We start from the raw sequence: 115,343 nt of genomic DNA, 5'->3' as shown, positions 1-115,343 counted from the left end.
GCCGCTCATCGTCCAAGGATTGCTCATTGCCGCTATATACAAGTTGGAGTTGCCCGCTATCGCCAAATCCTTCTGGGCCCACACGAGATATTGCGTCCCCTTATGCTCGAAGCTTGTCGCATCCAGCGCAAACGATTCCCAATTGGCGACAAGCTGCCCTTTTTCCACCCACTGCCCTTCGAGCGGATTAGCTGATTCATTTTCCAATACGAACATGCGATGGTCGAACAGTCCTTCGACCGTCTCCGTCGTCCGAGCGGCCGCGAAGTAGATATACCATTTGCCCTGAACAAAGTGCAGCTCCGGCGCCCAAATGTTAGCGCTCATCGGTCCTTCCGCATATTTTCGCCAGACGACAACGGGTTCTGCTTCCCCCAGCTGCTGGATCGTGCGCGCTCTTCTAAGCTCAATACGGTCGTATTCCGGAACGGAACCTGTGAAATAGTAGTAGCCGTCGGAATGGAGATATACCCACGGGTCCGCACGCTGCGGTATAATAGGATTGACGAAAGCTTGCTCGACTTGAATCTGCTGTTCCAGCATAATCAAAACCCCTTTATTAATTATTCATAAATATATTACTTACTCTCTTCGATGTTAATATATCAACAGTTTTATGTGACTGTCAACCGGATTATGCCTGTTTAAAGGCGTTTCCTTGTCTGTTTCGAGCAAATCATGTATCATTAGTGTCAATCAGTGTTATTCACATATTTATTAATATTTCAATTTCCGGAGGACGCCACGTTGAAAATAGAACTTTCCGAACAATATTTGCCTGTATTCGAGGCTATGTCCAGCAACGTCCGCATCCAAATTATTCACCTTCTGTCGCAAAAATCGATGAATATCCGCGAGCTCGCCGAAGCGCTTGGACTGAGCAGCGCCATTATGACGATGCACGTCAAGAAGCTGGAGAAAGCCAACATCATCCACTCGGAAATGACGCCCGGCAAAGGCGGAGCAGCCCAGAAGGTTTGCTCGCTCAGCATCGATAATTTGGAGATCATGTTCCCGATCAAAGATGTGATTCCGCGCGAGGTGCGCCGGACCGATATTTCGATTGGCCATTTTACCGATTTGGACATTACACCAACCTGCGGCATTTGTACGCGGGATTCCATCATTGGCATATTCGACGATCCGAGGCATTTTCTTGATCCGGAGCGGCTGAACGCAAAAATTTTGTGGTTTGGGCAAGGGTATATTGAATACAAGATGCCTAATTACATGCTGGGGAGCGAAAATCCGGAGCAGCTCGAAATTTCGATGGAAATTTCCTCGGAGGCCCCTTTTACGAACAACAATTGGCCTTCGGACATCAGCTTCTTTTTCAACGGCATGAAGGTGGGCATGTGGACGAGTCCCGGCGACTTTGGCGGCAAAGGCAAGCTTAATCCGCCATGGTGGTTCGAAAGCGTCAATCAGCATGGGCTGCTCAAGCATTTGATCGTGAAGAAGGAAGGCACCTTCATGGATGGCATCAAGTTGTCCGATGTGACGATTGACGATATTGATATTCGCAGCAATCAATGGACCTTCCGTATCGCCGTAGAGGAAAATGCCGAGCATATTGGCGGTGTCACGCTGTTCGGCTCCGGCTTCGGCAATCATAATCAGGATCTGGTGTTCCGCCTGTATTATACGAAGCAGCCGCAGGAGAAGAATGCGGAGAGCGACAGCTAGTGTCTGTAAACTAGCGTATAGCTAGTTTCTGTAAGCGAGCGTATAGTGGTGTGCATGCACATACTAATGAGGCTGAAGCAGCAGAAGCAGAAGCAAGGGCAGCAGCACTTGCAAACGCCGACGCTGTCCCAAAGCTAAAGCCGGATGCTTCATGATCGTTTTGGCGGACACAGCAGGCGCTATTTTAGTAGAATCACGGGTTTAGGCAGTCGCTGCGGACCCAGAAGCCGCTATTACCCTGAAAATGTCCATTTTGTCGGGATAATGAGGGTGATAGCGGCTTTCCTGTCCGCTTACCGCCTGAAATCGGCCCGAAAGCCAGAATAGCGGAACCTCAGTCCTCGAAAAAGGCGTGAGCATCCCGAGCTGCGAGGTCTGGGCTAATCGCAGGCTGCGGTTTGCATACCACCCTATTACAACTGCACGTAACACGTAAAAAAGCTGCATCCTTAGAAGGAGGCAGCTTTTTCGTATGGATAGAAATAGTTGTGATTTAATGATTTCAGTGAGTATCCGGGGAATGAAAAGCATTCATATTCACATATTGATTAACCGGCTTGCGGTAGCCGCGCGGGCGCTCTTTATTTGGATTGCTTTTGCCCAGCGTTATCAGCATAACCGGCACATAACGATCAGGGATTTCGAACAGCTCCTGCACTTTTCCCGCGTCAAAACCGATCATTGGGCATGTGTCCCAGCCCATATCCTTCGCGATCAGCATGAGCTGCATCGCCGACAGGCTCGCATTGCGAATCGCATCGTCCCGCTGGAACTGCTCGCCGCGCGATTCGTAAAACTGAATCACATTTTCATTTTCCTGATCGTAATCGAGCTTGCTCATCATGCCCAGCGCGAGCATGCCTGCGTTCAGCTCTCCAACATTGAGGTGCGCCTTCGTATCACCAAGCACAACGATGGCTGCTGAAGCATTTTTTACTTTATATTGTTTGGAAGCCGAGTAGATTTTTTCTTTGCTTTCCTCGGATGTCGCCACGATGTAGTGGCTGTGCTGCAAGTTAAAGGCTGAAGGAACGAAGCGGTTTAATGAAAAAAGCTGCTGAAGCTCCTCCTCCGAAATCGCTACATTTTCCACAAAATTCACTGCCGAACGACGTTTTTCGATAATCGTTTTAAGTTCTCCCATGTTCAAACGCTCCCTTTAAAAAATCATTTTATGTAAAGTGGCTTAAAAGCTTGCTTCTATGTTGTAATTATAATATATCTACTTTAATTTTGTAAGTAGTTTTCAAAAAATATTTTTGTTATTATTTTTACGGATACGATAACGCGCCTTGGTAATAAATTTCTCCGCTTTTATGGTGCGAATGTGAAGCTCCCTTAAAATCCCTAGGGGATTCGCACCCCAGATTTTGTCGAACCGTGACGAAAACGAGCTAATCCGCAAAAAGTCAAGCTTACTCTAATCTTTTTTCGATATTATTTCGTTGAAAATAGCGCCGATTAATGCCATGATGGGATTAATTAGTAATGTTTTTGCTGTCGCACTCTGTATGGAGTGCGTGGATTGAAACTGACCTCTTGAAAAGCCACTGCGGTACCAGGTATCGTCGCACTCTGTATGGAGTGCGTGGATTGAAACACTTACGGTGAGATGACTATTGCTCTGTTGCTTGCGTCGCACTCTGTATGGAGTGCGTGGATTGAAACCTTAAATAAGCAATTCTCGCTCCTAGGGAATACATAGTCGCACTCCGTATGGAGTGCGTGGATTGAAACCTTTTTGCCTCTGGCAAGCTCATTAAAGCAACAGTCGCACTCCGTATGGGGTGCGTGTATTGAAACGCCTGCAGCACGGTTGCGCATCGTGTCGTATACCGTCACACTCCGTATGGGGTGCGTGGATTGAAACTTATCGAAGAGTCTAGGATACTTACAGACAAATAGTAGCACTCCGTATGGAGTGCAACAGTAGCAAACATTGAAACTGATACATCAATTTCGTATTATGCAAAAGCTGGTAGGCAAATGGTACTAGGGAACTGAAAATATCAGTTCATAGGCTCTGCCGAAATCGTCTCGCAGCCGTTGAATAATGCAAAATTTTGAAAACAATTTTTTAAGGCTGTTCGCAATTGCTTTGTTGGCTTTATGCCGTTCTCGTACCAAATGTTTTTAACAACGAGCGTCCCGGATTTTCGCTCCGCGATTACCTCAGCTCGTCCGATGAGGCTTTCTCCGTATAATAAAGGCAACACATAATAACCGAATTTCCGTTTGATTGCAGGCGTGTAAATCTCCCAGGTGTAATCAAATCCAAACAATTCGTTGATCAGTTTTCTGTCCCATAAGAAATTATCTAGTGGGGCAATCAGCTCGCAGCGCAATTTCGGTGCCGGATTTTGCAGGACGGCTTCAATAAGCGGCAAGTCCTCCGCGCGGCAGTACAGTATATCCTTCATCTGTTCCACGACAACAGCAATAATGCGACCTTCGTGCAACAGATGGCGGAAAACCTCGTTGCGCTGCTCCGCTTTCAATCCCCATATGTTCAGCCAGGCATCGGATGCTCGGTTCCATAAAAGTCCAACAGCGCCGATTCGACGCAGTACCCGCCACTTATAATGCTCAAGCTCGCCTTCTAGCGGCTCTGGCGCATTCAGCAAATTTGGCTGTATGTACTTCCCCGCGATATCGTAATACTTACGCGTTCCTTTTTTATGATGGATAATCAACTCTCCTGTTGAGTACATCTGCTCCAGCACCGACCGCGATGTATTGCTTCCGCCGCTCCAGTGGATCACCGATTGCCAAGAGAAATTCCCATCCAATTTTAGATCATTCGAACTTAGCGCACCGTGATTTTGGATGTAAACCCGTACTTGCTCTGTCAACGCTTCCATTTCGGGATAGCGCTTGGCATGCTGTCGGGCAGCATTCCTGTACCGTTCAAAATACGACCAGTCCTCAACAGGGATAATAGCCAGATTCTTGTCGGGATAATCGATCAGGAGTCTATCTTTATACAACAACTCGTCGAGCATGTTCTTGGTAAATTCTTTGATTCGCGACTGCAGCACCAGTTCGGCGTTTTTTCCACAAACATCGATGGGATCATATTGAATACAGCTGACCTGCCGCACAAAATCCATTACGCCCTGCTTTCCGGTAAATTGATATTCGCCCAACAGCCCGTGCTTCAGTAACAGAAATTGCCGTGCTTGAAGGTTTGTCAATTGGATCATGTACGCGTCAGCTCCTTAACGAAACAAACGGGATCCGCTTGCACATGATGATGGATGGCGAGCTTGCTTATCTCAATAAAGTTACTATTTGCTTCTTGCCATAACGATGGTATCCATTGGGGCGCTTCATTAGCAAGCCCCTTTCCTAATTTTCTAATAATCGAAAATTGCTCTTTTCCAACGATTTCAACCACGCCTATTCCCCCTATCCATTGGAAAACAAAAAAACAAACGTATGTTCTTATTTAATTTTACCATTGTCTCAAGTATGAAAACAAGAGCTATTGAGAAACAATGACACACGAGGCTTTACTGCGGAATGATTCAAGATTGCACTCATGCAGCACATGACTTATGACTTCATTTTGTGGAAAGTTAACTCTGTAGTTGAATCCAGTCTTTGATGAAAATAGAAAAAACGGCAGAGATGCCGTTTTCGCGCCCCCTATTCTCTTTGAGTTAGGCTAATCATACAGCCCGAACTCAAGAGAATTCGGGCTGTATGGCTTTTCAATTAGGTAAATGTGGCTTGCGAGCACAAATCTTTATTCCGCTTCCGCCTCGCTCAACTCCTGTTCAATCACAGCCTGTATGGCCTCGTAATCAAACGGATTCCCTATTCTCTTGTTGTTAATCAAAATGGTCGGAGTCTGCAAAATATTAAAATCCTTCACGAGCTGCTGATCCTGATCGACCCGCCCCTGCACTTCCTCCGAGCTCAGCAGGGCCTTGAACTGGTCTTTATCCAGCCCTGGAACGGACGCCTCCGCCACCTGCATCAGCTTCTCTACCGTAATCCAAAGTCCGTCATGGTCTGCATCCGGCTGCTCCGCAAACAAAGCTTCATGGAAATGCCAGAAATCGGCCGGATTTGATTCGAGCACCGCTTCCCCAGCCAAAGCGCCTAATGCTGATTCTGCCCCATGAAATAGAACGTTCACATACGAGAACGAGGCTTGATTCGTATCTACATAATCCTTCTTTAATTGCGGCCAAATCTGCGAGCCCCATGCCTTGCAGGACGGGCACTTGTAATCTCCGAACTCTACGATAGAAACCTTGGCTGCCTTGTCTCCCCATGTAGGCTGGCTGGAAATGGGCGGAGCCACTGCTGTTTCCTGCTCGATGCCCGTCCGGCTTTTGGAAATCTCGTTAATGGCGAACAGCGCAATAAAAACAACGACAATGATTACGGTGTACCAAACTAATGTCCTTGATTTCACGTTTTTCTTTTTCATTCTGCTTCTGCCCCCTGTACGATTTATAAAAATTGCAGCGCTTCACACGAAAGCTTCTATTTCCCATCTAAGAGAAGAAATCTCACTTCACCTTAACATATGAGCAATTATTCATCAATCGTCTAACCCTTCCCTACTAACGCAAAAATGCCCCGCATCTAATTTAGATGCGAGGCATTAAAATTCCATCTTTTTTTAAATATAATTTCACAAATATGCATTTCACAAATGTGCGGCACCACCGCTTGACCCATCCGTCAACCGTTCCTACAAGTTCCCCAGCAAATTGGCACGAATTCCTGCCAGCTCCTGCTCACGCACCAGCTTGCCATTTTCAAAAATCGGCTTCATTACGTCCTCCTGCTTCCTTGCCTCATACTCTTGAACGCTCAAATCGTCCGTGAGTGTCAGCACGCCGTCCTGCTCGGTTACGAGTACGAGTCCGGTTTGCGATTTTTTCACTTTGCCGATATCGGTTGCTGGGTCTTTGAAAATTTTACGCTCTTCGCCGTTAATGATCGTAAACGTCGATTTCAGCGCAAAGCCGAATGTATCGCGTGTATTGTACTGGTAAGTGAACGAGCCGATGCCGAATACCATATTTGTCGATGCAAAGCCCTTCTCCGCCAGCCTCTCGCAAATTTCACGGCAGCGGCTGATCGTAATCGCATCCCCATAAATCGCGCCAATGTGGCTGTCAAGCTGCTTATAGCCCTTCTCGGTCACTGTACCGCCGAATATATCCCACAAAATTTCAATAACGCCTTTGCGCGCCAGTGGATGCTCCGAATCGGGATCGCCGCAAATGATATTGACCGGATCGCCACTGTCCGGACGAATGACAACCTTGCCGTCGCGGGCGAGAATATCCTCTTTAAGCCCTCTGACCACCACATCGAGCACGCTCCACAAATCCCATGTATCCGAAACAATCGAGACAAAGCCTTTCGGATATACCTCATTAATCAGGTAGCGGTACGACGCCATTTCATCGGTGCCATGGGCGCACATGACGCTGTGCTCCGTTGCTGGAATCGAAGTGCCAACCAGCTCTTTCTCCATATCCGCGCCATAAAATTGCTCCAGATACAAAATCGCCGGAACCGTATCCGTTCCTGTGAACGATAGCAAATGCCCAGCGCCGCTGCCTTTTGCCGCTTCCAGCGAGCTCATGCCCCGCATCGAAAAATCATGCCCCTGAAAAGGGACGCCCGACGTATCGCCGCTTGTCAGCAAAGCGTATTGCTCCAAAATTTTACGGTATTCAAAAGCAATCGTCGCGCTCGTTGTCGGCATCCACAGCTGGCACGACATGAGCGTCTCCAAATAATTGGTCACCCAGAAAAATTCGGGATGCGTATTTTCAATCGTCAGCATCGGCACTTTAACCGGAACGATCAAGCCTTCCTCCACAGCCTTGATGCGAATGGGCAAGTAGCCAAGCTCATGCAGCGCAGCAATGTGCGAAGCATCTGGATTAGCGTCGCCCAGCGCAAATTTCAGCACGCGGCAGTATTCCTCCACAACCTCCTCCTTCGTTCTTGCGAAAAAATGCTCATTGAAATAGTCGATCAAATATTCCTTAATGAAGGCTTGAAAACCAAAGGCGACCACTTCCTCCACGCCTTCCAGCCGGCTAGTACGGGCGGTCCAGGTCGAGTAGACGAATTCCGTCCCTTTCGGATACTGGTTTTTGTGGCTGATTTTATAAAAATCGCATAGCAGTGTCGCAGGGTAAGCTGTCTTCGTCGTCATTTTAAACCTCTCCCCATTCAAAAAGTTGGATTTTCTCATGTCCTGCTTCATTCAGCATCGTATTGGTCGTAAACACTTTATCGATAAGCGGCGAATCAAGCAGCTTGCCCTTATGAATCGAAGGCTCACAATGCCCTACCAGCAAATAAATTTCCGCCGCGCCCAAGCCTTTGAGCTTCTCCGCACTGCGCATAAACGTTCCCCCGTAGGAGCAAAGATCATCGACGATAATCGCCTTAAAGCCCTCGCTTGCCACTTGCCCAACCACATCTAACCGTTCAATTTCACCCGTTTGAAAATTCCGCGCCTTAAAGCCGACCAGCTCGTTATAGCCGCGAACTTTGCTGTAGCGCTTCTGCGCCCCGGCATCAGGGAAAAATAAATAGTCCGCCGCACGGTCAAAGCCCGTTGCCTCAACAACAAGGTCCAGCAGCTCAATCGTCGGATACCGTGCCGAGCAATTGTTAAGCAGCGCTAGCGTCACATCCGAATGCGGCTCCAGCACCGTCACCTGTCCAAATGCCAAGGAGTTGATCAGGCCGCATACATATTTCAAAGTAAAAACAGAGGCTCCCTCGATCCGGTCCATTCGGCTGTAGGGCATATAAGCAATCGTCAAGTCGGCGTGCACCTTACGGCTGTCCAAATATTGCTTCACGAACATCAGCTTAATCAAGTCGCTGTCATTCTCATATTTAAAAGCAAGCGTATTCTGCTCGGCCATAAGCTCCGTAATCGCATCACCATCTACAAGCGTTTCTCCATTGGGAAACGTCTTGAATGCTAGCTCCGTGCCATTGAGCTTGATCATCTAACTCACTCTCCTCGCTGCTACGTAGTTACTATTTAAATCTGCCATTCCGCTCTGACACACTCTGATATGCTCTGTTTCCCTTACTCTGGGAGCTAACCGTAAATCGACAGCTGCGGTTCATGTCCCGTAAACCGATACAGCTGAGCCGGGCGCTGCGAATACAAATTCGATGACTTCGGCTCCCCCGCCGCGTCCACGGCTTTCTCAATAATGCCGCTGCGGCTTTGCGTCGATGTGATTTTCCGAATAAAGTTTTGTTCCGCAAAATCCGGCACGACCGCTTGAATGACCTGATACAGCTCGGCAATCGTAAATTCATCTGGTAAAAAAGCTTTCGCTATCGTCGTCGTCAGCATCTTCCGCTGAATTTGGAGCAGCGCATCCTCGATCAGAGTCCGATGGTCGAAGGCGAGCGGGAGCTTCAGCGCATCCGCTACCGGGAACAGCTGTACTTCCGATGCGTCGACCGCCGCCTGCCGATTCGCAAGCTGCTGCTCACCCACGAGTGCCAGAAACGCATGTGAAATCATCCAGCCCCGCGGATCACGTCCGGGCGCACTATATACATTAAAATACTCGAGATGAACCTCGCTAACCTGCGTCTCCTCGAGCAGCTCACGTCTGGCGCATTCCTGCACCGTCTCGGTTTCCAATGTAAAACCGCCTGGCAGCGCCCATTGCCCTTCGAAAGGCCAAATGTTACGTTTGATGAGCAGCACCTGCAGCTCATGATGCGGCAAAGCTTTCTTAACCTTGCTGCGCTCGGTTGAAACAATCGTAAAGATCACGATGTCCGTCGGCGCTCCGTCCGGCGTTCGGTAATGATCGGGCGAATAGTTGGATTCATTTTCGATCAAGTGCTTCACTTCCTGTTACCATTTAATTTTCTATTTGATATTATCATTATGACATTATTAAATGATTTGTCAAGCCTTTTGAATATTACCGATAAACGTTTGCTGATCGAATACAATGCAAATAGCGGGAGCCGCTCATTTTCAAGAGCAGCTCCCGCTTTTATACCTTTCCTTCCCTCATCCCTCATCCTCTAAAGCCGCGGATCAACCGAATCCGACTCCATGGATAAAGCGGCAAGCACACATTCATGAATCCGCTCCACCGATTCCTTGCGAATAAACCGTTCCACCGACTCCAGTCCCAGCGCAAATTCCTTGAGCGCATAACGCTCCTTTTTGCTTGTTTTGCGCTGCTTCAGCCTTTGCAGATTTTCGGGCAGCAAATAATCCATGCCATAAATAATATGCAGATAGCTGCGGCCTCTGACTTTAATGGCCGGCTGGATCAGTCTTCCTTTATGTCTGGCGACAAAATACTCCGGCTTAACGACAGCCCCTTCATGCCCCTGCTCCGTCATTTCCTCCCACCACCGAATCGCCGCAAGCTCACTGGCCTCATCAGTTACAACCTTATATTCCGTTTCCATGAACAGCTCCGAGCAAGCAGCCAGCTCGCGCGCATGCTCCATATGCCAGCTGTGCTGCTTGCTTTGGTAGCTTGCTGTACTATGCGCCAGCGTGTGGAAAGGCGCAATTCGAATACCTTCCAGGCCATTCGTATCCCAGCAATATTGCTGGAATGCCTGCTCGAACGTTTCGGCGTTGCCCAGCTTGATTTCCAGCTCATCAATCCAGTGCTGCACAGCTTTGCCCGCGCCGTTCGCCTCCCGCAGCTTGGCGATTTTGGCCCGTCTGTCCATCAGCGAAACCTCTGCCACATGGGCATATTGCGAAGCAATCAGCTCCCGAGCCTTTAAATTCCACGGGACAATTTCCGTATCCAGCAGCACTAAATCCGTACCGTAACGGTCAAAATAATTCGCCTTCGTCAAATCGCCATTCAACTGCCGCAGCACTTGCTCCTCAAGCATAGGCTCGAAGAACCTTCTGCCTGTTCGAGTATAAATGACGCCTAGTGTCTGCCGGCCGACATACGAGGCAGCTGCGGCTTCGTTTCGAAACAGCAGCACGATGGCTCTGCTGCCCATATGCTTTTTCTCCATGATCATCTTCTCTACGCCTTGTGAACGATAATAGGCGAAGGCTTCGGCCGGATGCTCCAAATACCGCTCATCCTCAGCCGTCTGTGGCGGCGGACTCATCGTCGGCGGAATATACACCAGCTCCTCCAGCGGCACCGTATAATGCGATACGGTATCAATCGCCGCTTTAACGAATTCGCCTCGGGCCGTTATATCGCCATAAGCGGAGGTCAGCACCGAGTACCCTTCAATATATTTTCGCAAATTTGGCTGCCTGAACCGATTTAATTGTCCCTCCAGCAAAGGATTGCGATCTTCCCCGGCATAATTAGCATACGCCTTCACTTGTACGAACTGCTTCTCCGGGTAACGGTATGCGGTCAAATACCCGCCAAATACGGCGCCTTGATCAATATTAATCGTTTGGTTCATAATCGTCGGCTCGACTCGCGGATCATGTCCCCAGACGATAAGCTCGCCAGACTCATGATCGTTATACCATTCCTTGCGCAGCGGCTTGCCCTCCGCATCGGTACCACCCTGCTCCCCATAGCGGCAGTAGTCCTGAATTTTAGTCGATTGCTTGCCAATATAGCTGTCGCGAATGCCCGCATGCACAACTACGAGCTGTCTCACGCCATTGCGGCAAAAGACGAGCTGCGGGGGCGCTTGCAGTAAAAATATCCGAAGCCGCTCCTTCAGCATACGTGCTGCTTCTTCACCATGCTCCCGCTCAAATTGCCCAAGCTCTGCTGCGGTTTTCTCGTCGCCATGGCTAAGCTCAACCTGCCTGCCGTCTAGCAATCTCGCTATCTTCCAGCCATGATTGCTGTCCGTCATGTAGGCAAGCCCTGCTTCCACATGCTTGCGCCACCATTCCATCGCCGCTAACGATTCCGGCCCACGGCTCATCACATCCCCGACCGATACGGGCAATCTGCCTTCCGGATGGCGGTAAAACCCTGCTTCATCCGGTTTATAGCCCAGCTTATCCAGCAGCTCCAACTGCTCCTGAAAACAGCCATGAACGTCGCCAATAATATCGATTCCTTGCCCCACCTCATGAACGAGCGGGTTAACTTTGCGCTCGAATGCAATATCCATAAGCTGTGCCGCTTTCACGACATAACTGGCGTCAAAGCCTTCCAGCCTCAAGCTGCGCAGCGAGCGCTTGAACAAATGCGCTTGCTTCTTCACCCGCTGCTTGCCCCTAGGAAACTCGCGCTTGCCATCCCGGCGAAGCAGCTCCTCTTCTGGCGTATCCAGCACAAGCGCAACAATCGGAACATGCTGCTTCCGCGCAAGCTCCACATAACGCTTGCGGTCTTCCTCATATAAATGCGTTGCGTCAATCAGCGTTAATTTATCCAAGCGACAGCGTATGGCGATCATGCCCTCCATCGCTTCGAACGCTTTTGCCGAAATATGCTGATACTGCTTGTAAATAATATCGGATTCCAGCTTGCTGCGACTGGTCCAATCCATAAATTCCACATCGCCAACGAGCATGCGGAACTGGTCTGAAGACACAACCTCAGTCGCCTTGATCGTACCCGCTGCAATCAGCGTGTCCAGCAGCGTCGTTTTGCCGCTGTTCGATGGGCCAACCAATAGCACAATACCGGCATGGGGGAGCCGAATGACCCTTTTATCCTGTTCGCTCATGATCGCCCATCCCCCTCTAATCTTGTAAATACAGCCATCTGTGTAGGCTGTCCGTACTGTCTATCCACATCGCCAACTCCGCATATACGGACTGCATAGCCGAATGGCTTGCCCCATTTTTCACACCATTCACGGAATTGCTCCCGCGTCCATTCGAAGCGATGATCGTTATGCCTCATTTCATAGTCGTCCAGCTCATACAGCGTGTTATATTCCTTATTCGGCGTCGTAACGATCCAGCTCTGCGGCTTGTAGCGCGAAACAATCATTTCGATCGCCTGATCCAGCCGGAAGGCATCAATATGCTCAATGACCTCACACAATACCAGCACATCTTTGCCACACAGCCATTCATCATAATAAAAAAGCGAGCCAATAACAGCCTGCGGCACTACCGCGCCCTGCCTGCCCTCAAGCTTTGCAAAACGTTCCAAGGCGCGAATTTGCGAGCGGCCCGAAGGCTCTACCGCCATAATCGTGTTCACGCCCGTTACGGCTCCGAGCCTCGCCGCCAGCTTGCCTTCCCCTGAGCCCATGTCTACGATAGACGCATGCTGAGGCAGCGCCTCCACCACTTCAGCTATCGCTTCATAACGAAGCTCGTTCAGCCTTGCTTTGCGCGGCGGCTCCACTTCTATTTCTACTCCGGCTACTATGCCCTGCTCTACCTGCTGAGCCTCCGGCTGCCGCTGCGTTTGCTGCGCAAGCTCGCGATTAAACTTCGCAATCAGCGGGCTGAAGCGCAGCGTGCGCCTAATAATAAGCTCGCGCTGCGGATGCCCCGCTAGCCAGCCTTCTCCATACCGATGCAGCTTGTCGGTTTCATCCTCGCCAATAAAATAATGCTTATAATCGTCCAGCATTGGCAGCATAATGAACAGCTGGCGCAAGGCGAGCTGAAGCGTCTGCTTGCCGGCAAGCCGAATCGTCCGCGCCGAGCTGCGGCTTTTCAATTGAAACGGATAGGCGATGTCCGCCCTTTCAATCTCGACCTCATAGCCGAGCGCGCCGAACAGCTCTTCAATCGTCCGGTCCGGCAAATTCGAGGCGAGCGGTCCGAAGGACAGCTCCAGCTGGAAAGCATGCTGCACCCACTCGGCATAAGCCTCCTTCGGCTTGCCATTCAAGGCTGTCCCGAGTGCGGATCGCATGTAGGTACAGAACAAGCTGCTCACCGCAAATTCGCGGTCATTAATATAATGCGTAATATCATAATGCTCCGGGCTTCCTTTGTACAAATCTATGGGATCGGGCTCTGCAAACAGCAGAACCTCCGTTTCTTCTGGCGAGCTTATCGTATAAACGAGGCACACGCGCGCCTCTTTTTCCTTGCGTTCATATAAATGGTCCGGATGCTTGGATAGTAAAAAAGAATGCTTATCCGCATGCTCGCCCAGCGCTTTTATCGTTAAAAACATGTTATCCCCCCCTGGCTACTTCCTTCATTTTCCACGAAGCAAGCCTTTATGAACATGGCGGAAGTATTACGAAGCATGATTTTTTTGATAGGAGGACAACGGCAAATAAGCATGTGTTGAAATCACACATGCTTACTTAGGCCTATTATTAAGACATGGCGGCCTGTTCATTTTCCTATTCACGCTATTGGTGCTGGCGCTTCCTAATTTCATTCACGCCCATAATAACGGCAATCAGCTCATAATCTCCAAGCAGGCGGGTTTCATTCCATAAGCAATAAGCGCCGCTTTGCATCCAGCCGCTCGTCTGCGCGAAGCTCGCAATCGACTCCTCGCGGCGGTTCATAATCATATACTCCTTGGAAAACGCCGGCGACTCAATCAAATAAAAGCCTCGCTCGCCCGCATCATAATCGAAGCGCTTGTTCATGAAGCTCATCCGAGGGCGCAGCGTGCCAAGCGGAGTGCCCTGACTGTCGCTGACTTCCCATTTCATCGAGAAAAATCGAAATCTCGCCTCGCACATTTTCGTATCATTGGCATTATAAACTTCAAGCGAAGTACTGAACGCACTTTTCAGATTAACCCAGCCCGCAGACTGCCCAGTCTCATTCATAATGCTTGTACTGCCGGAATTGAAGAAGTTGTCTCTGAAATATAAGGACATGCAGCCTCACTCCCCTTCTACGATGTCATCACCATATACGAAGTGCTCCAGCAGCAACAGCTTTGCCTCATTCAGCTCGCCTGAATTATCAAAATCAAGCACCGAAGACGCTGAAATCGGCCAGTTCAGCTTGCGCGGCCCCAGTGAGCGGCTGAAGGCTTCCCAATTGCCAAGCTTCCATTCATCAAGCTCTAGGCCCCGTTCCTCTATCCGGCTGCGATGCAGCTCCTGATCCCGCAAGGAGACAAGAACGACCCGCACAGCCACATCACGCAGGCTTGCACCGATAGCCGACAGCTCCTGCTCAATCCACAGCGGATCAGCGGTTTCCTTCGTGAAAGGACCGATGACGAGCGCGTCCGTGCCAATCGCTACATTTTCCAAAGCCGCATCCATCGTAATCCGGTAGCCGAGATCGCGGCAGCGCACCTTATACAGCTCCGAATCGCGATCCTTCGGATCGAGCCCCGATGCCGTCATAATCGCTTCGGCAGCCGGACGAAGCAGCGTATCCATATCAAAAATCGCAGCGCCCTTGCGCCGTGCGAGCGCCTTGGCCAGCGTCGTCTTGCCCGCTCCCGCCCCGCCTAGAAAAAATACTAATTTACGCATATGACTCGCCCCCACACTCTAATGCTAATTACCCGCAAACATGAACGAATGAACACCTATCAACTCTGCCTCTCTACTATAAACCATTTTCTAGCCAACTGGTCAAAAACAGCCCTTAAATACCTCTTTTTTCGAAGGGTATTCCCTACGAAAACAACCTCCAAAGCCGCATGAGCTTGCGGCCTTGAAGGTTGTACGGATAACTGGAAACGTTAATGTCCAAGCGCTCCCGTTAGTGAACTTTAATATTCAGCACATCGCCGGCAAGCTGCGTATTCACGCCTGCTCCGTCCGTGCCGATCAGCTTGGTTACCGCAAGCGCGGTCACATCAGCTGGCGCACCCGCTTTAATGCGGAAGGTCAGCTTCAACAAATTGCCCAGCGGATTATTCAGTCCGTCGCCGACATGACTGCCCTTCAAGCTGATAACGCCTGCAGCGTCCGCATGCTCATTGATCACAAATCTGCCTGTATCAAGCGATTCCGGGGTTCTTACGAGCTCTAATACATTCGGATCATATTCGATTCGAATGCTTTGCTCCGCAATGCCTCTTGGCACATTTTGCAGGGCATAAACGACATCGAAGCTTTGTCCCTTCGCCATTGCATGAGGTCCAATGAGCGTTGCGCCGATGGAGCTTCGATCATCCACAACGGGTGTCCAATAATTCGGAATCGGCACACCTGCAAAATTCGTGTCCGATGCAAAATAGAAGCTTGTGTACGTTGGCTGGTTATACGTCGTATTTTGCCAAGCTACGCCTGTACGGTACTGCGGATCATGCATCAGCGTATACAGCTTGCGATCTGTCAGCTCCGTGCTCGTATAGATGCGGATAGCCGAGCTGTCCACGGTGCGCACAAGCATTTCCTCCCGCCAGTCTCCGAAAATATCCGCTACGAGCGAAGGCGTTCCCTTCGTATGGTTATTCGTGCGGGTTCCATCTGCCGTTAGCAATCTGCCACGCTTCCAATCATCAATCGTCGGCGTGTTTTCCAAGGAGCCATTCACAATTTGCGTCGTCATATTGCCCGCCCATTTGATGTTCATGTTCGTTCCCGGCGAGGTGGTGCTGATCTGCGTTCCGCTTGCTGTCCATGTGCCAACCGCCCATGTCTCCAGCCCTCTGTGATTCGGGTCGATATCGCCTACCATGCCGCGTCCGGTATCCTTGCCGGTGTAGCCGCCATAAATGACTTCGCCTGTCGCAGCATCGCGCAGCGAGTAGCCATAAGGGGCATACGGTCCACCCTCATGCACCATAAAAATTTCTAAGCCCGGACGGTCAGGATCAATATCTGCGACATGAAGCGCATCGCCATGTCCAAGACCTGCATACGTCCCCGGATTTGCGCTGCCCGGCGGCAAAATATCGCCCGAGCTGTAGAGCAGTGTACCGTCATGGTCAATTGTCGAGGAGCCATAAATAATTTCCTGCTTGCCATCGCCATCCACATCCGCCGTGCTTAGCGAATGCGCGCCCTGCGTCGTAAGCGTTGCAAAGGCCAGATTCAGTCCCGGTCTGCCATGCGGCCCATCGTTGAAAGGATTCGTCATCGGCACCCAGCCGCTGTCGACAAACCAGTGCTCACGCAAATGCTTGCCGTCCCATTCATAGGAAACGAGCGTCGAGCGCGTATAGTAGCCGCGGGCAAATACGGCATAAGGCTTCGTGCCATCCAAATAAGCTACGCCTGCAAGAAAACGGTCTACACGGTTGCCCGGCTCAATCCGGCCCATCGCATAGTCGCCCCACATGAGGCCATCGTCATGCCGGCCCGGCTTGTAGGGGATCGTCTCCAGCTCCTTGCCTGTCGCTCCTTCAAACACGGTCAAATATTCTGGCCCGCTCAAAATAAAGCCTTCAAAATCACGCAGCTTGTTGTTGCCGCTGCGCGCCGGCGCATATACATCCATAAAATAATCCGTCAGTTCTTCCGCATCCTCGCGGGACAGGGGATAGGCATATTTCGGCGCAATACCGAAGCTTTCTTCCAGCGTTGCCGGCCAATTACCGTTTACGACCTCCTCATGCTCGGCCCATTTCATGAACATATTTACGACATGCTCGTAATAGCCCTGCTTGCTCACGCGATAATCGTCGTTATTGCTGTAGCCTGCTGCGATATCCTCTTGCGGCATCGTAATATAATTTTCGGAAGCGATTCCTCCGCTGCTGTCGTATTTCGTTATTTTGGTGCCCGGCGCTGTCTTGAACATCATTTCCGCCTTGCCGTCACCGTCAAAGTCATACACCATAAATTCGGTATAATGCGCTCCTGCGCGAATGTTCGGCCCTAGCTCAATGCGATACAGCTGCGTGCCATCAAGCTCGTAGGCATCAATAATAACCTCGCCGGTGTAGCCCTTCTGCGACACATCCTTGGCGTTCGACGGGTCCCATTTGACGATATATTCAAATTGCCCGTCGCCATCCACATCGCCGACGCTCATGTCGGCAGCCGAATATGTGAAAGCCTCACCCACAGGGGTAACCCCATCTGCCGGTTTATTAAGCGGCAAATCATAATAACCATTTCCCCACGGTATAGCTTCACTGCTGCGTGCCAGCTCTTCCCCATTCACCACAGCCGCTACCTGATAACGCGATGAAGTGCTGCCCTGCGGGTCCGAGTAGTTCGTGCTGTCCGTCACCGTTGCAATGAGCGCACCATCCCGATAAACATTGAAATTCGCTCCGGTCATTCCACCCTCGGAATAGCCCGTCACCTCATTGCCTAGCAGCCGCCAGCTGAGAAATACGTTTTCCGAAGAAGCTACCGCTACAAGTCCTCTATCCAAATATTCCAGCTGTACTTTGCTCATAGCTGTCCCTGCTTGCCCTGAAGCTGCCGTTTCCGCAGCAGCTGCGCCTGCGGCGCTGCCGCATAGCAGCGTAAGCCCCGTTAGCGTGGCAGCCGTCCTTTTAAGCCAGTTGGAGTGGTTGCTGAACATGAATCAATCGCATCCTTTCGATTTGAAGATCAGTTGGTTGCGCTTACAAAAATTAAGGTTAAACCCGTCTTCCTCCTTTTCGCAGCACCTGATTAGCGCAGTAAATCCCTTTTTAGTATATAGATTCCTATTTGGCGAAACTAGGAAAAAAACAGAGTATTTCCATTAAATAACCGTCTTTTCCTGACGTTAGAAGATACTCCCTTGCCCCCTCTCCTTTCGTAAGCTCAAAGGATATCGTGAATATAAGTTGAACTAGAGAATGGAAGAAAGAGCAGCCATCGAACTGGAGTCCTGACTGACTAACTTACTGTCAGTCTTGTCTAAAGGAGATGGGAGGGTGAGAGGACAGAGAGGCCGTTAAAACTGAACATTTCCCCTTTTTATTCGGTTCGCGGACTCAGAAGCCGCTATTGTCTCCAAAAACCGTGAAATGCCACCAGAAATCGGATGATAGCGGCCCCACAGTCCGCCAATAGGAATATATGATCTCAATTCAAAAAATAAGGTCTGTGCAGTCCGCTAGGACACGGCTATCAGCAGCCATTTTCAAGCAAAGCTTGGAGTTGGGGTAGAGCCTCCTCGTCTAAGCAGCTTCAAGCATGATTCATCACTGGTGTTATATTCGATAGACCAAGCTAAATCGCTTGTGTCAAACGAAAAAAAGAGAACCCCAATTTCGAGTTCTCACTGTTCCATGTTTTCTGGTTTCTGGTTTCTGGTTTCTGTTCCCTTGAATCTCACACTTTAAAGCTTATTTTTTCGAATATTTGCCGAAATTATTGTTTATTCATGCTTTGATGCAGCACAGCTAGCATCTTCGCCGCTTCGGCTCTTGTTGCGCCGCCTTTCGGATCAAAGGCATTGCCGCCCTTGCCAGAGATGATTTCGGCCTGCTGCAACGAAACGATTGCATCTGTTGCCCACGAGCTAATGCTGCTTTGATCAGCAAAAGCAACTCCGCTAGCCGACTTAGGCAGCGTAAAGCCAGCCTGATCCGTAAATCGCTTCAGCATAACCGCCATTTCCTCACGGCTAATCGGCTCATTTGGCTTGAATGTGCTGCTGGATGTTCCTTGGACAATCGCATGCTCTGCTGCCCAAGCTACATAAGGCAGGTACCAGTCTCCGGCTTTGACATCTCCGAATGCGGAGGTCGTATTTCCAGACACATCTGCGCCTGCAATATCAGCCAGTATTTTAGCAAATTCTGCTCTCGTAATGTTCTTATTCGGTGCAAACTGATTGCCGCCGCTGCCTTCAATCATATCACGGGCAGCTAAATAGGAGATGAATGAAGCTCCCCAATGGCTGTTTGTATCGCTAAAGCTGATCTTATTGTAGCCAACAGCGTAATGGCTGAGATGGTTCGTTACGAAAGTAACCTTGCCATTGCTGTAGCTGGAATTGCTCATGATGCTAGGCTTCCCGTCATTATCGATATAATAAGCAACAATAGCGCTTGTATCCTCGCCCTGTGCAGGTGTATAAGGAATATCAATTTGAATGCTGCTGCCGCCAAAGGTAGAAAGACTCGATGTTCCGGATTCAATTGCAATATCCAGCACTGGTCTTGTGCCTACTACACTTTTGGCTTCCGGTGTAAGCGTATCTGCTTCGCTTTGTGTGACCTTGACATGAATGTTATTGCCTGCTGCCTTTCCAATTGCATTCAGCGTAGTTGATTGAATCGTAAGGGTGCCGAATGGTGTCACCACGACCACTTTATCCACTTTGCCAGCAGACAGATTGGCAACAGCGGCTTTGGATAGCGAGATGCCGACTGATTTTGCATGATCTGCCGATTCAACGGTCAGCGTGACGATTCTCGATCCCGCTTCTTTTGCCTGAGCCTGCTCCACTACGGTTTTAATCTGAGCATCTTCAATGACAGCCTCTGCATTTCCATTAGCGTCTGCCTTTGCTGTCACCGTTACACCAGAATTCTGATCTACAGGGTTAGCTGGAGTAGGCGTTGGAGCAGGTGTTGGTGAAGGCGTTGACGAATTACCCGAGCCTCCAGAACCACCAGAGCCTCCCGAACTCGATTTATTCGTAATTTCCAGCGAGATTTTATCGGCTTGATAAACGACCTGAGCATTATACTGGCTCGGCACCCCGCTGATTTCGACCGATGTGAACTGTCCGTTTTGCTGATTAGCACCGTAGCTCACAAGTGTGACTGAGCCATTGCTTGGCACGTAGCTGCTTGGAAAATTCACCTGCAATTTCCCGTTTGTTTTTACCGCGCCTTTAATTTCAAGCACATCACTAGCGCTCGCAACGTTAAGCTCAAGCGTACCGCTCGCAGCTTGCGTGAAATTTCCGCCAATCGTCATTTTTCCAGCTACATTCTCCGTAAGCGTTCCGCCGTTATTCACGACATCGCCGTTTCCAAGAGCTGTTGCCGAACCGCTCTCCAGCTTACCCGCATTAATCTGAGTACCTCCGGAATACGTGTTGGTACCGAGAAGCTTCAAGGCGCCGCTTCCTTCCTTCGTCAGCTTGCCAGCACCAGCAATGTCATTCTTCCAGCTGTCCGCTGCATGGAAGCCGCCCTTGCTGGCATCCATCGTCACCGTTACATCACCGTCAAATGCGCCATAGCCATCTGCTGCGACAAAAAGATTAAGACGTCCCCAGCCTTCCGGATCATCCAGCACCGGATAGCCAGAAGAAATGCCTGTAGTCGCCAAAACGGCACGGCGCTGTTCATCCGTCAAATAAGGCTGGCGCGTTTCCATCAGCACTTCTGCCCCTTTAGGCACAACCATCGGCTCGGTTGTCGAATGGATCTGATCGAAGCCGTAGGTCAAACGCTCGGTAAATTGCGCTTTATTTTTCTCATAATCCGTAAAACGGTCTTCCGCTGTTCCTGTTTCCGTCAATAGAAGGGCATGCGCTTGATCATAAGCACCCTGCTTGAGTGCCGCATGGTCTGGGTCAGACAAGGCAGCCGCCGCTAGCGCCGTTGCCATAACACGTCCGCCAATAACATCAAGCGGAGAATGCATGCCTGCAATAATTCGGCTGTTCTCCATCTCCGAGGCGCGGGTCAGCAGCTCTTGGAACCGTTCAGGCACCGCATAGGCAAGAGCATAAGAAGCCAGATAAGAAGCATTCGTGTGACCGCTCGGGAAGCCGCCGTCCGTAGCTGGCGTTGCACTCCTTGCAGGTACTAGCGTAGGAACAATCATCGTAATGTCATTTGCCCAGCGGTAAGGACGCATATAGCTGTAGAAGCTTTTAGCAGGGTTGCCGGAGGCGGAGTTGCCGCGCAGGGCTCCAATCAAATCCACCATTTTGCCAAGCTCGGAATTGGAATCTCCCGCTTTGTTGGAGTCATTGCCATCGTTGTATTTAACTGTGGTAGCATCGCTCGGAATACTCGTAATGGTCGTAAAGGTTCCCGATTTGGCTCGATACACATCAGTCAGAGCACCAAGACCTTCAGTCGCTCCATACGATTGATTCGTTCGATCAACGTAATAAGCGAGCTTTTCATCCTCCGCTGTACGCGTAGCAGCAATGTTCGCTACATATTGAATGTTGTAGTCCAGTACGCTGCTGTTGCGCTTTGTGCCATTGTCCCATGAAGTCCCAGGCTCCCAGAGCTCCTGAAACCCTGACAATACGCCAATGACCGGGTTGGCATATACAGACTGATTGACAGGAACATTGTTTTTGTAGCTGTCTACAAAATGTCCCCATGCCGGAGTCGGCGGCAGTTCAATTGAAGCTCCGTTTGATGCTGCGGTTGCAGCATTCCCCACTACGGAATTGGAAAGCAGTAAGAGGCCCAATGCAACAGATACGACCTTTTTGGTAGAATTCTTTTTCAAGTTGAGTCTACTCCCATCGTTTCGTTATTTTGTTTTCCGAATCGATTTCGAGCGTAACATTTGGCCCTGCTGCTCCTCAATATAACAATTTCTGAAATGTATAAAAATCGTATCCTATCCTCTCTCATTCCTGCTTTTCCCCCTGTTCTGGCTGGAGAAAGGATGAGAAATAGGTTCTATGCTATAGAGTCTTTTGCTGCATATCTTCCTCAAGCCGAATAGTGTTAAGATTTGATTAATGGGTATAAGTCCGTCCATCCGGTGGTGTATAATCGAGACGGTGAGGAGGCGTAGACCGTGAAAAAGTGGAACTCTGTATTTGCTAATCTGGCTGTATCTTATATTTCCATCGTGCTGGTTATTGTTCTCTTGCTCTGCTCCGTCTTCTATATTTATTTCTCAAAAAGCTATGAAGAGGAGCTGCACTCTAAAAATCAGCTGATTATAGACAACACAGCCCAAACGATTGAAGCCACGGTGCTTCAGAGCGTACAGCAAATCTATCTGAATCTATCTCTCGATAAAACCGCAGATATTCGTTTATTTGCCGATTCCTCCTATAAAAACAACCTTAGCAAAGCCATTGATCTGCAGGAATTGCTCCAGTCACAAGTGGCTGCCCATTCAGACCTCATCTATGCGGCGCATTTATACTATCCGGAGCAAAATGTCATGCTCTCCTCCAATTATGGGCTGAAATTCAATGCCAACCAAGGCAGCAGCGCCGTATTTTTTGCCGATTGGATGAATGGGATGCGAGGCAATAAGCAAAACCAGCTCTGGACAACAACCCGATTGATACCACAAGATATTTATTCCAGCCTGCCGAATAGCAAAAAAGAAGCCTTGATCACCTACACGCATAGCTATCCCTTTCAAGCCTCTGGCGAAAACAGTGATCTGATCATTGCGATTGACTTGAAGGAAAGTGCGATTAGCGGGGTTATTCGGAATATGATGCCCGCGCAATATGAAAGCACGTTTATATTAGATCGTTCCGGGAGCCTGATCACGGGTTCAGACGAAGAAGGCCTAGGTTTGCACAACGCTCCCGACTCCAGCATCACCGAAACCTTGCTGTCCCAGGCGGAGTCTGGCCGCTTTAAAGACACGATTAATGATGCCCCTTATGCGGTTTCCTACCAAACGCTGCCATCGACCGGCTGGAAAATGTACAGCGCCATGCCTGCCAGCTTCTTCTATCAAAAGTTGATTTTCGTGCAAAAGCTTGTACTTGTTATCTGTGTAGCTGCTCTATTGATAGGAATCGTATTATCCGGGATTTTTGCGAGAGTAAGTTACAGCCCAATTAAGCGATTGGCGGGAAGAATAAAGGACTTATCCGGGCATGCGCCTGAAAATGTGACGAATGAATTCAAGTTTATTGATACCGCTTTCATTAGGCTGAACGATAAGGTCAGCAATCTGGAAGAGACGCTTCAGGCCAATAGCTCGGTTATTAGGCATAATGTATTGCTGAACCTGCTCCACAATAGCAATACAAGAGAAAAATTGGCGGAAGAGCTCCCCTTTCTCGGCATCTCTCAGGCCTACAGTCATTATTGCAGCATGATTGTAAATTCGGGCCAAGCCTATGCCCATTTAAGCTCCAGAGAAATGCAGTATGTCGTGTACCGAATGATCAGCCAGTTGGAGGGGGCTTCTGTGCCGGAGGCGCATATCATTGCCGAGGAGCTGCCGGACAAGACGATCGTTATCCTTGTTTGCGCGAGCGAAACCTGCGACGAATTTTTAGAGCAGCTGTCCCGTTTTGTATTAGCGGAAGCCAAGCAGCAGTTTCAGCTGGATTTTCAAATTTCACAGGGGTGCTGGGTACAGGATATTATCGAGGTTCACCAAAGCTATATGGAAGCCCAAAACTTAATAAAATACGGCTATTTCCTGCCGGATAGATCCATTTTGAACGATCGTACTCTACTGGATCGCGAGCATAGCCTTGAAGAAATCCCGCAAGCGATGCTTATGAGGTTCAGAGATAAATTGCATGCCCGTCAAGCCCACGAAATTGCGGCAGCGGTAGAGCAATTGGTGGTGACGATGCGGGAAGGCATGTACTCTGCCGATTATTGCCGCTTTGTTTTGGCGAACACCGTATACGTCTACTCCGATTATTTGAAAAACGTTCGATACCAGCAGCACGAGCAAGGCCATTTGGATTTATACAATCAGTTTAACGAGACACGTAATATCTATCATTTTCAGGAATGGCTGGTTAGCTCCTTATCGGCATGCCTTGAGCAAATGGAGAAACGGAATAACGATCGAGCTGTCTCCAGCATTGACGCTGCCAAGCAATATATTCGCAACCATTTATCGGAGGATCTGTCGCTTGAGACGGTGGCTGCCCAGGTGTTTATTAGTCCCAAGTATTTGAGCAAGCTCTTTAAGGAAGAGAGCGGCATCACCTATACCGACTATGTCACCAGCCAGCGAATGGAAAAAGCGACCGCTTTAATCGTGAACAATAATATGTCTGTTGAGCAAATTGCCAGTACAGTCGGCTATAGGACTGCGGCTTATTTTATTAAGAAATTTAAGGAACGGCATGGGTGTACACCGGGCAATTATTTGCGCCATACCGTTAAACAAGCGTAAACGGCTGTCGCCGTCCCTTGGCGGCAAAGCTTCCGTTTCGCGTAGAAATATAGAGAAAGTATGGCGAAGTCATATACTTTCCTATATTTCAAGCGTAAACGGCTGAAGCCGTCCTCTGGCGGCAAAGCTTCCGTTTCGGCCATACCGTACATGCAGAAATACGATTCAAGGAAGGTTTCATCATGAAAATGAAGGAATTACAGCGTATCATCGCCCTTATCGCCGTCGTATGTATGAGCTTGGTCAGCGGGTGCGAAACTAGCTCTGTGCACCTGTCTGCTGCCAAGGATTTGCAAACCCCCATAGCTTCTGACAGCCCGCAGCACAATATTTCCTGGACGATGCATCTCAATCTGCCTGTTCCAGACCATGCGGAGATGGTGCGCCTCCTTGAAAATAAATTCAATGTCAATTTGGACGTCTGGAATTTAGAAAACAACAATTATGAAGCGCTTCTGGATATGAAGGTGGCGCAGGGTGAAATTCCCGATTTATTCAGAATCAGACAGACTCAGGATCTCCTGAAATATCAACAGCAAGGCTTGCTGGCCGAAATTCCCGAGGAAATGCTTAATCAGTACGCTCCAAACATTATGAAGGCCATTCGAGAAAATGCGCCCGCCTATCAGGATTATGGCAAAATCGACGGCAAATATTATGGCATTCCTGTCGTCAATCCCACAAACATTTATCGCATACCTGTCGTATATAGAGAGGATTGGCTCGATAAGCTGGGCCTGACGGTACCTGAGACGCTAGCTGATTTTGAGAAGGTCATCTATGCATTCGCGAATGAAGATCCGGATGGCAATGGCAAGAAAGATACGTACGGCTTGTCCAGAGAAGGAATGAATGTTGTATTCGGCGCATTCGGGCAAATCGTCTTCGCAGACCAGCTTTACTTCGGGGTGAAAAATGAAAAGCTCATCATCGGCGCATTGGAGCCGGAAATGCAGGAGGCACTGCACTATCTTCGTAAGTGGTACGCTGATGGCATCATCGATCCCGAGTTTATTACCGGCGAAAATAAAGGGGGCTACAAGCATCTGTCCCATGCCTTTATCAATGGCAAAATCGGCATGACCTCCATGGGCAATTACTATCACTGGATTCAAGATGGCGATTATTTAGTCTTTGAGGATGAGGACGGCGCGAATGGCGCGGAGCTTCCGGTAGAAGCTACATTTAACGCAAAGGAACTAACGGCGGGCAATCCGCAGGCCCGAATTGTGTTCGGACAGCCCTTTCGTGGACCGGAAGGAAAACGAGGCTCCAAGGCCTATGATATGCTGATGAGCTTCACCGCTATCGGAGCTGACGCAGCCGTTGATCCAGGCAAGATGGAGATGATCCTTCAAATACTTGACTATGTGAGCGCGAGTCCCGACCCGGATGAATATGCCTCAATGAAATATGGGATCAAAGGCACACACTGGACATGGGCAGGAAACGTGAAGGAGGATGTCATTGTGCTGCCTCCCTATGACACCATGTTCAACTATCAAAATACAATCGGCGCCAATTTAGGCATGACGGTACCCTTGGTCCCTAAAGAACGAAGAGAGCGATGGGCCTCAACCTTGAACCTTGATCAAGATGGCATCTACAACGCTTTGGAGGTTGCGACTCCCTCCTTAATCCATAACGGAGCTGAATTAATCAAGTTAAAAAACAAAGCCTATGTCGCCTTTATTACCGGCGAGAAGCCGCTAGAGGACTTTGACCGTTTCGTCCATGAGTTTATGAAGGCGGGCGGAACTAAGGTGCTACAGGAAGCAAATGACTGGTATCGCCAGCATGCTGTAAAATGACGGAAAACCATGTATAACCTCTGCACGTTTATTCCACAATAAGAACGTTTTGTTACAGGCGCATGCCGCGCCATTACAAGGAGGTTATAGGATGAGTCCATCTACAACACAAGCGCCAGCCCAGACGCTGCCGCCCCAGCATCAGGATCAGCAGCCCGGACTGGAATCCGTTATGCATCCGCAGCCTGTCTATAAATCCGCAACTTATAAGGCTGCTGGAAAACTGACGGGCAAAGCTGCGATTATTACCGGAGGGGACAGCGGAATTGGACGTGCCGCAGCGATCGCTTTTGCAATGGAGGGCTGCGATGTCAGCATCGTTTATTTGGAAGAGGACTCCGACGCGAAGGTTGTAAAACAGGAGATTGAGCAGCTTGGTAGACGCTGCCTGCTGATTTCTGGCGATATCGGGGATGAAGCCTTCTGTCAACAAGCGGTCGAGCAGACGGTTCAGGCATTCGGCAAGCTCGACATCATCGTCAACAATGCTGCAGAGCAGCATGTGCAGCAGCGCCTTGAGGATATTACGGCGGAGCAGCTTACCGCTACGTTCCGCACCAACGTGTTCGCGATATTTTATTTGACGAAAGCGGCGCTCGCCCATTTGAAGCAAGGCGCATCCATTATTAATACGGCATCGATTACCGCCTATCGCGGCAATGAGACGCTGATCGACTATTCGGCCACCAAAGGCGCGATCGTCTCCTTCACCCGCGCCCTATCCGCCAATTTGGCGGGACAAGGCATTCGGGTCAATGGCGTCGCACCGGGTCCCATCTGGACGCCGCTTATTCCGTCCAGCTTCGACGCACAGAAGGTCGCCACCTTCGGCGGCGATACGCCGATGAAACGCCCTGGCCAGCCTGCCGAGCTTGCCGCCGCTTACGTCTATCTCGCATCGGATGATTCCAGCTATGTCACCGGACAGATGATGCATGTCAACGGCGGGGAAATTATTAACGGGTAACAAAAAAATAAAAGTGCACCTCCCAGAATGATTTTGGATTAGCGCCAGCTTACGCAGACTTTTCCAATACCTAATTCTGAGAAGTGCACTTTTCATTCACATGCAGCCTGCCCATTAAAGAAGCGCAGCATCCGAGCCTTGCTGAAGAAATACAGCTCGAGACGCCCCCTCTTTTTTGACGGACTGAGGTTTCGCTATTTTGGCTTTTAATCCGATTTCAGGCCGTAGGCGGACAGGAAAGCCGTTATCACCCTCATTTTCCCGTCAAAATGGCTAACAGCAGCGCATTAGCGGCTTCTGGGTCCGGAGCCTGTTCCTTAACTCGTAATTCCGTTGAAATAGCCGCTGCTGGGTCCGCCAAATAATAGGATCATGAGCTGGCTTGCTTACATTTGCTTGCTATTTGCTTGCTATTTGCATACATTTGCATACATGCCCTAGAATGCGCCGGTCTTACTCCTCTTCCGGACCCAAATGCACTTTATCCTCCTCATTATCGCGAACCGTTTTCTGAAGCACGAGGCAAGCTACAATCAGGAAAGCTCCGGCAATAGCGTAGTAGCCTTTTACATAGAATGGCTCCTCCAAGGTGTACAGGCCGATGTATTGCGCAAGCACAGCAATGATAAAGCCGATCCAAGCCATGAACGTAAAGGCTGGCGTGTTGCGATTGCGATAGGAAGGATTTTGCTCCTTCAGAAATTTATCCTCATCATTGTCGCGGGCAAGCTTCTGGAGCGTAAACGAAGTAATGACGAGCAAAATTCCTGTTACGGCGTAGTAGCCCTGAACTGAAAGCGGCTGATTGAGCGTATAAATGCCGATAAATTCAAAGGCGAATGCGAGTACAAAAGCTCCCCAAGCCATAAACGTATAAGTTGGTGTATTCCGGCGACGGTAAAAGTTCATTGATTTGCGAACAGGCATTTGATTTTCCATGATAGGCGTCCTCCCGTATAACCTTGCGGTTATTTGTTTGATAGCCTTATCTTACCTGTTTTCGCTGGAATAAATAGTACCATCTTCTCTTAGTACCAGCTGCTAATACGATGCAATCAGCTTACACAGCGCTTCCTTCCCGCCCGCTCCCCGTGAGTTCGCTCCCCTCTGCATGAAAAGCTTGAACGGCACTATCCAGCCGCTCCACTAATCCGCCAAGCTGCTCAGCAGCAGCGGTTACCTGCTCAAAGCCATCCGTCTGCTCCTCCACTGCCTCGGCCACCTGATTGGACAAATCGCTGCTCTGCGCCGCAATAACCGCAAGGCTGCCAAGCTGCTCATGCACTTGGCCGACACCGATGCTAAGCTTAGCAATATGCTCGCTGCTCTCCTTGATTTGGCGCGTGCTGCCTGATACGGACAGCGAGATGTGGCGCAGCGCTTCATCCATCTGCTTCACCACCTCGGATTGCCTGCTGCTTTGCTCCCTCACATCCGCCATAGAGACAACGGTTTTCCCGATATCCTGCTGCACACCTGAAATGAGCGCCACCGTTTCTTCCGTCGCCTCGCGCGACTGCTGGGCAAGCTTGCCCACTTCCTCCGCTACGACAGCGAAGCTCCGACCCGACTCTCCCGCTCTGGAAGCTTCAATCGAAGCGTTCAGCGCCAAAATGCCCGTCTGCTTGGCGATGCCGCTAATCGTCGTCAAAATTTGATTCACGCTTTCCGCCTTGCTCCGCAAATCGCTAATGATTTCGCCGATCTGCTGCGTCGCCTCATTGCTGCTGTCATTGCGCCTTGCCAGCTCCTGCATCAAGACAAGCCCCTGCTCATTGCCCTCATTCATCCGCACGATGCCCTGCCATACCTCCTCCGTCTGGTCGCGCAGCGCGGAAGCTTGATCCGCAAGCTCTGTAGCGGTATCCGCACAGGAAGCCAGCATCGCCGATTGCGACCGATTGCCCTTGGCAATTTCCGCGACCGATGCGGTCATTTCCTGCGCCGCAGCCGTCGTCTGCTGCGATACGGCCAGCAGCGTATGGGACGACTGGCCGATTTCCACAGTCGTTTCCTTAATGCTGCCCGTCAAGCGGCGCAGCTGCTGCACCATATGATTAAAGCCGCTGCCGATGCGTCCAATTTCATCCTTGCCTGTATAGCGAGACTGCACATCCAGTTGTCCGGCGCTGACCAGCTCCATATCCGCTACGATTCGCTTCAGCGGCCGCACCATGCGCGAGCCTACAAGGAGTGCGGTCAGCACGGCGAGCACAATGACGCCCAGCAGCAAATAAAGAATGAGCCACGTCTGCTGGTTAACCTCCTGATAAATATCATGGGTGGGCGATGCCACAATTAACGTATAGTCATTCGACAAATTCGCATAGGCAACGAGCGTCTCTTCTCCGCCCCAATCCGTCAGCATGATTCCCTTTGGCTCCTGCTCAACCTTTTGGGCGAAGGCCGCATCCACATCTTTAAGCACAGCAGCCTCTGTATGGACAGGATCAATAAGCAGCTTCTGGCTGGCATTAACCAGAACCGCATAGGTATCATCAAACGTTCGAATATCGCCTAGAAAGCTTTGAAAAAGATCAAAACGGATATCCATCCCCACAATGCCGACGGATTCTCCATTTTTAAACAACGGCACTGTATAGCTGATCATATCGACGCCGATATTTTCATTGCGGTACGGGTCGAGCCACATCGCCTTTCCCGACTGGACGGGGAGATAATACCAGCCTACATGAGCGGTATCGCTAGAATCATATTGGCTGAAATCGGTTGGTGTCAGCTGCTGCATCTTGCCGCTGTCATCCGAGTCCGCATGAAAAATGCCGGAGGTAGGAGTGGTAAACGCAGGATTAAACCGTACATAGAAGGACATGGCGCCCTCCGTCTCATCCGCAAACTGCGCAGCAATCGGGCGCAGCGTTTCTTCATATTGCCTAACGTATTCGCCATCTGTCTTGAAGCGCTCCAAATTGTCCAGCAGCGATACAGCGGTTATGGCCAGGCCATCAACCGAATTTTGAATGGCATTGATTTTGGAATCCAGCTCGCCAGCGGCGCTATCGACCGTCAGCCCTGCATTATCCCGCGAATAGCGCTCCAAAATGGTATTGCTAGTATACAAACCTGTAAACCCTACAACTGTTCCAGACAGCACTGCAAAAATAATAATAGCCAGCATGATGTGAATACGAATGCTACTCATCCTACTCCTGCCTCCTATGAAATCCTTTCTATATAAGTAAAACTAGGTGATATTCATAGTGCTAAGGTCGTCACTACGAGAAAGTTTGGACTTCCGGCCGCTGTTGTTTTCAGATTTCTTTAATGATTCTTTTTTGATGATGAATTCCGAAAACAAAGGTGATCGCTATCGCTCCTACAGTTCCAATCTTTCTCTCCGTTTCTCCCCTGCTCTATTCATTTCTTTTGTTCAACTTATAAAAGAAAATAGATTTCTCTTATCTGCTTTCATTTTCCTTCTTCTTCCTTTATCGGCTGCAAAACCATTGAAATGAATATAAAAAGGACAAAGACTTAGTTCATATGAACTAAGTCTTTGTCCTTAGGTTGCAGCCGTCCGTTGACCGCTGTTTATATCGTATAGCTGACCTTCTTCTGCAGCGGTATTTCCTGTTTGCCAAGCACCTTATTTAGAATAAGGTTTTCAAAATATATAAATCCGCTGTCCCGGCTGCGCGGCCGATCTAGCGTAATTCGCTTGTCGAGGGAGATGACGCCTTCCTCAATCAAAATAACCCGGTCTGCCAGCGCAACGGCCTCGCTCACATCATGCGTGACGAGAACGACCGTGAAGCCCTGCTCCAGCCACAGCCGTTCAATCAGCTGCTGCATTTCAATGCGCGTCAACGCATCGAGCGCGCCCAGCGGCTCATCCAGCAGCAGCAGGCGAGGCTTGCTTGCCAGCCCCCGCGCCAGCGCAACCCGCTGCTTCTGCCCGCCGGAAAGCACATGCGGCCATTCGCCTGCGCGGTCCGCAAGCCCAACTTGCGCCAGCGCCTCCGCTGCCTTCGCCTTATCCTTGCCTGGCGTGCCGATCCGCACATTGTCCAGCACACTCTTCCAGGGCAGCAAGCGCGCCTCCTGAAACAGCACGCGAATATCTGTCCCTACGCTTTGCTGTTCGCCGCTGCCGAGCAGCAGCGTGCCCTCCGTCGGCAAATCCAGCCCGGCGATCAGCCGCAGCAGCGTGCTTTTGCCACAGCCGCTGCGGCCGACGATGGCGACAAATTCGCCACGGTCTATTTTCAGATCAACGCCCTTTAGCACCTCCTTGCCTGCAAACTCCTTGCGTACCCGGCTTAACTGGAGCTGTGCCCCTTTGCGGCTATCGGTCATGTCATCCCCTCCTATGCTTTCGCACGGCTGTAATTCGGATTCCACTGGAGCAGCCGCCTCTCAAGTATTTTCGCAATGCTGTCGGACAGCTTGCCAAGCAGCGCATAAATGATGATGCTCAGCACCGTCACATCCAGCTGCATAAACTCGCGGGCATTCATCGCCATGTAGCCGATGCCGGAATTCGCTGCTACCGTCTCCGCCACGATGAGCGTCAGCCACATAATGCCGAGCGAATAACGGACGCCGACCAATACCGAAGGCAGCGCTCCCGGCAAAATCACTTCTTTATACAAGTCGAAGCCCCGCAGCCCATACACCTTCGCCATCTCAATCAGTCCGCGATCAATCGAGCGAATGCCATGAAAGGTGTTGAGATAGATTGGGAAAAAGACGCCCAGCGCGACCAGCAGCAGCTTCACCTCTTCGCCAATGCCGAACCAAATAATAACGAGCGGAATGAGTGCCAAATGCGGCACATTGCGCAGCATTTGAATCGACGAATCCATCACGATTTCCGCTCTTGAGGAAAAACCGTTAATAAGGCCCAGCAGGAAGCCGATTCCGCCGCCAATGAGAAAGCCCAGTATGGCACGACGGGCGCTGATTGCAATATTTTCAGCCAGCTGGCCGCTCTTGATCGAAGTGATCAGCTCCTCAATGACCTGCAGCGGCTGCGGCAAAACGTTAGCGGCGATAATGCCCGTAACCGTCAGCACATGCCAGGCGATTAGCAGCAAAATCGGCAGCAGCCATGGCGTGAAGGAGGATGTCCAGAAGCTGTAGGATGGTTTTCGCAAAATATAGCTCTCTCCTTTCGGCCCCCGAATTATTTCAGTGCGTCCGCAAAAGCGTCGCTCCAGATCGTCTTCACATCAACCGGGTTTTTAAGCAAATCGACCTTTTGCAGCGTATCGGCAATATCCTGCTGAGAAGCAATCGCTTCATCCGATGGCGGCAAAATCGTCGTCGGCTGCTGCGCTTCGCCGTCCTTCAGCGTTTGGAGCGCCTGCTCCACAGGCTGCTTCGTATTTTCAGCTACAATGCCTGCCCATTTCTCCTGATTCGCACGAATCCATTCATTGTACTGATTGAGCCTGTTCAGGAAATCCGCAATCGCTGCATGCTTGCCCGGATCTTCAATCGCTGCCGGATTCGCTTCAATCGGGAAGTTGCCGGATAAAATGTTCTGGGCAGACGCCAGCGTCGTAGCGCCATTTTGGCGTCCCGAAATGATCGCATTGCCGTAGCTCGCCAATGCATCCACGCTGCCGCCGATCAATGCGCTGAGGCCATCGGAGGTCGATAGCGCTACAGGCTCAATGTCCGTCCAGCTAAGCCCCGCTTCTTCAAGCATTTTCAGCAGAAAATAATGCGCGGTTGTGCTGCTGACGTAAGCTACCTTTTTACCCTTCAAATCGGCTACGGATTTCACCGTCGATCCTTTTGGAATAAGCAGCTCCTGCTGGAGCGTGCTGGATTTTTGAATGGCAATAATTTTAAAATTGCCGCCGTTTGCGGCCTGTGCTGCAAACAAGGGCGGGATTTCGCTCGTCAAGGCGACATCCAAATGTCCGCCTGCCATGGCCTCCAGCTGCAAATTGCCGCCTTGGAAGACGCTGAATTCGATTTTGTAAGGCGTATCATCGAGTCCAGCTTCCTTGAAGCCGATCTTTAGATTTTCCCAGCCCGTCTGACCGATGTTCAGCGTGACTTTGCTCAAATCCGGCCTGCCTTCCGCTGCCGGGCTGCTGCTTTGAGAAGCGGCAGCTGGGCTCGCCGATGCTGCTCCTGTGTTCGTCGTTCCCCCTGTATTGCCGCATGCTGCGAGCAGGCTCGCTAAGATGATGGCTATGCTTAGGCCTAGCCATTGTCTCTTTCTGTTCTTCACGGTTGTTTCCGCCTCTCTAGATCTCGTGTGTAAGGTTTCCCCTTATTGCATGCCCTTTATTGCGAAGCAGCAGCTGCCTTGCTTCTAATGCGCTGCCCCAGCTGGTCCGCTGCAATAATCGCCTCAGCGATTGCCGCCGGATGAACCGCGAATGGCAGCTCGGCAGCTTTCGCTCCAGCAAGCGGCACTTTACCCGCAATGTCATAAGCGATTTTATGTGCGTTTTCTTCAAATCCGAGCTGCGCCAGCGTAACCGGCAGGCCAAGTGCATCCAGCTTCGCAGCAAGCCGCTCCGTCTCCGCGGCCGTTTGCCCTTGCAGCAGCGTGTGGGCAACGAGCCCAAACGCAACCTTCTCGCCATGCAGCGAGCCATGCGTTTGCGCAAACTGCGTCAGGCTGTCGTGGATGGCATGGGCCAAAGCGCCGCGTGCGCCTCCTGCCGATACGGTGTTCACTTGTCCGGCCAGCCAGACAATTGCGTGACTCACCTCATGGAATGCGGGTGTCACGATGCCGTCGCCCGCGTTTGCATACGCCTGCTGCGCATAGCGGTCCAGCACCTCGACCGCAAGCTCCGACGTTTTGACGCCAAGCCGTACATCAAGGTCGGCCGGAACCTTTTTCACATTGACGACCGTCTCGTTCCATTTCACATACGTATCGCCTATGCCCGAAGCGAGGTAGCGCTTAGGTGCAGCAGCAAGCGCTACCGTATCCGCAAGCACCAGCTGCGGGGATTGCTTCAGCGGCAAGTAGCCTGCCGAGCGCCCCTCCTCGTCGTACAATACGGTGAGCGCTGACCATGCCGCGCAGGTTGCCGCAATTGTCGGCACCGTCACGCTCGGCACATTAATCCGCTGCGCAACCGCCTTCGTCAAATCCAGCACCCGACCGCCGCCAATTCCAACCAGCACGTTGATATCCTGGCTCGCTGCCAGCTCCGAGTAGGCTGCGATCTGCTCCGTCGTTACTTGCCCGGAAAAGCGATGCACCTGATAGGTGACATCGACCGCATTTAGACTGGCAAGCAGCGGAGCCGCTGCTTCAAGCGCTTTTTCCCCGCCGATAATAAAGAGCTTGCTGCCGATTTCTGCAATTTTCGCTCCACCGTCTGCCCAGGCATTCGGCTCGTTTACATATTGATTTGGTGCTTTTACTTGTACCATTTGTTTGCGGGCCCCCTTGTTTGTAATCAGCTGCACAGTCCTTTATACTCATTATTCATAGTTGTTTACTTGTATTTAGGCAAGTATAGGTTACCCCTAGCCAATCGTCAATCGGCATCAGCCCAGAAATAATCTATTAGTCGATTATAAAAATCTATAATCGCGCGAACGCTTTTGCCAGCGAAAAAAAATGCAGAACGGACATCGTTGCTGCTTTAGCAACGGCCTGTTCTGCATCTTTTCCCCTTTACGGCTCATTCGTTTCTATACGATGCGTCTAGAATGCCCCGCGACCATAACGAGCGTCACTTCTCCATCTGCTGCCTTAACTCGGGATACTCCCGTTCGAATGTTTTCACCATTACATACAGCTGGAGCCCCCTTGCTGCCTGCATCGCTTCCTCCGCCAGCTCAATTGCCCTTGGCCGATTGCCCTGTTTATACTCCATGTAAGATAGCAGCGACTGCTTCATCCATGCCTTCGAGATTCGGTTTATATGATCGTGAGCCTCAGCGAACTCTCTTCGCTCGATGTAATAATAAGCTTGATAATAATGCCTATATTCCACTGGCTGAATCAGCTCAATTTCGTGTAAAACATTTTGGATATCCTTGTTATAGTGAGCTTGGAGCGTCTTGAACAGCGCCTGTTTATTTTTTTGCTTGTACTGCTTGAGCAGCTTCGCCATCGTCTCTTCAAACTCGTCATCCAAACGATTGGCTACCGTGTAGTTGATATAATAACTGGGTATGCTGCGGTTCGCGAGCAGAAACCTCTCAATTTTCACCAAGCTTCTCGTTCCTAAAATCGTATAAAATAATGGGCCCAGTGTCACAGCCAAAAACGTTAAAAATATAATGACAATCGCTGCCGGCCCTTCAACCTTTAAATAATTCAATAGAAAAATGAGCGGAATCGCGACCAATATATAAATCAATGTTCTTTTCACAAATCTCATTGCTTGCTCTCCTTTATGTTCTTTTCAATGCTGCTCTCATTCTACCATCCCACTCTATCCAAATAAAAAAAAGGATAATGCTCATACTGTCTGCACAGCCCGAGCATTATCCATGATTCCGCGCTATCCAGCCTTCATTTGCTGTGTGTCCTCGCTGCTCAGTACGAAGTGGCTGAGATCATCCTGCAGCTGCTGGGCCATATCGCGCAGCGCTTCCGCCGATGCTTGAATTTCCTCCATCGACGCAAGCTGCTCCTCCGTAGCTGCGGCCATCGTTTCCGCCTCATCCGACGTTTTATTCGAGATGTTCGCTACTTCGCCAACCGATGCCGTGACCTCTTCCATGCCTGCGGAAATTTCCTCGGCGGCTGCCGACACTTCCTGAATTTGATCGCTCATCGAGCGAACCTCATGCAAAATATCGCCAATCGTCGTATTTGCCTGCTCAATAGAGGCAAGACCAGAAGCCGTCTCCGATTTCATCTCGCTCATCGCCTTCACATTCTCGCTCACCAGCGTCCGAATATCTCTGACCAGCTCAGATATCGTCTGCACCGACTCACTCGTCTGCTCGGCCAGCTTGCCTACTTCGGAGGCTACGACGCTAAAGCCCCGTCCATGCTCGCCAGCTCTCGCTGCTTCAATATTCGCATTCAGCGACAATAGCTGCGTCTGCTTGGCTATCGCCATAACCGCTTGCACGATTTGGCCAATTTGCGCCGAATGCTCATCCAGCTTGGAGACGACCTCGCCCGAACGGACAGCCGATGCTTGAATACTGTTCATTTGGCGTACCGTCTGTCCAAGCTGCTCTTCGCCTACTTGAGCGTTGCCCGTCACCTTGACCGCAGCGTCCGCCACTTCCGATGCTGCTTCGGCGATTCGGGTAATGCCAACCGCCATTTCATTCATCGCTTTCGACGTTTCATCCGCCGATACGCGCTGTACGTCCGTTCCTTCGGATACCCCTTGAATCGACTCGGCAATTTGCTTCATCGCCTGCGTCGATTCATGTGAAATAGCTGTGAGCTCCTCCGACGAAGCCGCTGCCTGCTCAGATACGATCTGGTTTCTCCGCAGCAGCCCATTCAAGGAGCGAATCATTTCATTAAATGACAGGCCGACCTGACGCAGCTCATCCCGCGTTTCCAAATTGAGTTCTTTGGAAAAGTCGCCTTTCGCCATTGCATCCGCACGATTACGGAGTGCAGCCACCGTTACCATCACATTACGGTAGAAAGCCACGTAGAAAATAGCCACGAGCAGCAAGGACAGAGCCGTCAAGCCAAGCAGCATATTTCGAGTCGCCGTCAGCTCATCGATACGCTGCTGGAGCACCTGCTCAAGCTCTGTATTCACCTGGACATAAAAGTCGTTTAACACACCAATCGACGCCGTTCCCGACTTAAAAAACTCCGACCCATCCATGGTCAAGTTAGAGCCGTTAAGGACACCTGTTTTAAGCAGCGCTACAAAGCTTTTGAGCGATGTCGCAGTCATCGCGCCACTTTTCTCCAATGATGGTATCAGTGCCTCGTTCCAGCTTAAAGCGCTGCTCAGCGACTTATTCATATTCGTCAGGGAATAATTAATCATTTCCGCTTCCAAACGAAGCTTGATTTCTTCGTCATCCCCCATTGCTTTGCTGGTAAGCACACCATTTCCTTTGCCGCGAATAAGCGCCGCATGCTCCATGAGCGCAGGAATTTGCTGCACGAACATAGAACCCAAATAATAAGAATCCATCTGCGTATCAAGGGACAGGCCCGATTCATCAGAGAGCTTGTTCATAATATTAGTTAAATCTAAAACAAGCGTGGAATGGTTGTCAAAACTGTCGTCAGCCTTCATCGTAGCGTTGCTCGAATCCAATTGTGTCCACTGCTGCTTCCAGGCCTCCCACAGCTCCTGCGCCCCCGCCATGCCTGACGCTTTTATAGCTGGGTCTAGCGTTTGAATCAAGCCCGCAATTTCCTGTGATTTGGCATCTACCTCTGCCTTGGCATCAGGATTTCCATTCAACAAGCCGGATGATAGCCCACGGTGCTGCTGCACTTGGAGCATAAGCGGCATTATATCTTTAATATAAGCCACGCCTTCATGTTCTTTTTTAATATACTTAATGTTTCCTTGCTGCTCGCTAACCCATAGAACAAGCAGCAAAACCAGCGGGATCATAAACAGAGCACTAACGACCATGAACTTCTGTGCATACTTCAACTTGGACATAAGAGCTGTGAAAGGACTTAATAATTTAAAAAACATGAGACCCACCCGCCTATTTATTTAATTACTATTCATGAATAGAAATATCGGCTATAGACGGTCAATTGTTTAGTGAAATTCAAGGAAAAGTCGTAATGGATGGAGATTCCTCCTTCATTTTGACAAATGTTGATGGAAGCTTTGATTCAATTTATGCGTATTTCGCATTGTATAAGAATAATGATTGGACATCGACCAGATAATCAAATTGCGGGAAATTTGGCATATTCGCTGCCGTTGATTATAATAGTGGGCGAGAGCTGTGAAATAGAGAGGAAGAGATATGTTGAGCCATACCGCACAGGATGTAGCCGATTGGATGCTCGGAGAACTGAAGTTTGCCGGCATTCTTCATCAGGAGAAGGCCGTTGCCCATATTACAGAGCATTTTGGAGAGCAGTTCATTTACGTGAATGAGCAAGGAAATACGTCGATCGACAAGGAAGTAAAAAAAGCGTTCAAAAAAGGCCATGGCGGCAAGGCAGCCTGGGACCGTGAAGGTTTTTTCTGGGGCTGGACTTAGCCGGTAGACGCAGCTAGACAACAGATAGGCAGCAAGTACGTAAAAAAAGCTATGCAACCTTCGGTTTGAACATAACCGGAAGCCGCATAGCTTTTTCTACTATAGGGGGGCTTGCAATGCTCGCTTGCTGCGCTGGTACGCCCAGTGGTTCGTCGGTCCATGCCCCCCGCCAATCTGAATGCCGTCCTCGATGGCCGCTTGAATAAACGCCTTCGCTTGGCGCATCGCCGCTTCCATATCCGCTCCTTCGGCAAGTCCTGCCGCAAGCGCCGCCGAAAAGGTACAGCCCGTGCCATGCGTGCGGGCCGTTGCAACGCGTTTGCCTGCCAGCTCGGTAAAGCCGCTGCCGTCATACAGCAGATCGATAGCTTCCTCGCCCGTATCGTGGCCGCCCTTAATAATAACGTAGCCCGCTCCATATCCAGCGAGCCGTTTCGCCGCTTCCCGCTTATCGTCCGCCGTGACAATTGCAATGCCCGTCAGCTTCTCCGCTTCCGGTATGTTCGGCGTAATCACCGTCGTTACAGGCAGCAGCTTGTCCGTCATCGCCCGGATAGCTTCCTCTTGCAGCAGCGAGGCTCCGCCTTTGGCGATCATAACCGGGTCTACGACAACATTTTTCCAGCCAAGCTCGGCAATCGTTGCGGCAACAGCCGTAATGATCTCGCTATTGAACAGCATGCCCGTCTTCAGCGCATCGACGCCAATATCCGAGCCGACCGAATACATTTGCTGCACAACGGCTTCCACGCTGAGCGGAAATACACCCTGCACACCAAGTGTATTTTGCGCAGTAATCGCGGTCACCGCGGACATGCCGAATACGCCAAGCTCCTGAAAGGTTTTCAGATCCGCTTGAATGCCCGCCCCGCCGCCGCTGTCCGAGCCCGCAATCGTCAAAGCAGTCGGGACGCTGCGTGGTGCCTGCCCATTCTCATGTACGCTCATGTTTTGCTCACGCCCCTCTCTTCATCAAATACAGAACCAAGGTGAAACGGCTGTCGCCGCCCTTCGGCGGCGCGTTTCACTCCGAGAAATATAAGCCTAATGATAAGTAGGAAACTTATAAATGCTTATATTTTAGATCAAACGCTTGTCCACCGATTCTCGGTTTCGCAGATTTCCACTTCCAGCTCCAACTCCAGCTCGCTGTACCTAGCTCTGCCTATCTCTGCCTAGCTGAAACGCTCAGGAGCGAATGCCCGCATGAAGTCCGGCAGCTTCTTGCCTTCTACGCTATCAGCCACGAGCTGTGCTGTAACCGGACTGAGCAAAATCCCATTGCGGTAATGCCCTACCGCCATCACGACGCGGCCCGATTGCGCGAGCGCACCAAGCAGCGGAAAACCATCCTGCGTGGATGGGCGAAGGCCCGCCCAGGTGTGGAATGGCGTCCACGTTTCGAGAAACGGGAAAGCTTGCTTGTTCCATTTTCGCAGGCGTTCAATGCCCTTCTCCGTAACGGTCGTCTCGAATCCAGCTATATCCTCAGAAGCGCCGCATACGAGCGTATTATTTTCCTTGGCCACGAGATAGCCTTGATTGCAAAACACCATATGATGAACGGGCTTTTCCTCCGCCATATAGGCGCAAATTTGTCCGCGAATCGGATAGACCGGAATGCGAAGGCCAAATGCAGCTTCCAGCTGCTGCGCCCAAGCTCCCGAGCATACAACGAGCCGGTCCCCTTCAAAAACACGCCCGTCCGCTGCTTCCAGCACGACCGAGCTCTGCCAGTCCTTAATCGCAACCTGCTCCAAATGCTCATGAATGTGAACATCCATCAAGCGGCAGGCATCCTCCAGCGCTTTAACATAATGCGGCGCATACAGATGGCTTTCCTCCGGCGTATACAGCGCTGCCCGCACCTTGCCTGACAGCTTTGGCTCCAGCCGAAATACGTCGCCACCCTCAAGCAGGCTGCCCGACGAACCATACTCCCGCTGCCAGCGCAGCCTGCCTTCAAGCGCCAAAATATCCGCATCATGGTAAGCGATATACATGCTTCCAGATTCGGTATATTCGAAAGGCAGGTCGGAAACCTGCTTTACGCGGTCTGTAAAGGAAGGATAAAGCCGCAAGCTCTGCGCACATAAGCGAAAAAAATCATCCGGCCCCTCTACATTTTCCGAAAAAGGAGCCAGCATCCCCGCAGCCGCTCCGGATGCCTGTCCCCCGCAGCTGCCAATTTCCAGCACAGTCACCTGATAGCCGCGGCTGCGCAGCTCGAACGCACAGGATAAGCCAATAATGCCGCCGCCCATGATTACAATTCGTTCTCCCATGTCCTAACCAGCTTTCCTTGTTGAATGATGCTGTTATTTCAGCTTAAACTCCTCGTAACCGCTGCTTGCCGAAGCATAACGCTTCTTCGAAATACGGCCGGACAAATAAGCCAGACGGCCAGCTTCGATGCCGAGCCTCATCGCCCGCGCCATGCCTGCCGGATCTTTCGCCTTCGCAACCGGTGTATTCATCAGCACGCCCGCCACGCCAAGCTCCATTGCCTGCGTAACATCGCTGACCGAGCCAAGTCCGGCATCGACGATAATCGGAACCTTCGCTTCCTCTACAATAAGGCCCAAATTATAAGGATTCAAAATACCAAGACCCGTGCCAATTGGAGCCGCTCCCGGCATTACAGCCGCAGCACCCGCTTCCTCCAGCCGCTTGCAAATAACCGGATCATCCGACGTGTACGGAAGGACGGTAAAGCCCTCTTTTACGAGAATTTCCGTCGCCTTCAGTGTTTCAATCGGATCAGGCAGCAGCGTGCGTTCATTGGCGCTAATCTCGACCTTGATCCAGTCACTGAGACCCGAAGCCCGCGCAAGACGTGCAATCCGCACCGCTTCCTCCGCCGTGCTTGCCCCTGAAGTATTCGGCAAATATTGATACGACTTCCCTTGCAAATGCTGAAGAATCGAATCGTCCTCGGTCGCCTCCAAGTTAATGCGGCGAATAGCGAACGTCAGCACCTCGGCGCCTGACGCCTCAATCGCCTCCCTCTGTACATAAGGGCTTGGGAAAAGCCCGGTGCCGATAAAAAATCGTGACGTTAGTTCATGGTTGCCAATATGCCATACATCCGGTTTCATTCGCTTTAGCCTCCTCCTACAAAATGTACAAGCTCGATTTTCATGCCTTCACGAACCTCGGTTGCTTCCCATTGCTCCTGGGTCAGCACCGCTCCGTCAGCTTCAACGACAACCGGCTTGCCCGCGAGGCCAAAATGGGCAATGACCTCTTCAATCGTCTTCGCTGCCAGCTCCTGCTTCACACCGTTAATGACTAGTTCCATTACGACTCTCCCCATTTATCCAGCTTGTCTAGAAAAGAGCGGCAGGTGCCGGAAATATCGCTGCTGCCAACAATTTCGCTAACCGCACAAATGCGCGTCGCGCCAGCCGCAATCACTTCATCCACATTGCGCAGCTTAATGCCGCCGATTGCGACAAATGGAATTTTCACCTTATCCGCTACCTCGCGCACGTATTCAACCGTTACCGGATCAACAACGTCGACCTTCGTCTTGGTTGGAAATACTGGACCGACACCGATGTAGTCGGCACCTTGCTCCTCGGCAAGCAGCGCCTCTTCAATGGCGTGCGTGGAAATGCCGATGATTTTATCGCCCACAAGCTTGCGTGCTTCCACCAGCGGCACATCGCCTTGTCCCAGATGAATGCCGTCCGCATCCACTTCCAGCGCAATATCAATGTAGTCATTGACGATAAAGGTTACGCCATGCTTCCGGGTCAGCTCGCGAAGCGCCCGCGCTTTTTCCAAAATGGCTGGCTTGTCGCCCGACTTGTCGCGCAGCTGAATAATATCAACGCCGCCGTAAATCGCTTCCTCCATCACCTCGATCAAATCGCGGCCCGGATGAAATTCCTCGCCTGTAATCGCATATAAACGAAAATCCTTCATATTCACACAATCCCTTCGCTGTTGGCTGTTAGTTTCCGATATAACGGGCATATAAGGTTTTGGCACGGACCATATCTTCCGTCCCCTGCACAAGCACACGCCCATCGGGGAACAGCACGAGCCGCTCACCTTCCGGCAGCTCGGCTTTCAGCAAATAAGCGTTATGCGTAAGCTCCACAGCAATCGGTTCCAGCCTTTGCCGCCACTGCTCCAGATTAAGCGGAGCGCCGCCAGAGATTTGCACGGTGCTGCGTCCGCATAGCGAGACTGCCGCGTCCTGCTCTGCCGCCTGCAAAGCCGGATACTGCTTCAGCTGGCAGCAAGGGCATTGCTTCGCAGGCTCGCCCAGCTTCATCTCGAACGAATGATTTTGCCATAAGTCAAAGGTCATCAGGCTGTTTCTTCTTTTGTCCGCAGCTCCAACCAAATATTTAAGCGCCTCTACCGCTTGGTAGGAAGCGACAATATCTACGACTGGCGAAATAACGCCGATCATATCGCAGGTCTGTCCGCCCGCATCGGCTGATTGAATAAAGCAGCGCAGACACGGCGTAGCGCCCGGCACAAGAATAGCGCTCATGCCCCGCGAGCTGACCGCCCCGCCATAGGTAAACGGAATGCCGCTGCGGAAGCAAGCATCATTAAGCAGAAAACGCGTCTGAAAATTATCTGTCCCATCTAGCACAAGGTCGATATCCATCAGCAGAGCGTCGATATTTTGAACGGTGACGTCAGCAACGATCGCTTCGATCTTGATATCGGAATTGATTTTGCGCAGCTTCCTCTCGGCGGCAACTGCCTTCGGATAACCATGCTCGACATCCTCTTCGTCGTAAAGCATTTGCCGCTGGAGATTGCTGCGCTCCACATAATCACGATCAACGAAACGGACGAGCCCGACCCCCGCTCTGACCATATGATTGGCCAGAACAGTGCCGAGCGCTCCCATTCCTATAATAAGCACAGCGCTCTCGCTTAGCTTGCGCTGCCCTGTTTCACCAATGGGCGCAAACAACATCTGTCTTGAATAGCGTTCGTCCATACGCCGTATTCCCTCCACTATTATAGGTTGCGGAATGCATCCTCAGCCTTGATTTCTTTCGTGAGCTGGCCATGCTCCTGCAACCATGAAATGACATTGCTCCACGACTCCGCCGATTGGCTGCCGAAAGCTTCGGAGCCGGCATCCATGAGCGGCAGCAGTACCTGCAAGCTTTGCTTCTCGATCTCGGTATCAAGCGGGTAATCCGCGCTTTGCTTGTCGAGCAGCACCTGAAGCGCCTCATCCGGATGGCTTGCCGTATATTCCTGCCCTTTAGCCGCCGCGTCGATAAACTTCTTGAATGCTTCGCTTTTGCTGGCAACGCCATCCTCGCTTGCTGTCATCACAAGCTCGTAATAATCCGGTACGCCATAGTCGGCAGGGTTAAGCGCAATCAGCTTCTCGCCTTCCTTCTCCAGCAGCAGCTTCTCGTGGTTCACATAACCTCCGATAATGGCATCGACCTTCTTCGTCGTCATGGCCGGAATCAGGTCCCAGCCTACATCGACGTAGTTCAGCCCTGACGGATCGCCGCCGTCGGTTTTCACCATCGTATTCACGTACGCTTCATCCAGCGGAATCGATGGATAGCCGATTTTTTTGCCGACCAAATCCTTTGGCGTCTTCACGCCCGACGATTCCAGCACGAACAGCTGATTCAGCGGGTGGCGCACAAGCGAAGCAACCGATACAATCGGAATTTCCTCTGCGCGGGCAACGGCTACCTGCATTTGATAGCTGATCGCCAGATCCGCTTTGCCGGTTGCAACCAGCTTGAGCGCATCATTCGTATCCGCCGGCACCTGCAGCTTTACATTGAGGCCCGCTTCCTTGAAGTAGCCCTGCTCCTCCGCTGCGTACAAGAAAGTATGTACCGCATTCGGATACCAGTCGAGCAGCACCGTCAGCTCCTGCACGCCTTCGGCACCATTTGCTGTGTTCTTGTTATCCGAGGAGCATCCCGCCATAATGACTAGCGTCAAAGCCAGACATGCTGCGATCCATGAGCTGCGTTTCCATTTGGAAGCTTTATTTTTCGTATAATGATGATTTCCTTCATTCACCTTACGCATAGACAACTTACCTCTTTCTTGTTCTATTATAGTATATAAATTGCGATAAAGCTTGAGCGGCACTCCGCCTTGGTGCCCCCTTACTGGCCTACCTTCGATTCTCTCCGATAGGATAAGCAGATTCGCTCAATAGCCAATACGGCTAAAAATAACATAATGCCCATCGCTGACAGCAGCAGCACCCCGGAAAAAACACTTTCGCCGCGCAGCATATTCGCCGCCCGCTTTGTGTACATGCCCAGGCCCGCTTCGCCGCCCAGCCATTCGCCAAGCGTAGCGCCGCCGACGCTGATCGCCGCTGCCATTTTCAGCCCCGTGAAAAACTCCGGCAGCGCCGAAGGGATTTTCCACTTGAGGAACAGCTCGCGCTTGCTTGCTCCCATCGTCCGCAGCAGCTCCCCGATATCCGGGTCCGCCGAGCGGAAGCCGTCCGCCGTATTCATCGCAATGGGAAAAAAGGTGAACAGCATGACAACGGCGATTTTGCTGCCGATTTCATAGCCAAACCACATGACCATAATCGGCGACAACGCAATAATCGGAATCGTCTGCGAGGCGACAACGAGCGGGTACAGCGTCTTGCGCGCCAATGATGAGCTGTCGATCCAGATCGCCGACAACGTGCCAAGCACGATTGAAATCGCCAGCCCAAGCAGCGCCTCGCCTAACGTGATGACGAAATGCCGCGCCAACAGCCCGCTGTTCTCCGCCAGGGAGACAAGCACATCAGACAGCCTAGGGATAATATAATGGGGAATTTGGAAAATTCGCGTTCCCACTTCCCACAATACAGCGAGCAGAAGGATGAACAGCTGGGCAGGCATATGCTTCTTGAAAAAACGCTTCATTGCCTTCCCCCCTCTAGGCTGGCCGCTGTATGCGCATGCCCGAAATGCCCAAGCAGCTGGCGTTTTAACGCCACAAAAGGCTCGCTCAGCATCGTCTCGTAGGTGCGTGGACGCGCAAGTGCCACCGGATATTCCACCAATTCGGCAACCGGCGCCTTTGCAGCAACCAGCACCCGATCCGATAGAAGCAGCGCTTCATCTATATCATGGGTAATAAAAACAATCGTTTTGCGATGCTGCTCCCATATTTGCAGCAGCCATTCCTGCATGCTGACTCTCGTCATTGCATCAAGGGCGCTGAACGGCTCATCGAGCAAAAAGAGCTCGCCGCCGCCCAGCAGCGAACGAAGAAACGATACCCGCTGGCGCATGCCGCCCGACAGCTCATGCGGATACTTCGCCTCGGTTCCAGCGAGGCCGAAATCCGGCAGCAGCTCCCGCACCCGCTGGCGCGCTTCCTTCTTCGGCGTTCCTGCCAGCTCCATGCCGAGCGCGGCATTATCCAGCACCGTCCGCCACGGCATAAGACAATCCTTCTGCGGCATATAGCCAAGCTTCGCCGCCTGCTGCTGGCGATTTACGCCGCCGATCGCAATCGTGCCGGCTTGCGGCTCCAGCAGCCCGGCCAGCAGCCGAAACAGCGTCGTCTTGCCCATGCCGCTCGCCGCAAGGACGCTGACGAACTCACCCTGCCTAATATGCAGGTCAAGCCCTTCAATCAGCGGCGGCCCGCCGGGAAAAGCATACGTCAGTCCGCTGACGCTAAGGCCTGCCGGCTCGTTGTTTTCGCTATGTGCAGAAGTGGTCGTTGCCGCTGCTTCTGCTGCTGCTGACTTGCTTGCCCCCGCCGCCCGTTCAAGCCCCTGCTCTCCCAGCAGACCTTTATTTATGCTCACACTGGCCACTCCTCCATGCGATATGCCATATCCCAAAATAAATATTCCATCTTCGATGTTATGACAAAATGCTCCTCCAGCTTCGCAAGCTCCCGCTCCGGAAGCCCTTCTGCCAATTGATCCATGAGGCCAATGCACCAGTGGGTCAGCTCGCCGAACTCCTCCGAGCTGTACATAAGAATCCATTCCTTATACAGCGGATGATCCAGCGCACCCGGATATTCGGCGAAGGTTACGCCGATTTCGCGGTAGCTCCACATGCACGGCAGCAGCGCTGCTACAACCTCTGCAAGCGAGCCATTCGCCGCGACGTCGAGCATATACTTTGTATAGGCGATATTGCTTGGCGCCGGCTGCGTGCCTTCAAGCTGCTCGCGCGTAACGCCAAAACGGTCGGCATACTGGCGGTGCAGCTCCATTTCCACATGCAGCGTGGAATGATACAACCCGGCGAATTTGACCATTGTTGCCATATCGCCAGCTTTTATACTGCCGTAGGCGAACAGCTTCGCATAGTCGATTAAATAGACGTAGTCCTGCTTGAGATAATAGATGAAGCGCTGCGGATCCAGCGTTCCTTCGCGCATTTCCACGAGAAACGGATGCTCATGGCTTTTCTGCCATACTTCGCGGCTTGCTTGATATAATCTATCGCTAAATTTGCTCATCGTGTCCTCCGGACGCCGGATGAAAAAGGGCTGCTGCGCTTCTCCAGCTCAAACCTTTCACGCAGCGAAGCCCTTTTTCACCGGCTTTTTATTTAACAGAGAGTGATTCGCTCTCTCTTATATGCTCAGCTCGTTTATTCAAATACTTCTATGTTTAATAAAAGCTGCTGCTTTAACGCTACTTTAACATTACTCTCATTAATCCGACTTATGTTCGAGGATTGACATTCCTCTATATCCGCGATTTGGTCGATTTAGCCGATTTGGTCGACGATTTAGTCGATTTGATCGATTTGGTCGACGATTTAGTCGTGCCAGCGGACAGGAGATTCGCTATTTCAGCGATTTGGCCACTTTAATCGTGTTCGCGGACAGGAAATCCGCTATTCCGTGATTAATGGGGACTTTATAGGCTTTTTGCTGCCAATAACTGCATCTGAGTCCGCGAACAAGGCAAAATCGTTGATTTTCGCAAATTAACGGCTTCTCTGTCCGCTCGACAACTACTCGCTACTCACTTCTCACTACTCGCTTCTCACTTCTCGCTACTCACTTCTCACTTCTCACTACTCGCTACTCGCTACACGTTAATCGCTACACGTTAATCGCTGCTCGTTAATCGCTGATGCCTGAGCCCTGCTCGCCGCCCTCTGCTTCCTCTTTCGGACGGTTGCACCAGTCGGCGATGAAGCCCAGCATAACTTTTGTATAGTAAATCAGCTCGTTGATGTCGACGCTCTCGTCCACCGCATGGGCATGCTCCAGCTGCCCTGGACCATAAATGACCGTCGGGATGCCTTCCCTGCCGATCCAGCCTGCATCGGTTACGCTTGGGCTCATGCCAACCGCAGGCAGCACGCCAAGCACTTGCTGATGGCTTTGCTCCAGAGCCTTCAGCCCCGACCACTCGGGCTGAAGCTCCTGCGAAGGGAAAATCTCGCCGCGCTCCTCAATCATCGAGCGCCCTCCCCAGCGGAAGGTTGGCGGATGCTTGCGCATCCAAGGATCGCCCTGCGCCACGCCAAGCAAATGCTCTTCAATCTCCGAAGCAATCGCTTCATAATCTTCATTCGGGTAAAAATGAACCGTGATCCAAAGCGAGCAGCGGTCTGCGATAAAAGCGGCATGACGCCCGCCCTCAATGACCGCAGGGTTTATCGTATTCGAGCCGGGAGGAAAACCCTCATAAGATTTGCTCACTGCCCAGTGGCGCTCCAAATCTTGAAGCCCGGCGATCAGCTTGGCCATTTTTTCAATTGTGCTGGCTCCTTGAACGCCGCCCCCAGCATGGATCATGCGCGAACGCATGCCATCATGGAACGTCTCCGGGCTTTGCAAAGTGACCCAGCCGGTTATAACCCCGCCCTGTCCTTGAATCGCCAGCCCGCTCGTATCAGCGACGATGGCAAAATCCGCTTCACAGCCGCGCTCCATACAAGCGCGAGTACCTGCCTCGCCCGCTTCCTCGCCAATAACGGCTTGAAACAGCAAATCCCCTTTCAGCTCCACACCGGCTTCGGTCAGCAGCTTGTTTGCAAACAACAATGCCGCAAGCCCGCCTTTCATATCGGCGGTTCCACGTCCATAGGCGCGTCCATCCTCCAGCACCAGCTTGAACGGATCATGCTTCCAGCCCCCGCTGTCGCCCACCTCGGCGACATCCATATGCCCATTGAGCAGCAGGCTGCGGTAGTGCTTGCTATCGGTGCCCCGTTTTACCGCCGTCACGTTCGGATCACCCGGGTAAACCTCCCACAGCTCCGTTGCAAAACCGCTCGCTTGCAGCTGCTTCTCCAAAAACCGCTGCGCTTCCAGCGTATTGCGTGCTGGAGGGCTGACGGTCGGATAGGCCACTAGCTCGGCTAGCAGCGCAAACAGCTCATTCTGCCGCTCATCCACCTGCTGCTGCAATGCCTCAATCCACGCTTCTGTCATCTACTTTCTCCCCTTTCCTGAAGGAAAGCAATGCTCGCAGCTCATCCAAAATCTCGCCCTAGACAAAACTACTTTTTTAAGCGGAGAAATACAAAAAAACCATTCGAGAATACACGAATGGCTAGGTTTCGTTATGTTCTCTACGCCAGCATTACCTGGATCAGATTAACGGTCAGGAAAACAAGTTCCCTATCTCAGCCAGACTTTATCCAGCACCCGCATTTCGTATGAAATTAGTTTAACTATAACGGAATACTTGAGATTAGGCAACGGTTCTATTGTGATTGCGGGTGATTACCTTTTTTAGGGGCTGTAGCTGTGGTGAGAAGAGTCTGCACTTATCGCAATAAAATAAGCTGCTATGATATACTTCCCATATACTAGTTTATTTGGAGGGAAATACGTGGCATTGATCAGGAATTTAAGTAAAATATCAAGAAACTCTAGATTACAAACAGAGGCAGAGTCTACATATAACATATTAGTCAAGAATGGCAAGAAATACATTCAGATCAATACGTATGGCTCTAAAGAACGAGTACATACCAACGTAGTAAGCCAGACCATACAAATAGATGAACAAACTGCGAAACAACTGTTAGACATAATTAAATCGGAGTTTTCTTTATAATTATTAGATCACTAATTGATTAGCTACGGGAGGGATTATGCTGGCTACCTATAAACAAATTCAAGATTACATTAAACACAACAATGGGTACGTTCCCAAAACATGTTGGATTGCACATATGAAAGAAGTATGTGGTCTAAAGCCTAGAGTGGCACCAAACAGATACGAGGCCAACATGAGAACAAATCCGTGTCCCCTAGTCAAACAAGATGATATTAAAAATGCTTTTCGACACTTTAATATGTTTGAATAACTGACCGTAATCCTATTATGCCAATGATTGTAGAATTGTACTTGCAACTCTTGAAGGCTCGCGCATCAACAAAAACATCGTACCAGATCTAATTCAGAATGTGGATGTTTCCTATTTTGTGACCGATATGGATGCCTTCAAGGAAGATGAGGAGTGGCTGAACAGTTTCGGCAAGCGGATTATGATGCAGAAGCCTGAGGATATGGAGCTTTTCCCATCCGAATTAGTTAATTGGTTTTCCTATCTCCTCATTTTTGAAGATCGGCATAAGCTCGACTTGACGTTGATTCCAATCGACGAGGTGGAGAATTATTTTATGAATAGCGACGGGTTAGTCGAAGTGCTAATCGATAAACAGTTGCTTATGTAAGAAGAAGTGCTCCCAACTGAACGTCAATATTGGACGAAGCAGCCTACCGCAAGAGAATTTGACGATTGCTGCAATGAATTTTAGATGGTTTCTACTTACGTGGAGGCTATTCCTTTAGCTTAGGGAAAAGCTATATATTTATTAACCGTTAACTTCCAGAAGAGGATTGGGAAGCACTGCTTTCTACTTATGCTGAAAATAGCTGTCCCAACATGTGGCAGTGCCTATTCACCTGCTATGAGCTGTTTCGAAAAAACTCTAAAACCGTAGCAGCAAGCTTCAGATATACATATCACCATTACAATGAAGCCATCACCAAATATACAGAACACATCTATCAAAAAGAGGGCTTTCTCTAAAGCAGCTTGACGCTGCTCTAGGGAAAGCCCTCTTAAACATGCTTGTGGCTGTTACACCATGATTTTGCACATTGCGTTCGTAAATTCAACTGGATCCTGAATTGGCAAACCTTCAATGAGCAGCGCTTGGTTGTACAGCAGGTTCGTGTACAGGCCGAGCTTCTCTTCATCGCTGGCGAAAGCGGTTTTGAGCGACTGCAAAATCTCGTGGTTGACGTTGATTTCGAGCACCTTGTCCGCTTTCACATTTTGGCTGTCCGGCATCGCTTGGAGAATTTTCTCCATCTCGATCGACACTTCTCCTTCGGAGGACAAGCAGACCGGATGTGATTTCAAGCGCTTCGAAGCGCGAACACCGGATACTTTGCCCGCAAGGATGCCCTGCATCTTCTCGAACAGCTCCTTGTTGTCAGTCGCTTCCGCCTCTGTCGGCTCCTCACCCTCCTCTGCTTCAATGCCAAGATCGCCGCTGGACACGGATTTAAACTCTTTATCCTTGTATTTCAAAATCACTTTAATCGCAAATTCGTCAATATCGTCCGTGAAGTACAAGATTTCATACCCTTTGTCCAATACCATTTCCGTTTGCGGCAGCTTCTCAATGCGGTCGATAGATGCGCCCGAAGCATAATAGATGTACTTCTGATCTTCCGGCATGCGCTCTACGTATTCATCGAGCGATACGAGCGTTTTCTCCTTGGAGGAGCTGAACAGCAGCAAGTCCTGCAGCGTATCCTTGTTTGCGCCGTAATCGTTGTAAACGCCAAATTTCAGCTGTCTGCCGAAAGCTTTGTAGAACTTCTCATAGCTGTCGCGCTCGTCTTTGAGCAGGCTGATCAGCTGGCTTTTAATTTTGTTTTTGATGTTTTTGGCAATGAGGCTCAGCTGGCGATCATGCTGTAGCAGCTCGCGGGAAATGTTCAGCGACAGATCCTCGGAATCAACCATCCCTTTCACGAAGCCAAAATAATCCGGCAGCAGGTCGGAGCACTTGTCCATAATGAGCACGCCATTAGAATACAGCTCAAGGCCTTTTTCAAATTCCTTCGTGTAATAATCAAAAGGCGTATGCTCTGGAATGTAGAGAATAGCGTTATATACAACCGCGCCGTCTGCACTGATATGGATATGCTTAAGCGGCTTGTCGAAGCCATAGCGCTTCTCCATATAGAAGCTGTCGTAGTCTTCCTGCGTCAACTCGTTTTTATTTTTGCGCCAGATCGGCACCATGCTGTTAATCGTCTGCTCTTCGGAATACTCTTCGAATTCGCCTTCGCTGTCCTCTTTCGGACGTTGTCCGGCCACATCCATCTTGATCGGGTAGCGAATGAAATCGGAATATTTCTTAATGATCGCACGCAGGCGATATTGCTCCAGAAACTCGTCGTAGCTGACTTCTTCCGCATTGTCTTTGATTTTCAGCACGATTTCGGTTCCGACGGTATCCTTCGTAGCCGGCACAATCGTGTAGCCGTCTGCGCCTTCGGATTTCCATTTGAACGCTTCCTCGCTGCCGAGGGCACGGCTTGTTACCGTTACAACGTCCGCCACCATAAACGCCGCATAAAAACCAACGCCGAACTGGCCGATGATGTTATGGCCGTCCTTCGCTTCATTCTCGTTCTTGAAGGCCAGCGAGCCGCTCTTGGCAATAATGCCGAGATTGTTCTCCAGGTCCTCCTTGGTCATTCCGATACCTGTATCGGCAATCGTCAGCGTGCGCGCTTCTTGATCCGCCGTTACTTTAATATAGTAATCCGCCTGATTGAATACCAATTGATCATCGGATAATGCTTTGTAGTAGATTTTATCAATTGCGTCACTAGCATTGGAGATCAGCTCGCGTAAAAAGATTTCCTTCTGCGTATAGATGGAGTTAATCATCATTTCCAGCAATCTCTTCGATTCCGCTTTAAACTGTTTCTTGGCCACGAATAAATCTCCCTTCAATAATCATCATTATTAGGCTGCGTAAGGCTACGTCTAGTTTAGCACTCTTCACGCCTGAGTGCTAATCCTAATTTTTATATACCATATATGAATTTGTAATGTCAACTTATGGTTGGCATTCGCCTCGTTCATTTTCCTCCCACCCATACGTCACCAGCTTGCAGCTTGTATACAGTGTCTGCTTGTCCGCCCCATTGCTGCTTCTCCACATCATAAGCTCTGCTCTTGATCCGTTTAACTTCCCGCTCCGTGCGGAATCCTGATGCCAAATCATCCGCTAGCTCGGATTCATAATGAAACTCCGCATCTATATGAAGCTGCCAGACAAAAGACTCCACGCCTTTGATTTTGTGCAGCAGCGGAAGCTTAGCGAGACGTTCGTCTGCTTTAGCCTGCATTATATTATTTTGCTCAAACGTATGATCATAATAATGAAGCTGCTCGCCAATCGCCGCAACCACCTGCGAGGATATGAAATCCGGCTCAAACAGCCATATTTTCAAATAAAATGCTTCGTTTCGCTGCTCCAATTGCTGATGCCACGCTTCATAAATATCCATTAACGCGACCAGCAGCAGCCGTGAAAACCAGACAGGCGGATTACGGCGAACCAATCTATAGAAAGGGTCTATCCAGAGCTTCACATAATCCCTTTGATGATGAGCGAGATACTCCATATCCAGCTGCATATAGCGCTGCTTCCACTTCTCTATTTGCCGGACTCTGCGCTTCCAGCCTCTTATTTTATGCTTATTCGACAACGCTTTTTCCATCCTGCTGCCAGCGCCCCTTCGCCCTCTAAGTCTTTCTATTATATCGTTTCTCCCCTTATTTGGAAGCTGATCTTTCGTCGTTTTTACAAAACTAGCTCTGTCCCTTGATCTGCCTTTAACAATCTATTTATATACTTAGAACGATTCTTCATACGATCTTAAAAAAGGATAAAGGGGATTTGCAGGCTTATGAAAACGGTCAAGCAACTTGTTCAAATGATGTCAGTCGCAACGATGCTCGCTGCCGGTACAGGCGCCTTCGCTCCTGCCGCTCTCGCTGCTGATGCACCTGCTGGCGATTATGTGAAGCTGCGCCAGGCTATCGAAAATATGCAAGGCGAAGTAACATGGAACGCCGCCAGCCGCAGCGCTGAAATTACGGTAAGCGGTTTAAAAGCATCGTTCCCGATCGGCTCTTCGTCCGCTACGATTAACGGTGCTGCAGCCGAGATTGGAAGCCCTTCCCTTTTGACGAAAAGCACAACCTATGTTTCCAAAAAAGCGCTGGACAGCCTGAAAGCGCAGCTCGTCCAGCAGAAAAATAAAAGCGGCTTTGAGCTTGCCGCCACCTTCCAAATGCCAAGCGAAAAAGCCGAAATCGCCGCTTCCACGCCAGACGGCAAACGCCTGCTCGTTACCGAAGCCGACAACGGCAGCATTTCCGTGCTCGACATCGCAGACCTCAACAAAGTCAGCGTGCTGAAAACCGTCAGCTTCCACGACCTTTCCCCAGAGGCGGAAGTGACCAGCGTCACCGTATCCAAGGACGGTCGCTACGGGCTTGCGGTTATCCGCACGGGCGATGATGTGAACAAAGCGAGCAAAGGTCTGCTGGCCGTAGTCGATTTAGCTACCTACGAAACGGTAAAAACGTATGAGCTTGGCATCGGTCCCGACTCCATCGCGCTTTCGCCAGACGGGCTGAATGCTGTGATCGCGATTGAGGATGAAGAGCTGGATAAAGCCGCGGATGAAATCGATTATGCGAACGCGAAGCGTCCTGGCAGCATTATGATCGTTTCTTTTGCAGGCGGTGATCCGCTGAAGGGAGAGGTTGTGGACATTGCTACTCCATTGGACGGTGTAGAGGGAGCCATTTATCCGCATGATCCGCAGCCAGAATACGTGGCAATCAGCCCGGACAGCGCAACCGCAGCCGTAACGATGCAGGAAAACAACGCCATCGCGCTTGTCGATTTGAAGACGAAGAAGCTCATTCAAATTTTCTCGCTTGGCACGACGCAGCATAAAGCCGATCTGGAGGACGATGGGAATGTGCGGTTTACGGAGGATTTGACCGCTCGTTATGAGCCGGATGGCATTGCTTTTTCGCCGGATGGAAAATATGTGCTGACCGCCAATGAAGGCGATTTGGGCAAAAATGAATTCAAAGACGGCGTGAAGGCCGGTGGTCGCAACATCGCCGTATGGGATTTGGAGGGCAAGCGGGTATACGACAGCGCGAACCTGATTGACGAGGCGACAGCGAAGGTCGGCTTGTATCCCGATGACCGCAGTCCGAACAAAGGCAGCGAGGTGGAAAATCTGACCGTCGCGACAGTTGACGGAACAGCACTTGCGGCAGTAGCGTCGGAACGCGCGGATGCGATTTTATTTTTCGATGTCGCTAATGCTGCCAGCCCCGTCTACCTCGGCTTGATACCGACGGCTGGAGAATCGCCGGAAGGCATTCACCACGTACAAGGACGCAGCTTGTTCGTCAGCGCGGATGAGAGCACGGGAACCGTAAGCTTTTACGCGAAAAAATAAGGCGGCTGCAAGCTGCCCTTAGCACAGAGGGTGTGGCCCGCTTTAAACTAGAAAATCCCTTGAAGCACTTGTATGTGCTCAGGGGATTTTTGGCTTTTAAAAATCAGTTATTCATCATTAAGAAGTCGTCCATTATCATGCCATTGGCCGTACATTTTATTTTCTTTCGTATTTGTTATAAATTTGTCTAATCTCCTGTTAAATATTTCTGGCTGATTTTTATTGCTTTGGATCGTGTCGATCCGAACCCTTCTATAAAGCGCTGGAAATGCCATGAAATTCTCATATACCTGTCTTTCCTCTTGCAGCCTTTGTTCTATAACCCTGTCTATTTTAAAAGAATCATCATCCATAGCAGGAAGTACCTTTCTTCCTTCGTCTCTCATTAACCCCAGTTTTTCAAGGCGGCGGACACGTTCTTTATTCAATTCCGTCCATGAACTTCTTTTGCTTCTAGGAGACAGTCTCTGCGCCAGCTCCGTTTCAGATATTTTCTTTTTGACTCCATCAATCCATCCAAAGCACAAGGCTTCTTCGACCGCGTCCAAATATAGCAGCATGTCTGGATTCGGCGTCATACTAACGACTGCCCAACAAGATTTTTTAGTCGTACCATTTTCCTCAAGCCACATTCTCAAATCTTCTCTCGATTTTACTGTAATTAGATTTTCAATTTCCATATATCAAATACAATCTCCTTTCTATTTATACCAAAACAGCGCATAGTCATTCATGGTGGACGAGTGGCCAAGCTGACGCAGCATAGTAGAAACATTGCCCCTGTGATAGGTTCCGTGATTGATCAGATGCAGCACAATTTCCGCTAAGCTTGTTTGGCGTATTCCGGCAAATGGATTATCAAGCAGAATGGTTTGCTCCAAATCAGCTTGGCTTCGGAACCATTCTCTGTATTGCTCCGATAACAGGGCAAAGACATTGGCGTATTCATCTACAGAACTCAGAATCTCTGCATTTAGCAGCATACATGCTTGCAGCGCCTCTGGCATACCCGTGCCTGTCAAAACCATATACCACATCTTATCAACCGCATAGATATGGGTAAGGGCATGGGCGATGGTGGGAAACGAGCTGTTCACTTCTTGACTCAGCACGGAGGACGGGAGCTCCTTGATTCTCCCAAGGACAGCTTGACTCGCCCATGTGTGGTATTCAAACATTTGTACCGGATAATTTGACATTCGTAACGTCTCCTTTTAAATGATCATGAATTTGATTTTGTTACTGTTGTTATTATAAAAAAAGAAGTATGACACTAGTTCGTCATACTTCTTCATAAAGCTGGAGTGTGTTTTGAAGCTGTTCTTTTAGGACGCCTCGCAGTGCAATAGGCTCGAGGACTTCGACGCCGCTGCCAAAGCTCAGCAGCATGCCCCAAAGCCATCGTGCTTCTAATGGTTTATAGACGGGAATACGCATCGTCAGGCTTCCATCGTCATGAAATTGCTTATCAGCCTGGTGAAACTGATCCATCGCTTCCGCCAAAGCCCTCGGCCCTACTCGAATTACCACATCCTTCAACTGCTCGGTGCCTTCCTTGTCTATGAAAGCAGTCTCCTTCGGCTCCCTGTGATGCGGCTGAAAGTCTTCCTCTGTCAAAAGCAAATTCATCATCCGCGATAGTCGAAACTCCCGATAGTCCCGCCGTGTTCGGCAAAATCCATGCACATACCAATTGCTATATTTAAAATGCAGCCACATCGGTTCTATATCACGGGTCGTACGTTCATTATTGACATTGATATATTCAAAGCGGACTATCTTTCGCTTAGTAATGCCCATGCGTAAATGACGAAGGGCGTCAGGCTCCATCCTGAGCGTTTCAAAGTCGATGGATAGACTCGGGGTCTGATGCTCGGGTGTGACTGTTTGCAGCCGTTCAATGGTTCCCTGAACACGCTCATCTTTAAACACGGTAGAGAAGCTTCTAAGCACGGTGATTAAGGAGGCGACATCGTAAGAACGGAGCAAGCTTTTATCCATTTTGTACCCGTCCATGATGCCATATCCGCCTTTACTCCCCTGCTGCGATATGATCGGTAAGCCCGCAGCACATAGGACATCGATATCCCGATAAATCGTTCTTTGAGAAACTTTGAACTCTTCAGCTAACATGGAGGCAGACAAAATCTCGTGGTTAAGCAGCTTGTAGATCATAGAGATCAAACGCTCCAATTTCATATATATCCCCGCCCGTTATGCCATTTCGTATTTCACGCTTCTTATTTCTTCCCATTTTCCACAAAATGATCTACCGCTGCCTGCTCAATTGCCAGCCCTTCCGTGTAACGCTCCATAAACAAGGCAAAGCCAAACACATCTGCGCTGTCTGGATAAACCTCTTGTCCTTCTGCATCCTTGAACACTTTAGTGGTAAGGTAATCAGCCAAGCCCTCATTCTGCTCCTTATTAACCATATAGGATGCCAAAATGGCCATCCCCCATGCGCCGCCCTCACCAGCCGTAGACATGACCGAAACAGGAACATTCAGTGCTGCGGCACACATCTTTTGACCGACTAGCGGTGTTTTGAACAATCCCCCATGCGCCAAAATATGGTCAACCGTTATATGCTCCTTCTGTGTCAAAATATCCATCCCGAGCCTTAAGGCAGCAAACGCGCTAAACAGATGTACTCTCATAAAGTTAGCCAGATTAAAGCGGCTTTCTGGAGAACGAACGAACAGTGGACGGCCTTTTGCAAACCCGGTAATGTTCTCGCCTGAATAGTAGCCGTAACTCAGCAAGCCGCCGCCATCAGCGTCTGCTTCCAGCGCTTTGCCCAACAGGACGCTGAATAACTGGTTCATATCGGGCTTCTGCCCCATTGCCTCATAAAATTCACGGAACAAGCCGAGCCATGCATTAATATCGCTGGAGCAGTTGTTGGCAAGAACCATGCCGACAGGACTGCCATCTGGTGTAGTCACGATGTCAATCTCAGGATACACCGTGGATAAATCTTTCTCCAGTACAATCATGGCAAAAATCGACGTACCTACGGAAATGTTGCCGGTACGCTTTTTGACGCTATTCGTAGCGACCATGCCAGTTCCGGCATCGCCTTCTGGAGGACATAGCGGAATACCTGCTTGCAGGCTGCCAGTTGGATCTAATAGCCTTGCACCAGCTCCACTTAGATATCCAGCGTGTTCACCTGCAGTATGAACTTTAGGTAAAATATCTTTAAGCTTCCACGGGTATTCTTTATCGGCAATTAAATCGGCAAACTGCTTCACCATATCTTCATTATATTGCGTTGCAGATTCATCGATTGGAAACATACCAGAGGCATCTCCCACACCAAGAGCCTTGCTGCCAGTCAACAGCCAATGCATGTAACCCGACAAAGTCGTCATATAAGCTAGGTTAGTGACATGCTCTTCCTCGTTCAAAATCGCTTGATACAAATGTGCGATGCTCCAGCGCTGTGGAATTTTAAACTGGAATTTCTCGGTTAACTCCGATGCAGCTGTACCCGTTGTGGCATTGCGCCATGTACGAAACGGAACCAATAGCTCCCCTGCGTGATCAAGTGCAATATAGCCCTGCATCATGGCTGAACATCCGATTGATCCGATTTTTTGCAGGGTTACGCCATAATTGTTCTCAACCTCTTGCTTTAATTGGCGATAGGTTTCTTGCAGCCCGTTAATCATTTCATTGAGATCGTAGGTCCAATAACCGTCGATCAATTGATTTTCCCACTCATAGCTGCTGGAACCGATTGTTTGAAAATGGTAATCAACCAGTACAGCCTTGATTCGTGTAGAGCCAAATTCGATGCCAAGCGAGGTTTCCCCCCTGACTATCGCTTGTTTCATATTTTGATCCATAATGGCGCTGCTCCTCTCTGAATTTGAAATGGAACCGAATATAGAAGGGAAGGTAGTAGCAGAAACAGCTCTGAGCTTGTCTTGTTATGGCTTCCAAATTCGATTGAAGCTGGACGCCGCATCGGTGAAGGATAGCTCGTAAACGTCGGGATTGGACAGGGCTTCCCATTCATGAAACCCGACTGCCTGATCCAGATGCTTGAGCAGCAGCGAAATGAGGTTGCCATGTGAGACGATTACGGTATTTTTCCAGCCGCTATTCAGTGCCTCATTAACGACTTGAACAGCCCGGCTGGTAGCGGTATGGCTAGATTCCCCGCCCTCGTAGCATAAATCCATGTCCTCATAGGTTCGGCGAAGCATTTCGCGCCAGTCGGGATGATTTTGACCCGATAAAATGCGCTCGGTTAACCGCTCATCCCGCTTTATGGGCAGGTCAGTGGCGTCAGCTAATGGAGAGATCGTTCGGTAAGCCCGCTCATATGGGCTCGAAATGATTCCTTCTATCTGCTTCTTCGCCAAAAATACAGCTACTTGCTGCGCTTGCTCTATCCCTGCTTCGGTTAATGGAGCGTCAGGCTCTTGGCCTTCTGCTTGGCAATGACGGACTAGATATATCGTGTTCATGCGCTCACGATCCTTTTTGGGTTATTAAATAGGCTCTCTTGGCTATTGGCTTTGCAGCTCGCCTAATACTTCAATCTCTACATCGACAGCGGAAATAATGAACGCTTCTAGTGAATCCAGCAGCACTCTGATCTCAAAGCCACCGTCAATCGTGTAAATTTCATCGTACAGCCACCACGTATTTTCAGGAAGATCTGGAAGCTCCAACTGCTTGACTCCGTGAAACGTAATTTTAATATCCGTAAAATAAGAATAAGAGCCGCGACAGTCCAAATATAGAAAAAACGTTGCTTCATCAGGACGATCATAGGAGGTAAATTTGGCATCGTGAAGGGTATTTTCGAATAGCTTGATCGCATTGGGCGGAAGCTCGTTTTGAATAGATTTATAATAGCGGTTATACGTCTCGGCCACTTTACGCATGCGATCATCATAGTCTTGCTTCCACTGCTTCGCCATTTCCTTCAATTCAGGAGGCGGGTAGATCGTATTCAACGTACCATCGTGTATGTAGGGGTGAAAGGCTTCTGGGAGGTATTTTAGCAGATGTTCTTTCTTTTCTTCTAACAATTCGCGCTGCGATTGTAGAGGGTCTTTGCCTTCTGAGCGAAAATAGGCGAGGTACTCCTCCCATTCCTCTTCTGTCTCATATATGCACATTATCCCGGCAATTTGCATTTCTTCATACCATTCTTTTGTGCAAAATTTCATGGTTCTCCTCCTTGAATGCTTGTGCTTGTTGTGATTTTGATCCGCTCACTCCACACGCTTACTCTTTGACCAACTGATTTGTTATTCAGCTATCTTTCCCTTTTAGTTCAATCATGCCAATTTATAGGTGCATTCTTATACATGGAATCAGCAAGAAACTCATCAAACGTATCAAAGATCGTAACTATTCCTTCAGTACTTGAAAAATTCATATCTGTATCTTGAAAATACTAACCTTCTTTCTAGTGGAATAGCTCATTATTTGAGAAGAACTGGTCGCCTTACATCGTCTGGTTGATCATTAGATGGAGTCAAAAAAATAAAAAATCCACAACCTTTTTTAAACAACACCTCCCTTTACTAGACACCATCTAACAAGTGGGATGCAGATTATTTCGGTTGTGGATTCGCATGGTGGAACGTGGCTATTAGAACAAATTACAGCTATTATTCAGTTCGAACCAAAATCCAATCCTATATAAAATTTAATAGTTTCAGCATACGCGAGAGAAGTGTAACCATTTCTGCCCGAGTTGCTTCTTCTTGCGGCTTGAAATTACCTTGCTGATCGCCTTTAATGATTCCTAAACTAAGCGCTTGATAAATAGAATCCTCCGCCCAAGATGAAATGGATTCCACATCTTCTAAAGCTAACACCCTATTAGCTGTCTGCAAAGAAGGATTAGCATAAGCAATAGCTCGGGTAAGCATAACCGCCAACTCCTCACGTGTCACACGGTTGTTCGGACGGAAAGTCCCGTCACTATATCCCTTGATTAATCCCACCTGCTCAGCTGCGATAACATCTGCTTCATACCATTTCCCATCCACATCAGAAAAGCTAAATTCAGTGTTATTCAACGGAATCCCTATTGCACGTACAAGTAATGCAGCCGTTTCTGCTCGGGTAAGCATACCATTCGGATCAAAATTCATTTCGCTACGCCCCTGAACGATGAACTTAGCTGCAAGTAACTCTATATCCGACTTTGCCCAATGATTCTGCAAATCTACAAAGCCAACTCGACGATCAATTACGAAAAAGTAGCCGTTTCGCATACTCTTCACAATTGCTGTGACTTTACCATTCTCATTTATGAATTGTGCAGGAACAAAGTTGAACGCTTGCTTCTCTTCATCCCAAAATACGACTGTAGCAAAATCGGACTCTTGGCCATCAAGCTCAATCTTTCTTTCAACATAGGATGTGAACGCTGAGATCTCAGAGCTTCTCCCTTGATCATCTAGTCCATTAACGTTGAACACAACTGGCCCTGCCCAAACATTTGCGCCAAGACTCTTCTTAACTTCAACAAATTCTGTTGTCGTATCTGCTCTGCCTATTTTAATGGTTAAATCATGATTATTCCCTGCAATCGCCATCTCTTGAATCGGTATGGTAATTTCGTCTTTTACTGTAATGAATTGCAGTTTCATTGATGGTGAAATGGCCATTAACTGCGTTAATGTCGCTTTACTAATCATAAATTCTGCAACTTCACTATCTGATTTGATTGTAACTAATCCTTTTTTCAAATCATCAAGTTTTAGTTCAACTCGTTGTTTTCCATTAGCTGACATAACCTCAATGTAATTCGATACTCCAGAACTAGTGTTACTCCCAGAATTAGTGTTACTTCCAGAATTAGTGTTACTTCCAGAACTAGTGTTACTGTTTGCAATAATGATTAGCGGATAAATGGCTTCATAAGTAGCACCATCAGCTGTTATCGTCGCTTTAAGTGTTATGCTCTTATTCCCCTCTGTATAGGACGGGCGTTGTACATAACCTGTCGCACCATCTACAAATTGATTATTCGAGGAAACCCATTGAATGCTTCTACCTTCATCATCGGTTGCTGGAAGACCGAGAGGTCCAATAACTGATGAAGCGGTATCGTTAGTAGCATAAGTTAATTTCGGAACATCATACACGTTGAGCTTCGCAGTATTGCTCGTAACTTCATAGTTACCTAAACGTTGATTAGGATCAATGATTTCAGTCTCTATCGTATAATTGCCAACTGGGCTGCTTTGCTCTGCAAGCGTCACATACTTCACGGATATATCGTCGTTGTTCCGCACACCTGTTACAACACCGTCCAGGAAGGGATTCGCATTGTTTACCCAACGCGATATGGTGTGAGGCGTTACTGTAATCGGCGCTCTCGTAACGGATAGACTGCCTGCGGTTTTCGTTACTTCGTAATTTCCTAGCTTGTTATTCGGGTCAACCAGTGACGCTTCAATCGCATAGTTCCCTACATTACTTGCTTGATCAGCGCCCGTTGCGTAAGTTGCTGTAATCCCATCTGACGATAAACCGCCCACTATCGTTCCTGTGAATACCGAATTGCTCATTCCGTATTCACGCGTCGCATCGTCTGCGGTTACCGATAGTGACGCTTTCGTAACACTCAGACTACCCGAGGTTTTCGTTACTTCGTAATTTCCTAGCTTATTATTCGGATCAACCAGTGCTGCTTCAATCGCATAGCTCCCTACATGACTTGCTTGGTCAGCGCTCGTAGCATAAGTTGCCGTAATTCCATCTGACGATAAACCGCCTACTATCGTTCCTGTGAATACCGGATTGCTCGTACCATATGCACGAGTCGCATCGTTTGCGGTTACTGCAAGAGGCCTCTTATCGACCCTCAGCGTAACAGAATCATTCGAAGTAAGATGGGTAGGGTCTCCTGCGAATTCCGCTGTAAGTGTATGATTCCCTATTGCCGTGTTAACCGAATAGCTGAATATCGCTTCACCATTTCCATTCGTATTAGATGAACCAAGAACGTTTCCATCCAGAGAAAATGTGACTGTTTTATTCGATACTGCCTGATTTTGAACATCCAGCAATGTAGCTCTGATCTCCTCAGTATCACCATAAGTTGTTGTAAGCTGGTCCAACTGCAAAGAAGTCGAATAGTCCCTCTGCTGAGAAGCTACATACGTCCTGAATGCAAAATCAAAATTGAAATTATCCCAAGATTCAAAATAATACGGTGTACCGCCGTTATATGCGCTAGGATTGTATATTCTCCAAGTGACTTGGTTCACTTGACTTGGTTCATTGTTGGTTGTCTCCATCATCATGCCATAAATCTTGTTAGACTCCACATAAATCCCTTCGTTAAAATTAAACCGAACCCATCCTCCCGGAAATACAGGCACAATACTACTGCTTACCTTCGCTACGCCTAGTACTGTCCCATTAATATCGGCGCCTTCATGAATCGTCAAGCTTATCTCTCGCTCAGTAGCTGAAGATTGACCAAGAAATACATCGACATCGTACATCCATCCCGTTTTGCCTGCAGTAAAGCTTTGTCCTACACCCTTTGATCCGCCTTGCGAATTCGGAATCGTATTATCTGTATCCGATGTTTGATCAATTGGATCAACGAATGACGCTTGGCTAGATTCCGGCATTGCGAAGGCAATCAATAAAATACCAATTACGATAAGAACCCCTTTTTTAAAAAGGTTCATCTGTCTTGAATGTAGCATGGTTGCAACGCTTCCTTCCGTTCTTTATTAGTATGTAATATGAATGCTCTTATCTTAAAAATTAATAAACGCACCAAACTATTAACATTATTATACACCATAACCTTTTCGCTACTAGGATTAATCTATATATAAAAAAATTCAAAATGACCTTAAAAATAGCTGTAATTAACCCTTACCGTTCAATTACTTATTTAATATTGAAAAATGGGTACTGTCACTCACACTTGTATCCTCTTGCCCGAATATGATTGTTTAGAAAAGAACCGACAATGTTACGCATCCTTCGAAGGAGATGTGGTCCAGTGACACAACTTGGTGGGGGCTGTTTGACGCTTACAATGAAAACATGATAGAGGATGTGTTCGTGTTTCAATCCACGCACTCCATACGGAGTGCGACAGCGAAAATACATATAAACAAAATCTAAATGAAATATTGACTTTTCCCCAAGCTCTTGATTATTGTCATGATTCGACAAATTTTGAGGTGCGAATCTTCTAGGGTTTTTATGGGAGCTTCCGATTCGCACCTAAATCGGCATAACCTTTTTTCACTCCATAGGACGATGGATCATCAGCCACTGCTTGGCAAAATCGACCGCCTCTTTCAGATCAAAAAGCCGAGACTCGGCGCTGCCTACCGCACCTTTTTGCACAGAGCCCTCATGATCGTAGAACTGTCCAATCCGGCCAAAATCTTCTGAGTCATAAGCGAAATCCGTAAACCATTTCCATACTCGCTCGTCCCCTTCATAAATAGCTGTTCCCAGCTGCTTCGTCGGCAGACGCTCACTCATTGCTTCAGCCAGATGAAAGCTTGTACAAGATTCATACCCCGTCCCCAGCATCAGCACCTTGGCGCCCAAACCGTACAGCTTACCGAGTGGCGACGCCATGCCGAATTGTGGGCTTAGCATATGCTCGGATGTGATAAGCTCCGCATACTTGCCATTGGCGCAAAAAGAAACCTGCGGGTGCGTTGAGCGCACCGTCGCTGGAAACGTTCGGAACAGCTCCGCAATACGACCCATTCCCCGCGTGGGTGATAAAGCTGGATCGAAAGCCGGAAGCTCCCGATAAATCGTCTCATACCACTCCTCTGGAACCGGAGGATTCCCCCACTCGGCGGGATCACTCCAATCCCCGGTTTGCGCAGGCATAATTAACGTGCCCTCATCTCCGACCGTCTGCATAAGCGCCTGCACCATAGCCTGCGGGCCGCCGCATACCCAGCCCAAGCGCGACAAGGAGGCGTGCACCAGCACCGCATCGCCCTCTCGAACGCCTAGTCTTCGCAAATCCTTCACGATGTCGTTTATTGTAATCGGTCTTTTCTGACTGTTAATCAGCTGCTGTTCTCTCACATTTGTTCCCCCTGCTTCTACCTTTGTGCCTTAATGATAAACCGCTCTGCGTTCGTTTTGATGCCTCTTTCCGACTTATTATCCTGAATGAAGGCTTCTAATCGCCCAAAATCTTCCGGCTGCTGCCCAAAATTCGGAATAATCGGCGTATGCTTAAGCAGAAAAATCAAATCCTCCGCCGTCTCATAAAACTCCGCGACATTCCACTCCATAACCTCAATCTTCGTAAAGCCAGCTTCGGTCAGCTCCGCTATATACTTCTCCTTGAGCGAGCCTGGCTTCTCCCCGTAGGCTTGCCCTCTTCCGAACGTCTGCTTGAGATTCAGCTTATCGTTCTCGCTCACTTGCTGCGTTAGGAAGGTGCCACCATGCTCCAGCACCCGGGCTACCTCCTGCGCATGGAAGGCCGAGTGCCTACAGGAAACGATTTGAAAGAAGCGGTCTGGAAAATCCAGCTTGTCCGCATTCATTGGCAGTACGCGAACGTTGCTGCGTTCAGCTATCGTTATATTTTTCATAGCGGTATTGACCATGCTTGTAGATAAATCAATCCCCACCAGCAGCAGGGCACAGTCCGCAATTGATAAAATAGCTTCCCCGCCGCCCGTACCAATATCGAGCAGAAGATCGGATTTTCTACTAAGCTTGACGACCTCCTGATACAAGTCCCACTTCGCTTCCTCCGAAATACACTTCAGCCTGCTGAAATCCCAGCCATTGCTTGCTCCAACCTCATTATAAAAAGCCTCGTAGTCGATTTGATTCATTATGATTCAGCCTTTCCTTAAAAATCCAGAATATCCCGTGCGCGCATAATAGTCTAAAAGACAGCTGCTTTGTAAATTGTAACATTTTAGGGGGCGTTTTCGTAATAAAGTGTATATAAAATGCTGTTACTCGCTTTTGCAGGGTAATCCTTGTATCGGGGGAATTTGCGATGAGAAACGAAAAATTAGTTCTTGTACTGTCGCTATTTTTAATTTTTTTCGGCTTAAGCGCCATTATTTTTGGCTATTGGGAAGCCTTGCAGCCGAGAACGGGTCCTGTTGGAAACGGAGTTGTATTTCCAACCTTACTTCAAATACTCCCCTCTATTCTAGCCATCGTGACGGGTGTTCTGAATCTGGCCCATTTCGTCTATGTACGCAGAAAGGTCTATTATAAGAACAAAAACAATCACAATAAGTGAGTAGAGAAGATCATTGGAAAATAGGCTGCTTCCCCGTAGATGATACGACACGGAAGCAGCCTATTTTTTCAATTTAAACAAATGCGCTTGTAGTAACCCCAATCAGGAATCATGCTGAATGTGTTTTTAATTCACTACTGTGTACGGAGTGCGACAGCGTTTATCTTTTTGTTCTGTACTAAATTTTAAAGACGCCTCAAGCTTTCAATATAACTTGAGGCGTCTTTTTACTATTCTTTTAGTAAACTCTACAATAGAGTACTCTCATCAAATCACTAACGCTACCAGTATGTCTGGTTTAACCTCAGATTATTAATCTTGCAAGTGTCAAGTTATAAAGCAAGAATCCCAGGTGTTGTTAAAGAATTTTCTGAAGATTAATATTCCCTTCTATCTCCCACTCTCTCAGAGCCTGACGAACCTCTTTATCCCCGATAAGAACTTCATTTAATTTATTACGCCCGATGTCCAACACTTGGTACAGGTCTGGCTTCTCATCTAACATTCGTCCGAGCCTAATCTGATAGGGGGCAGGCACTAGATTGAAAAAAGCATCTAGCTTGTAATTCAGATTGCTCTGGGGCTTGTTTGATTTAACATAGGTGAATAAATCGTTGTTATTGCTGCGTGATTTCGTATTTGCCCATTCCTTGCTATTGATGAACTTAATAAAGTCCCAAGCCTCCTTTTTGTTTTGCGTATTTGCAGCTATACCCATTGCATTGCTAATTGTAATGTTCCCACCTACGCCTGGCTGATCAGCATGGATAGGCAGGGTAACCACATCCCATTCAATCTGTTCCATTCCCTGAATTTGTGGCGCATTCAGATTCGCGTCCATTATCTGATTGACGTAATTGTACGAAGCAATTGTCATAGCCGTTTGTCCCGATAGAAAGTAATCGTTAGAATAGGGATTCATAATGTCATTGCTTGCTTCAGAAGCATTTTTATTCTCGACATCAGGCAGTGGAAGCTTTGTATGGCGAGCCAAATTAATAAAGTCCGTCCAGATCCGTTCCCAACTATCCGTATCAACCGTCATTTTACGTTCCTTTTCGTTAAAAATCATGGTTTGAAGCGGCGACGCATAACTCAACATATCGTAAAACGCATCCGAAGAGAAACTGTTGAAAGTAAATCCATGCGATAATTCCCCTTCACCTAGATGAAGGCGCCCTGCCAACTGAATTAAATCATCCCAGGTCATTCCATCGCGAGGGAATGGAACTTCCTGTCTCTCAAAGATCGTTTTATTATAAAAGAGTGCTGTGGTTGAAAACGTTGGTGAGAGACCATATGTATTGCCATTACCTATCATGGACAACGTATTATTAACTGGCGCGGCTAGTTCACCCGTTTCAATCTGACTTTCTTTTATTAAGGGATCTAGGGCGTGTACGCAAACCTATTTGAGCCATAAACGAATGGAAAGCAGCGTCAAAAAAGCCTTGAACATATTCGCTGTTTTCTCATAGCGAGTAGCCAAACGACGGTAGTTTTTAATTTTGTTGAAAAAGCATTCGATGAGATGCCGTTCTTTGTACATGTCAGCATCTAACGGACGCTTTACTTTCCGATTGCGTTTGCTTGGGATCACCGGAGTAATTCCACGAACTTGCAAAAGCTCCATAATAGCATTGGTGTCGTAGGCGCGGTCCGCCAACACTTCACCTGGGCAGAAGTCTAGCTCCTGAAGAAGGCGGTAGCCCGTGATCGAATCGTGTTCTTGTCCTGGTGTCAATTCGAATCGCAGCGGATAGCCCAGCGCGTCCACCATGGCATGAATTTTGGTGGTTAGTCCTCCGCGCGAACGTCCGATGGCTTGCCGATCCTGCCCCCTTTTGCGCCCGCTCCATGTTGATGGACGCGGACGATGGTAGCATCGACCATGACTTGCTCCCAATCTGGTTCGATTGCGACATGCTTCAGAATTTCATCCCAAATATTTGCTTTTTGTAGACGCCAGAAAAAGCTGTAGGCGGAGGACCATGGCCCATAGTGACTGGGCAAATCTCGCCATGGCGCTCCCGTTCGAGCCACCCATAGCACCGCGTTCAGCATCTGGCGACGATCTTTGGGTGGGCGTCCTCCTTGTTTTTTTCGGGCCGGGGGCAACAGGGCGTCAAGGATATTCCATTCTTCATCCGTTAACTCGTATCTTCTTCTCATATCCCTTATTTTACTAAATTTCTACAGATTGTACAGTTTGCGTACACGCCCTAGATTTATCAACAAATTCTCATCAATCAGTCTCCACAAGCTTTGGTAATCAACCAGAACAAGATCAGCTTTACTTGAATCCAATAATGTTGTCTTTAATTGCTCCAATGGACTCTGCTCCTGCTCACCATCCGTCATAACAGGGATAAATTCTATCGTGACGTTCGGATGAGTAAACTCATAAATCTCGGCGTACTGTTGTCTAAGCCAGTTGTTCTCAGACTCACCGTATGTAGTTGCGATCCGCAGCAATACGCTGTTCGCATCATCGTTTTCGGATGGACTAGAAGTACAACCTATTAAGGTTATCATGAATACAATTATCACAATAACTGCACTTACCATGTTCTTAGCTTTACGTTGCATGCTAGGAGCCTCCAGAAAATTGTACTTATTCGAATTCTTTGTTTATCTTAAGGAGCGTGAGTATATTCTTCTTTGAATATTGCCGTAGGATCCATAAAACAATTATACGATTAATTGCGAGAAGGATTAAAATTACCAGTACTATAATGGAGAATGTGAATAGATACACATTTTCACCAATGAAAATAGCACTTACTACCACGATGTAAAGCGTTATCCCCACGGCAGTGAAAAAGAAGATTGCGTTAATATTCCGTGAGTATATCTGATTAATTGTTGTTGGGTTGTACCCCAGTTGTTTTAAAATTCCCATATCCTTTTGCTGTACTTTAAGATAAGAATTAAACGACAATATCACATGCGCGGCCGTTATCATCAGAATTAGAAACCCTAAGGTCAATGACAATACTAGCGTATTTTTCATGGACACATCAAAATTATCAAATGCTTTAAACGTATAATTTGTATTATATCCTTCATCATTGACCAGTTCTGCAATTCCTTCCACTTGAGATAATGCGTCGACGTAGACATATATCTTCCTCAAGGATTGGATACCGAACGGATTATGACTATCATATTCCTTGACGAATTGGTCCCATTGAATCACATATGTTTTTTCGATCATTTCTTTATACGTTTTGCTACCTATATAAATAGTTTCTAATTGTTCATCGTTATAAAGGGAAAAAGGGTTTTTATCTGATACTCCTAACTGATAGTACATCGGATAATCGACGATCTCGCTACTACTCAGCCCGTCTTCATGGACTTTGACAATGGGGAGTTTCAAGGTTAGCACCTGATCTAATTCCATCTTTCCGCAAGCTTTTCTTATTTCCAAGTCACAGCTTCCTAAAAATTCGCCACCTGCCTCATCGAGGCCATAAATAAAATGAGTACCTCCCTTTGCATCTTGAATCCCGAAGTTAAACTGATACTCCTTAAAGACCTTATAGCTTGTATCGGGGTACTTTTTTTCAATCTCTTCACGAATGGTCGTTTCATCCTCGTATTTCAGAGGTTGAGCATGCATCGCATTTCCTTGCGAGGTCGTAATTTCAATGATATGCGTATTATCATTGGAGAGAAAATCTTTATCTACTTGGAGATATTGATTAATAAAATACACGGCTGAGCTCGCAATCAATACTAGAGAGAAGATGAAGAGCAAAATTGAAATTCGTAGATACGAATTTGATTTCTTAAGGATTAAACGGGATATAACAGGCGTGTTCTTAGCTTTATTCATGATATAATCTCCCGTTCTCCAGTCTCAGGTCCATCCCACCCTCTAACAGAAGGTTGCTTTCATGACTAACCACAATAATCAACTTGTTTTTAAATACATTTTCAATGGTCTTGATAATCTGTTCTTTGTTTTTTGTGTCAAGCTTTGAGGTCGGCTCGTCCATCAGAACGATATCCGGCTCCGAAATAAGAATGGACGCTAACTGGACACGTTGTTTCTCTCCGCCGGAAAGCATCGATACTTTTCTTTCTTTTAGATCGAGAATATTAAAGTTGCTCAATGTTTGCACGATTAGCGATTCAAAATGTGAATCAGCATGGTGATTAGGCGAGAAAGAAGCATACTTAATGAATAAATTTTCTCTGACTGTTAAATTTGAGAAGAGCATTTCATCTTGGAATAAATATCCTATATTTGAAGAGCCCTCCCCTTCTACATGACCGCTATCCGGGTTATCGTAACCTGCTATTAAATTGAGCAACGTTGTCTTCCCAGATCCGCTTTGCCCATGAATGATATAACGGTTTGGACTATGAAATTCAAAATCGATACGATTAAGAATATCCTTATCACCGAACCGTTTCGTCAAACCTACCAATTTTAATGTCTTCATGGTCCCCTCTTATCTACAGTTATGGAATATTGATTTGCTTAATGTATGCTTCGCAATAAACAGTAACGACTTGATCATCGACTGAAAAGTCAATGACGCCTGAAGCACTTCCTATTTGTTTCTTAGACGCAATATCAATAACATCCAGCACAAGATCTGCTTGTTGGTTAGGATAGATTTGAATAAGAATTCCATGTTTATCGTCTATGTAATTCAACGTTTTTTTCTCGAATTGTATTCGATCATTAAATATCAATTCATTGCTAGAAGTTAGCAATTCTCCATTTGTACTATATAACTCCCCAGTTTCGAGATTATCCGCTTCAATCCGTGGTGCTGCATCTAAATTGTTCAATAATAAGGATTGTAAATTAAAAGAATTTGAAGTTTCGTCATATACCGTATAGTAAAGTTTATCTTTAACTATCGTCCCGTATGACACCAGTGCCGATACATTAGGAAGATCTTTCGTGCTATCATTAATTAATTCTGCAATAGTACGTTTCGTTTCCTTCCCACTGTCATCATAATAGGAATGAATAAAAAAATAACGCTCACCATTTGTTGCCAAAGGAAAAATGGCTTCGTTTTTTCTATCTTTCAATAGTACGCTTTCCGTAACGTTATCCTTGTCGATTCTTAATATCGAGAAACCATTTGTAAGGCTGTTTCCAACCGTAAAGTATGGGCTGATGGTATTAAATTCATAGTAAATATAATTTGGAATATCCTGTTGTTCTTCGATGGACTTTGTCTTCTCATTATAAGTGAGTAGCTTTTGAGAATACCGATTGATTAGATACATACATTGGCCCTCTTCACTGCATTTAGGCAGTTCAACATTATTCACCGTCCCACCGCCTGGCTGTACGTCACTTTGCCGACTACAACCTGCTAGCGCGAGTTGAACAATAAGCAACATCAAGACGAATTTCTTCATTTGCCCCCCATATCGATCATGAAAGATAGTAAACGACAGGTAAAGAATCAGCCGCATACACGGTCGATTCTTTACTTGTTATCTTCTTCAGTTTTGCAAATTAAACGCCTGCGCTAATTTCGTAATACTTAGGGTCGCTCGAAAGCTTTACTTTAGCGGTGTTTGTTGTAACAATCGTTCCACTTCTATAGTCGGTGCTCGGTCCGATAACGATGTTTGAACGCCAATCCGACGATTTTGATCCATTGGCATTCTCCCAAAACTTCAGAACCGTTGTCGTACTCGCCCATGCGGAACCGCCCCCAGCGCTTACGCCGTCAGCGGCAACGCCCATGGAAATATTTGCGGAGTTTCTCAAAGAGGCTGTGCTGCTCCATGAAGTCCTAATGGACGATACTATTTTCGTACCGCTATAAACGGCAGATACCTGCCAATCCCATTGAAGCGTATTTCCGGAGCTTGTCGCGACCGTAGCTCTCCAAACATTAGAGGTTAAAGTACCTTGACTGGATGGTATGGTCAGTTGTTTTGCTTGGGTACTGGCAAATGAAATTCCGGCAAACAAAGAAAGACTTAAAATAGGCACAGATAAAAGAGTTGCACAGGTTTTCTTAAGATTAAATGTCATTACTTAACCTCCATATGAAAATAAGTTTTTATTTGAAAGCTGGCCAGCTCTTCAAAACACCATTCTCCCATATCTTACTTACTTATCTAACACATAGAATGATAGCATATAATTTCCAATTTGATAATACCAATTACAATTTTATCAAAATATTGTAACTTTTTAGACATTTTCATTAGCAAGGGATATTTCCTGTAAGAGTGGGACAGCACATCTGGGGACACGTATGGGAGACTAACTTGAACTTCCCTCAAAACCTATGGTATGGTTAATACGTTAAAATGTGGAAGTAGATTGAACTAGAGAGGTGAAGCATGAAATTTTTTGAGAAGGATTATAAATTTCTTATTATTATGATGGTAATGATGCTTACGTTGGTCGCGTGCAATTCAACTAACAAGGTTTCGGATTCTGATGAGGATTTATTTAAGTTTAAGAATACACTTATTGGCAGTAACAGTGCTGTGGGACAAATTGTTCATCAGTTGCCTGCAAACGATAAATTAGACAAGATGATGCTTGAAACTGAACAAGAGCCGTATGGCCTTTCCTTAAATTATAAAAATGACAATAATCCGCTCTCCCCTGACGATTGGGAGCAAACGATTGTCTACAATGCCTCTTTTATTTTCGCCCTGATTCCAAATGTAGACCGAATAACGTTTACGGTGGAGGAAAAGACATATGTTATCCACCGTGAGTTTCTTCAGAAATGGTATGATGGTCACGTTCTTGTGGAATTTGAATCTACCAATGATTTAAAGGAATTTATCGGGAAATATATCTCAGACCAACAAAAAATGGATCAGCTATTTGAAGTAGTAGCTAACCAGTAATAACTACTCTAGGTTTATACTTATCTTGCTCCAACTAACCCTGTTAGTAAACTTAACTTGACTGAGTTCCTTTGATTTTCTGACTCTTCGAATATCCTCCCCAATTGTTGGAATTATCATTTCCCCATGAATACAGAAAAGTCCCGATGAATTTAATCGGGACTTTTCTAGTTGAATATAGTGCTGATTGCTACAGCTACTTTTTATATTCAGAAAATAGATTCTATGTTCGAATTCCAAAAGGTCGAACGGCACTTAAAGATAGTTTTAATCCTTTGGAATTTATAAAAAAATTCAAATGTCATCTGTCTGCCCTTTGGCCTTCTTACTTATGAAGAGTCCGTGCTTTTTCTTCCGACCTACTACTTATGGCTAGGTAGCCGTTTCATCCGCTCCATAAGGAGCACGACATTAACATTTGTGACCATAATGATCCAAGAGCTCAGTTTCAATCCACGCACTCCATACGGAGTGCGATTTAGGGTTACAGTCGCAACAGCATCCAGCATACTGTTTCAATCCACGCACTCCGTAAGGAGTGCGACGGGCGACAAGTTAGAGTTAACATACAGCAACGGCGTTTCAATCCACGCACCCCGTACGGAGTGCGACGATATTCGATTGGTATACGGCGATCCGTAAGTGGTTTCAATCCACGCACTCCATACGGAGTGCGACGCATGTTCAGCAAATAAAACTATTGTCAACGAAGTTTCAATCCACGCACTCCATACGGAGTGCGACGAATGGCTCACCTTTGGATTTCATTCAACTAATTGTTTCAATCCACGCACTCCATACGGAGTGCGACAATAACTATCTTTGTTCCTCTTGAACTCTACTCCCAGTTTCAATCCACGCACTCCATACGGAGTGCGACAGACTTTGTAGAACAATTATACATATTACTTGATGTTTCAATCCACGCACTCCATACGGAGTGCGACGTGTCGAAATTAATGCTCTCGACTTTATCCGGCTGTTTCAATCCACGCACTCCATACGGAGTGCGACAAGGATGATTTCGGTTTTCTTTTTGTCATCATGCTGTTTCAATCCACGCACTCCATACGGAGTGCGACCCACGTACTCACTGCCAAGCAGCAGTTGTTTATTGTTTCAATCCACGCACTCCATACGGAGTGCGACTCACCATCTTCGTTATTTTGTTTATCGTAGTGGCGTTTCAATCCACGCACTCCATACGGAGTGCGACTAGTACAAGTAATGTCTACGAGCTTTACTTTAAAGTTTCAATCCACGCACTCCATACGGAGTGCGACTGCGTAGCTTCCGGAGATAAAACAAGACATGTGTGTTTCAATCCACGCACTCCATACGGAGTGCGACAATCAAAAGTTTGCAAAGCTACACGATCAGTAGGTTTCAATCCACGCACTCCATACGGAGTGCGACATAAACATTTGGCTAGTCTCTTTAGACAACTCGACGTTTCAATCCACGCACTCCATACGGAGTGCGACTTGCAGGAAAAGTTGCTGGAGAGTGGATCGGAAGTTTCAATCCACGCACTCCATACGGAGTGCGACAAAGGCATGCGAACAGATTTCGTTCGCATCATGCGTTTCAATCCACGCACTCCATACGGAGTGCGACGATATCTGACAAGCCGTAATTAAATTTGATCAACGGTTTCAATCCACGCACTCCATACGGAGTGCGACGAAGCTTCCTTGACATCCTTGTGGCGGTCATACTTGTTTCAATCCACGCACTCCATACGGAGTGCGACTTCACTTCAAATCAAAAAAAAGAAGAACCCTTATAGTTTCAATCCACGCACTCCATACGGAGTGCGACTTGGTTATTTTTATGGTGTGTCAGTTCCACAACGTTTCAATCCACGCACTCCATACGGAGTGCGACAGCGAAAATACAAGTGATTGATCCCATCATGGCATCAATCACCCCATTTTTCAATAAATTTAATACTAAAAAAATCTAGATCAAACCTTGACTTTTTTTGAAACCACTCAAATTCGACAATTTTCTACAATTTCTGAGGTGCGAATCCCCTAGGGTTTTTATGGGAGCTTCACATTCGCACCATGAATCTGCAAAAAAATTATTGTTTACAGAATAAGCGGAGCTTCCATATCATAGGCTTCTTTTGCACCGATGTGCTCTACCTTGCTTTTGTGATTATCACCCAAATTGTAGAAGCGCAGGCTATCCGTCTGCTTATCAATGAGCTCCTCCAATTCATACTTCAGTTGGCGAAACTTCGTCGCATCTACAATACATTCAAATACGGAGTTCTGCACCCGCTGACCGTAATTCAGACAGGTTTTCGCTACTCGGGAGAGCCTTCTACGCCCTTCCTTGCTTGATGTACTCACATCATACGTTATTAATACGAGCATATGAACACCTACTTCCAGAAAAATGGCGGGTATTCGTCCAAATCACCACGAATATGCCTCGCAAGCAATAAGGCCTGGGCGTAAGGAACAAGCCCCCAAGCTATCTTTTCGTTCAAATAGGGGTGCATAATCTTCTCCTGCTTGCGTTCTTGCCATGCCTTGAGCACCGCTTTCCTCGTGTCATCGTCCATGATGACGGCTCCATTTTCTTTTTTCACGAAGCCGCTGTCGTTAACGACCTTCTTGTTGATCAGATACAACACCATACGGTCAGCATACACGCTCCGCAGCTCCTCCATCATATCCAGAGCAAGCGAAGCTCTCCCCGGACGGTCCCGGTGCAGAAACCCGACGTAAGCGTCCAGTCCCACGGACTCCAGCGCGGCTGTCACATCTTTTGCAAGCAGAGAATAAGTGAAAGAAAGCAACGCATTGACATTATCCAGCGGAGGACGCTTATTTCGCCCATGAAAAAAAAACTTCTCCTTTTGCTGCAAAATCAACTGGTCAAACACCGAGTTGTATTGCACAGCAGCCGACCCTTCCAGCCCGCGCAAAATATCCAGCTGCTCCACGCCGCGAATAAGCTTCATCGTCTCCGATAGCGAAGCACTGACCTGCTTCATTCGCTCGATATCCATACGGAGGGCATGATCCCGCAAGGCTCGTTCAACCACCCACTTGCTGTTATACACTTTTCCCAAAATCATATTTCGGGCAAAAATAGCGCTTCGCCGCTCATCATCGGAAATTCGGTACTGCTCCTTGCGCAGCACAACGTTCCCTTTATCCTCACCGACGACCCGTGCCAAAAATCGTCCATTGCGGGTCATAAAGGTCAGTCCGATGTTATTTTCTGCGCATTTCCCCATAAGAGCTGGACTGACTCCCGCATAACCAAAGGTACAGACTCCCTCCAAATTATGCAGCGGATAGCGTCCGGCAATTTCGTCGTCCCGCTTTATAACAATATTTTCGCCATCGAGCGATAAATACGTATCCGGCATCGTAACAAACAGTGTGTTCAGCAGCTTTTTCATTCGTATAACCTGCTTTCAATAAAGCTTGAAACGGGTTTTCGCTCCAGCATTTCTGGCAAACAAACGACATTCAAAGAGCAGCTCTGACAATGCGGTCCCGGCTTCGCCCGTGGTGTATGGTTCCGCTCATAGTAGTGGCGCATTTCTTCCAAGCTTTGCTTGACCTTGGTTTTATCCGCTTCGGAGACAGGCACCTCCACCCGATGCTTGATTTCATCATAATAGAGATAGCCCATCGACAGTTCGCACATTAACATCTCTTCCAGACAAATGAGCTGGGCTACTAATTGCGAGCGGTCGGAATCATTCCGCTTCGGCTTGCCGCGTTTGTATTCCACGGGATACGGAAGGTATAACCCTTCCTCTCCCGCCAGTGGAACTCCTGAGCTATCTCGTATAAACTCTACGACATCGCATATGCCGGAAATGCCCAGCCGCCGTGATTGTACGGGAAGCGCGCGCACAATGAGCTTGTCCCCGCGTTTCTCCCGCAGCATGGGCTGATCGGCTTTGCGGTGCAAATGTGCCCCTTCAACGGTGCGGACATTTTCTTCCCATTGCTGCTCAATATGGATAAGCGCCCATTGCCTTCGGCAAAAGTTGAAATGCTGAATGCCAGAGAGCATTAGAAAATCTTCTTCGTCATAGTCCCACATATCTTTGGGGCTCCAAGCCTTCAAGAGGCTCAATTGTCCAAGTGTAGTCGTCGATCGATTTCCCTTCGACTACGTCATCTTTCAATTTAATTTTCAAGGAGCGATGCACCTTCGCTGAAGAATATTGTCCAAGCTTGGACTGGTGCTTCCACCAGAAAAGATTATGAACTTCCATGCTGCCGTCCGGGCGCGCGGATGAGGTATCATTTTCAAAAAGAGAAATAAGTGCTTGTTTGATCTTCTCCGCATCGTCCTTCGTAAAGCCAGTTTTCTCCGCCAATTGTGTATTGATGCTGCCATAAACAACATACACGCCAAAATCCACCCTATGCTTCATCCCCATCGTATCGGAACCCTTCTTGTTCGGGTCCTTGCCCGTCACCGAATTGACGCTTTTCGTAATTTGCGTGCTTGTAATGGCAATCGGCTCGACGCTAAGCGCTGTATGAATCGAGACAGGCCCGCGAACGCCCACGGATACACCCGATGACGCATCCGCCCCGCCGCTAAAGGCAAACACCTGACCGAAGCTCCGCACATCAACCCATGTCTTGCAGGCCGCCTGTGCGTATAGCTCATTGTTTTGCTTTTTTCCCTTAGCATACTCTTGAACATCGGCATTCGCATCTACACGTTCTTTAATGCTGCGGTACCCATCGTCACGGCGCTCATCCGACTGGACGAGAATCGCTTCTCCCATGTCTTGCAGCCTGTTGCGGATTTTGCGCTTTAGGCACACATCAGAAATCTCGCCAAGTCCTTCATAGGTTTGCCTTGGACGGTTCCCATTTAATGGGTCGCCATTCGGATTGGCATTTCGGACGGACAGAATAACGGCAAAATCAATTTTATGGTCAAGTACGCTCATTTTAATCTCTCCCTATATGTTTATTAGTAGACTCGTAGATTGCTAGACTTGGCTATTCCTCTGTATCATCCTGATCGTTATCTTGCTCGCTGTCTTGCCCCTGCGTTGTGTCGCCTTTATCTTTTTTCGTATAAAGGTCATGACGCTGGCTGTAAAAACCAAGCAGATACAGCCCGCTAAGCGGAGCATCCGTAAAATCCTCAGGCTTCAGCATCGAGCCCACCTCATCAAGCAGACCATTGTAATATCTCGCATCCGTCCCCATTCGCGCCTGATAGGGCTGAAGGTTGGATTGGATAATACTCCATGTGCGTCCCGGACGCTGGGCAAAAGCGTTCATATATCGGACTGCATTCGTTGCCCGTTTCTCTTCTCTTCCTAATGCACGTCTCTCCAGCACGTCGGCAATCGCCAGCATTCTGCCGAACAGATAATTTCGATCATCCAATTGTTTATTCAGGCTCACTCGGAAGCCCTCCTTCTCTTTTGTTTTGTTGACCAGCGCACAGGCGATGCTTAGCGTTTTCTCCCATTCCCATGGCTCCATGCCTACCGGATTGGAAGCTCGACTAATCGCACTTCGAACAATATCTATTGGGATTGGACGACCATCTACGATGCAGGGCAGCATTCGCTCCAGCAGCCCTTTCACCACTTTGTCACTTGCCCGCGACCCATAAGCGGCGAAAGCAATATCCTTTGTCGCTGGCGCTCCTGTAAAAGCTACATATTTGTCATTTTCGTTTTTGCGATACCTATGGCGCCAAAAGCAGGTTTCATGCCAATGCTGCAATTGATTCATGAACAGCTCGCGGTTCATATCTCGGTAATAGACAATCGACAGCCGTCCTGGCGTCGCCGCATCAAGTGTCATAATAACGACATTTGATTTATATTCGCCATCGTAACGAAAGCCGCTAAGCGCCTTTCTTACTTCAAGAGCATGCTCCCTATGCGCCATATCTCCAGCCGACGAATCGTCCTCTTCCTCCTTCAGATAGTCAAACAAATCCTCCGCAGGGTCTGGCACTTCAAGCCGATCTGTTCCCCATACGAGAAACACTTTGCCGTCGAGGGTGAAGGATTGCCGATCAATCAGCCATTTCAGCGCATTATGCGCCTTCTGCGATACCTCGTAGCTGACGGAGGCCGCATCCCGACTCGTCCGAAACCGACCACGAAACGTGAAGCCACTTGAGTCATTGGCTGAAATCAGCTTCGTTTTATCACCAGAGTTACGAATACGCGAAGCATGCTTGTCCGCATAAGGAAGCTGCTCGCCTGTCACATAACATAAGTCCGTCTCTGCAAGCTGCTCATTATAAAAATCAATAAAGGACTGCTGAACTTCCCGATCCCGCCATAGCCTTGGCTCGGTATCTCCCGGAATCTGTACAGCGAATCGCACAAAAGCCGAGCTTTGATCAGAGGCAATCACTTTGAAAATAGCTGGCTTCTCCTTGCTCTCATCGCCTTCCTCCTGCACCCATTTATCCAGCAGCTTGCCTTGCATGTCTGTCCATAGCACCTTATACTCTACTAAATCCGCTATCAGCGTGCCTTTCTGCAAATATTGATAAACACTTTCCACCTTGCGATTGGAATAAGCAGACGTACACCATGTACGCAGCTGTTCCAAATAATTTGCATGTGGCGTATGCTTCTTCACTTCGCCAACATATTGCTCATAGTCGCCAGCGACATACATAAGCTTATCGAACAGGGGATAGGGAACAGGCGCGCTTGTCCGGCTTGCCGCAGCCTCGGTGCAAGGAATGATCGTGCTTCCTTCTTCCTTCTCAATCACCTTCGCTCTTAAAAATTCGCCCTTCCCATTCAAAATCACCTCAATATGCGCACTTTGTGTCGTATGTGAAATCGGGATAAGCGCATATTCACGGCCATTTCTTTTCTTCTCAAAATTCCCTATCGCATCCGTATGATTATCATAGGTTTTGCTCAAATTTGCGAGCCAGCTCATGCCTTCTCCCCCTCTGCAAATAGCTCTTCATGCAGTTGGTCGACAGACTCCATATTTTCGGAGCCGAAAATTTTTGCAACACCTTCGCCTGTTTTGCGAGTCAGTTCACAAGCTTCTGGGCGAATGAAGCGGATAATGCCGCGCTCCATCTTGACTGGCCACAGCCTTGTCTCCCTCTCCGGCCTGCCTGTTTCATCTGGATAGCTGATGCCATGCACCATATGACCAAAGTCTACTTCTGGCACCTCGTCATAAAAGCCCTTGCCTTCGTTAAAATCGCAAGGCTCCACATAGCCCTGGCATTCACGCGTCCCGAGAAAAATATCTCTGCGCCCTCCCGCCTGAACCGAACGTTTGGCGATATTATGATGCTTATTTTCGTTGCGGTCATAGACGAGATCCTCCCTATGAGGATTGAAATCGAAATAGGCTCGAACCCGATATTTGACATCCTTCAAGTAAGTATAATAAGCAAGCGTATTGCCTCCATTATATTCAATGGGTCGAATGCCCTTCGACTCTGTCTGAATGACATTCATGATACGAACCTCGTGGATGTACCAAATAATTGTAGGCTTCCAATATATCGATTCCACAATCCCTTTCAGAGCTTGATAAGTAGGAACCTGGTAGCTGAACTTCTCTCCTCCGATTTTGGTCAACGGGTCTGTGAAAAGAGCGTATTTGCCGGATACTTCAAATTCAATTTGGTTGCGCATCCTATTCTCCTTTCTGATAGCTTTGATAAAGCTACCAATTCATTTATATAGTAAAAAATCTTAGCTTCGTGAAGACTTGGATGAACTGCCCGCAGCCTTCACGAAACCTCGATATTATTTAAGTTACTGTTAGAAACTTTGCAATATACGCCTTACTAGTTTCAAACAACGCTTACTTAATACCTTGCCGATAAGCTTTCTCCACAGACTTGTTCGTAGACTTTGCGCCATGCTTTAATTGCACTGAGCCTATAACCAGTTGCAGAACTATAAAGGGAAAGCCTAGCTTCATTTAAATATGCTGTCTCCATTACTACAGTAAGTATTTCGCGAAAAATGGACGTTTCAGCATCAACTAGACTTCTGCGATTATCTGCTATATTTACTCACCTCCTCATTGGACGAAAAGTCGGCTTAAACCATTACCCTTAAATACCTTCTTATGGTTTTTATCATTTGAATGAAAAAAAACTTAAATATTACCTCAAATTACCATTTTAATCAATATTTTATCATCTGATTGTTTGCAAAAAGTATCCTGTGCTACACTACAATTACATCTTTGAAAATAACCGATTTAGCAGTTGGAAGTTGTCACTTTTAAAAGTGTGGATTGAAATTTATGTTTTTGCATTTGTATTTGTATTTGAAAACCCACCCGTAGGTGGGTTTTTCACTTTTCATCCAATGATCGCTGACGACCATTCCCCTTCGCCACCCGTCTCCACACCAAACTGCTCAGAATAGGCTGTTTCCCTCAATGCCAGCACCTCGCCATGCAGCAGATATTGAACATCACCATTTTTTTCAAGCTGCCTAAACTCATTCTCATAAATATTGACAACATAAGGCTGAAGCTTACGCAGTAGCTCGCCCAGTTCTCCTGCCTTCAGCTCGCCGTTCAAGTCAAGAATCAACTCTCTAGCTTCCTCGTTATAAGGAACCAGTACCGTTCGCGCCGCACTACTAATGACTTCAAAATACTGCTCCGCTGTAGCGAGTGCCGAGAAGCTAATCAACTCAGGCAGCTTCCCATGCTTCCCTTTATATCCAGCAGCAAATTTATCGTTTTGCTCCAGCAGCTCAAAAATATTTTCATCAAGCTTCTCTACGTGGTACTGCATTTTATTTTCAATCAGAGCATAGTAGTATTTAAAATAAGCCTGCATCGCCGCTTTCGACAGCAGCTCTCCCCCATACAGCTTCGGATCGTCCCTCATATCGTCCAATATGCGCTGTGTCTGCTCCGCACCGATGCTAATTTCCTTCAAATGCGTCAGCACCTCATCCGCAGACTTAATTATATAAACGCTCCGAACAGCATCCTTCCCATGTCGATTGCATCTACCCGCTGCTTGCGCAATAGAGTCCAGTCCTGCAAGGGAGCGAACAACACATTCAAAGCTAATGTTCACGCCTGCTTCAATAAGCTGCGTGCTGACGCAAATGACCCGTTCCTTTTCTTCCGCAGCGAGTGCTTTTATCAGCTTTTCAAGCACGTCCTTCCGATGCGCCGCGCACATATTCGTGCTTAGATGAAACAGCCGTGCATCACAGTCTCCTGACTTCTGACGCTCCTCCAGCTCAGCGAACAGCTTGCGCACAGCCGACTTCGTATTCAATATCACCAGCGTACTGTCGATCTCATCCATCCTGTCCAGCACAAAATCCGCCAGTTCATCTGCCTTCCAGCCGCTCGGAGTCGTTCGATCTACAACCTCCACCCGCTTAAAGCTCCGACCTACTTCATCCAGATTTTCGATCATTTCAGCATCTTCTTGCAAATGTAGCCGATGCTTCACTCCATCCAGAGCAGGCTGCGTCGCCGTACAAAGCAGCAGGCTGGAGCGTCCAAAGGCATGTAGAAAATTCAATGCCGCGTTAAACAAAGAAATACACTTAATCGGTACAGACTGTACCTCATCGAAAATAATGACCGCATCCGAAAGCTGGTGCAGCCTCCGTACATTCCGCGTGCCCTTCGCATAAAACGTATTCAGAAACTGAACCATCGTTGTAAAAATAATCGGGCGATCCCACGTATCTCTCGCCAATTTGATCTGCTTGCGCCGAGCATCATAAGCTTCGGCCTCGGCCGCATCTTCTGGCGGATCAGGCTCCTCAATGACATTCGAATGATGCTCCAAAATCATATCGTGCTCCTGCAAAATATCCCTAATTTCTTGCGCGTTCTGCTCAATTATGGTCGTGTATGGAACGATATAGATAATTCGCTGCTTCCCTGTCTCGATCGCGTGCTTTAAAGCATAACGTAAGCTTGCCAACGTCTTGCCGCCTCCGGTAGGAATCGACAACGTATAAATACCTGACGGGCGCAGCGCAAAAGCATCACATTGCAGCGACATCTCCCGTCTCAGTCGGTTAATCGGATGGTCGGCGTCCTCCGCTTCGTCCATTTCGTCCAGCTTCCTCATTAAAGCCTCATAGCTTCTCTTGAAAAATGGACCATGATCCTCCGCTGGCTCTACCGCCTCCTCCTCTTCAAACTGCCGCGAATTGGTCCGATCCGCATCAATCAGGCAGCTGAAAATATACTTGATCAGCAGCGAACAGGTAATTCTCGGCAATTTATATTTCTTCATAACCGCTACAAGCTGTTTCAGCTCGGCGGCAGCCTTGGCAAAATATGCGTCCAGCTCGGCTTCGGTATACTGCCCGAAGAACACCGCACTCGCTTGCTCATAGCCCTGTTCAATTTCCGCGTCCTTCTGCTCATCCACTCTTTTTAGAAAGGGTGATGTTTTACTCGGATCAATAAGATCCCGAAGCCCTTGATGATGGGAAATAATACAGTTAGCGATCCATTCTGCTGCCATTTTCTCGGCCTGCTTCGAACTTTTCTTATGGTACCTGCGATAAATCAGTCTGCCGCCTGCGGTCGAATGATCGACTGAGCCTCTTTTAGGCGCCCTCACATCCTTATCATGGGCCGCCGCTACGGCTAGCTGAATATAATTCCTAAAAGCGGTCGTATTTTTGCCCAAGTCATGAAGCCAACCTGCCAGTCCCGCCAGATGACTGGCTCCAATCTTGCCTCCAAGCTGCTCGCAGCCTTCCTTTACCTCTTTCAAATGCTCGTGGACGGTTTGAATTTTGCCGTCTTTTTCCCGAATATGTGCAATATATGACATAGCGCCTCCTGAACTAGATTTAAATGCCTATTCAACACTCAATACAGGGTATAAAATCATAGAACATACATTCGACAATATCCAACATATTCCTCTTCTTACATTTAAAATTTATGTGGATTCGATCATTTTCTCCCTTTTTCACGCAAGAAGACCACCCCTTGAGGGGTGGCCTTCTGTTCCAAAAAATATGCCATTTGCAAATCCTCATTAAAAACCTACAGCTGCCGACTATTCAGCGCCGCCAGCATCGTTTCACCCGAATAAGCCAAGGGCAATTTCAACATAGGTACTTTGTTAATTCTGCGGTTCAATTTGTTGAACCATTGGGCAGGCAATTCTCCCGTTTCATCCATTTGATACTGGTGCATATGCTTGATGATCAGGATCATGTCGTTTATTTGACTAATGATGCTGCGATCACTCGTCTTCGTAAAGCTGAATGCATCAGCGCTTTGCAGATAGCGTTCTATAACCTGCTTGTCCGCTTTATCAGCAAGCAAATTTTCAGCGATGCTCTCTGCTACAAGCTCATGGAATCGTTTGAAATCCTGCTTTTTCAAGCCATGCAGCACAAAGTTATATCGGGTCTCATTATTCATAACCAACACGCATTTCCGGCGATTCAGCAAAAACAGATGGGCATGCCAGCCAAATAGCGGATCTACCGCCGTCGGCACTGCCACAAAATCCATCATCCCAAGCTCGCTCTCGAGCTTTTTCGTACATTGCAACGTCAGCATTGCTTCATCTCCCTGATACAAATCTTTAAATTCAGCATAGCCCCGCAGCCAAAAAAGCGCAAGCTGCCTCGAAGCTAGTTGAATCTGAAAGTGAAAGCAGGCCATTCCAGTTGCTGACTTTTTTGAAGGACTGAGGTTCCGCTATGCTGGTTTTTGAGCCCATTTCAGGGCATAAGCGGACAGGAAAGCCGTTAGCACCTTCATCCACCTGTCAAAATAGCATTGTGCAGCGCATTAACGGCTCCTGTGTCCGCGGCCAATACGATAACCCATGCTTCGGTTAGACTAGCGGCGCCTGTGTCCGGCAAAATGCCAGGCCCGAAGCTGCCTTTCGGTACTCAAGTGCCTGCATGACAATCTTATCCGGATGGCTAAACACCAGCCTTGCGTTTAAACAGCAAATACATAAAAAACGGAGCCCCGACTCCTGCGGTAAACACCCCAGCGGGAATATCCAGCGGCATAAACAGCATGCGCCCTGCTAAATCGGCAAGCAGCAGAACAATCGCGCCCAGCAGCGCAGACACCGGAATGACCATCGCATACGAATGTCCCGCAATTCTCCTAGCCATATGAGGCGCAAGCAGCCCGATAAAAGAAATCGTTCCGGCAATGCCGACAGCCGCTCCCGCCAGAGCCACACTAAAGAACAGCAGCAGCATGCGGCTTAGCTGAAGCCGACTTCCCAAGCCGCGCGCGACGTCCTCGCCCAAGGCTTGCACATTCAACTCCTTGGCAAAAAGCAGCGCCAATGGGATAAACACAACGACCCACGGCCACAGCGCTTTAATATACGACCAGTTCGTGCCGTAAATGCTGCCCGTCATCCAGTTCAGCACCTGAGCCGCCAAATAAGCGGGACCGCTAATGAGCAGAAACATCGTAAGGGCGCTCATCGCCGTCGATATGCCGATGCCGATCAGCACGAGCCGCAGCGTGGAGACGCCTTTTTTCCAAGCCAAGCCGTAGTTAAGCGCCGCCGCCACAAAAGCGCCCAAAATCGCAATAACCGGAACGAAGTGGATGCTGTAGCCAGTGAACAACGTCATAAAGCCGACCACTGCGACAGACGCGCCGCCCGTTACGCCAAGCAAATCCGGCGATGCCAGCGAATTGCGAATGACGCCCTGCAGCAAGGAGCCTGCTACCGCTAACGCTGCGCCAATGAGCAAGGCGGCTAAAATGCGCGGCAAACGAAACTGCATAATAATTAAATCGCTGTCCTCCGTATTGCGGCCCAACAGCGACAGCAGCACTTCCTTAATCGGAATAGCGACGCTGCCCAGCGATAAGCATAAAATACTTAAACCAACGAGTACGAGGCTTAACGCAAGCAGAAGCGAAATATTTTTTCCTGTGCGCTGCTTAGGCATATTTCTTCCTCCTCGCCACATGAATCAGGAACGGCACGCCAATAAGCGCCGTTGCAACGCCTACTGGAACCTCCTTCGGCAGGAGCACGAATCGGGACAGCAGATCGGCCGCCACCAGCAGCAATGCCCCTGCCACTGCACAGTAGGGAAGCAGCCAGCGGTGATCATTTCCAACCAGCGCCCGGCATAAATGAGGAATCACCAGACCGATGAAAGCAATCGGCCCCGCAGCAGAAACGGCACTGCCGGCAAGCAGCACGACAGCTGCTGTGCACAGAAGGCGGATCAGCAGCAGACGCTGCCCGAGCCCCTTCGCATTATCGTCCCCGAGTGCCATCACATTCAAGGAGCCCGAGAGCAGGAACGCGAGCAGCAGCCCAGCGATTATGTACGGCAGCACCATCACAAGATGGTTCAGCTCCCTTCCTGACACCGAGCCGACCATCCAGAACAACGCCGATTCAAGCGACTGCTTATTGATTAAAATAAGGCCCGAGGTAACCGAGCTCGCAAATGCCGCTACACAAGCTCCCGCCAAGGTGAGCCGAATCGGCTCAAAGCCTCCTCTTCCCTGCATGCCAAGCGCATAGACGAACATAGCTGTGACCGCCGCTCCGATAAAAGCAAGCCCAATCATATGGTTCATCGTCAGCGACGAGCCGAACAAGGCAAGCCCAACAACAATAAACAGAACCGCACCAGAATTAATGCCGAAAATCGACGGCGACGCAAGCGGATTGCGTGTCAGCACCTGCATAATAGCGCCGGCCACCGCAAGGCTCGCTCCTACCACCGCCGCAATAAGCGTACGAGGCACGCGGGTATGAGTCAAAATTAGATGCTCGTTCGAGCCATCGAACTGGCTGTAGGCGAGCCACAAATCTTTTAAGCCAAATTGCTGGAGCCCAAATAGTACGCTCGCTAGCATGCAAATAAGCAATATAACGACTCCTGCTGCGAGTACAGCAAGCTTGCTGCCTGGTCTCTCCATCCACCTAGACATCGCTTTTCCTCCTGTCTTTCCTCAATAAAAGAAGCCGACGCCAATAAAAATGACGTCAGCCTGCTCATTTGTTTCAGTCTCTTTATTGAATGTCGAAATATTTCACAATTTCATCCAGCAGCAGATTGGCCGCCTTGTAGCCTCCGGCTGTATTCCAGATCGCCTCATCTACTTGAACGACTTTATTATTTTTCGCTACGTCAAGGTTTTTGAACAGCGGATCATTCATCCACTCTTCCACTACTTTAGCCGCATCCGTCTTTCCTGCCGCTTCTGTTACGAAGTAGAACAATACGTCCCCGTCCATCTTCGGAATGCTTTCTTTGGACATCACTTCAATAAAGGAATCCACATCCTGTGATTCTGGACGAGCAAAGCCAAGCTGTTCAAGAAGCACACCAGAGAATGTTTGCTTCTGATAAATGCGCACTTGGGAAGCGGAGAAGCGGGCTACGGACACTTTCGTTGCCGCTTTATCGCCAACCTTCGCTTTCACCTCAGCGACGCGCTTATCAAATTCCTCCATCGCTTTGTCGCCTTCATCCTGTTTATTCACCGCTTGAATATACAGCTTGAAATTAATTTTCCAATCGCCAGCCAGATCCTCGGCAAATACAGTAGGTGCAATCTGGTTCAGCTGCTCATAAATTTTCTCTTGTCTTACCTTGTTCCCGATAATTAAATCCGGCTTCAGGCTGGCAATCAGCTCGATGTTCGGCTGCAATTCATCGCCTACAACCGTCACATCCTCCATTTCATCTTTAATATGCTCGTACCACGGATCGCCAACCCACGATTGAACCGCGCCAACCGGCTTGATGCCTACCGCAAGCAGCGCCTCTGTTCCTTCATTCGTCAAAATAACGACGCGCTCCGGCGTTCCCGTCAAGGTCACTTCGCCCATCGCATGCTTGATGACGCGGGAAGCATCTGCTGTAGCCGTATCGGTAGCGGCTGGCGTAGAAGCTGCCGCATTGCTGCTTGGCGAAGCCGAGCTCGTATTTGTCGTCGCGTTCGTGCTGGATGTGCCTGCTCCGCAAGCGCTAAGCAGCAGTGTAAAGCAAATAAGCACCGCCGCCATCATGGATATTTTTGATTCTCTGTACATAAATAAAGGCCCCTCTTCCTTGTAGTGAGAATGATTTTCATAACCATACTCACTATACCGTTTGAGCCTCCGCGGGACAAGGGCATATCTTGAACCGGGTACAGGATTATTTTGAACCTTCGCTTTGTATTGCCCCAGCGACATGCCGGTATGCTTTTTGAAAATGCGATTAAAATAGCTGTCGTCCGGAAAGCCTACGCTTTCGGCTACTTCCTGCAGCGTCGCCTCCGTTCCAAGCAGCAGCTCCTTCGCCTTGCCGATGCGCAGCGCAATCAAATAGTCGATCGGACTTTGTCCAATCGCCTGCTTGAACTTGCGGGACAAGTAGCTGACGCTGCAATCCAGCAGCTCCGCAAGCTCGCCGAGCGCAATACGCTTTGCGTAATGCTCCTGCATGTAGCGAATGGCTTGCGAGACGTAGTCCGCTTTTTGCACATGGATGTCTTGATTGGAAAGCTGCTGAAATAATTCATGGATAAATTGGTAAAACAGCGTCTTAATATATAGTTGATCCAGCACGTTCGGATGCTGCCATTCCCGCTCCATGCGTTGTATTTTATCAAGCAAAGCAATGGGCTGGCGGGAAACAAAGCTGTATTGCAGCTGAAACGGATTATGCTGCTCCATCAGCTGAACCAGCTCCTGACGGCTCGGCAGCGGCAGAACCGCTTTGTACAAAATCAAGTAATATTCCAACAAATCATCTGGCACAATGTCCAGACACATGCCTTTCCCGCCATGCAGCACATGAAAACGCTCCACCAGCACCGTCTTGCCATCCAGCCGCACTTCAGCATTTCCACGAGTCGTGTACAGAAAAGCGCTCGCCGGCAGACGATAAGATCGCAGCTCCTCTCCTCGCTCCATCATCGTATGCCGCACGTCCATCACGCGAATGGAGGCCTGGTTCCACAGCAATATATGCTCACTCTGATTCACCGTGCCCTATCCTTCCTTTCCTCATGCTGCTAGTATGCACCCATGTCGATCCACATCGATTGTTCTTGTCCTTCTATTATAAGTGATAATGATTCTCATATACAATGCTTGATTGTGAAATCGTACGAATGGCTCATCGGAAGGGAGGAAATCATAAAGGCTTTCCCGAATGATAGGTATCAAGGAAAACCTACATTTTATAAGGAGTGATCTACGTGGAATCATCCAATCTGTTGCCTGATCAAGAGAAAGCAAGCGATTTGCCCAATGTCGGTAAACCTGCAACACGCGCATTCACCGCAGCAGGATACTTGCAGCTGGAGCAATTCACTAAACTTACCGAGGCGGAGGTGCTCAAGCTTCACGGGGTAGGACCTAAAGCAATAAGGATCATCCAGGAAGCTCTCGCCGCCAAAGGACAATCCTTCGCTGAACAAGCGTAAACGGCCGATAGCCGTCCTCTGGCGGTAAAGCTAACGTTTCGCGGTGAAATATAAGCGCAGTATAAGGGGGAAACTTATACTCCGCTTATATTTTAAAAAACTAATAGCTGCTGTTACAAATAGGTTAGGAGCGCTCATCGATTAGCTTCTCAAAAAACGGGTCGAACGATTGCGCATAGACTTCGACATCTCCACCGTGGCAGTCCTCGCGCAGGACCTCGCCTGCAAACCATTTTATCGCAGAGGGCTGCTCCAGTTTATTTTTCAGTGATGCGTACATCGTCTTCATAATCGTCTTCATCATCGTCTACCTCGTCTGTCGCGACTGTGTCGTCTGTCGCGAGCTTCAACGCTGCATGAAACATCTCGAAATTTTCACACAAAACGGATAGATTACCTTCCATCATTTCTTCGACCGTTATGTTCTCGCTTTGCGCCTCAGACTCCGCATCCTCTAAACAGAGAGCCATTTCATGATCGATATATAAAAGGCCAGGATTCTCATCGGACTCGCGATAATCAAAAACAAGCCAGTCTCCGCTGCTGATGCTCCAAGCGAATGGAATTAATTTGCGCGGCTGAAGAACAACCTCGGCGATCGCTTCGAGATTTTCAGGATAGGAGGCATCCAGCTTAATAAACCGAATACCCCAAGCGGTGTAGCCGTTAAAATCGACGAGGTCATATTCTGTATTAGGATTAGCGGATTGCTTCTCATCCGTTGTCAGAAAAGCCTTATACGCTGCTGGAAAAGTAAGCTTTAGCGATTGTTCAATAGCATGAATGTCCGATAGCTGCTGTGAAAGTTCCATCTCGTTATTTGCTCCCTACTTATCGGCGCTGCGCCTTTTATTTTTTCTTGCTCCGCTTCTCTTGTGCTTTTTTGATGTTCTCAGCCACTCTAAATGCAACGATTCTGCCGATTAGTTCATAAGGAAGTGGCTTGTCCAAAGGAAACTGAACAGAGCCCTTTGCCCCTTTATACACGGACAATTCCTCTTTGAAAGCTTCAATGCCTCTCGGAGCAGGATAAAACCCGATATGGTTTTTGTACGCCGCAAAATGCACCAAATTGCCATGCAGCGCAAACGTCGGCATTTGGTAGCTGATCTTCTCCGTCGCTTCCGGTGCCGCCTCTTTGATGACCTTCCTCATCTCCTGCAGCAGCGCTTGGATTTCTTGCGGGTGTCCCGCGATATATTCGTCGATCGTTTCAAAAGTCGTTTGGTTGCTGTCCATAAATAGCCCCTTTCAGTTAATTAGTTCAAAAATTAGTTCAATAAGTTAGACATAATTAAGGAAAATACAATAACACCAAACATAATAGCACCCCAGCCTGTATGATTGAACGAAAAAAGCGACTGAACTCACAACCTTTCCCATTTAAAAGGAAGGTATTGAATGGCTTCATTTAATGTTTCAATGGATATGCGTATATCATTGATTATACTATAAAGTCATTTTTTTCATCAGCAATTAGCCCTTAAACTAGGACATAGGTCCATATGTATGTGAGCTAAATTCATGCTCTTCGTTTCAGGAGTGTACTCCCTATACAAACATAGACTTGGTGGACACAGCAGCCGCTATTACAGCAGAATCACGGTTATGGCACAGGCTGCGGACTCAGGAGACGCTAATGAGCTGATATTAGCTATTTTGACGGGTTGAGGAGGACAATAGCGGATTTCCTGTCCGCGTGCGACCTGAAATCCGGGAAAAAGCCAGAATAGCGGAATCTGTGTCCTTCAAAAAAAGGAGAGTGCCTTCAGAGCTGCGTGCTTTCAGCCACAGTACTCGCAACAACAGCACGCACAGCAAACGTACTCACAGCAGCCACAGCAACAGGGTTTCCAGCCGCTATCGCATGCAGCGTTTCTCAAACCTCGAATCATTAGATGAGATTGGTCTAGATTAGGCGCTAGGCAAGTAGCAGCGAGCTGGCTCCGTCTTGCACACAACCCGGATAAAGCCCGCGATCTCATAAGAGACCACGGGCTTTATGCTTTGCACAAAAAAAGCGTAAGCAGCTTACAACGCAGCCGACTTGGTATTTTCAATAATAATCTGTTCTAATTTCATATGCACCGGGTTAGCAATCGTATCCCCTACTGGGCATTTGCTCTCCAAAAATCGAACGAAGGCTTCTACCTTCTCCTTGGGCGAATCTGTTTTGATCTTGAACGTATAGCGGATGTCGGAATAGCCAGGGCGAACCTCGCTTTTATTGAAAAAACCATCGAGATCAAGCTCGCCTTCAACCTCAACTTGGAAATCGTCAAGCTTTACATCAAACTTGGGAGCATAAACCCGGGCAACAATAGACTGGCATGCGCCTAATGAGGCAAGCAGCGCTTCTACAGGATTCATCCCCGTATCCGTTCCTCCGAGACTCTTCGGCTCATCTATCGTCAATTCGAACTGTCTAGCTGTCGCTTTGACTCTAACCCCATCCTGTAAATGCGCCGTTGCCTTAAACGTTTGAACATTAGCCATCGTTAAGTCTCCTTATGTAGAAAATATTTTTAGTCCATTTTAATTCCGTTCCTCATCCATTCTAAACTCGCACCCAATCTGCTTTTGGAAAATAGCTCTTGCAAGCTAGCATTTCATCATGCAGGCGGTTCAGAACCTCTTGTTCCTGCTCTTTAATCCGGTTCAGATTATTGTTAATGGAATGAATAATGTCAGGGTTGCTGGTCTGACTATATTTCATAAAGGCTACCCGTTGAAGATTAACGTCCCTCTCGATTGGCTCATAGCCAGCTAACAGCGTTTCGTCCTTGATGTAGCCTTGAGCAAGCATATATTCGATTTTGGCACGCATGCACTTCTTATGCTCCCACAAAATATGCAGCGGCCGGCCATCGGGCGCTCGGGTTCCTTCGGTTACCTTCATTTGCTCCTCCGCAATGTATCGGTACACATCCATGCCGAACGCCAGATTGCTTTCGGAGTGGAACATGGTTTTCAGACGATTCGTAGCGCTGAGATAATCTTCAAGAAAATAGAGAACGGAGTCTGCCGAGAACACATACTTGTGATCGGTGGCACGGTATAGGCAAATTCGTGTCTTATATTCTTCGTAATTGCCGTATTCGTCATAATAGGCTGCATTATTGAATGCGTTTTCATAATCGTTATAGGAAACGGAGAACGTCTGATATTTGCCGTCTACGAAATTAGTCACCAAATAGCTCTGCTGCTCGCTATCGTAACCGCTGATTAACAGATCATGCGTAAAATTCCTCACGCCAAAAAAATCACTGTAGGGCATATAATACTCATTGATGAAAGAGAGAACATGATAGCCTTGTTCAAGACTCGTGTGAATAAAACGGTGGATGTCCGTTAAGGAAATGACGAGTGAACGGGATATCGCTTGGGTCTCCCGCAGCGGGCAATTATCCAATTGGTAAAAATTCACTGGGCAGGCTAGCTCTACAAAATCTTTTGCGCAAAATAATTGGGTGTAATAGCTGTGCATCCACGGTTGGAAGCTTTCGGAATGTCCTATAATACCGAACAAATACGCGTGGTGCAAATAGCCATAAATAGGTGAATCAGCTAGCGGCAGATGAATTTTCATTGAAACATATCTCCCTTATTCACATTGTATAAAACACCCAATATTGGTAGAGTCGAAGCTATTATCCCACTCCTATATGGCGCTGTCAATTGGCAAGATTGATGCAGCGTTAGTGTTTATACTCTTAAAACAAACTTATCGAATAGGATTAATAAGCATTCTACCATTTCCAATATTTCACTGTCAATCTGATTTTTAAGATACGGCCCTTTCCATAAAAAAAAGACACCGGAGGGACAGCGCCCTCCAATGCCCTTTTCGCTAGATTAGGAATAATTCAATTCCGCCTCAATTTTCCGAAAAACCTCATAGCTCCGCCGCGCAACCTCGGAGATCGCAATCGGATGAAAGCCGCTCAGCTCCGCATACAGCGTATCATTCAGCGGCTCAATCCATGACTTCGGCAGCGCCGCTGCGGCCAGCTTTTCCGCGAAGCCGTAAGGATACAGAAAGAAGGTCTAAAGGAATGTTATTCGATAAGTGAGGATGGGGAGCTTGATCAAATTGCTTGGCAGGAACCGTACCGTATTTCTCGAGGTGGCAGTTGGGCTGAAAAGGCCCGGGGGTGAGGGTGTGGGGCTACGTGCAGACGTCGCGGTCATCCGTCCTTTTTGTATCGACGATCTTGGCTTTCGCCTTGCCCGCTTTGTTGCACCATAGCATAGGCCAAGTTAATGAGACGAACTCACCAAGCATGGCGTGTGGGTTCATCTCATCTATCCATTAGCAGCCTATTTCATGTTGATGCTTATGCCTTGCCTTTATAAGTTTTCGTGGCTGTATCGAGCATGGATTTCCAATCCGCAAACTCGGTCTCACGTGCAACATGGCGATCAAAAAGCTCGTCAGGAATGTTGTCGATCTCCTCATGCGTCTCTGCTTGAAAGTTGCCTTTCTCCAAAAACTGCCCAAAGCTGCTGCTGCTGGAATGCTTGCTCATAAATGCATCATTAAACAGCTCCTGTAATGATACCTCGTTCGGATCTTCCTGGTTTGTTTTCTGTCCCTGCAATTCCTTCAACAGGTCGTCAAATGACATTGGTTTTTGCTTTCTCAGATTACCACTCCTTCAATTTGTGCGATCGACTCCAGGCCCATGCAAATTCCTTATACATGGAGTCTGATCTTTTTAAAAACCTTTTAAACATTCAAGCGTAAACGGCTGAAGCCATCCTTTGCGGCAAGGCTTCCGTTTCGCAGGTGGAATATAAGTCCATTTATAAGGGTGAAGCTTATAAAGGCTTATATTTTCAAAAAAAACCTTCTGGAAAGCGCTGCTTCATGCTGCCCAAGATTTCAGTTACTTCTATAATATCATTATTCATGCTATGCGTTAATATATGGAACGTTTAAGTTTTTTATTTTTGGACTAAACGCTGGGTTTCTCGCCTTTTTGAGTACCTGAAGCAGCGGCTCCATCCTGGTTTTTAGTCCCTTTGCTTTTATAAGGCTTAGGCGCGTTTTTGGCTTTATTGGCACTAGCCTGCCACCGATTCCAGCCCTTCTTGTCCGTTCCCCTGCCTGTTCCACCCTTGCCCTTCGCCTTGCTCAAAAAATCACTCCTTTATGGTTGGCTCAAAATCGAGACCGTTGCTTGCTGCCTAAAATCAGCCAAGGTGAAACGACTCTCGCCGTCCTCTGGCGGCGCGGCGCGTTTCATTCCGAGAAATATAGAGAAAGGATGGCGAAATCATATGCTTTCCTATATTTTCAAAAAATGAAAAAGCATCTCCTACGCCTGTATTAGCTGACAGACCTGCTGTGCAACCAATGGAATAGACAGATGCAGACTCAGTATAACAATGAAACGCATGATTTGCCAGAGCTAGCCATTAGAAATGATAGCTCTTCATGGCGAAAGCCCGATAATGAAAGCAAAAAAGCATCTTCAACTACGCCGATTGGCTGTTGAAGATGCCAGATATTATGGTTGATTCAGACAAGACCTAATCAATCGTCGCTGCTGCTTGAAGACGTATTATTATCTTCTTGTGCACTTATTATAAATGGCATCCCTTTGCCCCTTACTTAGCGCTTATTCATGGCCAATCATATCTGACGATCCAAGGCTGGGTGTCCCAGCCTGCGATTGCTGCTGCGATCACGCTATTCGTAATGCACCTATCATTTTGTGAGGACTGAGGTTCCGCTATTCTGGATTTTCATCCAATTTCAGCCCTTAAGCGGACAGAAAATCCGCTAACACCCTCATCATCCATACAAAATGACCTTTTCCGGCGCATTAGCGGCCTCTGAGTCCGCAACCCGTGCTAAATCCCAGATCCTGTTGAAATAGCTGCTGCTGTGTCCACCAAGACGAAGAAAATGAAGCTGTCCTTTGACACTTTTGCATATACGCCCAAATCGAAGATAAACTATTCATTTCTATAGCGGCAGCTTCACCAGCACTTCGTATTTCGCTCCGGCTTGCACATCCTTAATGACGTCGCCTTCAATTAAGTCACCATTTACATATACCTCTACGCCATTAACGGATGCATCACGCTTCATGCTTACCTGCAGCTTTGCTCCGCGGAATAACCTCGTCACACTAGCTTCGTTCCAGTCGGCAGGCAATTGCGGGCGCACCTGAAGCCCTTGCGCGTGGCCTTGCAAGCCGAACAGCCCGTCAATCAAGCAGCGATATACCCACGGAACCGTCCCGGTATTGAACAGATGGCTGGAGCGCCCTGCCGTCCGCGGAAACTGTTTATACGCACCGCGATAATAATTCGGAATGAAGACAGGCAGCTGGCCCCGTCTGAGGATGTCCTCGGAATCGGGTCCAGGAATCATTTTTCGCAGCAGTCGGTAAGCATTCTCTTTCTCCCCCACCAAATACAAAGCGTAGATGTAAAAAGCAGCGGCATGGTTATACACCGCGCCGTTCTCGGCACTGCCCGGATGCTTCTGCGTAACCCGGCCTACATCTTCCCGCATCGCGGTAAAGGACGGTGCCAGCTTCTCCACGCCGTAAGGCGTCTCCAGCTGTTCCTGAACCGACCGAATCAATCGCTCCTGCTTATCCGCATCAGCAGCTCCGCTCATCAAGGCCCAGCCTTGAGGATTAATAAAAATCCGGCCTTCCTGATCTTCGCTGATCCCAAACACGACATTGTCATCTGTAATGCCGCGGGCGTACCAATCGCCATCCCACAAATACTCATTTGCTACAGCGTTGGTCGTATCAGCTGCTTGCCTGAACTCTGCGGCAATGGCGGCATGTCCGCCCTGCTCACAAATGTCGGCCCATACTTTGAACGCATAAGCGGTCGCAATCGTAAGCCACCCCGACACGCCTTTGCCTTTATAGCCGACCATGTTCATCGGGTCACACCAATCTCCTTGATTGATGTAGTTGAGGCCGCGCTCATCCCGGTCATGCATGAGCCACTTCATAGCGCGGTTCATATGCTCCAGCACCGATGCCGCCCTTGCATCGTCTGAGAAAGCAACCTGCTCCTCCAAAATGCTGTAATCATTCGTTTCATCCAGATAAGTGCTCATACATACGGGCAGCCAGACGCAGTGGTCCGTATGAGGCACCTGGTTAATATATTTAAGCTCAGCATCCGGGTGCAAAATAATGCCGTCCGGCATCGCTCCGCTTGCATGCTGCTGCGACAGCGCCGTCAAGAAGGCGTCTCTGGCAATTTGCGGCTGAATATAGCTCATGCCCATATTATCCTGCAAATAATTGCGTGTCTGTGGATCTGTCGTCAGACGGTTCGTTTTGCCGTGATAATACATTTGACGCGGCAGCCAGTGATTGACGAAGTTGTCCAATCCGGCATCCGGTGTCTGAATTTGAATATTGCCTTGTCCTTCGGCGACATAGGCTGCATACTCCTGTTCAGCGGCGGTGAATCCATCCTGCCCTGCGGCATTGCGCTTTACAAAATAATGCTGGCGGAATTTTTCAATCTCCGCTTCATCAAAAGCCGGACCAAAAATAAAGCGGTAATCCTGCTCAGCCCCTGCTTCCAGCTCCAATCTGTATTGAAGCGCGCACACTGGCGTTTCATAACGCGCATCTCCGCCCGAAAGGGTTTCCCCTTGAAGCGCGGATGGCGAGTGCAGTCCGCCTTCGCCTTCAAAGCTTTCATGATTCACTTCCCAAGCAGCAGGCTTGTGATCAGCAAGCAAAAACGTCTTGTCTCTGTAGGTTTTTATTTTACTATAATCCTGATACTTCTGGTACGGCGTGACCGCTGAGCAGACAATGCCTTGCAGGTTCTCTACGTAAGCACCGGATTGATTCATCCACGACATATAGCCTACCGTAAAATAAGGGTAGATGCTGATTTTGCGTTGCTTTTGCGACCGATTGGTGACCTTCATGCGCCATAGCTCCAAGGCATCGGCTTTAGGCAGGCGCAGGCTCATCTCAATGGAAAGCTCATCGCTTTCAATGGTCCAGCGAATATCGTGCTTGCCCACTGCAAACGTATAGCTATCCGCTAATTTCCGTACCGGCTCATAGGGAGCAGAGAAAATCTCTCCGCTCTCTTCATCTTTAATATAAACAAAACGTCCAGGGTGATGAGCATAATACGGCTGCTCCGGCTGCATAAACGTTTTCGCTTCCAAATTCGGGGCATACGAATATTTCGCCGGCTCGGGCTGCATAAATTGGGCGACAGCGTAACCGCGGCAATTCATATGAATCATCATTTTTTCATTCCAGAGAAATCCCGATGCCTTAGGAAGGCTTGTCGGACTGGTCAGCTCATAATATTCATTGTTATCCGTTGCTCTAATCATTACTGAACCTCTCTTTCAATAGCTGAAATAAAAAGCACGCCTAATTAGGACGTGTCTGAAAACCCGTTCAGTGGCACCTTTCACCGCCTTTTCGCCCCCTGCTTCGTTCCGTTTGCTTGACGTACCCCCGGTACGCCTTCACAAGCGCGCCTTGCATGGAACAAAAATTCGGCAAAATTTGCTGTCCTCAGAGTTCTCAGACACGCCCTAGAAGATTGTAAATATCTTCTATCATTATAGCATTGGAGCCTCTATAGTCACGGTCTTTCCCCGAGTTTTATAATGATTATATCGTTCCCTATTTTGGAAAAACAAAAAATAGACTGCTCCTTGTGAACAGTCCTTCAACGTCTAATAAAGCAGCTTTGTTTTTCCCTGTATTTGCGCGCATGCTCTAGCCCTTACCGCTTCTGCTGCATGAGTAAGATATACATTTTCAACTCTGCTGCCGAGTGCGCTAACTACTTCATTCGTAATCGTTCCTACTCGCTGGGCGATTTCTCCGGCTGTAATGCTCTCATTGCCATCTTGTCCGATCAGGGTCGCCGTATCTCCTTGACGAACCTCAGCAATTGCCGTAACATCAACCATCAGCTGATCCATACAGATCTTCCCTACTATTAAAGCCCGCTGGCCGTGTATGAGTACGCAGCCTCCATTTTGGGACAGCTCGCGTGGAATGCCGTCTGCATAGCCAATCGATACCGTTGCAATTTTGCTATCTCGTGAAGGCGTGTAGCAGCCATTGTACCCGACGGGCTCGCCTGCATGAATGCCCTTTACCAACGTGACGGTCGCTTTCAGTGCTAACACCGGACGCAGCTCGACGTTAGCATGCACATGGTCGTTATCCTGGCTCAATATGCCATATAGGGCGATGCCCGGCCTTACGATTCCATAACGCTGTTCCGGATAATTTAAAATACCATAGCTGCTCTGGATATGGGTTATCCCGGGCTCGATGCCTTCGGCGGTAAGCTGATCGACCACGCTGTCGAATCGCTCTAGCTGAAGCCTCGTAAAATCCACATCCTCCTTACGATGGCTTTCCGCAGACGTGAGATGGCTGAATGTGCCCATAACCTGCAAATTTTTATGCTTATACATCGAACGTATACGCTCCATGTCATTGTAATGTTCACCTAGTCGATTCATGCCCGTATTGATTTTAATATGCACCTTGATCTTTTTACCAAACGCTTGAAGCCGCTCCGCATCATCTGCATTAATAACGGTCTGTGCAAGCTGGTAGCGGCACAGCTCCTGAAGTCGATGTAACGGTGTATAGCCTAGAATAAGGATATCGCCTTTGATCCCTTTTTTACGCAAGGCTATGCCCTCATCAATCTCTGCAACGGCGAAGGAACGAACGCCCGCCTCATTAAGCCTCCTTGAGATCGGGACGCTCCCATGACCGTATGCATCTGCTTTGACGACCGCCATTATTTGGGTGCCTGCTCGTGTAATCTTTTTAAATTGCTTGAGATTATGCTCTAAATGGTCCAGATTTATTTCTGCCCATGCTCGATGCATGGCGGGTTTCCGAGTCGCGGCAGCTAGCTTAAAATAGTCCACACCGCCATAGCCAAATTTACTCACAGCTCCCATCGCCTTTCCGATGAAATACCGTCACTACAAAACCGTCCTGATTATTGCCGGATAGTTGATAGCTATCTCCACTTATAATAGGCAGCGTTGTTACCTTCTCCTCCGCTTCCACATAATAGATTTGGGCGAAGGCCGATGGCGCCTCCACATAAAGATGCTCATTGTGATAGGAGAAGCTCTGAATATACGCCGTGTACTCCTCCAAGCACAAATCTAGCTGCTTCATAAGCATGGAATGCGGATAGCCCACGTAACGATAATGCCACGGCTCGCAAGCGATGCCCGTAATCCCTTCCTTGCTTTCCTGATATCTTTGGATAAAACCGTACTCTGCCGCAAGCGCTTTGAATCTGCGGCTGGCGCCATCATCAGGGAACGATGGACGTATATAATCGATATCGCCCTTGCACAGCCCTACGTCTACAGCAAGCCCTGTTTGGTGCTCGCTTGCACCCGGAATGGCCACATATCTTGCTGTAAAAGCAGCCCCACTCTCCTCTAGCGAAGCCGCATATATCTTTGCTTGCGCTTCTCTTGAACGGTAACCGCTAACTGCGGCAATATCGTCCTCCCCCTGGCACGCCTCCAAGAGCGCAGACAATGGCTGAATGCACATTTTATCCAGCATGATCCGCTGCTCCTCCACATGGCTGGCCTGACGTATACCTGCAGGCAACGATCTGAGGCTGGGCACAATCTGTTTCACCGGATTTTCCTGATTCACTAGAATTAAGCTGCCTTTATGCACGTCGTCTCTGCTCACCTGAATACGGCTTTCATGCTGTCTATCCAACTGCCTTTCATGCTTCCACTCACTGGGCTTGCGGTTTATGCTTATGACTTCCATCATAATGCCACCTTTGCTGTCTCCAGCTCAATGAGACGGTCAAGCAACTCAGGGAAGTCAATGCCCACATGCTTCATCATATTCGGGTACCTGCTGTGCGCCGTGAAGCCAGGCAGTGTGTTGACTTCATTAAATAAAAGCCGCCCATCGCTCGTATAAAATAAATCAACTCTTGCGAGCCCTTTGCAGCCCAGCACTTTGTAAATCCGCAGCGCCATTTCCTTCACATTGTCCGCAATATTCTGATGGATGCGGGCAGGCAGATGAATAGTCGCTGTACCAAGCGAATACTTTTCTTCATGGTCAAAAAACTCGCCCGTCAGTGCAATTTCATCGATTTCGCCGATTATTGGCTGCAGGGCATCGCCAAGTATAGCACAGCCCACCTCAAAGCCATTCACATGCTGCTCGATTACGATTTTCTCATCATGGGTAAAGGCATCTTCGATGCCGCTTATCAGCTCTTGCTCCGTATAAGCTTTCGTTATCCCAATAGAGGAGCCCGATCTGGAGGGCTTCACATAAAGCGGGAAGCCCAGCTTCGCAGTCGCCTCCACCGCTTCGGCAATGGAATCGCCAGCCAAGATGGTAATCGAAGGCGGAACCTCCAGCCCAGCAGCTTGGACTACATTTTTGGCCACCGCTTTATCCATACAGATGGCAGAGGACAATGTGCCGCAGCCTACGAATGGCAAACCCGCAAGCTCCAGCAGCCCCTGCACGGTGCCATCCTCGCCATTTTTACCATGCAAAACCGGGAATACGACATCTAAAGCTGTGATGTGAAATTCCGTATGAATAAGCTCCATCAGCCCTTTCGTTTCTTTACTTGGTGAAAGAAGGGCCGGGATGCACTTGGCGGTCTGGCCGCTCCAGCGATCCTCACGAATATCCTTTATGTCACCATTATATCTATACCAGCGTCCGTCTCTCGTAATACCGATCATGATGACCTCATATTTTTCTTGATTCAAATGCTCCAACACAGCAGCCGCTGAGGATAACGACACCTCATATTCCGTAGAACAGCCGCCGAACAATACGCCCACTCGTATTTTACTCATCTTCTCATTTATCCCCCTATCAGGTGTATGAACCTATCATAGTGGGCTTCTCTTATGAGCCTATAACCGTAAGCTTAGTAGAATCAAAACATTTGCTTATCATTTCTTAACCTTTCTTAACATTTGTTTAGCAAAAACAAAAAACACAATCCCTCTTGCTTTAGGAAATTGTGTTTTCTTTATTAATACAAAGGGAATCGCGTTTCAAATACCGTCTCGCCTCGCCGGCTTTTCACCGCAATTGTTCCATCATGCAGCTCCACTATGCTCTTCGCAATCGAAAGTCCAAGTCCCGTCCCGCCAGTCTGCTGTGATCTGGATTGGTCTCCACGATAGAAGCGTTCAAATAAATAAGGCAAATATTTTTCCGGAATCGCCTCGCCATAATTGACGACCTCCACTACAGCATAACCGTGCTTCTGCCGCAAACGGACATCGACATATCCGCCATCCTGTCCGTATTGAATCGCATTCATGACCAGATTTTCAAACGCTCTGACCAGCCGGTCGCCATCGGCCTTAATTTTGAGCGGAGCAGCGTACGGGAAGACACGCCCTTTCATCCCCGCTGCTTCCAAATTCGGAACGAACTCCTCTAGCAGCTGCTGGATAAAACCGTTCAAATCTAATTCGAGCTTTTCCAAAGGCATGCCGTTATTGACTCGCGTAAATTCGAATAAATCATCAATTAGCTTTTTCAAGCTTAACGACTTTTCGTAAGCAATGCCAATGTAATAACGAAGCTCCACCTCATCTTTATATCGATCATTTTCAATCAGCTCCAGAAAGCCGAGAATGGAGGTCAAGGGTGTGCGCAGATCATGAGATACGCCTGTAATTAAATCATTTTTCGTCTTCTCCGCCCTGCGCTCCTCTTCCATTAACATGTTCAGCTTGTGGCCCATTTGATTGATATTATAAGCCACTTCCCCCAATTCATCCGAGGATTTCACCGCAATCTCGTAGCTCAGATTCCCATTCGCAATCTGCTGGACACCGAATGTGATTTCCTTTAAATACCGAATGGTTTGATTGCTGATCAGGAAAAATACGGCCAAGAAGAGAAAAAAGCAGGTAGCGATAATAAGCGGCAAACGCCCTATCGTTCTAACAATGCCGCGTATAAGCTCTCCTATCGGTGCTATATCTGCAAGCAATACGACCATAAAATATAGTAAAACAAATAAAATAAAGCTGATCACGAGGCTTATTATAAACCCGAATACGAGCTTCCAGCGAATCGTTCGAAACAGCCAGCTTCCCGTTCCGAATGCTGCAATGCTTCCAAGATAACTAGCCTTTGCCGCATTCGTCTCCCGACTGTAGAAGAAGATTAAACAGAGGCTAAACAAAAGCAAAGCCGCAAATATAACAAGCGGTAAGGTCCCTACTATATTTTGCAGCCCTCTTACGGTTTCGCGGAAGGGCCCAAAATTCATGAGCAAATTAGCCGAGAGCCCATAGGCGACAAACAATCCGATTAACGTAATGACGAAGCTGCCCAGTGTAGTAAAGATAAGGCGTTTCATTTGCTCACTGTTCATAGCGCCTCCATTTTGTAGCCGATGCCCCATACCGTTTTAATAAACTTAGGATGCTGGGGGTCCTTCTCAATCTTCTCGCGAATTTTCCGAATATGCACCATGACCGTATTTTTCGATTCCATGAACGGCTCATTCCAAGCTACCTCGTAAATTCGCTCCGTACTCAGAACGATTCCCCGATTAATAGCTAACAGCTCCAGCACGGCGAATTCACGCGGCGTCAGCTTTACCTCTTGCCGATCAACGGTAACGGTGTGGGCATCAATATTAATGACCAGATCATCGATTACAATTTGCTGGTCGCTGCTCGGCTCCAACTTTTGAGCACTCAACCGATTATAGCGGCGCAAATGGGACTTAATACGTGCAACGAGCACAAGCGGACTGAACGGCTTGGACACATATTCGTCGGCCCCGATGCTAAGACCGGCAATTTTATCGATATCCTGCGTCTTCGCTGATAACATAATAATCGGGATGTTATGATCCTCTCGAATTTTCATGCACGCTTCCAGCCCGTCCATCTTCGGCATCATCACATCAAGAATGATGAGATCAACACTATTTTTGCTTAGCAGCTCAAGCGCCTCCAATCCGTTCGACGCCTGCAGCAGCTGATAGCCTTCATTCAGCAAATAGATCTCAATCAGCTTCAATATTTCTTTTTCATCATCAACCATTAATATCGTTGCAGCCATTACGTTTCCCCTTTCCTCCAAAAACACCCTTGCCTCGTTCCCTACAGTTTACCCTCCCTACATTATGAAGGAAACAGTTTAACAACAAAGACCTCAATACTTATGAATGGTTTAATTTTTTCTTAACGATGTGCGGACATCACATTATAAGCTGCCCAAATTAACGAATATTACCTATTCACGCCATTTGAAGGATTCTAATATGCCTTTCATCCAAAAGCTGTTTATCCAAGGCCAAAAAATTGTATGATGTTTAGATATCGTTGTACAATGACGCAAATGGAGCTTGGGGAGGTATCCTTTATGTATAGAGTAGCGATTTGTGAGGACGAGGAGCAGCAGAGAGAGCTCGTCAGAAGCATGCTGATTGCTTTGTCGATCAAGTCCAATATCGAATTTGAAATCGTATTATTCAGCTCGGGAGAGCAGCTCCTGTCTCATTATGAGCGGGAAGAAACGCCCTTCCATATTTTAATTCTGGATATTGAAATGAATGGACTGAACGGCATTCAAACCGCTCGGAAAATAAGAGGGCTCAATCGCCTTGATGAGCAAATTGTCTTTCTGACAAGCTACCCGGAATATATGGTCGAAAGCTTTGACGTCATGACCTTTCAATATTTATTGAAGCCGGTAGCCCCTGCGATCCTTGAGGAAAAAATAATGAAGCTATGCCAATACTTTCAAGCGCTTCACAAAAAATTTCTGGTCATCAAGTCAGCCTATGATGAGGTCGTTTTAAAATATGATGATATCATTGGCATCGAGGCTGCCAAAAGCTTAAGCGTAAAGAGCAAGCTGAATTTTATGACCACACATGGTACTTATGAAAGCAAAGGCATTCTTGCCGATTATGCTTCAGCCTTGAAGGACAGCAACTTCTTGCAAATCCATCGATCCATTATTATTAATCTGCTCCATGTGAAGAAGTTTGCGAGCGGGGTTGTTCTCATGTCCAACGGTATGGAGCTGCCGATCGGACGTTCTAAAATTAAAGAAGTGAAGGATTTTTATACGAAATTTATGATCATGAGGGTTAATGAATATGATTCAAGATAACCTGTTTATTGTATTAAGCATTGCTCTTGTGATGTGCGTCCAAGTCTCTTTTTTCTTCGACTCGGTTTTTGGCAAGTCTACCAGGAAGCCTCATCGCCTCCTTTATTTCATTGTGTTTATCGTGCTGGATTCTCTGTATTTATTTTTTTATATCTCGCCTGTCGTATCCTCGGCTTTAGCGCTGCTTGTCATCTTTAGCTTGGCCCAAGCTTACCAAGTCGAGTTAAAAGCCAAAATCATTTTCACAATCCTTTATGGCGTGTTAATGACCATCGTCAATCCAATCTCGCTTTATATTTTTTATACGCTGGATTCCTTCGAATTTAGCAGCTTTAATAGCAGCAATGATCAGGATCAGCTCGCTTACACGAAAGCTACTCTACTCACCTGCATCATCATGTTTGCCGTCATTCAAATGATTCGGCTATTCGCCAAGCACCGAAGCTTCTCCTTGCATTATCGCTACTATTTACTCATTATGAGCATCCCTGTAATCAGCCTATACCAGCTTAATGTGCTGACGAGCTATAGTGAAAAGAACATTCATTATTTCATATCGGTCCTCGGATTTCTTTTCATCAATGTGATGATCATTTATATTTTTGATATGATTATTGAGAAGTTTCAATTTATGCATGAGAATGCCCAATTGCAGCAGCAGATGGACTATCAGGATGCCAATTACGAAAAAACCGTTCATAGCTTCAAATCGATTAAAAGGATCATTCATGATACGAACCAGCAGTTTTTGTACATTGAGGAATGTATTAAACGAAATGAGCTGGCGGCAGCGATGGCGCATATTAAGACAACGTTAAACAAAGTCGAAGACGCCTATCAGCGGGTAAATACCGGGAATCTCGTCATCGATGCACTTGTTACGAATACGCTGACGATTGGCCAGGCGAATGGCATACGAATCGATACGAAGCTTAATCTGAATGCCCAAGAAGTAACGATTGACCGGTATGACCTCTGTGTTGTCCTTGGAAATATGCTGGATAATGCAATCGAAGCTTCAAAACAGGTGCGAATCGCCGAGGATCGCTTCATTCTCATTCACATCCATGCCAATGAATCCGCGCTGTTCATCCATATCCTTAATGATATGGAAACGGAGGCCGCCTCGCTGCACAGCCAGAAGCCGAACCCGGAATACCATGGCATTGGCTTAACCAACATCGCAAGAATATGCGATAAATATGGGGGTCATATGACGATTGAGACGAAGCCGAAGCGATTTCATAATATGGTTATGCTGCCCTTTTGAATGAACAATCCTTAAACAATCTTGTTGTTTAGGGATTGTTTTTTTCGTTTCAGGGACATTCGCTCCATAAGCTCCTCCCTCCTTGTAACATACAAACAGGAAGTAAAATTTGGCAAGGGACTTAAGAGGAGGATTTATAAAATGAAAAAAATGATTGCTGGATTAATGGCCGCTGCGCTGTTCATTATCCCCATAACTCAGAGCTTTGCTCAGGCAAATAAGGTTGCGGCTCAAGACACGGTTAAGGAAAAGGCGCAGCAGCTCGCTTCGGGGATCGTATCCCATTACGGTGTCAGCGGGCTGCAATATGCGATTCTGGATGAGGGGGCCGTTGCCCTGTCGGGTAGCGCGGGGGTATATGATAAAGCGACCAAGGCGCCCATTACGAAGGACACGATGCTCGGAATAGGCTCGGTTAGCAAAATGTACGTTACGGCGGCAGCGATGATGCTCGCTGATGCTAAGCAAATCGATATCGACAAGCCGCTCACGACATATATCAAGGATTTTAAAATGGCCGATGAGCGCTATAAGCAAATAACACCCCGCATGCTCATGAATCATTCAGCAGGACTATATGGCTCTCACTATGAGAGCAGCATGCTGTTTGGTGACAATGATACAAGCAGTCATGATAAATTATTACTCAGATTGCAAACCGAGCGTTTAAAATCAGCTCCCGGCGAATATTCGGTATATAGCAACGATAGTTTTCAGCTGCTTGAGCAGTTGGTTGAACGAGTGAGCGGTTTAAGCTATACCGAATTCGTTGAGCAGCGTATAGCCAAGCCTTTGAATTTAAGCGCTACGAAAACACCACTCGATTCCTTCGATCGCACGCGGCTGGCAAAAACATATTTCCCTACGATGGATCAAGCTATGCCCGTCGAAAACGCTAATGTTATTGGGACAGGAGGCATTTACTCAACGGCGGAAGAGTTAAGTAAGTTTGCTGAAGTATTGATCGGCGATCATCCCGATATTTTATCCGCACAGTCGGCCAAAGCCATGCAAAGCCATGAATATCGAAAAGGAATCTGGGTTCCGGAAGAGTCCAATACTACTAACTATGGGCTAGGCTGGGATGCCGTTAGCTTGGCCCCTTTTGATGAATATGGCATAACAGCCCTTTCTAAAGGCGGAGATACAATGATGTATCACGCTGCTCTTATTGCGCTGCCTGAGCACCATATTTCCATCGCCGTGCTTTCCTCGGGAGGAAGCTCCCTTTACAATAGCGTTTTTGCAACCAATGTGTTGTTAGAATATTTAAAAGCAGAGAACATCATTCCAGACATCCTGCCAGATAAAACCTTTGAGCCTTCCGTGAAAGTCGATATGCCGGCAGATCTGCTTGCTTATTCTGGGTTTTACGGCACAGTGGGATCAACGATGGATATTGCGATTGAGGACGGAGAGCTTGCTTTACCCGCTTTATTGGGAGGATTTATACGTGAACAAAAATACGTATATACAGGCAATGGACAATTTAAAAACAAAGAAGGCAGCATAACGGTAAGCTTTGATGAGCAAAGCAATGGCAAAACCTATTTAAAGCTTAGCTCCTATTTGCAATTCCCTGGCATCGGTCAAACGCTCATGGTTGGTTATAGCTATCAAAAGCTGGACCCAAACCCTCTAACACAGGCAACGAAACAGGCTTGGGAAACTAGAAACGGCAAAAGCTACTACCCTTTGAATGAAAAAATCACTTCTATTTTTTATTTATTGCAGCCGTATTTTGTAAAGAAGATAGCTGTGAATACCGAATATGGATACGCATCAGGCACTAAAATTGTGGATGAAAATACAGCAGTCAACGCTGCTGAAATTCCCGTGATGGACGGAAGAGATGCCTTTGACCTCCATTTCTACACGTTGAAAAAGAAAGAGTATTTGATGATCGACGGCTCCTCCTTTATCCGTGAAGATGCAATCGAGCCTCTTTTCAGCGGGAAATCGTCGGTTAGCACGATACCACCAAGCGGCCATGCCGTATGGTATAAAATTGATAAGAAATCGGCAAATAAACGATTGACCGTTGATGTGCCATCAGGCGCGGGCTTTGCCGTATATGATGCAGCGGGCATGATCATCAACTTTTCGATCGCCAGCCTTGAAAAATCGGTGACGCTGCCAGCAGACGGACTGATCGTTTTCGGCGGTAAAGCCGGGGATAGCTTTAAAATTGATTTGAAGAAGCTATAAACAGCGCATGCAGTATTGACGTTAAAGCTGCTAATGCATCATAAAGACTATTCCTTAAAGAACAAAAACCGCAAAGCATTTAGCTTTACGGTTTTTGTTCTTTACAATAAATTTTTAGTTGCTATAAACCAAGCGGATTGCCAAAGCCACACATTAGTACTGGCTATAGATCCGATACAAGAATACGGCTGCTTCCGCTCGGGTTGTTAGCGCCCGGGGATTAAGCTTATTTCCAGAACCGGAGATTAGACCTTCCTCCACAAGAAGCATGAGGCTCGCTTCCGCATAAGCGGCGATATCCTCTTTGTCACTATAGGATTCCAGTGCGGTGAGATTTTGTGCAGCGCCAATTCCTTTGAATTTTTCCAGCGCACGGGCCGTCAATACCATCATTTCCTGCCGTGAGATGCTTGCCTTCGGATGGAATTCATTGCTGCCTGTTCCTGTTGCCAGACCTAGCTGCTTGGCAATGCCCAGTGCTTCATAATAGTAGGCATCCGAATCCACATCAGCGAAGTTTTCTTTAAACTCGGCTGTCAGTTCTAAAGTCTTCACCAGCAAGGCAAGGTAATCGGCACGTGTGATTGGCGCTGTCGGAGAGAAGAATTTCACCGAGGTGCCGCCGATAATCCCCTTGGAGGCCAGCACTTCAATAGCGGGTCTAGCCCATTCTACGCTGCCTAAATCTGTAAAGGTTTTGTGCACGTAAGCCACTGCGTAGGAGCTGAAATGCGACGTTTCAAAGGTCACCGTTCCGCTCACCGTATCATAACGTCCGTTTGGAACAGAGATGACGCTGCCGCTGCCATCTATATACCAAATGACGATATGCTCTGGATTTTTCAGTTCCTCAGCAGTTGGTACGTAAGGGATAGAGATTTTAACTGGCGCAGCTGGATTGTTCCACGGCGTCGTTACGCCATTCAGTCCCAGTGTAAGCTCAAGCAGCGGGCGACCGCCTACTGCTTCAGACGTTTCAGCGGACAGTTCATTCTTATCGCCTAAGCCAATCGTAATGCTTGCGATTTTTCCATTCGTTCCTGCGATGCCATGCAGCATGTTAGCTGGAATGGCTATACTTCCTGCGCGGGTCATGAAAATCAGTTCACTGCTTCCTGGCGCCCCAGACAGTGATTCTGCTGGCACTTCGAGCGTGTAGGATTGTATAGCAGCGATATTAGGTACCGTGATAACCGTTGTCTCGCTGCCAGTGAATATTTTTCCCGCCAGCTCGCCAATGGAAATGATTGCGCGCCCCGCGGTTGTATCAACCTTGACCGGCAGCGTTGGAGGCGTCGTTCCCCCGCTTCCTGTAACGGTTACAGAGTATTGCGGTGTCACCGTACTGCTTCCACCACTCCCACTTCCTCCGCTGTTTCCATTGCCACTATTACCGCCACTGCCATTGCTTGGTTGGTTTACCGTCAATGTCACGGTGTACGTGTCCGTTGAGTCTGTAAATCCATCGTTGGCTGTGAAGACCAGCGTCACAGTCCCTGCCAATGTTGGTGTATACGTGTAATTCTCGGTCGCAGCTACTGCTGCCGCACCATCCACCGACACCTTGTACGTCAAGCCATCGCCATCTGCATCTTCAAAAATGCTGGCTAGATCAAGTGTATACGGTGTATTCATCGTTACAATGGCGGCTGTCGTTGCACCCACATCTGCCTGGCGGACAGGCACTGTGTTAGCCGTGAGCTCCACCGTATAGGTGTCCACCGAATCGATTGTTCCATCGTTCGCTGTAAAGACAAGCGTTGCTTGGCCTGCTGTTGTCGGCGTGTACGTATAACTTTCCGTTGCAGCAACAGCGGCTGCCCCATCTATGGAAACCTTGTACGTCAAGCCATTTCCGTCCGCATCTTCGAAAATAGCAGCTAGATCGAGCGTATAGGACTCGTTCAGCGTTATAACAGCATTAGACGTCGCTCCTACGTTCGACTGACGTACTGGCATCGTATTAGCTGTAAGCTCCACCGTGTAGGTGTCTACTGAATCTATCACTCCGTCGTTCGCCGTAAAAACAAGCGTGTATTCGCCCGCCGCTGTAGGCGTGTACGTGTAATTCTCGGTCGCAGCTACTGCTGCCGCACCATCTACCGATACCTTGTACGTCAAGCCATCGCCATCTGCATCTTCAAAAATGCTGGCTAGATCAAGTGTATACGGTGTATTCACCGTCACAATGGCGGCTGTCGTTGCATCCACATCTGCTTGGCGGACAGGCACCGTGTTAGCCGTGAGCTTCACCGTGTAGGTGTCTGCCGAATCTATCGTTCCATCGTTCGCTGTAAAGACAAGCGTTGCTTGGCCTGCTGTTGTCGGCGTGTACGTATAACTTTCCGTTGCAGTAACAGCGGCTGCCCCATCTATGGAAACCTTGTACGTCAAGCCATTTCCGTCTGCATCTGCAAAAATAGTGGCTAGATCCAGCGTATACGGCGTGTTCACCGTCACCGTCGCTTCAACTATCGCATCCTTATCCGGCTGGCGGACAGGCAGCGTGTTCACCGCAAGCTCTACCGTATACGTGTCCGATGAATCGGTCATTCCATCGTTAGCGGTAAAGACGAGCGTTGCTTGGCCTGCTGCTGCAGGCGTATACGTATAATTTTCTGAAGCTGCTGCCGCAGCGCCATCTATGGATACCTTGTAGGTTAATGCATCTGCGTCTGTATCTTCAAAAATAGTGGCTAGATCCAGCGTGTACGCTGTGTTTAACGATACAGTCGCAGTTGTCGTTGCAGCTACTGCCGCCTGCCGAACAGGCGCTTGATTCACCGTCAACTCGATCGTATACGAATCGTCCGAAATATCTTCCCCATCACTAGCCGTGAAAACAAGCGTTACTGGAGCTGCCGTATTTGGCGTGTAGGAGTAAGCTGTGCTTGCTGCTATTGCTGCTGCGCCGTTCACCGCTACGTTATAGCTTAGCGGGTCGCTGTCCGCATCTTCAAAGATTGTGGAGAGATCAATCGTATAAGGCGTGTTTAGCATTACTTTGGCAGTGTCCGTCGCATTTACATCCGCCTTGCGATTAGGCTTGTTGTTAGGCGCTTCTATAACCGTCAAGTTAAATAGCTTTGTCCGGGTTTGCCCTCCGGATCTGCTGATTGTAGCTGTCAAAGCAACGGCATGATCATCATCAGTTGCCCTTGTCACTTGGCCTGTGCTTGGATTAATGAGTCCGCTCACCGATACACTCCATATTATGGTTGAGCCTGCGGCGCCATTTGCCGGAAGAATTAGATCCTCCGTTACATCATTTTCTGAGCTGTTCGTTCCCTTGATCGAATCCCAGGTTAAATTCACATAGTCTAAAGCTGTAGACTCTTTAGCCGTATAAGACTGCCACTGGAGAGAAGGATACGTGTACCCTTCCACAACTCTCCATACATTGTTAAAATCCCAAGTAGAGTAGGTCGCCTGCTGCATAAGCTCTGCGTCATTTTTAGCTGAGCCTGCGGCCGATGCAGCAGCACTTAAATGATAATAATAGCTGTTTGTGACATTACCGCTAGGATTATAGCCAATCAGACCGCCATTGGCATCCCTTCCGCCACTTGCAATACCCACGCTGTAGCTGTTGCTGACATCTCCCATATTCATCCCAATGAGTCCGCCTACAAATATAGAATTATCGCCGCTGGCACTTCCTGTGCTGTAGCTATTGTTAATCGATCCACCTGACTTATACCCAACCAAACCACCGGCCATTCCATCTGCATCAGCGTCTGTATTGCCTGTACTGTAGCTGCCGTTAATATTGCCTGCATTTCTGCCGACTAGCCCCCCGACAACCGAGCTATTTTTGCCGCTGGCATTACCAGAACCGGAGCTGTTATTAATGGTTCCGCTTGATGAATTGGAGCCAATCAGACCGCCCGCTGATGATGCATCTCCCGTCGTTACCGTACTGCTGCTTTCGCTATCGCTAACGGTTCCCTCGTTCATGCCAGCAAGACCGCCAGCATAAACCTGAACATTATTCGTATTTACAGAGCCGCCACTGCTGCTGCCCATGATCGTTCCAACATTCACACCGACCAGGCCGCCCGCATAAAAGTTATCAGCGCCACTCGTAATTACGCTGTTGCTTGAGCTATTGCTGATCGTCCCTGCGTTATTACCAACCAGCCCCCCTACCGAGGTAGGGTCCGTGAAAGAAATGAGACCGTTGCCCTTGCTATCCGTAACGGTTGCATTCGATGCGGTGTAGCCGACCAAACCTCCGACGTGCGCATTATTTCCTGTAGCTGTAATATTAAAATCAGCCAGTGTCATATTTTTCAGTACAGCCCCGCTACTTAATTCTGAAAACAAGCCCACAAAGTAATCTGCTGAATCCATATTCAGATTATAAATACCAAAACCATTGCCGTCGTAAATACCGCGAAAGGCCCCGAGCGGCGTCCAATTGCCCGTCAAGTGAATATCCCCTGTCTGCTGAAAATAAGCTCCCGCTCCCGGAATATTGACGTTGCTTAATTCCACCGCGCTTGATACTTTATAGGGATTCGCAAGCGTGCCGTCTCCCCCTGAGAAATTCACCGTATCTTCAGCCGCATACACCGCTTGGGGCATCCCCACAACGAACATGCTTGCAATCATACTGATGACAATAAGCATAGCGGTCGCTCTATTCCACACTCTTTTATCCATTATTCTAGCCTCCCGATTGCTTTCTTTCTCCTACTTATTAAAGAATGCCAAGGAATCAGCCTCTTAATAGCGACGCCTTAGCGTATCAATATGATTATACTAAGATCCAATAAAAGAATAATAAAAGAATGTAGGGATAAAATGCAAAAAACCGCGGAGCACTGGGCTTTCGCGGTTTTTGTTTAAGGAGTAATATTTTATTATTGGCGCTTATCGGCTCATTGCACTATTCCTTTACACTGCCTACGTTCAATCCCACCACAAAGTACTTCTGGAGGAACGGATATACAAGGAGAATCGGCACCGCTGCGACCACTGTAACCGCAGCACGAATCGATAATGGCGTTACCATTGAAATCGAATCCTTCGTCGCCCCTGCTCCATTCGCCACGGAAGGGTTACTATTGGAATTCATCGTCGAGGATAAAAGCTTCATCAGCTCGTATTGCAATGTGCTTAGCTCTTGTCTTGAGGACGTGTATAGAAACGCATCGAACCAGGAATTCCATGCCCCTACAGCTACAAACAGAGCTATGGTAGCCAAGACTGGTTTACACAGCGGGAAAATAATTTGCATGAAGATTTTGAAATCTCCCGCCCCGTCAATTCGTGCGGACTCTACAAGACTTTCAGGAAGCGTTCCAATGTAAGTTCTTATTACAATCATGTTGAACGCGCTAAGCATCGAAGGAATAATGTAAACCCAGAAGCTGTTCAGCAAATGCAAGTCCTTGATTAGAAAATATCCTGGGATCAAGCCAGCGCTGAAATACATGGTCAAAATAAAGACAAGGGTAATCGGTTTGCGGAAAACAAATTCCCGCCGGCTTAACGTATAAGCGAGCATCGTCGTTAGAAAAATGTTCAGTACGGTAGAAAGAACCGTCCTCGCCACCGAAACCCAAAAGGCGTTGTATATCGTCCCCGAAACAAAAACCGCCTTGTAGTTTTGCAAAGTCCATTCCCTCGGCCACAAATAGATACCGCCGCGAATCGTATCATTCCCTACATTTAAAGAAACGGCGATCGTATTCAGAAAAGGATATAACGTAACGACCACCAGAATCAGCATAAAAATGGTATTAAATGTGTTAAAAAGAATCGGTTCCATTCCGGAAGTACCCAAGCCTCTGCTCAGCGATCGGCCTGAAGCTTTTTTTCGACTGATTGGTTGATTTTCCATATCTATAACAGCCTCTCTTCCCCGAGTCGTTTAGCTGTCCAGTTCGCGAGCAGCAGCATCGTTATGCTAACAACTGTTTTGAAAATGCCGCCAGCTGTAGCGAGCGAGTAATTGCCTTGAGCGATCCCGTATTTCAGTACAAAAATATCTATCGTTTCTGACCAGTCGACAACTAGGCCATTTCCAAGCAAATACTGCACTTCAAATCCGGCGTCCATGATATGTCCGATCGACATAATCAACAAAATGACAATGGTCGATTTCATACCCGGCAGGGTCACATTGAGCATCTTCCTGTAGCGATTTGCGCCATCAATTTCAGCTGCTTCATACAGCGCAGGATCAATTGAAGCCAGAGCGGCCAAATAAATAATCGTGCTCCAGCCGACCTCTTTCCATATATGTGATGCACCAACGACTCCCCAGAAATACTCTCCCTTGCTTAGCCATAGGATCGGCTCATTAATCAAATGCAGCCTCATCAGCACATCATTAATGATCCCGTCGGATGCCAGCGAGGTGGCTACAATCCCGGTCACAATAACCCAAGACAAAAAGTGAGGCAAATAAGAAATCGTCTGGACCATTCTTTTCCACAATACTTTTTTTATTTCGTTTAATAGCAATGCCAATATAATCGCGGTGGCAAAGCCAAGCACCAGATTAATCAGACTCATCCCGAGCGTATTGCGTAATACGCGCCAAAAACGATCATCGCTAAATAAAAATTCGAAATGCTTAAAGCCAACCCACTTCTGCTGGCTAAAATCACGCGCTGGCTTATAGTCTTGAAAAGCCATCGTCCAACCCCATATGGGAACATAAGAAAACAAAATGATATAAAGCATGAGTGGAACAGACATAAAAATGAGTTGTTTCTGACCTTTAATGACGTTCCAGTTCATTCGTTGTTTTATTCCTTTTTTAGCATTCCGGACGGCTTTCTTCTCCAATAAAGTCTCATCCATTCATTCCCGCTCTCCCCACAAGCCTTAATTTCAGAAAGAGAGGAAGGCATGATTAATGCCTTACCTCTTGCTGATTCTCAAACGAATGTCTTATTTGCTCCAATCCTTAATTCTTTGCTGAATGATTGTATTGATTCGATCTTCATAAGCCTTAACATTGGTGTTACCAATCTCAGCGGTATAATCGTTCCAGACCTGCTCAAAATCGGCCGGTTTTGCCAAAATAGCTTTTGGAAGGAATTTGGAAGATAGTTCATTCAACTTCGTATTTGCGATTTTGGCATCTGAGCCATCCACTAAATCGATGCTCCAAGCCGGATAATAAATCTGGTTTGCTGGCGGTTCGCTGAAGAAGTCCACATAGCTGTTAAAGCCGTAAGCTGCTAGTACCTCTTTGTCGAAGTCCTTCAGACCTGCTTGATATTCCTCAGGTTGAGCTGCCCCATCCGTAGAGTTGCCGTCGCTGAAGCTGCCTTCAGTC

The 115,343-nt window shown here is 48.2% G+C and carries 90 protein-coding genes, 4 pseudogenes, 2 CRISPR repeat arrays and 1 riboswitch (2 of these 97 only partly in view); of the genes and pseudogenes, 13 read left to right on the top strand and 81 right to left on the bottom strand.

Annotated features, from left to right (window positions below; translation table 11 throughout):
* Window positions 1-543, bottom strand: the 5' portion of a protein-coding gene (locus tag MHB80_RS05625; protein ID WP_341281259.1) for a family 43 glycosylhydrolase. 435 nt of this gene lie to the left of the window's left edge; the window shows 543 of its 978 coding nt (coding positions 1-543); the start codon lies at window positions 541-543; the stop codon falls past the left edge of the window.
* A 204-nt stretch (window positions 544-747) separates the two neighbouring features.
* Here MHB80_RS05625 and MHB80_RS05620 point away from each other — a divergent pair, with 204 nt between their 5' ends.
* On the top strand, window positions 748-1,686 hold the full coding sequence (locus tag MHB80_RS05620; RefSeq protein ID WP_341281258.1) for an ArsR family transcriptional regulator: 939 nt from the start codon (window positions 748-750) through the stop codon (window positions 1,684-1,686).
* Window positions 1,687-2,188: 502 nt separating this feature from the next.
* Here MHB80_RS05620 and MHB80_RS05615 read toward each other — a convergent pair.
* From MHB80_RS05615 to MHB80_RS05555, 13 genes are all read right to left on the bottom strand, one after another.
* Window positions 2,189-2,830, bottom strand: a complete 642-nt coding sequence (locus MHB80_RS05615) for a nitroreductase family protein (RefSeq protein ID WP_341281257.1) — start codon at window positions 2,828-2,830, stop codon at window positions 2,189-2,191.
* A gap of 355 nt (window positions 2,831-3,185) precedes the next feature.
* A CRISPR array of direct repeats spans window positions 3,186-3,556; the repeat unit is 33 nt; unit sequence GTCGCACTCTGTATGGAGTGCGTGGATTGAAAC.
* A gap of 139 nt (window positions 3,557-3,695) precedes the next feature.
* Window positions 3,696-4,889 (bottom strand): crosslink repair DNA glycosylase YcaQ family protein, encoded by a 1,194-nt coding sequence (locus MHB80_RS05610; RefSeq protein WP_341281256.1) that lies wholly within the window; start codon window positions 4,887-4,889, stop codon window positions 3,696-3,698.
* The gene (locus MHB80_RS05605; protein WP_341281255.1) at window positions 4,886-5,083 is read right to left on the bottom strand and encodes a hypothetical protein; all 198 of its coding nucleotides are present in this window, start codon (window positions 5,081-5,083) and stop codon (window positions 4,886-4,888) included. Before MHB80_RS05605 ends, MHB80_RS05610 begins: the two co-directional genes overlap by 4 nt.
* A gap of 351 nt (window positions 5,084-5,434) precedes the next feature.
* Window positions 5,435-6,127 carry a thioredoxin domain-containing protein gene (locus MHB80_RS05600; RefSeq protein ID WP_341281254.1) on the bottom strand — a complete coding sequence of 231 codons (693 nt, stop codon included), beginning with the start codon at window positions 6,125-6,127 and terminating at the stop codon, window positions 5,435-5,437.
* 267 nt (window positions 6,128-6,394) lie between these two features.
* On the bottom strand, window positions 6,395-7,882 hold the full coding sequence (locus MHB80_RS05595; RefSeq protein WP_341281253.1) for a nicotinate phosphoribosyltransferase: 1,488 nt from the start codon (window positions 7,880-7,882) through the stop codon (window positions 6,395-6,397).
* A gap of 1 nt (window position 7,883) precedes the next feature.
* Window positions 7,884-8,693, bottom strand: coding sequence for a ribose-phosphate pyrophosphokinase (locus MHB80_RS05590; protein ID WP_341281252.1), 810 nt, complete (start codon window positions 8,691-8,693; stop codon window positions 7,884-7,886).
* Between the two features lie 95 nt (window positions 8,694-8,788).
* Window positions 8,789-9,562, bottom strand: coding sequence for an NUDIX domain-containing protein (locus tag MHB80_RS05585; RefSeq protein WP_341281251.1), 774 nt, complete (start codon window positions 9,560-9,562; stop codon window positions 8,789-8,791).
* A 182-nt stretch (window positions 9,563-9,744) separates the two neighbouring features.
* Window positions 9,745-12,360 carry a polynucleotide kinase-phosphatase gene (locus tag MHB80_RS05580; protein WP_341281250.1) on the bottom strand — a complete coding sequence of 872 codons (2,616 nt, stop codon included), beginning with the start codon at window positions 12,358-12,360 and terminating at the stop codon, window positions 9,745-9,747.
* Window positions 12,357-13,778 carry a 3' terminal RNA ribose 2'-O-methyltransferase Hen1 gene (locus MHB80_RS05575; RefSeq protein WP_341281249.1) on the bottom strand — a complete coding sequence of 474 codons (1,422 nt, stop codon included), beginning with the start codon at window positions 13,776-13,778 and terminating at the stop codon, window positions 12,357-12,359. Before MHB80_RS05575 ends, MHB80_RS05580 begins: the two co-directional genes overlap by 4 nt.
* Window positions 13,779-13,962: 184 nt before the next feature.
* Complete coding sequence (locus tag MHB80_RS05570) at window positions 13,963-14,445, bottom strand: hypothetical protein (RefSeq protein WP_341281248.1); 483 nt, start codon at window positions 14,443-14,445, stop codon at window positions 13,963-13,965.
* A 6-nt stretch (window positions 14,446-14,451) separates the two neighbouring features.
* The gene (locus MHB80_RS05565; RefSeq protein ID WP_341281247.1) at window positions 14,452-15,057 is read right to left on the bottom strand and encodes an AAA family ATPase; all 606 of its coding nucleotides are present in this window, start codon (window positions 15,055-15,057) and stop codon (window positions 14,452-14,454) included.
* A gap of 232 nt (window positions 15,058-15,289) precedes the next feature.
* Complete coding sequence (locus MHB80_RS05560; RefSeq protein WP_341281246.1) at window positions 15,290-18,013, bottom strand: cohesin domain-containing protein; 2,724 nt, start codon at window positions 18,011-18,013, stop codon at window positions 15,290-15,292.
* Between the two features lie 779 nt (window positions 18,014-18,792).
* On the bottom strand, window positions 18,793-21,855 hold the full coding sequence (locus tag MHB80_RS05555) for an S-layer homology domain-containing protein (protein WP_341281245.1): 3,063 nt from the start codon (window positions 21,853-21,855) through the stop codon (window positions 18,793-18,795).
* Between the two features lie 297 nt (window positions 21,856-22,152).
* On the opposite strand from MHB80_RS05555, the gene MHB80_RS05550 reads away from it, so the two are divergent.
* The 3 genes from MHB80_RS05550 to MHB80_RS05540 all read left to right on the top strand — a co-directional run bounded on the left by MHB80_RS05550 (window position 22,153) and on the right by MHB80_RS05540 (window position 27,249).
* A complete protein-coding gene (locus MHB80_RS05550) occupies window positions 22,153-24,471 on the top strand; it encodes an AraC family transcriptional regulator (protein ID WP_341281244.1) in 2,319 nt (772 codons plus the stop codon).
* Window positions 24,472-24,653: 182 nt separating this feature from the next.
* The gene (locus MHB80_RS05545; RefSeq protein WP_341281243.1) at window positions 24,654-26,282 is read left to right on the top strand and encodes an extracellular solute-binding protein; all 1,629 of its coding nucleotides are present in this window, start codon (window positions 24,654-24,656) and stop codon (window positions 26,280-26,282) included.
* Between the two features lie 91 nt (window positions 26,283-26,373).
* Window positions 26,374-27,249, top strand: coding sequence for an SDR family oxidoreductase (locus MHB80_RS05540; protein WP_341281242.1), 876 nt, complete (start codon window positions 26,374-26,376; stop codon window positions 27,247-27,249).
* A 453-nt stretch (window positions 27,250-27,702) separates the two neighbouring features.
* Here MHB80_RS05540 and MHB80_RS05535 read toward each other — a convergent pair whose 3' ends face one another.
* The 9 genes and pseudogenes from MHB80_RS05535 to MHB80_RS05495 all read right to left on the bottom strand — a co-directional run bounded on the left by MHB80_RS05535 (window position 27,703) and on the right by MHB80_RS05495 (window position 37,847).
* Window positions 27,703-27,894 (bottom strand): YiaA/YiaB family inner membrane protein, encoded by a 192-nt coding sequence (locus MHB80_RS05535; RefSeq protein ID WP_052737008.1) that lies wholly within the window; start codon window positions 27,892-27,894, stop codon window positions 27,703-27,705.
* 60 nt (window positions 27,895-27,954) lie between these two features.
* Window positions 27,955-28,158 (bottom strand): annotated as a pseudogene (locus tag MHB80_RS05530) (YiaA/YiaB family inner membrane protein); the annotation flags it as partial.
* A 151-nt stretch (window positions 28,159-28,309) separates the two neighbouring features.
* Window positions 28,310-30,412 (bottom strand): methyl-accepting chemotaxis protein, encoded by a 2,103-nt coding sequence (locus tag MHB80_RS05525; RefSeq protein ID WP_341281241.1) that lies wholly within the window; start codon window positions 30,410-30,412, stop codon window positions 28,310-28,312.
* Window positions 30,413-30,801: 389 nt separating this feature from the next.
* The gene (locus tag MHB80_RS05520) at window positions 30,802-31,566 is read right to left on the bottom strand and encodes an ATP-binding cassette domain-containing protein (RefSeq protein ID WP_341281240.1); all 765 of its coding nucleotides are present in this window, start codon (window positions 31,564-31,566) and stop codon (window positions 30,802-30,804) included.
* A gap of 11 nt (window positions 31,567-31,577) precedes the next feature.
* Entirely contained in the window at window positions 31,578-32,366 is a 789-nt protein-coding gene (locus tag MHB80_RS05515) for an ABC transporter permease subunit (protein ID WP_056035890.1), read from the bottom strand.
* A 29-nt stretch (window positions 32,367-32,395) separates the two neighbouring features.
* The gene (locus MHB80_RS05510; protein ID WP_341281239.1) at window positions 32,396-33,457 is read right to left on the bottom strand and encodes an ABC transporter substrate-binding protein; all 1,062 of its coding nucleotides are present in this window, start codon (window positions 33,455-33,457) and stop codon (window positions 32,396-32,398) included.
* 56 nt (window positions 33,458-33,513) lie between these two features.
* Window positions 33,514-34,623: an iron-containing alcohol dehydrogenase family protein gene (locus MHB80_RS05505; RefSeq protein ID WP_341281238.1), complete on the bottom strand. Its 1,110-nt coding sequence runs from the start codon at window positions 34,621-34,623 to the stop codon at window positions 33,514-33,516.
* A 305-nt stretch (window positions 34,624-34,928) separates the two neighbouring features.
* Window positions 34,929-35,582, bottom strand: coding sequence for a hypothetical protein (locus tag MHB80_RS05500; RefSeq protein WP_341281237.1), 654 nt, complete (start codon window positions 35,580-35,582; stop codon window positions 34,929-34,931).
* A gap of 123 nt (window positions 35,583-35,705) precedes the next feature.
* Entirely contained in the window at window positions 35,706-37,847 is a 2,142-nt protein-coding gene (locus MHB80_RS05495) for a methyl-accepting chemotaxis protein (protein WP_341281236.1), read from the bottom strand.
* Between the two features lie 286 nt (window positions 37,848-38,133).
* Here MHB80_RS05495 and MHB80_RS05490 point away from each other — a divergent pair, with 286 nt between their 5' ends.
* The gene (locus MHB80_RS05490; RefSeq protein ID WP_341282865.1) at window positions 38,134-38,370 is read left to right on the top strand and encodes a hypothetical protein; all 237 of its coding nucleotides are present in this window, start codon (window positions 38,134-38,136) and stop codon (window positions 38,368-38,370) included.
* A 99-nt stretch (window positions 38,371-38,469) separates the two neighbouring features.
* Here the strand turns inward: MHB80_RS05490 and thiD are convergent, their stop codons facing one another.
* From thiD to MHB80_RS05435, 11 genes are all read right to left on the bottom strand, one after another.
* On the bottom strand, window positions 38,470-39,318 hold the full coding sequence (gene thiD, locus MHB80_RS05485) for a bifunctional hydroxymethylpyrimidine kinase/phosphomethylpyrimidine kinase (protein WP_341281235.1): 849 nt from the start codon (window positions 39,316-39,318) through the stop codon (window positions 38,470-38,472).
* A gap of 227 nt (window positions 39,319-39,545) precedes the next feature.
* Window positions 39,546-40,655 (bottom strand): glycine oxidase ThiO, encoded by a 1,110-nt coding sequence (thiO, locus tag MHB80_RS05480; protein ID WP_341281234.1) that lies wholly within the window; start codon window positions 40,653-40,655, stop codon window positions 39,546-39,548.
* A gap of 33 nt (window positions 40,656-40,688) precedes the next feature.
* Complete coding sequence (locus tag MHB80_RS05475) at window positions 40,689-41,468, bottom strand: thiazole synthase (RefSeq protein WP_341281233.1); 780 nt, start codon at window positions 41,466-41,468, stop codon at window positions 40,689-40,691.
* A 5-nt stretch (window positions 41,469-41,473) separates the two neighbouring features.
* Window positions 41,474-41,671 (bottom strand): sulfur carrier protein ThiS, encoded by a 198-nt coding sequence (thiS, locus tag MHB80_RS05470; protein WP_341281232.1) that lies wholly within the window; start codon window positions 41,669-41,671, stop codon window positions 41,474-41,476.
* Window positions 41,671-42,300: a thiamine phosphate synthase gene (gene thiE, locus MHB80_RS05465; protein ID WP_341281231.1), complete on the bottom strand. Its 630-nt coding sequence runs from the start codon at window positions 42,298-42,300 to the stop codon at window positions 41,671-41,673. Before thiE ends, thiS begins: the two co-directional genes overlap by 1 nt.
* 28 nt (window positions 42,301-42,328) lie before the next feature.
* Window positions 42,329-43,342: a ThiF family adenylyltransferase gene (locus tag MHB80_RS05460; protein ID WP_341281230.1), complete on the bottom strand. Its 1,014-nt coding sequence runs from the start codon at window positions 43,340-43,342 to the stop codon at window positions 42,329-42,331.
* A 20-nt stretch (window positions 43,343-43,362) separates the two neighbouring features.
* On the bottom strand, window positions 43,363-44,415 hold the full coding sequence (locus tag MHB80_RS05455) for an ABC transporter substrate-binding protein (protein WP_341281229.1): 1,053 nt from the start codon (window positions 44,413-44,415) through the stop codon (window positions 43,363-43,365).
* Window positions 44,416-44,495: 80 nt separating this feature from the next.
* Window positions 44,496-45,263 (bottom strand): ABC transporter permease, encoded by a 768-nt coding sequence (locus MHB80_RS05450; protein ID WP_341281228.1) that lies wholly within the window; start codon window positions 45,261-45,263, stop codon window positions 44,496-44,498.
* Window positions 45,260-46,159 carry an ABC transporter ATP-binding protein gene (locus MHB80_RS05445; protein ID WP_341281227.1) on the bottom strand — a complete coding sequence of 300 codons (900 nt, stop codon included), beginning with the start codon at window positions 46,157-46,159 and terminating at the stop codon, window positions 45,260-45,262. Before MHB80_RS05445 ends, MHB80_RS05450 begins: the two co-directional genes overlap by 4 nt.
* A complete protein-coding gene (gene tenA, locus MHB80_RS05440; RefSeq protein ID WP_341281226.1) occupies window positions 46,156-46,827 on the bottom strand; it encodes a thiaminase II in 672 nt (223 codons plus the stop codon). The genes MHB80_RS05445 and tenA overlap by 4 nt, the downstream gene beginning before the upstream one ends.
* A 615-nt stretch (window positions 46,828-47,442) precedes the next feature.
* On the bottom strand, window positions 47,443-48,762 hold the full coding sequence (locus tag MHB80_RS05435; RefSeq protein WP_341281225.1) for an acetylornithine deacetylase: 1,320 nt from the start codon (window positions 48,760-48,762) through the stop codon (window positions 47,443-47,445).
* 118 nt (window positions 48,763-48,880) lie between these two features.
* Window positions 48,881-48,992, bottom strand: a riboswitch (TPP riboswitch).
* Between the two features lie 688 nt (window positions 48,993-49,680).
* Between MHB80_RS05435 and MHB80_RS05430 the strand changes: the two are divergent.
* A pseudogene (locus tag MHB80_RS05430) lies at window positions 49,681-50,375 on the top strand (aminoglycoside 6-adenylyltransferase).
* Between the two features lie 51 nt (window positions 50,376-50,426).
* Here MHB80_RS05430 and htpG read toward each other — a convergent pair.
* Entirely contained in the window at window positions 50,427-52,307 is a 1,881-nt protein-coding gene (gene htpG / locus MHB80_RS05425) for a molecular chaperone HtpG (protein WP_341281224.1), read from the bottom strand.
* 146 nt (window positions 52,308-52,453) lie between these two features.
* Entirely contained in the window at window positions 52,454-53,098 is a 645-nt protein-coding gene (locus tag MHB80_RS05420; protein ID WP_341281223.1) for a hypothetical protein, read from the bottom strand.
* Between the two features lie 189 nt (window positions 53,099-53,287).
* Between MHB80_RS05420 and MHB80_RS05415 the strand changes: the two genes are divergently transcribed.
* Entirely contained in the window at window positions 53,288-54,868 is a 1,581-nt protein-coding gene (locus MHB80_RS05415) for a stalk domain-containing protein (protein ID WP_341281222.1), read from the top strand.
* 107 nt (window positions 54,869-54,975) lie between these two features.
* On the opposite strand, the gene MHB80_RS05410 is transcribed toward MHB80_RS05415, so the two are convergent.
* The 9 genes from MHB80_RS05410 to MHB80_RS05370 all read right to left on the bottom strand — a co-directional run bounded on the left by MHB80_RS05410 (window position 54,976) and on the right by MHB80_RS05370 (window position 65,706).
* Complete coding sequence (locus tag MHB80_RS05410; protein WP_341281221.1) at window positions 54,976-55,548, bottom strand: YdeI/OmpD-associated family protein; 573 nt, start codon at window positions 55,546-55,548, stop codon at window positions 54,976-54,978.
* A gap of 21 nt (window positions 55,549-55,569) precedes the next feature.
* Entirely contained in the window at window positions 55,570-56,067 is a 498-nt protein-coding gene (locus tag MHB80_RS05405) for a DinB family protein (RefSeq protein WP_341281220.1), read from the bottom strand.
* 82 nt (window positions 56,068-56,149) lie between these two features.
* Window positions 56,150-57,067 carry a YafY family protein gene (locus MHB80_RS05400; RefSeq protein WP_341281219.1) on the bottom strand — a complete coding sequence of 306 codons (918 nt, stop codon included), beginning with the start codon at window positions 57,065-57,067 and terminating at the stop codon, window positions 56,150-56,152.
* Window positions 57,068-57,108: 41 nt separating this feature from the next.
* Entirely contained in the window at window positions 57,109-58,722 is a 1,614-nt protein-coding gene (locus MHB80_RS05395; RefSeq protein ID WP_341281218.1) for an FGGY-family carbohydrate kinase, read from the bottom strand.
* Window positions 58,723-58,806: 84 nt separating this feature from the next.
* Window positions 58,807-59,349, bottom strand: coding sequence for a histidine phosphatase family protein (locus tag MHB80_RS05390; protein WP_341281217.1), 543 nt, complete (start codon window positions 59,347-59,349; stop codon window positions 58,807-58,809).
* A 42-nt stretch (window positions 59,350-59,391) separates the two neighbouring features.
* Window positions 59,392-60,060, bottom strand: a complete 669-nt coding sequence (locus tag MHB80_RS05385; protein WP_341281216.1) for a DUF4085 family protein — start codon at window positions 60,058-60,060, stop codon at window positions 59,392-59,394.
* Between the two features lie 474 nt (window positions 60,061-60,534).
* Window positions 60,535-63,573, bottom strand: coding sequence for an S-layer homology domain-containing protein (locus MHB80_RS05380; RefSeq protein ID WP_341281215.1), 3,039 nt, complete (start codon window positions 63,571-63,573; stop codon window positions 60,535-60,537).
* A 553-nt stretch (window positions 63,574-64,126) separates the two neighbouring features.
* The gene (locus MHB80_RS05375; protein ID WP_341281214.1) at window positions 64,127-64,939 is read right to left on the bottom strand and encodes an AAC(3) family N-acetyltransferase; all 813 of its coding nucleotides are present in this window, start codon (window positions 64,937-64,939) and stop codon (window positions 64,127-64,129) included.
* Between the two features lie 17 nt (window positions 64,940-64,956).
* Window positions 64,957-65,706: a class I SAM-dependent methyltransferase gene (locus MHB80_RS05370; protein WP_341281213.1), complete on the bottom strand. Its 750-nt coding sequence runs from the start codon at window positions 65,704-65,706 to the stop codon at window positions 64,957-64,959.
* A gap of 170 nt (window positions 65,707-65,876) precedes the next feature.
* Between MHB80_RS05370 and MHB80_RS05365 the strand changes: the two genes are divergently transcribed.
* Window positions 65,877-66,128 carry a hypothetical protein gene (locus MHB80_RS05365; RefSeq protein WP_341281212.1) on the top strand — a complete coding sequence of 84 codons (252 nt, stop codon included), beginning with the start codon at window positions 65,877-65,879 and terminating at the stop codon, window positions 66,126-66,128.
* Between the two features lie 358 nt (window positions 66,129-66,486).
* Here the strand turns inward: MHB80_RS05365 and MHB80_RS05360 are convergent, their stop codons facing one another.
* The 7 genes and pseudogenes from MHB80_RS05360 to MHB80_RS05330 form a co-directional block, all read right to left on the bottom strand.
* Entirely contained in the window at window positions 66,487-67,449 is a 963-nt protein-coding gene (locus MHB80_RS05360) for an extracellular solute-binding protein (protein WP_341281211.1), read from the bottom strand.
* A gap of 87 nt (window positions 67,450-67,536) precedes the next feature.
* Window positions 67,537-68,300: pseudogene (locus MHB80_RS05355) on the bottom strand (IS5 family transposase).
* Between the two features lie 21 nt (window positions 68,301-68,321).
* Window positions 68,322-68,717 carry a hypothetical protein gene (locus tag MHB80_RS05350; protein ID WP_341281210.1) on the bottom strand — a complete coding sequence of 132 codons (396 nt, stop codon included), beginning with the start codon at window positions 68,715-68,717 and terminating at the stop codon, window positions 68,322-68,324.
* 25 nt (window positions 68,718-68,742) lie between these two features.
* Window positions 68,743-69,969: a hypothetical protein gene (locus MHB80_RS05345; protein ID WP_341281209.1), complete on the bottom strand. Its 1,227-nt coding sequence runs from the start codon at window positions 69,967-69,969 to the stop codon at window positions 68,743-68,745.
* Complete coding sequence (locus MHB80_RS05340) at window positions 69,962-70,582, bottom strand: ATP-binding cassette domain-containing protein (protein ID WP_341281208.1); 621 nt, start codon at window positions 70,580-70,582, stop codon at window positions 69,962-69,964. Before MHB80_RS05340 ends, MHB80_RS05345 begins: the two co-directional genes overlap by 8 nt.
* Before the next feature lie 19 nt (window positions 70,583-70,601).
* On the bottom strand, window positions 70,602-71,522 hold the full coding sequence (locus MHB80_RS05335; protein ID WP_341281207.1) for a hypothetical protein: 921 nt from the start codon (window positions 71,520-71,522) through the stop codon (window positions 70,602-70,604).
* Window positions 71,523-71,622: 100 nt separating this feature from the next.
* On the bottom strand, window positions 71,623-72,150 hold the full coding sequence (locus MHB80_RS05330) for a hypothetical protein (protein ID WP_341281206.1): 528 nt from the start codon (window positions 72,148-72,150) through the stop codon (window positions 71,623-71,625).
* A gap of 314 nt (window positions 72,151-72,464) precedes the next feature.
* Here MHB80_RS05330 and MHB80_RS05325 point away from each other — a divergent pair, with 314 nt between their 5' ends.
* Window positions 72,465-72,986: a DUF4825 domain-containing protein gene (locus tag MHB80_RS05325; protein ID WP_341281205.1), complete on the top strand. Its 522-nt coding sequence runs from the start codon at window positions 72,465-72,467 to the stop codon at window positions 72,984-72,986.
* A 445-nt stretch (window positions 72,987-73,431) separates the two neighbouring features.
* A CRISPR array of direct repeats spans window positions 73,432-74,873; the repeat unit is 33 nt; unit sequence GTTTCAATCCACGCACTCCATACGGAGTGCGAC.
* A gap of 206 nt (window positions 74,874-75,079) precedes the next feature.
* Here MHB80_RS05325 and cas2 read toward each other — a convergent pair.
* The 11 genes from cas2 to MHB80_RS05270 form a co-directional block, all read right to left on the bottom strand.
* Window positions 75,080-75,370 (bottom strand): CRISPR-associated endonuclease Cas2, encoded by a 291-nt coding sequence (gene cas2 / locus MHB80_RS05320; protein ID WP_056034675.1) that lies wholly within the window; start codon window positions 75,368-75,370, stop codon window positions 75,080-75,082.
* Window positions 75,371-75,378: 8 nt separating this feature from the next.
* On the bottom strand, window positions 75,379-76,410 hold the full coding sequence (cas1c, locus tag MHB80_RS05315; protein WP_341281204.1) for a type I-C CRISPR-associated endonuclease Cas1c: 1,032 nt from the start codon (window positions 76,408-76,410) through the stop codon (window positions 75,379-75,381).
* Window positions 76,407-77,066 carry a CRISPR-associated protein Cas4 gene (gene cas4, locus MHB80_RS05310; RefSeq protein ID WP_341281203.1) on the bottom strand — a complete coding sequence of 220 codons (660 nt, stop codon included), beginning with the start codon at window positions 77,064-77,066 and terminating at the stop codon, window positions 76,407-76,409. Before cas4 ends, cas1c begins: the two co-directional genes overlap by 4 nt.
* Entirely contained in the window at window positions 77,053-77,934 is an 882-nt protein-coding gene (gene cas7c, locus MHB80_RS05305) for a type I-C CRISPR-associated protein Cas7/Csd2 (protein WP_341281202.1), read from the bottom strand. The genes cas4 and cas7c overlap by 14 nt, the downstream gene beginning before the upstream one ends.
* A 52-nt stretch (window positions 77,935-77,986) precedes the next feature.
* On the bottom strand, window positions 77,987-79,915 hold the full coding sequence (cas8c, locus tag MHB80_RS05300; protein WP_341281201.1) for a type I-C CRISPR-associated protein Cas8c/Csd1: 1,929 nt from the start codon (window positions 79,913-79,915) through the stop codon (window positions 77,987-77,989).
* The gene (gene cas5c / locus MHB80_RS05295) at window positions 79,912-80,634 is read right to left on the bottom strand and encodes a type I-C CRISPR-associated protein Cas5c (RefSeq protein ID WP_341281200.1); all 723 of its coding nucleotides are present in this window, start codon (window positions 80,632-80,634) and stop codon (window positions 79,912-79,914) included. The genes cas8c and cas5c overlap by 4 nt, the downstream gene beginning before the upstream one ends.
* Before the next feature lie 680 nt (window positions 80,635-81,314).
* Complete coding sequence (gene cas3 / locus MHB80_RS05290; protein WP_341281199.1) at window positions 81,315-83,786, bottom strand: CRISPR-associated helicase Cas3'; 2,472 nt, start codon at window positions 83,784-83,786, stop codon at window positions 81,315-81,317.
* A gap of 218 nt (window positions 83,787-84,004) precedes the next feature.
* The gene (locus MHB80_RS05285; RefSeq protein WP_341281198.1) at window positions 84,005-84,529 is read right to left on the bottom strand and encodes a hypothetical protein; all 525 of its coding nucleotides are present in this window, start codon (window positions 84,527-84,529) and stop codon (window positions 84,005-84,007) included.
* Window positions 84,530-84,900: 371 nt separating this feature from the next.
* The gene (locus MHB80_RS05280) at window positions 84,901-85,902 is read right to left on the bottom strand and encodes an iron ABC transporter permease (protein ID WP_341281197.1); all 1,002 of its coding nucleotides are present in this window, start codon (window positions 85,900-85,902) and stop codon (window positions 84,901-84,903) included.
* The gene (locus tag MHB80_RS05275) at window positions 85,895-86,905 is read right to left on the bottom strand and encodes an iron ABC transporter permease (protein WP_341281196.1); all 1,011 of its coding nucleotides are present in this window, start codon (window positions 86,903-86,905) and stop codon (window positions 85,895-85,897) included. Before MHB80_RS05275 ends, MHB80_RS05280 begins: the two co-directional genes overlap by 8 nt.
* 82 nt (window positions 86,906-86,987) lie before the next feature.
* Window positions 86,988-88,952 (bottom strand): AraC family transcriptional regulator, encoded by a 1,965-nt coding sequence (locus MHB80_RS05270; RefSeq protein ID WP_341281195.1) that lies wholly within the window; start codon window positions 88,950-88,952, stop codon window positions 86,988-86,990.
* A 215-nt stretch (window positions 88,953-89,167) separates the two neighbouring features.
* Here MHB80_RS05270 and MHB80_RS05265 point away from each other — a divergent pair, with 215 nt between their 5' ends.
* Entirely contained in the window at window positions 89,168-89,395 is a 228-nt protein-coding gene (locus MHB80_RS05265) for a DNA-binding protein (protein ID WP_341281194.1), read from the top strand.
* Between the two features lie 124 nt (window positions 89,396-89,519).
* Here the strand turns inward: MHB80_RS05265 and MHB80_RS05260 are convergent, their stop codons facing one another.
* The 14 genes and pseudogenes from MHB80_RS05260 to MHB80_RS05195 form a co-directional block, all read right to left on the bottom strand.
* A complete protein-coding gene (locus MHB80_RS05260; RefSeq protein WP_341281193.1) occupies window positions 89,520-89,699 on the bottom strand; it encodes a hypothetical protein in 180 nt (59 codons plus the stop codon).
* A complete protein-coding gene (locus tag MHB80_RS05255; RefSeq protein WP_341281192.1) occupies window positions 89,653-90,207 on the bottom strand; it encodes an SMI1/KNR4 family protein in 555 nt (184 codons plus the stop codon). Before MHB80_RS05255 ends, MHB80_RS05260 begins: the two co-directional genes overlap by 47 nt.
* A gap of 37 nt (window positions 90,208-90,244) precedes the next feature.
* Complete coding sequence (locus MHB80_RS05250) at window positions 90,245-90,634, bottom strand: DUF1801 domain-containing protein (RefSeq protein ID WP_341281191.1); 390 nt, start codon at window positions 90,632-90,634, stop codon at window positions 90,245-90,247.
* Between the two features lie 792 nt (window positions 90,635-91,426).
* On the bottom strand, window positions 91,427-91,891 hold the full coding sequence (locus tag MHB80_RS05245) for an OsmC family protein (RefSeq protein ID WP_341281190.1): 465 nt from the start codon (window positions 91,889-91,891) through the stop codon (window positions 91,427-91,429).
* Between the two features lie 61 nt (window positions 91,892-91,952).
* The gene (locus tag MHB80_RS05240) at window positions 91,953-92,984 is read right to left on the bottom strand and encodes a hypothetical protein (protein WP_341281189.1); all 1,032 of its coding nucleotides are present in this window, start codon (window positions 92,982-92,984) and stop codon (window positions 91,953-91,955) included.
* A 266-nt stretch (window positions 92,985-93,250) separates the two neighbouring features.
* Window positions 93,251-93,406: pseudogene (locus tag MHB80_RS05235) on the bottom strand (ADP-ribosylglycohydrolase family protein); the annotation flags it as partial.
* Window positions 93,407-93,732: 326 nt separating this feature from the next.
* Window positions 93,733-94,023, bottom strand: coding sequence for a hypothetical protein (locus MHB80_RS05230; protein ID WP_341281188.1), 291 nt, complete (start codon window positions 94,021-94,023; stop codon window positions 93,733-93,735).
* Between the two features lie 330 nt (window positions 94,024-94,353).
* The gene (locus MHB80_RS05225) at window positions 94,354-94,536 is read right to left on the bottom strand and encodes a DUF3934 family protein (protein ID WP_341281187.1); all 183 of its coding nucleotides are present in this window, start codon (window positions 94,534-94,536) and stop codon (window positions 94,354-94,356) included.
* Between the two features lie 833 nt (window positions 94,537-95,369).
* A complete protein-coding gene (locus MHB80_RS05220) occupies window positions 95,370-97,748 on the bottom strand; it encodes an NdvB protein (protein WP_341281186.1) in 2,379 nt (792 codons plus the stop codon).
* A gap of 351 nt (window positions 97,749-98,099) precedes the next feature.
* Complete coding sequence (gene vanT, locus MHB80_RS05215; RefSeq protein WP_341281185.1) at window positions 98,100-99,347, bottom strand: serine racemase VanT catalytic subunit; 1,248 nt, start codon at window positions 99,345-99,347, stop codon at window positions 98,100-98,102.
* A complete protein-coding gene (locus MHB80_RS05210) occupies window positions 99,340-100,206 on the bottom strand; it encodes a D-alanyl-D-alanine carboxypeptidase family protein (protein WP_341281184.1) in 867 nt (288 codons plus the stop codon). The genes vanT and MHB80_RS05210 overlap by 8 nt, the downstream gene beginning before the upstream one ends.
* Entirely contained in the window at window positions 100,203-101,267 is a 1,065-nt protein-coding gene (gene vanG / locus MHB80_RS05205) for a D-alanine--D-serine ligase VanG (RefSeq protein WP_341281183.1), read from the bottom strand. The genes MHB80_RS05210 and vanG overlap by 4 nt, the downstream gene beginning before the upstream one ends.
* Before the next feature lie 182 nt (window positions 101,268-101,449).
* A complete protein-coding gene (locus tag MHB80_RS05200; protein ID WP_341281182.1) occupies window positions 101,450-102,811 on the bottom strand; it encodes an MFS domain-containing histidine kinase in 1,362 nt (453 codons plus the stop codon).
* Complete coding sequence (locus tag MHB80_RS05195; RefSeq protein WP_341281181.1) at window positions 102,808-103,509, bottom strand: response regulator transcription factor; 702 nt, start codon at window positions 103,507-103,509, stop codon at window positions 102,808-102,810. The genes MHB80_RS05200 and MHB80_RS05195 overlap by 4 nt, the downstream gene beginning before the upstream one ends.
* Before the next feature lie 303 nt (window positions 103,510-103,812).
* Between MHB80_RS05195 and MHB80_RS05190 the strand changes: the two genes are divergently transcribed.
* From MHB80_RS05190 to MHB80_RS05180, 3 genes are all read left to right on the top strand, one after another.
* Window positions 103,813-104,568 (top strand): LytTR family DNA-binding domain-containing protein, encoded by a 756-nt coding sequence (locus MHB80_RS05190; RefSeq protein WP_341281180.1) that lies wholly within the window; start codon window positions 103,813-103,815, stop codon window positions 104,566-104,568.
* Entirely contained in the window at window positions 104,555-105,838 is a 1,284-nt protein-coding gene (locus MHB80_RS05185; RefSeq protein ID WP_341281179.1) for a GHKL domain-containing protein, read from the top strand. Before MHB80_RS05190 ends, MHB80_RS05185 begins: the two co-directional genes overlap by 14 nt.
* A gap of 141 nt (window positions 105,839-105,979) precedes the next feature.
* A complete protein-coding gene (locus MHB80_RS05180) occupies window positions 105,980-108,046 on the top strand; it encodes a serine hydrolase domain-containing protein (protein WP_341281178.1) in 2,067 nt (688 codons plus the stop codon).
* Between the two features lie 153 nt (window positions 108,047-108,199).
* Here the strand turns inward: MHB80_RS05180 and MHB80_RS05175 are convergent, their stop codons facing one another.
* From MHB80_RS05175 to MHB80_RS05160, 4 genes are all read right to left on the bottom strand, one after another.
* Window positions 108,200-112,711: an S-layer homology domain-containing protein gene (locus MHB80_RS05175; RefSeq protein ID WP_341281177.1), complete on the bottom strand. Its 4,512-nt coding sequence runs from the start codon at window positions 112,709-112,711 to the stop codon at window positions 108,200-108,202.
* A gap of 226 nt (window positions 112,712-112,937) precedes the next feature.
* The gene (locus MHB80_RS05170) at window positions 112,938-113,894 is read right to left on the bottom strand and encodes a carbohydrate ABC transporter permease (protein ID WP_341281176.1); all 957 of its coding nucleotides are present in this window, start codon (window positions 113,892-113,894) and stop codon (window positions 112,938-112,940) included.
* 2 nt (window positions 113,895-113,896) lie between these two features.
* Window positions 113,897-114,862 carry an ABC transporter permease subunit gene (locus MHB80_RS05165; RefSeq protein WP_341281175.1) on the bottom strand — a complete coding sequence of 322 codons (966 nt, stop codon included), beginning with the start codon at window positions 114,860-114,862 and terminating at the stop codon, window positions 113,897-113,899.
* A gap of 90 nt (window positions 114,863-114,952) precedes the next feature.
* Window positions 114,953-115,343 carry the final stretch of an extracellular solute-binding protein gene (locus tag MHB80_RS05160; protein WP_341281174.1) on the bottom strand. It continues 1,301 nt past the right edge of the window, so 391 of the gene's 1,692 nt are visible here — the last part of the coding sequence; its start codon lies beyond the right edge, outside the window — the gene reads right to left on this strand; the stop codon is at window positions 114,953-114,955.

Origin of the sequence: Paenibacillus sp. FSL H8-0537 (assembly GCF_038051995.1) — a bacterium.
GTDB lineage: Bacteria > Bacillota > Bacilli > Paenibacillales > Paenibacillaceae > Pristimantibacillus.
The sequence above is the reverse complement of the archived record's forward strand: the minus strand, read 5'-3'. Positions and strand labels throughout refer to the sequence as shown.

What these genes read in the sequence shown, in the direction of transcription:
- MHB80_RS05570 (WP_341281248.1), bottom strand. Translation starts at nt 14,445, where the DNA reads ATGTCCTTATATTTCAGAGACAACTTCTTCAATTCCGGCAGTACAAGC.
- MHB80_RS05495 (WP_341281236.1), bottom strand. Translation starts at nt 37,847, where the DNA reads ATGTTTTTTAAATTATTAAGTCCTTTCACAGCTCTTATGTCCAAGTTG.
- cas3 (WP_341281199.1), bottom strand. Translation starts at nt 83,786, where the DNA reads ATGTCATATATTGCACATATTCGGGAAAAAGACGGCAAAATTCAAACC.
- MHB80_RS05285 (WP_341281198.1), bottom strand. Translation starts at nt 84,529, where the DNA reads ATGCTGACGTTGCAATGTACGAAAAAGCTCGAGAGCGAGCTTGGGATG.
- MHB80_RS05250 (WP_341281191.1), bottom strand. Translation starts at nt 90,634, where the DNA reads ATGGACAGCAACCAAACGACTTTTGAAACGATCGACGAATATATCGCG.
- MHB80_RS05500 (WP_341281237.1), bottom strand. Translation starts at nt 35,582, where the DNA reads ATGAGATTTGTGAAAAGAACATTGATTTATATATTGGTCGCGATTCCG.
- MHB80_RS05420 (WP_341281223.1), bottom strand. Translation starts at nt 53,098, where the DNA reads ATGGAAAAAGCGTTGTCGAATAAGCATAAAATAAGAGGCTGGAAGCGC.
- MHB80_RS05460 (WP_341281230.1), bottom strand. Translation starts at nt 43,342, where the DNA reads ATGGACGAACGCTATTCAAGACAGATGTTGTTTGCGCCCATTGGTGAA.
- cas1c (WP_341281204.1), bottom strand. Translation starts at nt 76,410, where the DNA reads ATGAAAAAGCTGCTGAACACACTGTTTGTTACGATGCCGGATACGTAT.
- MHB80_RS05435 (WP_341281225.1), bottom strand. Translation starts at nt 48,762, where the DNA reads ATGACAGAAGCGTGGATTGAGGCATTGCAGCAGCAGGTGGATGAGCGG.
- MHB80_RS05600 (WP_341281254.1), bottom strand. Translation starts at nt 6,127, where the DNA reads ATGAAAAAGAAAAACGTGAAATCAAGGACATTAGTTTGGTACACCGTA.
- MHB80_RS05255 (WP_341281192.1), bottom strand. Translation starts at nt 90,207, where the DNA reads ATGGAACTTTCACAGCAGCTATCGGACATTCATGCTATTGAACAATCG.
- vanG (WP_341281183.1), bottom strand. Translation starts at nt 101,267, where the DNA reads ATGAGTAAAATACGAGTGGGCGTATTGTTCGGCGGCTGTTCTACGGAA.
- MHB80_RS05520 (WP_341281240.1), bottom strand. Translation starts at nt 31,566, where the DNA reads ATGACCGATAGCCGCAAAGGGGCACAGCTCCAGTTAAGCCGGGTACGC.
- MHB80_RS05475 (WP_341281233.1), bottom strand. Translation starts at nt 41,468, where the DNA reads ATGAAACCGGATGTATGGCATATTGGCAACCATGAACTAACGTCACGA.
- MHB80_RS05240 (WP_341281189.1), bottom strand. Translation starts at nt 92,984, where the DNA reads ATGAAAATTCATCTGCCGCTAGCTGATTCACCTATTTATGGCTATTTG.
- MHB80_RS05615 (WP_341281257.1), bottom strand. Translation starts at nt 2,830, where the DNA reads ATGGGAGAACTTAAAACGATTATCGAAAAACGTCGTTCGGCAGTGAAT.
- MHB80_RS05190 (WP_341281180.1), top strand. Translation starts at nt 103,813, where the DNA reads ATGTATAGAGTAGCGATTTGTGAGGACGAGGAGCAGCAGAGAGAGCTC.
- tenA (WP_341281226.1), bottom strand. Translation starts at nt 46,827, where the DNA reads ATGAGCAAATTTAGCGATAGATTATATCAAGCAAGCCGCGAAGTATGG.
- MHB80_RS05245 (WP_341281190.1), bottom strand. Translation starts at nt 91,891, where the DNA reads ATGGCTAATGTTCAAACGTTTAAGGCAACGGCGCATTTACAGGATGGG.
- MHB80_RS05535 (WP_052737008.1), bottom strand. Translation starts at nt 27,894, where the DNA reads ATGGCTTGGATCGGCTTTATCATTGCTGTGCTTGCGCAATACATCGGC.
- MHB80_RS05260 (WP_341281193.1), bottom strand. Translation starts at nt 89,699, where the DNA reads ATGATGAAGACGATTATGAAGACGATGTACGCATCACTGAAAAATAAA.
- cas5c (WP_341281200.1), bottom strand. Translation starts at nt 80,634, where the DNA reads ATGCGCAACCAAATTGAATTTGAAGTATCCGGCAAATACGCTCTTTTC.
- thiO (WP_341281234.1), bottom strand. Translation starts at nt 40,655, where the DNA reads ATGGGAGAACGAATTGTAATCATGGGCGGCGGCATTATTGGCTTATCC.
- cas7c (WP_341281202.1), bottom strand. Translation starts at nt 77,934, where the DNA reads ATGAGCGTACTTGACCATAAAATTGATTTTGCCGTTATTCTGTCCGTC.
- MHB80_RS05580 (WP_341281250.1), bottom strand. Translation starts at nt 12,360, where the DNA reads ATGAGCGAACAGGATAAAAGGGTCATTCGGCTCCCCCATGCCGGTATT.
- cas2 (WP_056034675.1), bottom strand. Translation starts at nt 75,370, where the DNA reads ATGCTCGTATTAATAACGTATGATGTGAGTACATCAAGCAAGGAAGGG.
- MHB80_RS05595 (WP_341281253.1), bottom strand. Translation starts at nt 7,882, where the DNA reads ATGACGACGAAGACAGCTTACCCTGCGACACTGCTATGCGATTTTTAT.
- cas4 (WP_341281203.1), bottom strand. Translation starts at nt 77,066, where the DNA reads ATGTGGGACTATGACGAAGAAGATTTTCTAATGCTCTCTGGCATTCAG.
- MHB80_RS05410 (WP_341281221.1), bottom strand. Translation starts at nt 55,548, where the DNA reads ATGGAAATTGAAAATCTAATTACAGTAAAATCGAGAGAAGATTTGAGA.
- MHB80_RS05370 (WP_341281213.1), bottom strand. Translation starts at nt 65,706, where the DNA reads ATGAATCAAATCGACTACGAGGCTTTTTATAATGAGGTTGGAGCAAGC.
- MHB80_RS05455 (WP_341281229.1), bottom strand. Translation starts at nt 44,415, where the DNA reads ATGCGTAAGGTGAATGAAGGAAATCATCATTATACGAAAAATAAAGCT.
- MHB80_RS05610 (WP_341281256.1), bottom strand. Translation starts at nt 4,889, where the DNA reads ATGATCCAATTGACAAACCTTCAAGCACGGCAATTTCTGTTACTGAAG.
- MHB80_RS05560 (WP_341281246.1), bottom strand. Translation starts at nt 18,013, where the DNA reads ATGTTCAGCAACCACTCCAACTGGCTTAAAAGGACGGCTGCCACGCTA.
- MHB80_RS05210 (WP_341281184.1), bottom strand. Translation starts at nt 100,206, where the DNA reads ATGATGGAAGTCATAAGCATAAACCGCAAGCCCAGTGAGTGGAAGCAT.
- MHB80_RS05220 (WP_341281186.1), bottom strand. Translation starts at nt 97,748, where the DNA reads ATGATTAGAGCAACGGATAACAATGAATATTATGAGCTGACCAGTCCG.
- MHB80_RS05590 (WP_341281252.1), bottom strand. Translation starts at nt 8,693, where the DNA reads ATGATCAAGCTCAATGGCACGGAGCTAGCATTCAAGACGTTTCCCAAT.
- MHB80_RS05575 (WP_341281249.1), bottom strand. Translation starts at nt 13,778, where the DNA reads ATGTTTTTAACGATAAAAGCGCTGGGCGAGCATGCGGATAAGCATTCT.
- MHB80_RS05540 (WP_341281242.1), top strand. Translation starts at nt 26,374, where the DNA reads ATGAGTCCATCTACAACACAAGCGCCAGCCCAGACGCTGCCGCCCCAG.
- MHB80_RS05525 (WP_341281241.1), bottom strand. Translation starts at nt 30,412, where the DNA reads ATGAGTAGCATTCGTATTCACATCATGCTGGCTATTATTATTTTTGCA.
- MHB80_RS05170 (WP_341281176.1), bottom strand. Translation starts at nt 113,894, where the DNA reads ATGGAAAATCAACCAATCAGTCGAAAAAAAGCTTCAGGCCGATCGCTG.
- MHB80_RS05390 (WP_341281217.1), bottom strand. Translation starts at nt 59,349, where the DNA reads ATGAACACGATATATCTAGTCCGTCATTGCCAAGCAGAAGGCCAAGAG.
- MHB80_RS05335 (WP_341281207.1), bottom strand. Translation starts at nt 71,522, where the DNA reads ATGAAGAAATTCGTCTTGATGTTGCTTATTGTTCAACTCGCGCTAGCA.
- MHB80_RS05350 (WP_341281210.1), bottom strand. Translation starts at nt 68,717, where the DNA reads ATGCAACGTAAAGCTAAGAACATGGTAAGTGCAGTTATTGTGATAATT.
- MHB80_RS05545 (WP_341281243.1), top strand. Translation starts at nt 24,654, where the DNA reads ATGAAAATGAAGGAATTACAGCGTATCATCGCCCTTATCGCCGTCGTA.
- MHB80_RS05405 (WP_341281220.1), bottom strand. Translation starts at nt 56,067, where the DNA reads ATGTCAAATTATCCGGTACAAATGTTTGAATACCACACATGGGCGAGT.
- thiE (WP_341281231.1), bottom strand. Translation starts at nt 42,300, where the DNA reads ATGAAGGATTTTCGTTTATATGCGATTACAGGCGAGGAATTTCATCCG.
- MHB80_RS05200 (WP_341281182.1), bottom strand. Translation starts at nt 102,811, where the DNA reads ATGAACAGTGAGCAAATGAAACGCCTTATCTTTACTACACTGGGCAGC.
- MHB80_RS05505 (WP_341281238.1), bottom strand. Translation starts at nt 34,623, where the DNA reads ATGGTACAAGTAAAAGCACCAAATCAATATGTAAACGAGCCGAATGCC.
- MHB80_RS05230 (WP_341281188.1), bottom strand. Translation starts at nt 94,023, where the DNA reads ATGTCATTTGACGACCTGTTGAAGGAATTGCAGGGACAGAAAACAAAC.
- MHB80_RS05565 (WP_341281247.1), bottom strand. Translation starts at nt 15,057, where the DNA reads ATGCGTAAATTAGTATTTTTTCTAGGCGGGGCGGGAGCGGGCAAGACG.
- MHB80_RS05195 (WP_341281181.1), bottom strand. Translation starts at nt 103,509, where the DNA reads ATGGCTGCAACGATATTAATGGTTGATGATGAAAAAGAAATATTGAAG.
- MHB80_RS05360 (WP_341281211.1), bottom strand. Translation starts at nt 67,449, where the DNA reads ATGATAGGTAATGGCAATACATATGGTCTCTCACCAACGTTTTCAACC.
- cas8c (WP_341281201.1), bottom strand. Translation starts at nt 79,915, where the DNA reads ATGAGCTGGCTCGCAAATTTGAGCAAAACCTATGATAATCATACGGAT.
- MHB80_RS05450 (WP_341281228.1), bottom strand. Translation starts at nt 45,263, where the DNA reads ATGAAGCGTTTTTTCAAGAAGCATATGCCTGCCCAGCTGTTCATCCTT.
- MHB80_RS05365 (WP_341281212.1), top strand. Translation starts at nt 65,877, where the DNA reads ATGAGAAACGAAAAATTAGTTCTTGTACTGTCGCTATTTTTAATTTTT.
- MHB80_RS05415 (WP_341281222.1), top strand. Translation starts at nt 53,288, where the DNA reads ATGAAAACGGTCAAGCAACTTGTTCAAATGATGTCAGTCGCAACGATG.
- MHB80_RS05395 (WP_341281218.1), bottom strand. Translation starts at nt 58,722, where the DNA reads ATGGATCAAAATATGAAACAAGCGATAGTCAGGGGGGAAACCTCGCTT.
- MHB80_RS05175 (WP_341281177.1), bottom strand. Translation starts at nt 112,711, where the DNA reads ATGGATAAAAGAGTGTGGAATAGAGCGACCGCTATGCTTATTGTCATC.
- MHB80_RS05330 (WP_341281206.1), bottom strand. Translation starts at nt 72,150, where the DNA reads ATGACATTTAATCTTAAGAAAACCTGTGCAACTCTTTTATCTGTGCCT.
- MHB80_RS05180 (WP_341281178.1), top strand. Translation starts at nt 105,980, where the DNA reads ATGAAAAAAATGATTGCTGGATTAATGGCCGCTGCGCTGTTCATTATC.
- MHB80_RS05325 (WP_341281205.1), top strand. Translation starts at nt 72,465, where the DNA reads ATGAAATTTTTTGAGAAGGATTATAAATTTCTTATTATTATGATGGTA.
- MHB80_RS05165 (WP_341281175.1), bottom strand. Translation starts at nt 114,862, where the DNA reads ATGGATGAGACTTTATTGGAGAAGAAAGCCGTCCGGAATGCTAAAAAA.
- MHB80_RS05340 (WP_341281208.1), bottom strand. Translation starts at nt 70,582, where the DNA reads ATGAAGACATTAAAATTGGTAGGTTTGACGAAACGGTTCGGTGATAAG.
- MHB80_RS05280 (WP_341281197.1), bottom strand. Translation starts at nt 85,902, where the DNA reads ATGCCTAAGCAGCGCACAGGAAAAAATATTTCGCTTCTGCTTGCGTTA.
- MHB80_RS05345 (WP_341281209.1), bottom strand. Translation starts at nt 69,969, where the DNA reads ATGAATAAAGCTAAGAACACGCCTGTTATATCCCGTTTAATCCTTAAG.
- MHB80_RS05185 (WP_341281179.1), top strand. Translation starts at nt 104,555, where the DNA reads ATGATTCAAGATAACCTGTTTATTGTATTAAGCATTGCTCTTGTGATG.
- MHB80_RS05385 (WP_341281216.1), bottom strand. Translation starts at nt 60,060, where the DNA reads ATGAAATTTTGCACAAAAGAATGGTATGAAGAAATGCAAATTGCCGGG.
- MHB80_RS05380 (WP_341281215.1), bottom strand. Translation starts at nt 63,573, where the DNA reads ATGCTACATTCAAGACAGATGAACCTTTTTAAAAAAGGGGTTCTTATC.
- MHB80_RS05275 (WP_341281196.1), bottom strand. Translation starts at nt 86,905, where the DNA reads ATGTCTAGGTGGATGGAGAGACCAGGCAGCAAGCTTGCTGTACTCGCA.
- thiS (WP_341281232.1), bottom strand. Translation starts at nt 41,671, where the DNA reads ATGGAACTAGTCATTAACGGTGTGAAGCAGGAGCTGGCAGCGAAGACG.
- MHB80_RS05400 (WP_341281219.1), bottom strand. Translation starts at nt 57,067, where the DNA reads ATGAAATTGGAGCGTTTGATCTCTATGATCTACAAGCTGCTTAACCAC.
- thiD (WP_341281235.1), bottom strand. Translation starts at nt 39,318, where the DNA reads ATGAGCGTACATGAGAATGGGCAGGCACCACGCAGCGTCCCGACTGCT.